This window comes from Martelella lutilitoris (assembly GCF_005924265.1).
Classification (GTDB): domain Bacteria; phylum Pseudomonadota; class Alphaproteobacteria; order Rhizobiales; family Rhizobiaceae; genus Martelella; species Martelella lutilitoris.
The window spans coordinates 111532-226410 of record NZ_VCLB01000005.1; the positions used below are offsets into that span (position 1 = coordinate 111532).

Genomic DNA, 114879 nt, shown 5'->3' on the forward strand with positions numbered 1-114879 from the left:
CGTGATTTCGCGGGCAGCGTCCGGATCGGGAAGCGTGAGGGAAAGCCGGATGCCGTCGGCCGACAGGACCGCCTCCTCGACGCGGAAATCGTCCGAGGGGCTTTCGGGAAGGCTCGTGCGGGCGACGGCCAGAATGGCCTTGTCGACCGGCGTCTCCTCGAAGGCGGACGCTTTCGCCGGAATATCGAAGCTGGCCTGGAAGGGAATGCAGATATCCTTGCATAGCCCGATGAAGGCTGTCACGGTCAGGGCAGGAAGCGAGCCGGGCGCGACCTTCAGCGTGAGCGGAAACGTCACCGGGCCGTCATAGCCCATATCGGTCACTTCCGCGATCTTCAGCCGCTTGGGCACGGGATACTCGATCGCCTCCATCCGCGCATCGTCCGCGCCGGTCACGCTGATCTGCGGGGGAATGCCGCTTTCGCCCGGTTCGCGCCAGTAGGTGATGAAACCAGGGTCGGGTTCGACCTGCAGCGCCGCGTTGATCGTGCCATCGGCTGAAGGCGGGGTGAGGATGACGCGCATGCGCCCGCCGGTATCCTCCGCCCAGGGTGTTGCGGCGGCGAGGGACGTCTGCGCCGTGCCGGCAAGGGCAAGGGCCGTGACGGCGGCGGAGACGAGGTGGCGGGTCAAACGTTTCATGGCGAGACATTTAGCGCAGGCGCGGGTCTCCCGCCACGTTTCTCATCGCCTTTTCGGACAAATTGATTTGAACATTGCGTGACCTTGCCCCATGTTGATCCTATGCCTAGGATGAATTTCGAAAGCGGCGCGAACACTTTGCTGGAGGCCGATTTGTTTGACAACCTGATGACGGAGCGTGAACGCGGCCCATTCGATGGCCAGTTCCTGATCGCCATGCCGCAGCTTGCGGAAAGCGATTTCGAACGCAGCGTGATCTATATCTGCGCCCATTCCGAAGATGGCGCGATGGGGTTCGTCATCAATCGCGCCCAGTCCGTGACCTTTCCCGAAGTGCTGGAACAGCTCAAACTGGTTGACGAGAATGCTCCGGATTTTTCCGCCTCCGGGATCGGCGATTTTCCGGTGCTCTGCGGCGGGCCGGTGGAGCCCGGCCGCGGCTTCGTCCTGCATTCCGATGATTATGCCGGCGACGGCAGCATTCCCGTTACCGACGAGCTGTTCCTGACCGGCACGCTTGATGTGCTGCGCTCGGTTGCCGCCGGCAAGGGGCCGGACAAGGCGATCCTGGTGCTGGGCTATGCCGGCTGGGCGCCCGGCCAGCTGGAAAGCGAGATCGCCAATAATGACTGGCTGACCTGCCCGGCGATCGAGGAATTGCTGTTCGACCGTGACCTCGACAGCAAGTATGAGCGCGCGCTCTTTTCCATGGGCGTTCGCCCGTCCTCGCTCTCCTCCAATGTCGGGCATGCCTGAAACAAATCGCCGACATTTCCGTTTACCGGACGCTGATGGCCGTCGATCGGGGCGGCCGCAATTGTGAGGCTTCCATGAAGATTTTCGAATGCGACCATTGCGGTCAGACCGTCTATTTCGACAACGAGGTCTGCGTCGCCTGCGGCCACCGTCTGGGCTTTGATCCCGAGACGGTCGCCATGTATGCCCTGAAGCCGGTCGATTCCGTCAATTGGCACAAGGCCGATGACACCGGGCGCCAGTTCCGCTTCTGCGAAAACGCCGGGTTCAACGTTTGTAACTGGTTGCTGCCGGAAGGCAGCGACGAGCCGTTCTGCCCGTCCTGCCGCCACAATAACCTGATCCCCGACACGGGCACGGATATCGGCCTTGCCCGCTTCGGCAGGATCGTTGCGGCGGAGCGCCATCTCTTCTATTCGCTCCTGCGCTGGAATGTCGACACGCCGACCAGGGCCGAGGATCCCGATTGTGGCCTCGTCTTCGATTTCCTCGAAGACACGCGCGATGCGAACGGCAATCTCCAGCCGGCCATGACCGGCCACGAAAACGGCCTGATCTCGCTCAGGGTTGCCGAGGCGGACGACGTCACCCGCGAGATCGCGCGCCAGCAGATGAACGAGCCGTACCGGACGCTTCTCGGCCATTTCCGCCACGAAGTCGGCCACTACATCTGGGACAGGCTGGTGCGCGACGGCGGCAGGCTTGACGAATTCCGTTCGCTTTTCGGCGACGAGCGCGAAGATTATCAGGCCGCGCTGCAGCGCCACTATGAAAACGGCCCGTCTCCGGGCTGGCCGGAGAATTTCGTCAGCGCCTATGCCTCGACGCATCCCTGGGAAGATTTTGCCGAGAGCTTTGCCCATGCGCTTCATATCGTCGATACGCTGGAGACGGCGCGCGCTTTCGGGCTGATGCCGGAAGATGCCAGTCTTGAGCCACTCGGTGATGCCTATAGCTGCGCGAGCGGAAAGCGGCTGGCCGATGCCTGGGTGCCGCTGACGCTGGCGATGAACGCCATCCACAAATCCATGGGCCAGCGGGATTTCTATCCCTTCGTCCTGACCCCCGAAATCATCCGCAAGCTCGATTTCGTCCTCGCCCTTCTGGTTCGGCAGAAGAATGAGGAGCGCGTCTGAGCGCCGCAGCGCTCACGCTTCCTTGGCGGCGACTTCCTTGAGCAGGCGCAGCGCCGTGGGCGCTGCGACGGAGGCGCCGTAGAGCGGGCCGCTGGCATAGGCGCAGCCCGCATCGGCAAGCGCCTGCGCGTCGACCTCGCTGCCGACATCCGTCACGCCGACCGCAGTGCCGAGCCGTGAGGCCAGTTCGGCAAAGGCCCTGACGACATCCGTCTGGGTCTCGTTGTTCTGCTTGAAGACGGCATTGTCCACATAGGTTGCGTCGAAGCGGAAGCCCTTGAGCAGGGTGAGCGAGCCGTGCCCGTTGCCGAAGCCGGAAAGCGTCACCCCGGCGCCGATCGTGCGCAGATATTGCAGCGCAAGCTTCGCCTGTTCCGGCGCCTTCTGGACGACGTCTTCGGGGATGGAGAACACCACCTGTCTCGGTGCGTTCTCCGACTGACGCACCAGGCTTTCAAGCTCGATCAGCGTACTGGTTCTCAGCATTTCCGTGCAGTTGAGCTCGATCGAGACGAAGGGGCGAACCTTGGGCAGGGTCTGCTGCCAGCCCGAGAGGTCTTCAAGCGCCTGACGAACGGTATAGAGCACCAGTTCGGCGGAGCGTTCCGCCTCGCGGCTGATCTCGAAGATCTCGCCGGTGGAAATTTCGCCCCGCTGCGGATGCTTCCAGTTCAGGATGCAGGCAAATCCGGCAACCCTTTGGCTTTCGAGGCGCATGACCGGGCGGTAGAAGACCGACATCTCCTTGCGGTCGATGGCGCGTCCGAGATCGGCCTCGACGCGTTTGCGCTCGTCGTCGAGCATGCGCAGCGCCGGGCGGTAGGTCTCCACCGAATTGCCGCCCATGCGCTTGGCGCGCAACATGGCGAGCCGTGCATCCTCGAGGAAGGTTTCGGCGGAGCCCGGCGTATCATGCCAGGAGGCGATGCCGATCGAGGCCGTCAGCGCGATCTCGCGGTTTTCGAAGGTGATCGGCACATCGATGGCGGCGACCAGCGCGTCGGCAAATTCGGCGACCGCATCGGGCTCCGTCTGCGACTGCAGCACGATGGCGAAGCTGTTGCCCGAAAGCCGCGTCAGCGTGTCCTCGGGCTTCAGCAACCGCTGGATGCGACGCGTCAGCGCGATGAGGATATTGTCGCCGGCGGCAAAGCCGAGCGTCTCGTTGATGTCGCTGAACCGGTCGATGTCGGCGACGATCAGCGTCGGCCGCATATGCGGCATCGTCTTCGACAGGGCGATCAGATAGCTCAGCCGGTCGATCAGGATCGTGTTGTTGGGAAGGCCCGTCAGATTGTCGACGACGGCATCCTGCAGCAGGCGCTGGGTGCTGACCTTCTGGTCGGTCTGGTCGGTGATTGTGCCGACGCAGCGGATTACCTCGCCGTCGGTCGAAAGCACGGGCCGCGCGCGGATCAGCATCCAGTGATAGTGCCCGTCATTGGCGCGGATGCGGAATTCGAGCTTCAGCCGGCCGCGCCGCCATTCGAGGAAGAGGTCGAGCGTGGAGCGGAAGCGGTCGCGGTCTCCGGGGTGCAGATATTGCAGCCAGGAACGGGCCGGTCCGTTGAGCGTGCCGGCGGCAAAGCCGAGCTTGGGGGCGAAATCCGGCTCCGTGACGATCCGGTCGCGTCCCACGTCCCAGTCCCATACCGTTGCCTCCGTGCCGAGCAGGGCCAGCGCCTGGCGTTCCAGGTCGGAGAACAGACCGGGTTGATAGGCGCCGCCTGCGAAGGAATGCTGGATGACGGTGAAGCCGAGCAGCAGCACGATCAGCACCAGGCCGCCGTCCAGCGCCGGCTGGACGATGTCGTTGTCGACGCGTCCGGTGACCGTCATCCAGGCGGCAAACAGCCAGGCGACGATCAACGCCCAGGCCGGCATCAGCAGGATCGCCCGGTCATAGCGGCGAAGGCTGAGATAGACCATCAGCCCGATCCCGGCGAGCACTGTCGCGGCAAAAGAGATGCGGGCGATGCCGGCGGCGGCCGAGGGGTCGAACAGCGCCAGGCCGAACAGCGCCATCAGCAGAATGCCCCAGGCCGCGGTCGCATAGCCGAGCTGGGCGTGCCAGCGGGCGAGGTTCAGATAGGTGAACAGGAACACAACCAGGCTGAAGGCGATCGCAACATCGGCGTTGGCGCGCCAGATGCGCAGATCGCCCGGCGACAGGGGGATCAACTGGTTGAGGAAGCTGAAGTCGATCGCCACGTAGAGCAACACCGACCAGGCGAGCATCGCCGTCGCCGGCAGAACGGAGGTTCCCTTGACCACGAACAGGATGCTGAGGAACACCGCCAAAAGGCCGGCAATGCCCAGTACCACGCCGTGATAGAGCGTGAAGGCGTTTTCCGTATCCTTGTAGGCCTCCGGCTGCCAGAGATAGAGCTGTGGCAGTTCCGCCGTGTCGAGTTCGGCAACGAAGGTGATCACCGCGCCGGGATTGAGCGTGATCGAGAACACATCGGCGTCGTCGCTCGCCACGCGGTTCAGCGCAAAACCCTCCGATGGCGTGATCGCCGCGATCCGCGACGAACCGAGGTCCGGCCAGAACATGCCGGATCCGGGCAGGCGGAAATGCGGGGCGACGATCAGGCGCTCAAGCTGTTCGTCGGAGATATTGGCGAGTGAAAAGACGGCCCAGTCGCCGGGATGGTCCGCATTGCCGGAGCGCACCTCGATACGGCGGCGGATGCCGTTGGCATCGGGCACTGTGGAGATCTGTAGCTGATTGCCCTCATTGGGGTAGAGGTCGACATGATTTGTTAGGTCGATCGCGACATCGCCGCGCGAAACCTCAACGGGCTCGAGCGCCAGCGCCGGCAGGGCTGTGGAGAAGACCACCATGGCCAGTGCAAGGATGGCAAGGGCCTGACAGCCGAGCCGGCGGAGATTTGCGGGCATTCGCATCTTTGGTCTTCAATTCCCTTTGGCGTCGTGATCATCTTTGAGCAGGGCATAGAGATGATGATCCTGCCATTGGCCGTTGATGCGAAGGTATTTTTTCAAATGCCCCTCCTTGGTGAAGCCTGCCTTTTGCAAGAGCGAAGTGCTGCGACTGTTTGAGGGGATACAGGCGGCCTCGATGCGGTGCAACCTCAACTCTTGAAAGATATAGGGAATTACAAGCTGAAGTGCGGCGAACATATGGCCCTTGCCGGCATAGGGCTCGCCCATCCAGTATCCCAGCATGCACATTTGTGCGACGCCGCGTCGGATCAGACCGATGGTGATGCCGCCGACAAGCGTGTTGGTGCGCTTGAGAAATATGAACAGCTGGATGCTGCTGCCCTCGTCGAATTCCCGGTTGAGCCGGGCGACACGCCGGCGGAAGGCGCGCTCGGTCATGTCGTCGACATTCCAGAGCGGTTCCCATGGCTGCAGGAAGGCGCGGCTGCGGATGCGCAATTGCCGCCAGGCGTGATAATCGGAGACGCGCGGCAGGCGCAGAATATGTGTGTCCGAGCTTATGGCGAACCGGCGTCGCCTCAGGACGTCAGGTGCAGAGAAAAAGGCGAACAACTGACTGTCTCCGCTTAATCGGCCTGCCGCCGCATATCAGGACGATTTCCGGTTCCACGCTCGCCATAACGCTTTCAGGCGCCCGCTCCGGCGGCCTTCTTCTCCTCGAAGGAAAGGCCGTCGACAATCTCTTGAAGCGGCGCCAGCTGCTCGATCGGACCGACGGCCGAAAGCGTCGGGCGGGCATTGTAGAAGGCGCGTCCGGCGAGATCGGTCAGCCTCTTCGGCGTGATGTTCTCGATCCGCATCATCATTTCCTCGTTCGGGATCGGCCGGCCCCAGAGCATCACCTGGCGGGCGATCTGGCCGGCGCGGGCGGCAGCGCTTTCCTGGCCCATCAGCAACTGGGCGCGGATCTGCGCCCGGGCACGATCGATTTCCGTCGGGTCGACCCGCTCGGCCGCCTCGCGCAATTCGTTGATGATCACGGGCACGAGTTCGGGCAGTTGGTCGCCCCCGGTGGCCGCATGTACGGCAAAGACCCCGGAATCCGAAAAGCCCCAGTGGAACGCGTAAACCGAATAGCAAAGCCCGCGGATCTCGCGCACTTCCTGGAAGAGCCGCGACGACATGCCGCCGCCAAGCACATTCGCGAGAATCTGCGAGCAGTAGAAATCCTGGGCGTGATAGGCCGGCCCCTCGAAGCCGAGAATGACCTGCGCGTCGGAAAGCGTTCGCACCTCGCGCGCCTCGCCGCCGGTATAGTTGGCGGGCTCGACCAGCGGCGGCGTCGCGGGCTTCTGCGGCAGGCCGGCGAAGCGGTCGGCGACCAGCCGAACGAAGGCGTCGTGATCAACCGCGCCGGTCGCAACAATGTAGATCCGGTCGGTGGTATAGTTGCGGGCAAGGTAGCGGCGTATATCGTCCGGCGTGAAGCCCGTCACCGTTTCGGCGGTTCCCAGGATCGGACGGCCGATCATCTGGCCGCGATAGGCCGCGCCGGCGAAATTGTCGAACACCACGTCATCGGGAATGTCGCTCGCCGCGCCGATCTCCTGCATGATGACGTTTTTCTCGCGCGCGAGCTCTTCCTCGTCGAAGGCGGAATTGGTCAGGATGTCGGCAAGGATATCGACTGCGAGCGGTAGATGGTCCTTCAGGACGCGCGCATAGTAGGAGGTCGTCTCCGTCGAGGTCGCGGCATTGACTTCGCCGCCCACATTCTCGATCTCCTCGGCGATCTGGCGCGCGGTCCTGCGCTTGGTGCCCTTGAACGCCATGTGTTCGAGAAGGTGGGCGATGCCGTGTTCATTTTCGAATTCGTTGCGCGAGCCCGACTTGATCCAGGTCCCGATGGCCACGCTTTCGATATGGGGCATGTTCTGTGTGACGACGGTCAGCCCGGACGGCAGCCGGGTGTACTCTACTGTCATGCGATCCTGCTTCCTATCGTTGGCTTTCAGTGCTCAGTCCGCTGCGAACGAACGCTTCCACCGTGTCGAGATCGGGGGGAAGGACACTGAAACGCTCCTCCTTGTCCATCAGTCCAGCAAGCCACGCCGGAAGCGCCGGGTCAATACCGCTCGCCGATTTTACGGCCGCCGGGAACTTGGCCGGATGGGCCGTGGCGAGGACAATCATGGGGTTCGATGCCTGGTAGGACCGCGCAACCGACATGGCGACCGCCGTATGCGGGTCGATCAGGACGCCGGTGTCCTCCAGCGTGCGCGCGATCTCGGCGGCGGTTTCAGCCTGGTCGGTGCGCCCTGCGGCAAAGACAGTGCGGATCGTTGCAAGCGTGTCCTCCTCAATGTCGAAGGCGCCGGACTGTTTGAGACTTGCCATCGCGCGGCGGACATAGCCGGCGTCGCGACCGCTTGCCTCGAACAGCAGACGTTCGAAATTGGAGGAGATCTGGATGTCCATCGACGGCGAGGTCGTGGCTTCGACGCCGCGCATCTCGTAGCGCCCGGTCTCGAGCGTGCGGGCGAGGATGTCGTTCTCGTTGGTGGCGATCACCAGCCGGCCGACGGGAAGGCCGATCCGCCGCGCGACGTAGCCGGCGAAGATGTCGCCGAAATTGCCCGTCGGAACGGTGAAATCGATCTCGCGGTCCGGCGCGCCGAGCGCAATGCCGGCGGTGAAATAATAGACCACCTGCGCCATGATCCGCGCCCAGTTGATCGAGTTGACGCCGGAAAGCTTCACCTCGTCGCGGAATCGGCGATCGGCGAACATCGCCTTGACCAGGTTCTGGCAGTCGTCGAAATGCCCTTCGACGGCGATTGCGTGGACGTTTTTCGCGCCAAGCGTCGTCATCTGGCGCTGTTGCACCGGCGAGACCTTGCCATGGGGGAAGAGAATGAAGATGTCGGTGCGCGTGCTGGCCGCAAAGGCGTCGATTGCCGCGCCCCCGGTATCGCCCGAGGTCGCGCCGACGATCGTGGCGCGCTGCCCACGTTGTTCGAGCGCATAATCCATCAGCCGCGCCAGAAGCTGCATGGCAACGTCCTTGAAGGCGAGCGTCGAGCCGTGGAACAGTTCAAGCGTGAAGCGGTTGGCGTCGCTCTGGACGAGCGGCGTCACCGCCGGATGGCGGAAGGTGGCATAGGCGTCATCGATCATGGCCTTCAGGCGGTCATCGGGAACTTCGTCGCCGATGAAAGGCTTGATGACGGCAAAGGCGATTTCCTGATAGGACCGGCCGCGCAGCGCGCGTATATCATCGGCCGACATTTTCGGCCATTCGCGCGGAAGGTAGAGGCCGCCGTCCGTTGCAAGTCCTGCGAGAAGCGCGTCAGAGAAACCGAGGGTCGGGGCATCGCCCCGCGTCGAAATATAGTCCACGCAAAGCCCCTTTGTGCTTGCCAGGTTCCTGAAAATGTCTAGCTTGTGGCACGCTTTGGCCTTACCGGTTATCACGGCAAGGCGTCCTGTATGCCTCGTGCCTGCGGGTCATGCCAGACAATCGAATTCTTGCGTTGGCGCTGATATAGAACAAAGCCGGAGGGCTTGAAAAGCCCTTGAGAGAGGAAAGGAATACTCGCCGTGTCATTTCGCACCACCCGTCGCCTGGCCGCCGTTCTGGCCCTTTCCGGCCTCGCGGCCTGCTCCACGGCCACGCCCGAGCCGGAGCCCCAGCCCGCCCAGCCGATCACGCCGGGCGTCAACCTGACGGCGCTCTCGCGCATCTGCCCGAAGGCGATGCTCGATGACGACCAGGCCTTTGATCGCGTCTATTCGCCCGCCGGCTCAACGTCGGCCGAAAATCTCGTCTACCAGGTCTCGCTGGCCGAATATACGCGCACCTGCACGGTCGCGCCAACGGGAGACCAGCTTCTGCTGCAGGTCGCCGTCGCCGGTCGCCTGATCGGCGGACCAAAAGCCAAGCCAGGCACTTACAAGGTGCCGGTGCGCGTCGAAATCGTCGACGGCGACGTGGCGCTTTATGACAAGGTCACCGTGCAGGAGGTCGAACTGCCGGCCGAGGGCATGGCGACCCAGTTCCTGTTCCGGGCGGATGACCTGCCGGTGCCGGCCACCGCCGGTGAGGGCACGCGGGTCAGGGTCGGGATCGACTGATATCCGTAACCGGACGCCGTCAAACGGCGTCCGACCATTCCAGAAGCGCGGTCGCGACGGCGGGCAGGTCTTCCATGCGGTGTATCACCGTCTCGGCCCCGGCCTCGGTCAGCTTGTCGGCGTGGGTCGGTCCGGTATGCGATGCGCCGGTAAAACCGACGACGCGCATGCCGGCGGCCTTCGCGCCCGTGACGCCGTGAACCGAATCCTCGATCACCAGCGTGTTTGCGGGCCGCGCGCCCATCTGTTGCGCGCCATGCAGGAAGATATCCGGCTTCGGCTTGACCCGATCCGGTCCGAGACTTTCGGCAGAAAAGATGTTCGGCTCGAACAGATCGATATAGCCGACCTTGGTCAGCATCGCCTTGATGCGGTCTTCCGTCGAATTGGAGCAGACGCAGCGCGGCTCGGAAAGCTGGGCCACGGCCTCGCGCACGCCCTCGATGGCCTGCAACTCGCGCTTCAGCCGCTCATCGAGGATGGTCTTGTGCTGCTCGATCAGACTGGCCTGCAGCGGGATGGCGGCTTCCTTCTCCACGGCCATCAGAATGTCGCGGAAGGTCAGGCCCGAGAAGCGTTCGCCGATCTCGCCGGCGGTGATCGGGTAACCGGCCTCGCTCAACAGTCTGGATTCCACCTGGGCGGCGAGAAATTCGGAATCGACGAGAACACCGTCGCAGTCGAAAATGATGAGGTCAAAGCGGCTCATTGAAAAATCCTGTTGGTCATTTCAGTCCTGGGCGCGGCACGATAGCACGCCGGAGATAGGGTCGAGGAGTGGCCAGATCAAATTCACGACGGCCGCGATGCGAGATGGCGGGCGAGAAACCCCTCGACCAGGGTTTGCAGCGTGGCGGAAAAGAGCGGCATGCCGCCCGTTCGCCAGCCGAGCGCGTTGAGCCGGCTTGTGGCCATGACGCTGACCTGGTCATGGTCGGCGCGCGCGGGCAGGGGGTGGGGCGAGGCAAGCGCGGCCTTCAGCGGTGCCAGAATGGTGTGGTTGTCGACCACGATGTCGGAGACATTGAGCGCCTTGCCGGAGACCTTGGGAATTTGGGCGGTAAGCACGGCGAGCACCGCGCCGGCGAGATCGCGGCCGTGAAGCTCGCTTCCGGCCCGCGGCGCAATCGTCCTGCCCTCGAGATAATCGGTGAAAAGGCTCTCCCACTTGTTGGGGTAAAGGTCGCCGTAAATGCCGGTTGCCCTGAGGCTCGCCGGCACGAAACCGGGCGCGGCAAGGGCGGCTAGCGCCTTCTCCGCCTCAAGCTTGGCCTTGCCGTAAAGGCTTGCCGGGTCCGGCGCAAGCGTCTCGGCAAGCGGCGTTCCTGGGGGATAGCCGTCGAAGACGGCGCGGCTCGAGAGGAAGAGGCAGTGCTTTACGCCGGCCTGCCGTGCGGCCTCGAACAGGGCGACGCTGCCGTCGACATTCAGCCTGAAAAAGCCCGCCGGATCGTCTCCCTCGCCGCCGCGATAGCGTCCCGGCACATGGGAAAAGGCGGCATGGACGAAGACATCGATGCCGTCGAACAGCGCGCCTTCGGGTTTTCCTTCCGCAAGGTCGAGCGGCCGGTAGCCGACGGCAGGGGAGAATAGCCCGTCCGCAGGAGCCCTGCGGCCGGCAACCGTGACCTTGTGGCCCGCCGCAAGGCATTCTTCCACGATGTAGCGGCCGGCAAGCCCGGTTCCGCCGCTGACGAGAAGATGTTTCATGCCGGTTTTTTCGGGTTCTCGAGCGTTGCGATGTCGGGGATCCGCTCGCCGTCGAAATAGGCCCACCACAGATCGATCAGCGGCTTGAGCGCTTCGGCGCGCGGGTGATCCTCTTCCCACGGCTTTTCATACTGGAAGTGCAGCACGCCGATATCGGACCAGTTCCATAAGTCCGGCATGTTGAACCAGACATATTGCAGCATGTTCATGAACACCGGCAGGCCGTGCCAGTCGGGAAAGAAGGTCTGCAGGAAGGTCTGGTCGGTGCGCCGCCAGAAGGCCTCCGGCGCATCGAGCGCCTCCAGCATGGCCTCGAATGTCGCGACATCCGGCCGGGCAACGAAGACGCCGGAGTTCAGCCGGTGGAAATCCGCGAGGCTCTCGTAGACATTCGGCGCGGCGGAAAACTCCGGATAGAAGAACAGCTTGTCGATATTCCTCAAGACGATGGCATCGGCATCGATGAACACGACCGCATGATATTCGACAAGCTGCCAGAGCCTCAGCTTGCAGAAATTGTCGAGGGGCGTGTGGAAGTCCGGCTTGCGGCCCTTGGTGAAGGGCGCATTGCCATGCACTTCGCGCCGCGCATGGCGGGCGTTGAAGGCATCCGACAGGGGCAGATGGTCGACGCCGATCATCCGGCAGCCGATATCTTCCAGTTGCTTCAGGCTCTCCTCCGGCGTGCCGCCGGTGAAAAGCACGACGACATCGGCCGGCGAGCCGGTCAGGAAGATCGAGCGGGCCAGCGCCAGCGCACCCATCGCATAGTCTGCATTGGTGACCAACGTGACGAAGGCGAACGGGGCCTTGGCGTCCGCGTTGCGGCGGACGCCTTCATTTGAAGGATCAGGCATCAGATCACGAAACCGATTTCAGCGACTTGCCTTCGGGATCGCGGTTGATCTTGGTGGCAATGTCCTTGGTCCAGGCCGAAACGGCCGGAACGCGCTTGCGATCGACGCGATAGGCGTATTTCTTGGCAATGTCGACGATCTCTTCCAGAAGCCCTTCCTTCAGCGTCGTCGGGTTAAGGCCGAGGGAGAGGAACTTGTCGTTCTTGACGATCAGGTCGTTCTCCGGCGCTTCCTTGCGCGGGTTGGGCAGCCAGGCAATCTCTGTGCCGGACATTTCGGAAATCATCTTCGCCAAATCGCGCACCCGGTGGGTCTCGGTCATCTGGTTGAAGATTTCCACGCGCGCGTTCTTCTCCGGCGGATTGTTGAGCGCAAGCTCGATGCAGCGCACCGAATCCTGGATGTGGATGAAGGCGCGGGTCTGGCCGCCGACGCCGTGGACGGTGAGCGGATAGCCGATCGCCGCCTGGATCAGGAAGCGGTTCAGCACGGTGCCGTAATCGCCGTCATAATCGAAACGGTTGATCAACTGCGGATGGCGCTTGGTCTGCTCGGTATGCGTGCCCCAGACGATGCCCTGATGCAGGTCGGTGATGCGAAGGCCGTCATTCTTGGCATAGAAGGCGAAGAGAAGCTGATCCAGGCACTTGGTCATGTGGTAGATCGAGCCGGGGTTCGATGGATAGAGGATTTCCTGGCTGACCTTTTCGCCGGTCGTCGCCTCGATATCCACCGGCAGATAGCCTTCCGGGATCGCCGCGCCGACGGTCGAATAGCCATAGACGCCCATCGTGCCGAGGTGGATGATGTGGGAATCGAGACCGATCTCGACCAGCGCGTTCAGAAGATTGTGCGTCGCGCTCACATTGTTGTCGACCGTGTAGTTCTTGTGCCGGTCCGACTTCATCGAATAGGGGGCGGCGCGCTGTTCGGCGAAATGGATGATGGCGTCCGGCTTTTCGTCTGCAAGCCATTTCTTCAGGATCTCGTAGTCCTTGGCGAGATCGATCAGGTGGAAATGGATCCGGCGGCCGGTTTCCGCGTGCCAGATGCGGGTGCGTTCCTGGATCGAATCCATCGGCGTCAGCGACTGGACGCCGAGCTCGGTGTCGATCCAGCGCCGCGACAGGTTGTCGATGATATGGATTTCGTGTCCGGCATCAGACAGATGCAGCGACGTGGGCCATCCGATGAACCCGTCTCCGCCCATAACCGCAATTTTCATGGAGCCACTCCGATCCGTTTTGTCATGCAGTGAATTTCGCTATTAACCGAAACCAGTATGACATAAATGCAATGGTTTTTTTACGCAATCTCTCCCGATGCCGGCAAAGCACGCTGCCCGACCAAGATTTCTCCATTGCGCCGGCGGCGGCCGTGAGACTAGGAGAGAGCGCGAAAACACGATGCGGGACCGGATATGACAGGCAAAAGTGACGGAAATTCTGCGGATCTGAGCGGCTGGCTCGAAGACGGCGAGCATCATCTGCGACAGCGGGTCTATTACGAGGACACGGATTTCTCCGGCGTCGTCTATCATGCCCGTTACCTGCACTTCCTTGAGCGCGGCCGCACCGACTACCTGCGCTGCCTCGGCGTTGAACAGCGCACGCTGCACACGATCGACGAGGAAGGACTGGCCTTCGCCGTCCATCACATGGACCTCAAATTCATCCGGCCGGCGCGCATGGATGATATTCTGGAGATCACCACGAAAACGACGCGGGCGACCGGCGCGCGCATGGTGCTGGAGCAGACGATTTCCGCTGCCGACGTGCTTTTGACGACCGCGACCGTCACCGTGGTCGTCATCAACAAACACGGCCGCGCCCGACGGATGCCGGACGATCTGGCGGCGACATTGCTGCAGGCAAGGGGAGAGGAAGCCTGACCCTGCTGCATCGGGCTTGCTAAAACATGAGTATTATGTGAAGGAATTCCGCCATCGCCCTGCGGGGGCGTGATCCTCGGCGCGCGCCATGGATTTCAGGGGTTTCGGCCCTCTGGTAACCGGGCGTTAACCATGATCATGTTTCATGTGAGAAGCGGGATTTCGGGCTGTTTTGCCTAGGTTTCACCACGTTTTTGTACGAGATGAAACTAATATGCGGAAGCTTCGCAATCCCATCGCAAATCGAACACGTAACTCGCAGGCGGCTCTAACCGTACCCGCCCGGTCAAACGGGCCCATATATTCAAGGACTTTTGTCACATGGAACAGCTTGGGTTGGAAGCAGCACACGCCGATGTCGGCCTGCTGGCGCTCTTCATGCAGGCCGGACTGATCGTCAAACTGGTCATGATCGGCCTGATTGCCGCCTCGGTGTGGACGTGGGCGATCGTGATTGAGAAGATCATCGCCTACAACAAGGAACGCCGCGCCTATAACCAGTTCGAGGATGCCTTCTGGTCCGGTACCTCGCTGGAAAAACTCTATTCGAACCTTTCCGAGCGCAAGACGTCCGGCATGTCGGCGGTTTTCGTGGCTGCCATGCGCGAGTGGAAGAAGTCCTTCGAGCGCGGCGCGCGTGCCCCCGTAGGCCTGCAGATGCGCGTGGAAAAGGCGATGGATGTCGCTATCCAGCGCGAATCGGAAAAGCTGGAGGCCCGCCTCGGCTTCCTCGCCAGCACCGGTTCGGCGGCGCCCTTTATCGGTCTCTTCGGCACGGTGGTCGGCATCATGACCTCGTTCCAGGCGATCGCCGGTTCGAAATCGACCAATCTCGCCGTTGTCGCCCCCGGCATTGCCGAGGCGCTTCTGGCCACCGCCATCGGTCTCGTCGCCGCCATTCCCGCCGTTGTCGCCTACAACAAGTTCTCCGCCGACAGCGGAAAGCTGGTGGGCCGTATGGAAGGCTTTGCCGACGAATTCGCCGCGATCCTGTCGCGTCAGATCGATGAGAAACTCCAGTCGCGCCCGGCCGCGGAATAATCCGAGGGAGATTGCGATATGGGAATGACCGCAGGAACAAGCGCCTCGGGCGGCAGCCGCCGGGGACGAAGACGCGCCCGGCGCGGCCCCGTCAGCGAAATCAACGTGACGCCGCTCGTCGACGTCATGCTCGTGCTCTTGATCATCTTCATGGTCGCCGCGCCGATGATGACCGTCGGCGTGCCGATCGACCTTCCGGAAACGCAGGCGCAGGCGCTCAATTCCGATACCCAGCCGATCACGATTTCCGTCAATCCGGAAGGCCAGATCTATCTGCAGGAAACCGAGATCGGTATCGACGAGGTCGTGCCGAAACTCGAGGCGATCGCGACGACCGGCTATTCCGAGCGCATCTATGTGCGCGGCGATGCCAATGCCGATTACGGCACGGTGATGCGGGTGATGGCCCGGATTTCGGCGGCGGGTTTCAAGAATATCGGCCTGGTGACCCTGCAGGAACAGGATAGCTGATTTCCCGCCATGACGCGCAGCTTCGCCATTTCCTTTGTTCTGCACTGTCTGGTCATCGGCTGGGCAGTGTTTCTGCTCGGCTCGCCGCCGTCCATGGAAGTGGCGGATGTCGATGCCCTGCCGGTGACGCTGATCCCGGTCCAGGATATCACCCAGGTGCAGGAAGGCGATCAGGACGCGGAGCTTGCCGAGATCGCAGCACCCGTCCCGACGCGGCGTCAGGACCAGGTGGCCGATGCGCAGAATGTCGGCGAAAACGAGATCGACCTGAACAGGGCGGAACAGGCGACGCCTGACAATGTGGAACAGGAGCAGGCGGCGCTGCCGACGCCTTCCGCCGCCGAAACGCCCGAACCCGCGCCGCAGGACGACGTGGCCGAGGCCCCGCCGCCGCCCGTGCCGGAGCCTGCGCCGCGTCCCGAGCCCGAACCGGCGCCCGCGCCGGAACCCGAGCCGGCACCTGCGCCCGAGCCGACCCCGGCACCGGAACCCGCGCCCGAGCCGGAAGCCGTTGAAACGCCTGAACCCGCGCCCGCACCAACGCCGGAGCCGGCCGAGGCCAGCGCGCCTGAACCGGAGCCCGCTCCGCCGGCCGAGCCGGCAGAGCCCGAACTGGCCTTCCCCGACCAAGCGCCCCTGCCGACGCGCCGTCCCGAGCGGCCGGCTTTACGTGAGACGCGCACGGCCGAAGCCCCGCGCACCGACAGCCAGACGACGGCCTCGACCGAGACCGACGATTTCAATGTCGACGACATCGCCGCGCTTTTGAACCGCACCGAGGCGACCGGCGGCGGCGCGCGGCGCACGGAAACGCCGGCGGCCCTCGGCACGCAGCGCCCCAGCAATTCCGCGCAGCTTTCCCAGAGCGAACTCGACGCGCTGCGCGGCCAGATCCAGCGCAACTGGTCGATCCTTGCCGGGCTTGACGGCGCGGAAGGCGTGCGCATACGCATACACATGAAGCTTGATCCATCCGGTGCGATTGTCGGAACGCCCGAGGTGACCGCAACCGGCGGCAGCGAGAGCGCGCGGCGGATCTTGGCCGGCGGCGCCCGCCGCGCGGTGCTGAAATCCTCGCCTTTCGTCCAACTTCCGCCGGAAAAATATGACGCCTGGAGCGAGGTTATCGTGAACTTTGACCCGAGCCAGATGCTTTAACGGATAACCGGAGGAAAGCGGAGGGCACCAGCCCGCCGCATCAGACCGTCGCACTCAACGCTGAAAGGCCTGACCTGTCATGCTCAAACGCTGTCTCGTATTTCTTTCTGTCGCCTGGGCCGGCCTCGGCCTCGTTTTCGTGGCGCCGGCCTATGCGCTGGTCGAGATCGACATCTCGCGCGGCAATGTCCAGCCGCTGCCGATCGCGATCACCGATTTCATTTCCGATGACGGGCTCGGCGCTGATATTTCCGGCGTTATCGCCGCGGACCTCCAGCGTTCCGGCCTGTTCAAGCCGATCGACCGCTCGGCCTTCATCCAGCAGATCAATGATCCCGACCAGACGCCGCGTTTCCAGGACTGGCAGCTGATCAACGCGGAGGCGCTTGTGGTCGGCCGCGTCACCCGCGAGGCGGATGGCCGCCTGCGTTCGGAGTTCCGGCTGTGGGACACCTATGCCGGCCAGCAGATCATCGGCCAGCAATTCTACACCCAGCCCGACAACTGGCGGCGCGTCGCCCATATCATCGCCGATTCGATCTACCAGGCGCTGACGGGTGAGCAGGGTTATTTCGACAGCCGCATCGTCTACGTTTCCGAAAGCGGCCCGAAGACCGACCGCAAGCGTCAGCTCGCGATCATGGATCAGGACGGCTACAATGTGCGGATGCTGACCGACGGCCAGTATATGGTGCTGACGCCGCGCTTCTCGCCCAACCGGCAGGAAGTCACCTACATGTCCTATGAGAACGACCAGCCGCGCGTTTATCTGCTGCAGCTGGAGACCGGTCAGCGCGAGGTCGTCGGGAATTTCCCCGGCATGACATTCGCGCCGCGCTTCTCGCCCGACGGCCAGCGCATCATTATGAGCCTGCAGCAGGACGGCAACGCCAATATCTATACGATGGATCTGAGGACCCGCGCGACGACGCGGCTGACCAGCACGGCTGCGATCGACACGTCGCCGTCCTATGCGCCCGATGGTAACCAGATTGTGTTCGAAAGCGATCGCGGCGGGCGCCAGCAGCTTTACGTGATGAATGCCGATGGTTCGAACCAGCACCGCATCTCCTTTGGCGACGGCAGCTATTCGACGCCGGTCTGGTCGCCGCGCGGCGATCTGATCGCCTTTACCAAGCAGTCCGGCGGCAAGTTCTCCATTGGCGTGATGAAGCCGGACGGCAGCGGCGAACGTATCCTGACGACCGGCTTCCACAATGAGGGACCGACCTGGGCGCCGAACGGTCGCGTGCTCATGTTCTTCCGCCAGAATGCCGGGGAGGGCGGTCCGCACCTTTATTCCATCGACCTGACAGGCTATAACGAACAGCGTATTTCGACGCCTGATTTCGCCTCCGACCCAGCCTGGTCGCCGCTTCTCGAATAGCGGCGCTTGAGGGTTTTGGCCTCGCATTTACCCTTTGTTAACGATATTCGTTGAGGGGGGATTAACGGCGATTTGCTAGGTCATTTCGTCAACACCGGCAGGTGCGCATGATGCAAGCAGCGCACGGCCGTCACGGAATAAAAATCGCGTATCTGAGCCGACCCGATGATGTCGGACACTTGATTGGAACGCTTGAAGGAGAGCGGTAATGAGCCGAGCCATGCTTGGAGTTGAAGGCCTTTCCAGGAAAAGGGCGATGAGGCCTGCTATCGTCGCGCTGTGCGCGGTCATGGCGCTTGGCCTTGCCGGCTGCGCATCCAAGCAGGATGGCAATCTGCCGGGCACCGGCCAGGGCATGGCAGGCGCCAATGCGGGCGTCGCTTCTGCCGGCAGCGTTCAGGATTTTGACCTCAATGTCGGCGACACGGTCTATTTCGAGACCGATTCGGCGGCGATCACGCCGATTGCCGCCCAGACGCTCGACAAGCAGGCCCAGTGGCTGCAACGCTACACCAGCTACGCCATCCGCATCGAGGGCCATGCCGATGAACGCGGTACCCGCGAATATAACTTGGCGCTCGGCGCGCGCCGCGCCACGGCCACCAAGAACTATCTCGTCTCGCGCGGCATTCCGGCCAACCGGATCTCGACGATTTCCTACGGCAAGGAACGCCCCGTCGCCGTCTGCGACAATATTTCCTGCTGGTCGCAGAACCGCCGCACGGTGACCGTCCTACGCGGCGCGGGAAGCTGATCCGGACGGATCGATGAAGAAAAAACCGGCCTCGCGCCGGTTTTTTTGTGTCCGCAGTGCATGAAAATGCGTTTTGATCTAAATATGGCCGAAAACGGCATGTCGGTGAACGTGCAGGTCTGTTTTACTGGTTTCAGGGACAGTTTTTGGGAAAGGGATCATGAGAAAAGCAATTTTGTGTCTGCTGGCAGGCTCCGCCGTCCTTGGCATGCAGGCAAGCGCTTCGGCCGCCGGCCTGTCGCTGTTTCCGGCAACCGGCGGCAACCAAGGGCAGGTGGTTCAGGTTCAGGCGACCGACCCCGCCATGCGGATCATGCAGCTTGAGGAGCAGGTCCGGAACCTCAACGGCCAGGTCGAGGACCTGAGCTTCCAGCTGCTGCAGATGGAGGAACGGATCCGCAAATTGCAGGAGGACATGGAGTTCCGCCTGCAGGACCTGGAAAGCGGCATGGCCGCGCCGCCTTCGTCGGGCAGCGGGCAGGACAATGAAACAGCGTCGATCGACAACCCGCCGCCGATGCCCGACAGCGCCATGAACGACGCCGCCATCCCCGGCGACGTCTCGCCCGACCTGCCGGAGGGCGCTGAAGGCGGCGGCAACGACGCCGCCTTCTACAATGTTGCCTACAACCTAATCCTGTCCGGCGATTACCAGCAGGCCGAGGAGGCCTTCGGCGAGTTCGTACTGAGCTATCCGAACAGTCCGCTCATTCCCGATGCGAGCTTCTGGCTCGGCGAATCGATGCTGGCGCAACAGAAATACAACGAGGCCGCCAAGACCTTCCTGAACGCCTACAAGGCCTATGGCACATCCGACAAGGCGCCGGAAATGCTGTTGAAGCTTGGCCAGTCGCTGGCCGGCATGGATAACAAGGACGCCGCCTGCGCCACCTTCGCCGAAGTGCCCGTGCGCTATCCGGACGCCGCCCGCGCGGTTCTCGACAAGGCGAGCGCGGAACTGACGGCCAACGGATGCTGACGTCGGCCCCGGCCGCCGTTTCCCCCAATGCCTGCGCGGTTGAGGCCGCTGCACGGCAATTCCTGCTTTCGCTTAAGAAAGATTGCCATCTCCTCGTTGCCGTTTCCGGCGGCGGCGATTCGTTTGGCCTGCTGACGGCGCTGGATGAGATGCGGATTGCCTCGGGCAGGCCTGACGTCAGGCTGTGGGCGGCAACCGTTGACCACGGCCTGCGCGCGGCGGCGGCCGAGGAGGCGGCATGGGTCGCGTCGCGCTGCGCGCGGCTCGGCGTGGCTCACCGGACGCTGCTGTGGGAGGGTGAGAAGCCGGCCTCGGGACTGATGGCCGCGGCGCGCAACGCCCGCTATCGACTGCTCGGCGGCGAGGCAGAGCGCATCGGCGCCGATGCCATCGTGCTTGCCCATACGATGGAGGATCAGGCCGAAACCCTGGCCATGCGCCGTGCGCGCAACGGATCCGCGCTTGCGAGCGGCATGGCCGGGCGAACGCTGGTCGGCGGCGCAATCTGGGCCGTGCGCCCCCTTCTTCATGTGCGGCGCGAGGATATCCGGGCTTTTCTCAATGCGCGCGATCTTCGCTGGATCGACGACCCAAGCAATGACGACACCCGTTTTGAGCGCGTGCGCATGCGCCGCCTGCTGCACAACCGCGTCGAGGTGCTGGCCAATGAGGCGGAGAAGGCTGCGCGTGCGCGTGAAGCCCTGTCACTCAGAGCCGCAGCGCTTTTCGCCGACGCGGTTACGCTTCATGACGGAATTGTCGCCGAGATCGATGCGGGGCGGTTTGCGAGTGAACACGATCCGGCGCGCTATCTTCTCAATATTCTGATCCCCGCCTTGGGCGGCCTCGCCTATGGGCCGGGCGGCGCGGCGCTCGACCGGGCGATGGCGCTGTGCGCCGCCCCCCATGGCGCGCGCATGACGGCCGGGCGCTGTCTGTTCGAGAAGCACCGGCATTCGCTCTTCATCCTGCGCGAAGGGCGGGCGCTTGTTGACGCCGAAATCGCACCCGGAGGGGCAGCAGTCTGGGATGGACGTTTTCGCATCGAAAACCGCGCATGCGAACCGCGGCGCATCCGCGCTGTCGGAGACGGGGCGGACGATCCCGACCATATCGCAGGTCTGCCGCGTCGTCTTGCGCGGCTTGCAGGGGCGGTTCGTCCCGCTGTGCCTGCCGCCAGCGGGGTTTCCTGCTCACCGTATCTGGCGCCGTTCGACCGTTTCCTGCCGGGTTTCGACCTCGCGCTTGCCAATAGTCTGGCGGAGGCTTTCGCCCGCCCGGCCTATCCTGATCCGGCATTAGCCTATTTGCGTTGAGAAAATGAATCTTGGGACGGGCTTGTCTTGGCAAGACATGGCACGGACCCTATGTTAGGCGTAATTCAGCGGCATTCTGACGTGCCGGACATATGATTTCGGGGAGTTTAATGAACCCAAACCTACGCAATATTGCGCTGTGGGCCATAATCGCGTTGCTGCTGGTCGCGCTGTTCAGCATGTTCCAGTCGACGCCGTCGCAGAACACCGGCAACCAGGTGGCCTATTCGCAATTCGTGACCAGTGTTGAATCCGGCAGGGTCAAGGAAGTGACCATCACCGGCAACAACATCACCGGCACTTACACGAGTGGCGGGTCGCCCTTCCACACCTATGCCCCGGTCATCGACGACAACCTGCTCACCAAGCTCGAGAACAACAATGTCGACGTCACGGCGAAGCCGGTCAGCGACGGTTCGGGCGGCATCCTGAGCTATGTCGGCACGCTTCTGCCCATGCTTTTGATCCTCGGCGTCTGGCTGTTCTTCATGCGCCAGATGCAGGGCGGTTCGCGCGGCGCGATGGGCTTCGGCAAGTCCAAGGCCAAGCTTTTGACGGAGGCCCATGGCCGCGTGACGTTTGACGATGTCGCCGGCGTTGACGAGGCCAAGCAGGACCTGGAAGAAATCGTTGAATTCCTGCGCGATCCGCAGAAGTTCCAGCGTCTCGGCGGCCGTATTCCGCGCGGCGTCCTGCTTGTCGGCCCGCCCGGCACGGGCAAGACGCTGCTGGCGCGTTCGGTCGCCGGTGAGGCCAATGTGCCGTTCTTCACCATTTCCGGTTCCGACTTCGTCGAAATGTTCGTCGGCGTCGGCGCGTCCCGTGTGCGCGACATGTTCGAGCAGGCCAAGAAAAACGCACCCTGCATCATCTTCATCGACGAAATCGATGCGGTCGGTCGTCATCGCGGCGCCGGTCTCGGCGGCGGCAATGACGAACGCGAGCAGACGTTGAACCAGCTTCTGGTGGAGATGGATGGCTTCGAGGCCAATGAGGGCATCATCCTGATCGCCGCGACCAACCGTCCCGACGTTCTCGATCCGGCGCTCCTGCGTCCCGGTCGTTTCGACCGTCAGGTCGTGGTGCCGAACCCGGATATCGTCGGCCGCGAACGCATCCTCAAGGTCCATGCCCGCAACACGCCGCTGGCGCCGAATGTCGACCTCAAGGTCGTCGCACGCGGTACGCCGGGCTTTTCCGGTGCCGACTTGATGAATCTCGTCAACGAGGCGGCGCTGATGGCGGCCCGGCGCAACAAGCGCCTTGTCACCATGGCCGAGTTCGAGGATGCCAAGGACAAGATCATGATGGGCGCCGAGCGGCGATCCACCGCGATGACCGAGGCGGAAAAGAAGCTGACGGCCTATCACGAGGCCGGACATGCCATGGTGGCGCTGAAGGTGCCGGTGGCCGATCCTGTCCACAAGGCGACGATCATTCCGCGCGGCCGCGCGCTTGGCATGGTGATGCAGTTGCCCGAGGGCGACCGCTATTCCATGAGCTACAAATGGATGATCTCGCGGCTTGCGATCATGATGGGCGGACGCGTTGCCGAGGAGATCACCTTCGGCAAGGACAACATCACCTCCGGCGCATCCTCCGATATCGAGCAGGCGACCAAGCTTGCCCGTGCGATGGTGACGCAGTGGGGCTTTTCCGACGAACTCGGCCAGGTTTCCTATGGCGAGAACCAGCAGGAGGTCTTCCTCGGCCATTCGGTGTCGCAGTCGAAGAATGTCTCGGAATCGACCGCACAGAAGATCGATTCGGAGGTGCGGCGTCTGATCGACGAGGCCTATGTCGAGGCGACCAGGATCCTGAAGGAAAACCACGACGGCTTCGTCGCGCTTGCCGAGGGCCTGCTCGAATACGAGACGCTCTCCGGCGACGAGATCAAGGCGATCCTGCGGGGCGAAAAGCCTTCGCGCGACCTTGGCGACGATACCCCGCCCTCGCGCGGCTCGGCGGTGCCCTCCATGGGGCCGAAGAAGGACGCGCCCTCGGGCAAGCCTTCGGATGGCACGGAAGGCGACGGCTTCAAGCCGCAGCCGAACTGACAGGAAGAACCGCCGGCGCCGACCGGCGGTTTTTTTGTCTCGACGTTCCCCGGCCGCCCTCCTGAAACCCTGCGATGCACGTTCCGGTAACGTCATGTTAGCGTTGTTGACGTTATTTTAGGTGCCTTGACGACGATTTTCTGCCAAGAGATCGCCTTAGCATATGCCTGGCAGAATGATGACGGTCGCTCCCGCGGCGGCCCAGACGAGGAACGACATGGCACGCAAATATTTCGGTACCGACGGCATTCGGGGTCTTTCCAATACTTTCCCGATGACGCCTGACCTCGCCATGCGGGTCGGGATCGCTGTCGGCACGATCTTTCGCCGCAACGACCACGCCCGCCGCGTGGTGATCGGCAAGGACACGCGGCTGTCGGGCTACATGCTGGAGAACGCGCTGGTCGCGGGCTTTACCGCCGCCGGCCTCAATGTCTACCTGCTGGGTCCGATCCCGACACCGGCCGTTGCCATGCTGACGCGCTCTCTCAGGGCCGATGTCGGCGTCATGATTTCCGCCTCTCACAATCCCTTCGCTGATAACGGTATCAAGCTTTTCGGTCCGGACGGCTACAAGATGTCGGACGAGATCGAGGCCCGGATCGAGGCGCTTGTCGATCGCGACGATTTCTATTCGCAGCTCGCCCGCTCCAACGAGATCGGCCGCGCCAGCCGCGTCGAGGGCGACATTTACCGCTATATCGAATTCGTCAAGCGCACGCTTCCCCGCGACGTGACCCTGCACGGGTTGCGCGTCGTCGTCGACTGCGCCAACGGCGCTGCCTACAAGGCGGCTCCGACCGCGCTCTGGGAACTGGGCGCCGACGTGGTGACGATCGGGACGGAGCCGAACGGCCTCAACATCAACAAGGAATGCGGCTCGACCTATCCGAAGACGCTGCAGGCCAAGGTGCACGAGGTGCGCGCCGATATCGGCATCGCGCTCGACGGCGACGCCGACCGGGTGATCATCGTCGACGAGAAGGGCAATATCATCGACGGCGACCAGCTGATGGCCGTGATCGTGGGCAATCTTGCCGATGACGGCGAGCTCAAGGGCAACGGCCTCGTGGCGACCGTGATGTCCAATCTCGGTCTCGAACGCCACCTGAATGCCAGGGGGCTTGATCTCGTGCGCACCAAGGTCGGCGACCGCTATGTGGTCGAATATATGCGCAAGCATGGCAACAATGTTGGCGGCGAACAGTCCGGCCATATCGTACTCTCCGACTTCGGCACGACCGGCGATGGCCTGGTGGCCGCGCTGCAGATCCTTGCCGCCGTCAAGCGGGCGGACAAGCCGGTGAGCGAGGTTTGTCGCAAGTTCGATCCCGTGCCCCAGCTTCTGCGCAATGTCCGCATTTCGGCAGGCGCCGTGCCGCTGGAAGACGGCAGCGTCAAGCAGGCGATCGCCGATGCGGAAGCCGAGCTGAAGGGCAGGGGACGCCTCGTCATCCGCCCGTCAGGCACCGAGCCGCTGATCCGCGTCATGGCCGAGGGCGACGATCCCGCCCAGGTCGAGCGCGTCGTCTCCGGCCTCATCGACGTGATCTCCAACGTGCGCGACGCCGCCTGAGTTTTTCGAACATCAGACGTTTCATCGCCTGATCGCGGGCGCGGCTCTTCGCCCGCTGAGTCTGGCGTTTCGGGCATTTTCCAAAGCGGCGATGCCCTTCGGCATGTTTTCTTCGATTTCCTGTGCCGCTCCGGCTTTGACCGGACGAATCTGGCCATATTCCTGTTGCACCATCACACGGCGTTGTGGCGCTGAAGGGTTTTGTGAAGCAAGGGGACAAGCAGATGTCTGCAGCAGCTTTGATCGTGGTGACCATTCTCGGCTGCGATGACAGCCTGACCCGGTGCCAGTACATCGATACCTCGCCGGATACCTATGAAAGCGTCGCTCTTTGCGACGAGGCGCTGGAGCGCGATCTCAGCCATTACAAATATTCCGAATATGCGAGCGTCATCGGGGTTTGCCGGTCTGCGGACGAGCCGATTGAAGCGGCGCTTGGCGGCATTGCCGTCACAGGGATACCCGAAGCGCGCACTCGGCTTGCTGCCGGACCGCAGCCCGGGGATGACGGCCACGTGCCGGAGCATGGAAACAGGTTGCTGATTCTCGCAGACGGCGCTCTCGACAAGGCCGCTTCCGTATTGCCCGACAGGGAACAGATCCGGACTGTGGTCATCGCACCGGTCGATGCCGTCAAGGGAAGCTATACCTGGGTTATTCGCAAGCTCGGACTTTGATCCTCGCAAGAATGCCGATGACCGAGGTCAGGCATCGAAGGGCCCTTGTTACCAGACAGCAGGGACCGCAGGCACCTCTCATACCAAAATTGGGCGTACCTCTTCTGGTTCGTTGACGCGGTGAAGATTGTCAAACTATTGATTTCACTGATCCGGGTGGTTTCAGGCGCATCGTCGTCAAAACTTCGCCTCGGTAATCCAGACCGATCGGATCGTATCAATTGCAAGGATGAAGTTTCACGAAAATCTTTTCTTTGAAGGGCAGGAAGCGCGCGGCGGCGGCATTGGCTTGCGTTGTGTTTTCAACGTCTGTTGCCGAAGCCTTTGCGGGCATCACGCTGACGGCCGGGGACGGCGATGTGGTGCGTGCGCGCACGATGGAGTTCAACGTCGATGTCGATGCCTCCGTCATCCTGGTGCCGCGGGGCACGGAACGCACCGGAGAGACGCAGGGCCGCGAGAAATGCCTGGGCTGGAAGGCCAGATATGCCAGCATCGGCGCGAACCCATGGGGCTGCCCTATCTGGTTGACGGCGTGAACGGGAAGGGCCTTTCGATCGGCCTGTGCTATTTTGCCCCGGCGGCAGAATAGCAGCCCTACAAGCCGGAAGACGCTGCCAGGACAATGGCTGCTGGCAGCTTGGCTCTTATATTCTCGACAATTTCGCCACGGTCGATGAGGTGAAGGCGGCGCTTTCCGATATCGTCGTCGCGCCGGCATCTTCAAGCAGTTCAACATGGTGTTGCCGGTCCACTTCGTCGTCACCGATGCTTCCGGCAAGACGATCGTGATCGAACAGGTCGGCGGAAAACTGCAGGTGAGCGACAATCCACCCTTCGACTGGCACATGACCAATCTGCAGAACTACGTCAATCTTCGCGTTGACAATGTGCCGCCGCAAAGCTTGGCGATGTGACGATTGAGGGTCTTGGCCAGGGCGCGGGCCTGCTCGGCATGCCCGGCGATTTCACCTCGCCCTCGCGATTCGGGCGGGCGGCGATCTACTCGCACGGCGTTGAACCGAGCGAGAACGGCAACACGGTTTCCGACGACACGCAGTGGGCAGCGGTCGTCGATACAGCCCAGGTCGAGCGCGTTGTCTCCGGCCTTGTCGAGGTGATCTCCAGTGTGCGCGCCGCCGCCTGAGAAAAGCGCGATGCGCCGGACAGTCAAGGCGTTCCGAAGGGCTTTTCCGGCGTGCCTTTACCTTTCACTGACAAAATGACCGGCCCTGACGGGCCGGATCTTTCTTGCGCGGCGTGACGTCGTCCAGCGGACACGCGCAGCCGCCTCTGTTTTTCTGTCTCAACGCATCGTCAGCCAGGGTCAGGCAATGACGGCTGTTCGCGAGACGCCGTCATTGCCGAAGACAAGTCCTATTCAGGCTTTCCAAGGCTGTAGAACTGTTCAGTCTCGTCCAGTTTCCATGTCTTGATTTCCTTGGCGTCAAGATTTTCCTCATTGAGGCTGACCTTGCGTATTGCTGAATCGTCGTATGTCCGAAGATAGAAGGTCAAGCTGGACGTGTCGTTGGCGCTTGTCCACTGCGTGTAGTCAGCAATGATGTTGCCGTGATCATCCTTTTCCCGACCGGTCCGCACAACGCCGCGGGGGATGTCGAAATTGTTAAGGATGTGGAACATTTCAAAGACAGTGTCTTCACCGGTCTCGGTGTTGAACTCGCCATTTGAGTAGATCGCGGCGCGAACAAAACGCGAGGGCGGCGTGAAGTCGCCCGGCAGGCCCAGCAAGCCGGTTCCCTCGCCAAGACCTGGCACTGTGAGATCGCCGATTTTCTTCTCTTTGACGTTCCACAGGTCAAGATTGACGTAGTTGTTGAGATTCACCAGATGCCAGGGGAAGGTCGGCTGATTGGTGAATGTGCCGATCGGATCGTCGTAAAGGTTCAGCTTTCCGTCTGAATATTCGATAACCAGCCTGTTGCCGGAAGGATCGGCCACATAATAGTGGACCGGCATGACCATGTTCCACTGTTTGAAAACAACGGCGGGCACAACAACGTCCTGAATGCCGGCGCGGACATCTTCAATCGTGGCAAAATTGTCGAGGATATAGGAGACAACCTCCCAAGGCGCGATCGTCTTGGATTCGTCTCCTGCCGTGAACGGCTGATAGTCCGCATAGTCCATGAAGTAGAAAATGCCGGCTGAAAGCCCCTTTTCGTTCAAACCGTCGATAACGACGGGCATCCCCAACGCATTGGTGCCCACATTGGCATATTTTACCTTCCAGTTTTTGCCTTTTTTGCCGTCAGGCGCCGTGGCCGTGCGGTCCAGTCCGCGTGGCACGAGGATAACATCGGATTTGATATCGATGCCGAACTCCATCGTGCGTCCCCGCACCACGGTGCCGTCCTTGGCTGTCATCGTAATGCCCGTGCAGGCTTCCGCGACCGAGCCCAGCATCATCGATGCCGCCATGGCGCAGGTGGCGATGCGCGCCCCCAAGCTTAGCTTTCTAGACATGTCCCCTATTCCTCTCCTCTTTGGATCGCGCTGGATTATCTATTCATTTCAACAATGTGCGCTGATCTCTGTTGGCCTATGAACGTTAGGCGGGAGATCGCGGTTGCAACAACCGCCTTAAGGTAAAGTGCCAGAAAAAGTCCGGGCGGAACGGTCCCTTTGCCCGGAAAACGGCGGCCTCCATCGCCGCATATGCCGATGCGTCAACACCGCGCCGCGCCTGACCGTCTTGCAGGCCGTCATCACCAAGTCATCTTTTCCCTTGCCTATTTTCAATGCCTCCCGTATATCCGGCGGCGGGACACCTCTCCCCAACGAGAGGCTACTATCTGAAAGGGTAGAGATATGACAGATATGACCAAGCCGGACGTGCGTCCGGTCAATCCCCGCTTTTCTTCCGGCCCCTGTGCGAAGCGTCCCGGTTGGACGCCTGAAGCGTTGAATGACGCCGCCCTTGGCCGTTCCCACCGCGCGAAAATCGGCAAGGCGAAGCTGAAAGAGGCTATCGACCTGACCCGCGAAGTGCTCGACGTTCCGGGCGACTATCGCATCGGCATCGTGCCGGCTTCAGATACCGGCGCCGTCGAGATGGCGCTCTGGTCGCTGCTTGGCGAACGCGGCGTCGATATGCTCGCATGGGAATCATTTGGCGCCGGCTGGGTCACCGATGTGATCAAGCAGCTGAAGCTGAAGGACGCGCGCAAGATCGAAGCGCCCTATGGCCAGCTCCCCGACCTTTCCACTGTCAATTTCGACAATGACGTGGTCTTCACCTGGAACGGCACGACCTCCGGCGTGCGCGTGCCGAACGCCGATTTCATTCCCGCTGACCGCAAGGGCCTGACCATCTGCGACGCCACCTCGGCTGTGTTTGCGCAGAAGGTCGACTTCAATAAGCTCGATGTCGTGACCTTCTCCTGGCAGAAGGTTCTCGGCGGCGAGGGCGGCCACGGCATTCTGATCCTCTCGCCGCGCGCCGTGCAGCGTCTCGAGACCTATACGCCCGCCTGGCCGCTGCCGAAGATCTTTCGCATGACCAAGGGCGGCAAGCTGATCGAAGGCATCTTCGTCGGCGAGACGATCAACACGCCTTCCATGCTTTGCGTCGAGGACTATCTCGATGCGCTGAAATGGTCGAAGTCCGTCGGCGGTCTTGATGGTCTGGTTGCCCGCGCCGACGCCAATGCAAAGGTGATCTTCGATTTCGTCGACAAGAACGACTGGATCGAGAACCTGGCTGAAGACCCGGCGACCCGTTCCAATACGTCGGTCTGCCTGAAGATCGTCGATCCGGACGTCGTCAAGCTCGATGATGCAGCCCAGGCGGCCTTCGCCAAGGCGATCGTCTCCGCGCTCGACAAGGAAGGCGTGGCCTATGATATCGGCGCCTATCGCGATGCGCCGTCGGGCCTACGCATCTGGGCCGGCTCCACGGTTGAAACCGCCGATATGGAAGCCCTGATGGGCTGGCTCGACTGGGCCTTCAAAACCGAAAAAGCCAAGCTCGCGGCTTAAGCGAGGCGAATTGACAAGGCTCGCGCCGCCTTTGACGGAGAGGCGCGGGCTCATCATTCCCGACAATGACCCCATTTTGAAGGAGGCCATCATGGCACCTCGCGTACTCGTATCCGACGCCCTGTCGGAAGCCGCCGTCCAGATCTTCAAGGATCGCGGCATTGATGTCGACTTCCAGCCGAAGCTCGGCAAGGACAAGGAAAAGCTGCTCGAGATCATCGGCCAGTATGACGGCCTGGCGATCCGTTCGGCCACCAAGGCGACTGAAAAGCTGATCGAAGCAGCGACCAATCTCAAGGTCATCGGTCGCGCCGGCATCGGCGTCGACAATGTCGATATCCCGGCCGCCTCGCGCCGCGGCATCATCGTCATGAACACGCCGTTCGGCAACTCGATCACGACGGCCGAACATGCGATTTCGCTGATGCTGGCCGTTGCCCGCCAGATCCCCGCGGCCGACGTTTCCACCCAGGCCGGCAAGTGGGAAAAATCGAAATTCATGGGCGTCGAGATCACCGGCAAGACGCTCGGCGTCATCGGCGCCGGCAATATCGGCTCGATCGTCTGCGACCGCGCCATCGGGCTCAAGATGAATGTGATCGCCTACGACCCCTTCCTGTCGCAGGAAAAGGCCGAGAAGATGGGCGTCACCAAGGTCGACCTCGACGAGCTTCTTGCCAAGGCCGATTTCATCACGCTGCACGTTCCGATGACGGACAAGACACGCGGCATCCTCAATGCCGAAGCGATTGCCAAGACCAAGAAGGGCGTTCGCATCATCAACTGCGCTCGCGGTGGCCTCGTGGATGAGGCAGCGCTTGCCGAAGCCATCAAGTCCGGTCATGTCGCAGGCGCAGGCTTTGACGTGTTCGAAACCGAACCGGCCACCGAGAGCCCGCTCTTCGGCCTGGACAACGTCGTCTGCACGCCGCATCTCGGCGCTTCGACCACGGAAGCCCAGGAAAACGTGGCGCTGCAGGTCGCCGACCAGATGTCGGATTACCTTTTGAAGGGCGCCGTCACCAACGCCATCAACATGCCGTCGATCTCGGCCGATGAAGCGCCGCGCCTGAAGCCGGTGATCAAGCTCGCCGAAGTGCTCGGCGAATTCGCAGGGCAGGTGACGGAAAACCCGATCAAGGAAGTCGAGGTTCTCTACGACGGCAATTTCGCGCAGATGAACACCACGGCGCTGACAAGCGCCCTGCTCGCCGGCCTGCTGCGCCCGCTGGTGGCTGACGTCAACATGGTGTCCGCGCCGATCATGCTCAAGGACAAGGGCATCATCCTGCAGGAGACCCGCCGCGACAAGTCGGGCGTCTATGACGGCTACATCAAGCTGACGATCACGACGGAAAAGCAGACCCGTTCGGTTGCCGGCACGGTGTTCTCCGACGGCAAGCCGCGCTTCATCCAGATCAAGGGCATCAACATGGATGCCGATGTCGGCCGGCACATGGTCTACATCTCCAACACCGACGTGCCCGGCATGATCGGTTTCATGGGCACGACGCTGGGCCAGGCCGGCGTCAACATCGCCAACTTCCAGCTCGGCCGCGACAATCAGGGCGGCGATGCGATCGCGCTTCTCTATGTCGACGAACAGCCAACCCCGGAAGTGCTCGACAAGCTGCTCGGCCATGAAGCCATCAAGCAGGCTAAGCCGCTGGAATTCTCCGTCGAATAAGGCTTTTTTGAAAGAAAATGCAGCAAGCCCGGTTGCCTGAAACAGGCAGCCGGGCTTTTCTTGTGGTCAGGATGCATTAGGTATCCCCTCGAGCCCCGTGCGTCCATTCGGACGCACAAAGCACGATGCGCTAAGCCGCCGGGACGCGGAACCGTTGAAGACGAGAGTTTTTTGAATGTCCGGATCATGTATCGGATGCCTGAATGCCGAGGCCCTGCCGTTTGACTTTTCAATGGCCTTCCAGCCGATCGTCAACCTGACAGACGGGGCCGTCTTCGCCTTTGAGGCACTGGCGCGCGGACCGAAGGGCGAGGGCGCGGGAACGCTTTTTGCGCAGCTGAACGACGACAATCTCTATGCCTTCGATCAGCAATGCCGGGTGAAAGCGATCGAGCTTGCCTCAAACCTCGGCCTGATGCAGACCGCCGCCAAGCTTTCGATCAATTTTATGCCGCGCGCGATTTATGAACCGCGCGCCTGCATCCAGTTGACGCTTGCTACCGGCAAGCGATGCGAGGTTTCCAGCGACCGACTGATCTTCGAATTCACGGAATCGGAGGTTGCCGACACCGACAAGCTCAACGCGATCGTAACGCTTTACCGGGAGCTTGGTTTCCTGACGGCGGTGGACGATTTCGGCGCCGGCCATTCCGGCCTTTCGCTCTTGGCCAACATGCCGCCGGACATCCTGAAGCTGGATATGGAACTGGTGCGCGGTATCGACACAAGCGACGCGCGCGGCATCATGGTCAAGCATCTTGTCGCCATGGCGCGGGAGATGAAAATCGATCTCGTCTGCGAAGGGGTGGAGACGGCCGGCGAGCTCGCCATGCTGCGCGATCTCGGCGTGGAGCTTGCCCAGGGCTATTATCTCTGTCGCCCCGCCTTTGAGCATCTGCCGCGGACAGACGAGATCCGGTGGCGACCCTGAGTTGGTTTGGCGGGGCATGGCCGGGCAGCATACGGGAGGAGATTCTTCATGAGCAGCAACCAGTTGACAGACCTCGAGACGGCGCTCGAAAGCCTTGCCGGCGCGGGCTTCGTCATCGGTCCGGAATGGGAGGCCGTGCACGAAATCTGCCAGGCGCATGAGGGCGAGATGCCCTATGACGCGGCGCATGCGCTCTGCCATCGCATCGAAGGCGATACGTGGAACGCCGGCTACTGGTATCGACGCGCGAAAAAAACGGTTCCGCAGGGAAGCTTCGCGGACGAATATGCCGGATTGAAAGCAGAGATCGCGGTCATGCGGTAGGGGGCAACCGTCCGGGAGAGGCGCCGTTGCACCTCTCCCGTCTTCCGTTGCTAGGTGTTGTCGGGCTGGCTTCTGACCAGCCGCAGGCCGCGCTCGGTGATCTGGTACGGCTTGCCGCCCTTGGAGCGGATGGCGCGTTTGGCCTTCAGCTTGCGAAACAAAGTAATGTCCAGACCGGGATAGAGCCAGCCATCGCGGGTGAAGCAATCGGCTTTCTCGATCTTGCGGGTTTCGGTGCGTGTCAGTTCGATCCTGCCGCCCTGTGCGAGCAGGTGCAGGATGCGCTGTTCGTTGCGCGAGATGTCCATTATCGTCAAACCCGGGTTGGCGCCAAAAAAAGGCGCACGAAAACACGTTCCCGCTGACGCGTGCGTCGGCGAGGCTCATGGTTTCCGGCCGCTGCGCGCTTGTTGCTTCAGCAAAGCAAGGCGGGCAGGGCCCTTACCGGGATTCCGATCGGTTGAACATCCAAACTCCAGGTTGACGTCAACGGAATACGACTGACGGAGCGAAAGGTCAAGGTTTTTGGCGTGCGGCAGCGCACCCTATCGCTTGCGTCTTGCCCCAGTTTGCTCTACCTCACGAACCATATCCCGTAGAAGAACGATGAGCTGACCATGACCATTGTCGATACCCGTACGCCCGATCCCAAACGCCTCATTCCCGGCGCCACCGGCGACTGGGAGGTGATTGTCGGCATGGAAGTGCATGCGCAGGTCACCAGCAATTCCAAGCTCTTCTCCGGTTCCTCGACGCAATTCGGCAAGGCGCCCAATGCCAACGTCTCGCTGGTGGACGCAGCCATGCCCGGCATGCTGCCCGTTATCAATGAAGAATGCGTCAAGCAGGCCGTGCGCACCGGTCTGGGGCTGAAGGCGAAGATCAACAAGCGCTCGATCTTCGACCGCAAGAACTATTTCTTTCCCGACCTGCCGCAGGGCTACCAGATTTCCCAGTACAAGGACCCGATCGTCGGCGAGGGCACGATCACCATCTCGCTTGGTCCCGACAAGCAGGGCAATTTCGAGGATATCGAGATCGGCATGGAGCGCCTGCATCTGGAACAGGATGCCGGCAAGTCCATGCACGATCAGCATCCGGCAATGTCCTTTATCGATCTGAACCGCTCCGGCGTGGCGCTGATGGAAATCGTCTCCAAGCCCGATATGCGCTCGGCCGACGAGGCCAAGGCGTTCCTGACCAAGCTTCGCACCATCGTGCGTTATCTCGGCACCTGCGACGGCAATATGGACGAAGGCTCGATGCGCGCCGACGTCAACGTCTCCGTGCGCAAGCCCGGCGGCGAATTCGGCACGCGCTGCGAGATCAAGAACGTCAACTCGATCCGTTTCGTCGGCATGGCAATCGAGAGCGAGGCCCGCCGTCAGATCGATATCCTCGAAGAGGGCGGGACGATTGATCAGGAAACCCGGTTGTTCGACCCTGTGAAGGGCGAAACGCGGGCAATGCGCTCCAAGGAGGATGCGCATGACTATCGCTACTTCCCCGATCCGGATCTGCTGCCGCTCGAATTCGACGATGCCTTCATCGCCGAACTGGCGAAGGACCTGCCGGAACTTCCCGATGACAAGAAGGCGCGTTTTGTGGGCGATCTCGGCCTTTCGGTCTATGACGCCTCGGTGCTGGTCTCCGACAAGGCGGTGTCCGACTATTACGAAAAGCTGGTTGGCCTCTCCGATGCAAAGGTTGCGGCAAACTGGGTGATCAACGATCTGCTCGGCGCGCTCAACAAGGCCGGCAAGGGCATTGACGAAACCCCGGTTTCGCCCGAACAGCTCGGCGCCATCCTGTCGCTGATCAAGGAAGGGGTGATCTCGGGCAAGATCGCCAAGGACCTGTTCGAGATCGTCTGGAACGAGGGCGGCGATCCGAAGGCGATCGTCGAAGAGCGCGGCATGAAGCAGGTGACGGATACCGGCGCGATCGAGAAGATCGTCGACGAGATCATCGCCGCCAATCCGGAACAGGCCGCAAAGGTCAAGGACAAGCCCTCGCTTGCCGGCTGGTTTGTCGGCCAGGTGATGAAGGCGTCCAAGGGCAAGGCCAACCCGCAGGCCGTTCAGGCGCTGGTGAAGGAAAAGCTCGGCGTTACGGAGTAAGCCTGTTGTTCTTCGTTCGCACAGCGATGGAAACCGATATTCCGGCGGTCTGCGTGCTGCTGGATGCCTCCTGGCACGAAACCTATGATGCTCTGCTGGGCGCCGAGAAGGTCAACCAGATGGTCGCAGGCTGGCACTCGCCAAAGGCGGTGAAGGACCGGCTGGAGCGCAAGGGCGGCGAATTCCTTGTCGCCGACAACGGCACGCGCATCGGCGGCATGGCCTATGCGGCGCCTTCACAGAAGCGTGCGGATGTCGTCAACCTGCACCAGCTCTATATTCATCCTGAATGCCAACGCCAGGGCATTGGCCGCGATCTCTTTGCCGAGATCGAAACCTGCTTTCCCAATGCCAGGAAGCTGGCGCTCGAAGTCGTCATCGGCAATGACGCCGCACTGGCCTTTTATCAGGCGCATGGCATGAGCGAGGCCGGGCGGACCGAGAATTGCGGCGCCTGCGGTTCCGGCATTCCGGCGATCATCATGGAAAAGGACCTGCCCGGTGTCTGACATCGACGGTTTGGTGATCCGGGAGGCGGTGCCTGGCGATCTTGAGGCGCTGATCGCAATCTTTGCTACGGATGATCTTGGCGGCCACGGCGATACGACCGATCCTGAAGCCTATGGCGATTATCGCGCGGCCTTCAATGCGATCGCCGCCTCGGCCAGTGACACGCTCTATGTGGCGGAGCTTGACGGCACGGTCGTCGGTACCTTCCAGACCTCCTATACCCGCACGCTGACGGGCCGGGGCGGCGCGACCTTGACCGTTGAGGCGGTACAGACCCACCCCGATTGGCGCGGTCGCGGCATCGGGGCGAAGATGATCAATGCGGCGATCGAGGAGGCGAGGGTGGAGGACTGCCGGCTGGTGCAACTGATGTCGAACCGCAGCCGCACAGATGCCCATCGTTTCTATGAACGGCTCGGTTTCACGCCATCCCATCTCGGCTTCAAAATGAAGCTGAAAGGCTCCTGAGGCGGTCCGACGCTCTGGACAAGCGCGCCATGACGCGCCATACACGGGTTTAGGAAATTGGCTGCTCTCGCGGTCGAAGACGTAAGGAAAGAGAATGGCAAGCTTTCTGGCGAAGATGTTTACCTGGTGGAACGGCTCGACCATCGGCACGGATCTGTTCACGCGCCGCTTCGGCAAGAAGGTCGGCGAGGATCAGTTCGGGAACGTCTATTACGAAGGCGGCATGTCCACTTATGGCCTTAAGCGGCGCTGGGTGATCTACAACGGTTACGCCGATGCTTCCACCATTCCGCCCGGCTGGCACGGCTGGATGCATCACCGCACCGACACGCCGCCGACCAAGGCCGCCTACACCGCGCGGGAGTGGGAAAAGCCGCATAATCCGAACCTTACGGGCACCGCGCTTGCCTATCGTCCCAAGGGCTCGCTCGCCGTTCAGGGCGAACGCAACAAGGTCACGGGCGATTACGACGCCTGGACCCCGGGCGCGTAAGGTTTTTGCCGCAATCTGACGGTAGGCTGGCAACAATGTCAGTCTTAAAATGAAGCGCGGCATCGGTCGCGCTTTTTGCTATCAAGGGATGATCCATGGATTTGCGTGCATTGAGCCGTCTCATCACTCTCTCGCTCGGCCTTGCGGCGACGGGCCTTGTTGCCGGTCCTGCCCTTGCCGCGCGGGTGGAGAACCCGGTCGCCGTCTTCGGCGGCATCGACAAGATTACCGGGCGCACCTACACATTCGACGCCTATGTCGGCGAGACGGTGCAGTTCGGCCGCCTGCAGGTGACGCCGCGCGTCTGCTATTCGCGTGACGAGACCGAGGAACAGCAGGTCGATGCCTTCGTCCAGGTCGACAAGGTGTCTCTGCAGAACGAGGTCTCTCGCATCTTCTCCGGCTGGATGTTTGCCGATTCGCCGGCGCTCAACGCCGTCGAAGACCCGATCTACGACGTCTGGCTGACGGACTGCGTCGGCGAGGCGACCATTCCCGCTCCCTGACCCCCGAACATATTGTGAAGGCCCGCCATGTCCGATGCGCGTCCCCAACTGAGCGCCGCTGAGGCCGAGACGTTTCACTATCTTGAAGTCCTGAAATACACCGGGCGTGCCGGGGCCGAGCGCGTCGACCCGTGGGACCCGAAGGCCGACGGCTTCATGTCCGGCAACGACAAGGTGCGGGCGGATTATACCGTCGCAAAAGAAGGTGGAGGCTATTCCTCCGTCCAGATGGCCGTCAGCCAGGCCGTGCGCGATGCCGGCGCGGGCAAGACGGGCGACCGCGTCTATATTGCCGTCCGCCCCGGCATCTACGACGAGACGGTCATCGTGCCGCGTCTCATCGTCGGCGACCGGTCCGTTGCGATCACGCTGTTCGGAACGGGCAACGCGCCGCAGGAGACGGTGATCCGTGCCACGATTGATCAGGGCATGAGCGGGCCTGATTTTCTGGCAACCTTCGGGACAGCGGTTGATGATTATGCGCCCGAGATTGCTGAAATCTATCATGCCAATGCGGCGCTTGATCGTCTGTCGACGGAAAACGCCTGCGTGCTTAGGGTCGAAAATGATGGCTTTCAGGCGAAGAACCTCAGCGTCCGGAACGCCTACAATTGCGATAGAGCGGACAAGAACGCGAAATGCGAGGACGGCAAGGGCGGGCCGAAGAATGCGGCCGGCCAGTTCGCCAAAGGCTGGCATCAGGCGGTGGCGACGCTGGTGCACAATGCCGACCGCGTCCATTTCGACCATGTGCGCTTTTCAAGCTTCCAGGACACCCTCTATTTCAAGGGGCGCGTGCCGGGCATGACTGTGCGTTCCTATTATTCGAACTGCCATGTCGAAGGCGATATCGACTTCATCTTCGGTCGCTCGACGGCCTATTTCGAGGCTTGCGAGATCCGCTCGCTCGGAAGCCGCGTCGACCACACCTATGTTGTCGCCCCCTCGACCAACATGCACACGCGCTACGGCATCGTCTTCAATGATTGCGACTTTACCCATGACGACAGCGAGGCCGCGCTTGCCGGCACCTTCTCGCTCGGGCGGCAATGGTTCCAGACGGTGCGGGCCTCGCCCTATGGCATTCCCAATATCGAGGGCTACCGCACGCGGCTTGCCGAGACCTCCGAATTCGATCATCCACCCGAGGGCACGATCTCGCTCGACGTGCTGGAAGCCGTCGGCAAATGCGTGATCCTCAACTCGCGCATCGGCAAACATATCAATCAGCAGGCGCCCTGGGACGACTGGAGCGGCGGCAGGCGCAATGCGGATGGGGAATTCGTGCCCGGCGAATGGAACACGCGCTACAGGCCCGTGCAGTATACGTCAGCCGATTTCTTCCGCTATCTCGGCGATTGGCTGAAGGGCGAGGGGCTTGCGCTCCACGAGCCCCATCCGGCCGAGCCCTGGCTTGCGGAGTTCGACAATCGGCAGGCATAGGCCTCGTTCACGGAAACGGCTGATCAGGCCAGACAAGCGCCGCATTCAGCAGCGTCATATATTCTTCCTTGGGGATATCGATCGCGCCCATCGTCTTCAGATGGTCGGTGGTAAACTGCGTGTCAAGCAGCAGGAAATTGTTGGCGCGCAGGCGTTCCACCAGATGCACGAGGCAGATCTTGGAGGCGTTCGGGCGGCGCGAGAACATGCTCTCGCCAAAAAACGCCGCCTTCAGCGAGACGCCGTAAAGCCCGCCGACGAGTTCGCCGTCCTGCCAGGCCTCCACCGAATGGGCGCGGCCCATAGCGTGCAGCGATTTGTAGAGCGAGCGGATCTCGTCATTGATCCATGTCTGCGGCCGGTCGGGGGCCGGTTCCGCGCAGGCGGCGATCACGCCGTCGAAATCATGGTTGAAGCGGACTTCGTAGGGAGACCTGCGCATGAATTTGCGCAGGCTGTGGGAGATGTGAAGCGCATCCAGCGGGATGATGCCGCGGATTTCCGGTTCGACCCAGAAAAGCTCGGTGTCATCGGCCGATTCGGACATGGGAAAGAGGCCGATGCTATAGGCATTCAAAAGCAATTCAGGAGTGATCCTGCTGCTCTTTCCGGCGTTCTTTTCCATGGCCTCTCAGCTACTTTGCCTTGTCTTCCAGATAGTGTTCCAGCCAGTGGATATCATAGTCGCCGTTGGCGATATCCTGGTTGGCGATCAGATCCTGAAAAAGCGGCAGCGTCGTGTCAATGCCGTCGACAACGAACTCGTCGAGCGCGCGCTTCAACCGCATCATGCATTCCACGCGGGTGCGGCCGTGGACGATGAGCTTGCCGATCAGGCTGTCGTAATAGGGTGGGATCCTGTAGCCCTGATAGACGCCGGAATCGATGCGCACGCCAAGCCCGCCGGGGGCATGGAAATGCGTGATCGTGCCCGGCGACGGGCGGAAGGTCTCCGCGTTTTCGGCATTGATGCGGCATTCGATCGCGTGGCCGGAGAAGGAGATATCCTTCTGGCTGACCGAAAGGCCGGCGCCGGCGGCAACGCGGATCTGCTCATGCACGAGGTCGATGCCGGTAATGGCCTCGGTGATCGGATGCTCCACCTGAAGACGGGTGTTCATTTCGATGAAATAGAACTCGCCGTTTTCATAGAGGAACTCGACCGTGCCGGCGCCGCGATACTTCATCTTGCGCATCGCATCGGCGCAGATCTCGCCGATCTGCATGCGCTGCTCGACGTTGAGCGCCGGCGAATTGGCCTCTTCCCAGACCTTCTGGTGGCGGCGCTGCAGCGAGCAGTCGCGTTCGCCCAGATGAATGGCGTCGCCTTCGCCATCGCCGAAGACCTGAACCTCGATATGACGCGGCTTGTCGAGATATTTCTCCATATAGACCGAATCATTGCCGAAGGCCGCAGCCGCTTCGCCGCGGGCCGTGCTCCAGGCCTCGAGCAGGTCGTCGGGGGTGCGGGCGAGCTTCATCCCACGCCCGCCGCCGCCGGCGGTTGCCTTGATCAGCACCGGATAGCCGATCTCCTCGGCGGTCCGGACAGCATCGTCTTCTGTGTCGACCGAACCGCCGGAGCCGGGCACGACCGGGATGCCGAGGTTCTCGGCGGTCGTCTTGGCGGTGATCTTGTCGCCCATCATGCGGATATGTTCGCTGGTGGGGCCGATGAAGGTGATGCCATGGGCTTCGAGGATCTCGGCGAATTTGGCGTTTTCGGAAAGAAAGCCGTAGCCGGGATGGACCGCGTCGGCGCCGGTGATCTCACAGGCGGCAACGATCTGGTGGATGTTGAGGTAGCTCTCGCGCGAGGAGGGCGGGCCGATGCACACGCTCTCGTCGGCAAGGCGCACATGCATCGCGTTGGCGTCCGCGGTGGAGTGCACGGCAACGGTGGCGATGCCGAGCTCCTTGCAGGCGCGCTGTACGCGAAGAGCAATTTCGCCGCGATTGGCGATCAGGATTTTGGAAAACATTCGCTCTGACCCGTTATTCGATCACGACAAGCGGTTCGTCGAACTCGACCGGCTGGGCGTCGTCGACGAGGATCTGGGTGATCTTGCCGCTCTTCGGCGCCGGGATCTGGTTCATCGTCTTCATCGCTTCGATGATGAGGAGGGTCTGGCCTTCCTTGACGTTGGCGCCAACTTCGATGAAGGGGCGCGCGCCGGGAGCAGGGGCCAGGTAGACCGTGCCGACCATCGGGGCCTTGACGGCCTGGTCGAGATTGCTGGCGGCAGTTGCTGCGGCCGGGGCTTCGGCCGCCGCCGGCTGCGGCGCGGCAGCGGGCGCTGCCGGTGCATAGGCCATGGCGTGCTGCGGGGCGACGGTCACTTCGCGCGCGACGCGGATGTGCAGGCCGTCCTGCTCGACCTCGATTTCGGTGAGATCGGTCTCGTTGAGAATAACAGCGAGTTCGCGCACCAGCTTTGCGTCGACTGCCTTCTTTTGATCTGCCATGGGTGTGTTCCTTTGTTCTTCTTATTCCGTGAGCGTCTTGAGCGCGCGAAGCGCCAGCAGGTAACTGTCCTGTCCGAAACCACAGATTACCCCCTTCGCCGCTGCAGACGTCATTGTCTTGTGGCGAAAGGGCTCACGGGCATGAATGTTGGAAATGTGAAGCTCCACGACAGGCACGCTGATGGCGCGTATGGCGTCGTGAAGCGCAATGGATGTGTGCCCGTAGGCACCCGGATTGATGGCGACACCGGCGGCCTTGTCATTGGCCTCGTGAAGCCAGTCGACAAGAACGCCTTCATGATTGCTTTGGCGGCAGTCGGCCTGAAAACCGAGCGTTTCGGCCTCCATGCGACAGGCCTCCTCAATGGCCTCAAGGGTCAGCGCGCCGTAGATGCCCGGCTCGCGCTTGCCCAGAAGATTGAGGTTGGGTCCGTTCAAAACAAAGATTACGCGTGTCATCCGTCAATTCCAGTTTCGCCTTCACCTATAGACGTTCAGGTCATTCAGGAAAAGCCCAAAGGCCGGAGGTTGAAACGCCTTGGTTAAGCGTCGCAGCGGCGAAAACCTCAAGAGCAGGTTCCCTGTCCGCAATCGCGGATATTGTCAATCACCTGCTGGATACGATCCGCGCCGATGGCCCCGTGCAGCATGGTGTCGCCGACGATATAGGCAGGCGTCCCGGTAACGCCGACGGCATTGGCCAGGGCAAAATGCTCCTCGAGCGCGGCCTCGGGCGGGAACTCCTCCATCGCCGCATCGATCTGGTCGCTGTCGACTCCAAAGGCTGCAGCCACGGCGCGCGCACTTTCATCTGTGGCACGGTTGCCCGATCCCATCAGGGCGCGGTGGAAATCAGGATACGTCTCGGGCGTGATCTTGAAGAAAGCATAGGAGACGCGCTGTGCGGCCTGTGATTCCGGCCCCAGGACCGGAATTTCCTTCAGGATGAAGCGCACATCGTCATTGTCGGCGATGATCTCGTCCATGTCGGCAAGGGCGCGGCGACAATAGCCGCAATTGTAATCGAAGAACTCGACAACGGTGATGTCGCCGTCGGGATTGCCGAGCACGGCGTCGAATTCCGGCTGGAAAATCAGGTTCTGGTTTGCGGCGATGGCAGCCTGTGCCTCTTTCTGCTGCTCCTCGGCCTGCTTGCGCTGAAGCGCGGTCTGGACGTCGAGCAGGATTTCCGGATTGGCGACCAGATAGTCATGCACGCGCGTGCCGAAATCATCGGTTCCGGACGCTGCGGCCTGTTCTGCTGGCTGAGGGGAGGCAAAGCCGTAAATCGCGGCGGTTGTCGCAGCCGCAGACGCAACGGCGGTCGCGACGACCGCAACGATGGCGAGCGTCAGTCCCTTTGATGACATGATTTCCCCTTCCTGCATGACACGATAATCTCAGCTAGGAACCAATTGTGCGCAAAAGGCGGCGATGTCCATAGCAAAGGCCGGAAATCCGGCGGTTAGCCTTCAAAATCCCGCTTTTTTGATCGGAAGGATTGCAGCGCGCCAAGGAATGGTCCAAGCCCGGTAAAACTGCCTGTCAAACGGGCCTGATGACAAGGAAGAAGCAGAATGCCGTCGAAACGCAGCGAAATCGATTCATTCCTGGCCATGGACGTGCTGGCGGAGGCGAATCGCCGGAAGAAGGCCGGACGCCCGGTGCTCTCGCTTGCCGTCGGCCAGCCTTCCCACCCCGCGCCCGACCGCGCGCTCCAGGCCGCCCGCGCCGCCCTCGAACACGGTCACCTCGGCTATACCGATGCCTTCGGCCTTCAAAGCCTGCGCGAGGCGATCGCAAATGACTACCGGTCCCGCATGGGCGCCGATGTCGATCCGGCGCGCATTGCGGTGACGACCGGCTCGTCGGCGGGTTTCAACCTCGCCTTTCTGGCGCTGTTTGATGCCGGCGATGCGGTCGCGATCGCAAGGCCCGGCTATCCCGCCTATCGCAATATCCTGAAGGCGCTCGATCTGAAGGTTGTCGAGGTCGAGGCAAATGAGCGGCACGCATTCACGCTGACGCCGGAGGCGCTTGAGGAAGCGGAGCGCGCCGAGGGCGTCGCCATCAAGGGCGTGCTGCTGGCAAGTCCGGCAAACCCGACGGGCACCGTGACAGGCCGGGCTGCGCTGAAACGGCTTGCCGACTGGTGCGAAGCGCGCGGCACGGCCTTCATCTCCGACGAGATCTACCACGGGCTGGTGTTTTCCGGCGAGGAGGCCACGGCGCTGTCCTTCACCGACGAGGCGGTGGTGATCAATTCCTTCTCCAAATATTATTGCATGACCGGCTGGCGCGTCGGCTGGATGGTGCTGCCGGAGAAGCTTGTCCGCGTCTTCGAGCAACTGGCGCAGAACATCTATATCAGCGCGCCCGAACTTTCGCAGATCGCCGCCGAGGCTGCCCTTGATGCACGCCCTCAGCTCGACGGCTACCGCGCAATCTACCGCGCCAACCGCGATTTCCTGATCAAGGCGCTGCCGGAGATCGGACTTCCCGTGGTCTCGCCCATGGACGGCGCCTTCTATGCCTATGTCGATGTCAGTGGGTATTCCAACGACAGCGTGGCATTCTCACGCAAAATGCTGGCCGAAATCGACGTCGCGGCAACACCCGGGGCGGATTTCGATCCGCTGACCGGCGGTCGCTATCTGAGGCTTTCCTATGCGGGAACCGAGGCCGAGATCCGCCAGGCGGTGGAGCGCGTGGGCAATTGGTTACCGAAAAGAGGCTGAGACAAAGCCCGTTTCGTTTTTCGAAACCCTTTCTGCCGACAAAAAAAACGCCGCCGTTATCGAAACGGCGGCTTCAGGCTGCTGACAAACCCTTGTTGCAGACACTCGGAGCTCGCCTACCCTTTGTCCGTCACCCCGGACTTGATCCGGGGTCCAGGGCCGCTTGTAAGGCTTTTCAAGAAAGAGTCTTTGCGCGCAAGGACTTGGCCCTTACTGGATACTGGCTCAAGGCCGGTATGACGGCGGGGAAGGGGGCCGCACCGTGATTGCTTGCCCGGGGGGCGACAAACAAAAACGCCGCCGTTTCGATAACGGCGGCGTTTTCATTTCAGATATTTTCCTCGGCTCAGAAGAACCCGCGACGCTGCCACCAGCCGCGCTTCGGCTTGGCGGGCTCGTCGTCGTTCTCTGCGCCGTTGGAGGTGACCACCGGCTCGGATGAGGCGACATTGGCGCCGCGATTGGCGCGTTTTGTCTCAACCTTATCTTCGTCCGACGAAGTCTCTGCCGCTTTTGTTTCTGCTTCTGTTTCAGCTTCAGGGGCTTCCTCGTCCGCCGGTTGTTCGACCTCGACCTTGGTCTCGGTTTCCTCGATCGCCGCGGGCTTCGCTTCAGCGGTTTCGGCGACCGTTTCCTCGGCTGCTGCCTCGGCCTTCTCGGCCTTCGGCTTGCGGCGGCGACGCGGCTTGCGGCCTTCGATCTCGGCCATCGCCTCGTCTTCGGTGATCTCGGTCGGTTGGTCGGCGTTCGCCTCGGCCGTTTCCTCGGCAGGCCTTTCGGTCACGACCTCGCTTGCCGCGGTCTCGGCGGTTTCCGCTGTGCTCTCCGGCGCGGCGGGAGCCGCATTTTCGGGTTCCGCCTCATCCGGCTTGCTCTCGGCGACGGCTTCGGAGGCGTTCTCCTTGCCTTCAGCCTCGGCGCTGTCGCCGGAAGTTTCCTGCTGGGCATTGTCATCGCTGCGGTTGCGGCGACCGCCGCGCTTGCCGCGACGGCGCTTGCGGCGCGGCTTGTCGCCGTCATCATCGCTGCTGTTCGACGCTTCCTGGGCGTTGTCGTCGGCCGATCCGGTGTCGTCATCGTCCTGCGACTGGTCGCTCTCGGCGCTGCTGCCGTTCTGCTGGCCGCCGTTGCGGCCGCCGCGACGACGGCGACGCTTGCGGCGCGAGCGGCCGCCTTCCTCGTCGCCGTTGCTGTCGCCGGCATTGCTGCTTGCCGGTGCGCTGTCTGACTCGTCCGCGTCCTCGAAATCCGGAACATCGACGACGTCCTCTTCCGGTTCCTCGATCAGATTGAACAGCGCCTCGATCTTCACCGGATTTTCGACTGGATCGCGGCGGTCGATTTCGAAATGGCTGTTCTCGAGATCGCCATCGGCCTCGACGATGATTTCGACGCCGAAGCGGTTCTCATAGTCGACAATGGTGTTGCGCTTCTGGTTGAGCAGGTAGGGCGCGATCTCCGGCGTCGTGCGCACGGTGATGTTATGCGTGGTGTTCTTCAGCAGATACTCCTCGACGCCGCGCAGCACGTGGAGCGCAACGGAAGACTGCGAGAGAACGTGGCCGGTGCCGCCGCAATGGCTGCAGACCTGGGTGGTCGATTCCAGAACGGATGCGCGGATGCGCTGGCGCGACATTTCCAGAAGGCCGAAATGCGAGATCCGGCCGACCTGGATGCGGGCGCGGTCGTTCTTCAGACATTCCTTCAGCTTCTTCTCGACAGCGCGGTTGTTGCGCTTTTCCTCCATGTCGATGAAGTCGATGACGACAAGGCCGGCAAGGTCGCGCAGCCTGAGCTGGCGCGCCACTTCCTCCGCCGCCTCCAGATTGGTCTGAAGCGCGGTATCCTCGATCGAGTGCTCGCGCGTCGAACGGCCGGAGTTGACGTCGATGGCAACCAGCGCCTCGGTTTGGTTGATGATCAGGTAGCCGCCCGATTTCAGCGTCACCTGCGGCTGCAGCATGCGGTCGAGCTGCGCCTCGATGCCGGAACGCGAGTAGATCGGGTGGATGTCGCGATAGCGCTGAACCACCTTGGCGTGGCTCGGCATCAGCATCTTCATGAAGTCCTTCGCCTCGCGGTAACCCTCGTCACCGGAAACGATAACCTCGCTGATGTCCTTGTTGTAAAGGTCGCGGATCGAACGCTTGATCAGGCTGCCTTCCTCGTAGACGAGGCAGGGCGCCGTCGACGTCAGCGTCTTGGAGCGGACGTTCTCCCAAAGCCGCATCAGATATTCGAAGTCGCGCTTGACCTCGGCCTTGGTGCGATTGGCGCCGGCGGTGCGCAGGATCACGCCCATGCCCTGCGGCACTTCGAGGCCCTTGGCGACTTCCTTGAGCCGCTTGCGGTCCGCCGGATTGGTGATCTTGCGGGAAATGCCGCCGCCGCGCGCCGTGTTCGGCATCAGCACTGAATAGCGGCCGGCAAGCGAAAGATAGGTGGTCAGCGCCGCACCCTTGTTGCCGCGCTCTTCCTTGGCGACCTGGACCAGCAGGATTTGCCGGCGCTTGATCACTTCCTGGATGCGGTACTGTTTGCGCATCCGGCGGTGGCCGTTGTCCGGCACCTCTTCCATGGCGTCTTCGGCGCCGACGGATTCGACGCTGTCGTCGTCATCGTCGACATCCTCGGAGATCGTGTCGGCGTCGACCTCGGCCGCCATATGGGTCGGGCCGCCCTTGTTCTCGTCGTCGGAACCGTTTTCGCCCGAAGCCTGGTCTTCGGAAGCCGTCTCGCCGCCGCCCTCAGCCGCCGCGTCCGTTTCGCCCTCGGCCTTCGCAGCCTTCTTGGCGGCGGGCTTGCGGCGCCTGCGGGGCTTGGGCTTCGCCGTTTCCTCGGCGGCTTCTGCAGCCTCGGCGGGCGCCTCTGCCTCTGACGTGTCGTCGGATTTCGTTTCGGCCTTGGACGCATCGACAGGCTCTGCCGGGGCTTCCGCGCTTGCGGCCTTTTCCGGCTCCTGGGTCGCCTCTTCGGCCTTCTTCGAGCGCGACTTCGCCCGGCCCCTGCGGGTGCGGGGCTTCGGCTTGCCGTCGGCCTCGGCAGCCTTTTCGGAGGCCTCTGCCGGCTCAGTCATGGATGTTTCGGCGTCGTCGCCGTCATCATCCTCGTTCGCTTCCTTCAGAAGCGCTTCGCGATCGGCCAGCGGGATCTGGTAATAGTCGGGATGGATTTCCGAAAAGGCCAGAAAGCCATGGCGATTGCCGCCATAATCGACAAACGCGGCCTGAAGAGAGGGCTCGACCCGCGTGACCTTTGCAAGATAGATGTTGCCGCGCAGCTGTTTCTTGTGCTGCGATTCGAAATCGAACTCCTCTATGCGATTTCCACGAACAACGACGACGCGCGTCTCTTCTTCATGAGAGGCGTCGATGAGCATTTTGTCTGCCATTTATAGTGAGCTCCTCGGCGCAGACGCTCGCCGGTTTCCGAGCGGACCTTGGTCCGGATGCGGAAACGGTCGCCTGCGGGTGCGCCGGATGAATGTGCGTTCGACCGGTGCAACGAAACGCGGGCGGCTGCTTCTCGAATCAGTCTGTCGCCGCTTGGGAGCGTGCAGGCCGAGAAAAGAATTTGACGCTTCGTTCTCATATGAAACCAGTCGAAACCAATATTAACGAGCCTCTCTCGGAGAGGCGATGAATATGCCCTCAGGGGGTTGCCCAAAGAGCACTGACCCTTACGCCGAAACGATTTTTGAGAAACACGTATACCGGCGAAGATATTCTGTTCGGTGGTGGAAGGACGCGGGTGATCCGTCACTCCATATGGCGCCAATCAACAAGAGACCGGCTGCCCTTGCGCGCAATCGTCCCGTCATAAATCTCCACCTGAAACACATTAGTATGTATTCCATGCTGCAATAGCAAGAAAAATCCAATCCACGGTTATATTTGAGCGATCAACGAATCATGGCACTGAAGAACCGCTTCCGGCGGCGAACGCTCCCGGTTTTGTCGGACGGAGATCGGGAAAGGCGGGCGGGCCATTCTTTCGCCATCACTGTGGCGTTCATGGTCCTGGCCTTGTCGGCGGGTCGGCATTTACGGTAGTACACGGATGAATTGCATCTTCGCGGCCGGGGCCTGCGAAGAACGAGAGGTGGCATGACGGGACGCAATCTGGCCGGCGGCAAAGGTCTGTTCGAATATGCTTTCGCAGCGCGTCTGGTTGCGGTCGCGGCGCTGCTGATCCTGCTTGGAACGGCCATTGCCCCGTCAGCGCGCGCCAGCGCGGAAGACGCCGATGCCCCGTTGATCGCCTATAATGCGCTTCTCGTCGGCGATGACGCGCGGGCGCGGCTTGTGGTCGATTTCGATCGCTCGCCGGAATTCAGCTATCACTATCTGAAGGATCCGGCCCGGCTGGTGATCACCCTTCCGAGCACCGCCTTCGGTTTTTCAGCAGACGCGGTCGCGCCGCGCGGCCTTGTCAGCGATGTGCGCTACGGCGCGACCGGACCGGGCCAGTCCCGCATCGTGCTTTCGGCACGCGAGCCGATCCAGATGACGCTTGGCGAGGTCCGGCAGGAGGACGGTGCCGGGGCGCGCCTGGTGATCGACCTCGCGATCGCCGATGCCGCGCGCTTCGAGACGCTGCTGGCGCGCCAACAGCCCGCGACCGGCGATGTGTTCACCGACAGCCTTTCGACGCCCGTTGACGATGACATCTATGTCGTCGCCGTCGATGCCGGCCATGGCGGGGTCGATACCGGCGCCGTCGGCGAGGACACGAAGACGCTGGAAAAGACGATCACGCTCGATTTCGCCCGCGCCTTTGCCAGGCGTTTGGCGCAAGAGCCGGGTTATGAACCCTTTCTGACCCGCGATTCCGATATCTACCTGTCGCTCTCCAGGCGGGTGGAGCTCGCACGCCAGCACGGGGCCGACCTGTTCATCTCATTCCATGCGGACTCGCTCGACCAGCCAGACATTTCCGGCGCGACGGTTTACACGCTCTCCGACCGCGCTTCCGACCGGCTGGCCGCCGCCCTTGCCCGGCGCGAGAACCTTTCCAACGAGATCATGGGGATCGAGGCCGACAACGAGCCCGAGGAGGTGACCGACATCCTGCTCGATCTCACCCGGCGCGAGACGCAGAGTTTCTCCATCTCGCTTGCCGACAGGGTCGTTGCCTCATTTAACGGGCAGATCGGGCTGATCAACAATCCCCATCGCTTCGCCGGCTTCATGGTGCTGCGCGCGCCGGACATTCCCTCGATCCTGCTGGAGATCGGTTTTCTCTCCAATGCCGAGGACGAGAGGCGCATGCTTGATCCTGAGTGGCGCGACCGTCTGGTCGACCGGCTGGTGGAGGCGGTCAAGCGTTATCGCCATCCGCTGGTCTCCGGCGGCGGATGAGCAACAGTTGCGCCGGATCGATCCTTGGGCCGAAACAACATTTTAGCGGCGTCGCAAAAAGCGCACATTCGTTGTAAAAAAGTGGGCGGGGTGTTTTCAACGCGGCTTTGGAGCGGTATCTGCGGTCATTTGGAAAATGCGCCGGCACGAGACCATTGCGGCGAACGCGAAAGCGCAGCCAGCCTCGCCAGAGACAGGATTCAACAGACGTGAACGTGATCAAGCTTATCGGATATCTTTTCGGCCTCGCCTGCGCGCTGTTTGTCGTGGTGGCGATCGGCGTCGGGATTTATCTGAACAATGTCGCCAAGGATCTGCCGGATTACGAGGTGCTTGCGCAATATACGCCGCCGGTCACGACGCGCATTTACGCCGGCAACGGCGAACTGATGGCCGAATACGCCCATGAGCGCCGCCTGTTCCTGCCGATCGACGCGATCCCGATGCGCGTGCGCGGTGCCTTTCTGTCGGCCGAAGACAAGAACTTCTACACCCATCCCGGCGTCGACGTCGTCGGGCTGACGCGCGCGATCATCACCAATGTCCGCAATATGGGCACCGGCCGCCGTCCCGTCGGCGCCTCGACGATTACCCAGCAGGTCGCAAAGAACTTCCTTCTGTCGTCGGACCAGACCTATGAGCGCAAGGTCAAGGAAGCGATCCTGTCTTTCCGCATCGAGCAGGCCTATTCCAAGGACACGATCCTGGAGCTTTACCTCAACGAGGTTTATTTCGGTCTCAACGCCTATGGCATCGCCGATGCGGCGCTGACCTATTTCGACAAGCCGGTCTCCGACCTGACGATCGCCGAGAGCGCCTATCTCGCCGCCGTCCTGAAAGGGCCGGCCAATTACGATCCCTACCGCCATCCCGACGCCGCCATCGAACGCCGCAACTGGGTGATCAGCCGGATGGAGGAGAATGGCTACATCACCGCCGAGGAGGCGGAGGTGGCCCGCGCAGAACCGCTCGGCGTCGTCTCGACGCACCGCAACCGGCCGATCGCGGGCGATGAATACTACGCCGAGGCCGTCCGCCGCGAGCTGAAGGACAAGTATGGCGAGGAAATGCTCTATGAAGGCGGGCTTTCGGTGCGCACCTCGCTTGACCCCGAGATGCAGCTTGATGCCCAGAAGGCGCTGCGCGACGGCTTGATCAATTATGACGAGGCCGCCGGGTTCCGCGGGCCGATCGCCGAGGTCTCGATTACCGGCGACTGGGGCCCCGAGCTTGCCAAGATGCGGCCGCTCTGGGACGTGCCGGACTGGAAGATCGCCGTTGTGCTCGGCGTTGGCGCCGACGGCGCGCAGATCGGCATCCGCCCGCAGATCGATGTCGCCGGCAAGGTCGATACGGCGCGCGAGACCGGTTTCATTCCGGCCGATGACATGAAGTGGGCCTATCGCTTCCTCGAAAAGGGCAAGCCGAACGCAAAGAGCCCCGAAGGCGTGCTGAAGCCCGGCGATGTCGTCTATGTGCAAGCGACCGGCGAGGGCGACACCTACCGGCTGCGCCAGGTGCCGAAGGTCCAGGGCGGTCTTGTCGCCATGGATCCGCAGACGGGCCGCGTTCTGGCCATGGTCGGCGGCTTCGCCTTCTCCGAAAGCCAGTTCAACCGGGCGACGCAGGCCTATCGCCAGCCGGGTTCGTCCTTCAAGCCCTTCGTCTATGCCGCAGCCCTCGACAATGGCTATACGCCCGCCTCGGTGGTCATGGATGCGCCGATCGAAATCGAATCGGGCGGCGAATTGTGGAAGCCGCAGAATTATGCCGGCGGTTTCTCCGGCCCGCAGACGCTTCGCACCGGCATCGAGAAGTCGAAGAACCTGATGACCGTGCGTCTTGCCAACGACCTTGGCATGGAAACGGTTGCCGATTATGCCGAGCGTTTCGGTATCTATGACCAGATGGACCCGGTACTGGCCATGTCGCTCGGCTCCGGCGAGACCACCGTCATGCGCATGGTTTCAGCCTATGCGGTGATCGCCAATGGCGGCAAGCAGGTCAATCCAACGCTGATCGACCGCATTCAGGACCGCTACGGCAAGACCATCTTCAAGCATGAGGAACGCATCTGCGAGAACTGCGACGCGCCAGAATGGACCGGGCAGGCCGAACCCATCCTGATCGACGACCGACAGCAGGTGCTTGATCCGATGACGTCCTACCAGATCACCTCGATGATGGAGGGCGTCGTCCAGCGCGGCACGGCGGCAAGCGCGGTCAAGCTCGATCGTCCCGTCGCCGGCAAGACCGGCACCACCAATGACGAGAAGGATGCCTGGTTCGTCGGCTTCACGCCGAACCTCGTGGCCGGCCTTTATATCGGCTTCGACCAGCCGGCGTCCCTTGGTCGCCACGGGACGGGCGGCGGGCTTGCCGCGCCGATCTTCAACGAATTCATGACCGACGCGCTGAAGGAATTGCCGGTTGAAAACTTCATCGAGCCCGAGGGCATGACCAACATTCTGGTCAACCGCTCGACCGGCATGCGCGCCGGCGGTTCCGGCCCCGGCGTCATCGCCGAGGCCTTCAAGCCCGGCACGGGGCCCGCCGAGGCGCTCGATATCATCGACATGAGCGGCTATGTGCCGCCGGAGCAGATCCTGCGCGATTCCTCGCAGGCCAACAAGGCAATCTCGACCGGCTCCAGCGGCCTCTACTGAGCGCCGGCTGATGGGTGAGGCGGGGTTTACATCCGCGCCTTGCCCCCTTATTCACCGGCCATCACACTCTCAAAAGAAGCAGAAAGAACCATGCGAGCGGAAATCGAAGGCGTTGTCGACGAAATCAAGCAGGCTGTAACCCTGCTGAGGAGGCATCTTTGACTGGGATCAGGCAATCAAACGGCTGGACTGGCTGAACAACAAGGCCGAAGATCCCGATATCTGGAACGACGCAAGCGAGGCGCAGAAGCTGATGCGCGAGCGCCAGCTTCTGGATGACGGCATTTCCTCCGTGCGCCGCATCGAGACGGAGCTTTCCGACAGTATCGAACTGATCGAGCTCGGCGAGGAGGAAGGCGACGACGAGGTGGTCAAGGACGCCGAGGAAAGCCTGAAGACGCTTCTCGCCGAGGCCGAGCGCCAGCAGGTCGAGGCCATGCTTTCGGGCGAGGCGGATTCCAACGACACCTATCTCGAAGTCCATTCTGGCGCCGGCGGCACGGAAAGCCAGGACTGGGCGAACATGCTTCTGCGCATGTATATCCGCTGGGCCGAGCGCCAGGGCTTCAAGGTCGAGGTGATGGAAGTCCATGACGGGGAAGAGGCCGGCATCAAGTCGGCCACGATCCACGTCAAGGGGCACAATGCCTATGGCTGGCTGAAGACCGAATCGGGCGTTCACCGTCTGGTGCGGATCTCGCCCTATGACAGCAATGCGCGCCGCCACACCTCGTTCTCCTCGGTCTGGGTCTATCCCGTGATCGATGATTCGATCGAAATCGAGGTCAATGAAGGCGACTGCCGCATCGATACCTATCGGGCATCCGGCGCCGGCGGTCAGCACGTCAACACCACCGACTCGGCCGTGCGCATCACCCACATCCCGACCGGGATCGTTGTGCAGTGCCAGCAGGAGCGTTCCCAGCACAAGAACCGGGCGAAGGCCTGGGACATGCTGCGCGCGCGTCTCTATGAGGCGGAACTTCAGAAGCGCGAGGAAGCGGCCAACCAGGAAGCGGCCTCGAAGACGGATATCGGCTGGGGTCACCAGATCCGGTCCTATGTGCTGCAGCCCTACCAGCTGGTAAAGGATCTGAGGACCGGGGTGGAAAGCACGTCTCCCTCCGACGTTCTTGATGGCGCGCTGAGCCCGTTCATGGAAGCGGCCCTTGCCCACCGCATCGAGGGCGGGGCGGGTGCCGCGGTCGAGGATATCGACTGATCGCCGATGATCCGGCGCGTTGCCTTAAAACAGGACGCGCCGGAGCGTCTGCCTCTTCGGGCCGCGGGCATCGGCTTTTCCGTCTTTCCTCTTTTCATCCCGGGCAAAAAGCCGTAAAGACGGCCCCATGATGACTGGGATACGGTTTCGCATCATTCGAATTATCGGCCCGGCTTTCCGCGCAGCCTGACAAGGCGCCGGAAGGTCCGGGATTTTGGCGTTTGTCACGCCCCTGCCACCGACAGATTTCCTTAAAGACTTGCGAGAGCGCGCCCTCAAGGCGCCGCACCAGAGAAAAAGCCGCGAAACCATGAGCGACACAAAAGACACGATCGACTATTCCGAAACACTCTACCTGCCAAAGACGGATTTCCCGATGCGCGCGGGCCTTCCCAAGAAGGAGCCCGAGCTCGTCGCCCGCTGGGAGGAGATCAATCTTTACAAGAAGATGCGCGAGGACGCCGCCGGCCGCGAAAAATTCGTGCTGCATGATGGCCCGCCCTATGCCAACGGCAACATCCATATCGGCCATGCGCTGAACAAGATCCTGAAGGATGTGATCACCCGCTCCTTCCAGATGCGCGGTTTCGATTCCAACTACGTGCCGGGCTGGGACTGCCACGGCCTGCCGATCGAATGGAAGATCGAGGAGGCCTATCGCGCCAAGGGCCAGAACAAGGACGAGGTGCCGATCAACGAATTCCGCCAGGAATGCCGCGATTTCGCCCAGCACTGGATCGACGTGCAGACGGCGGAATTCAAGCGGCTCGGCATCGAGGGCGATTTCGAAAAGCCCTACACGACGATGGCGTTTCACGCCGAGGCGCGGATTGCCGGCGAACTCCTGAAGATCGCGAAATCCGGCCAACTCTATCGCGGCTCCAAGCCGGTGATGTGGTCGGTGGTCGAGCGCACCGCGCTGGCCGAGGCGGAAGTCGAATATCACGAGGTCCAGTCGGACACGATCTGGGTGAAGTTTCCGGTGACGGAATTCAACGGCTTGCTTGAGAAAACCCGGACCTCGCCGTATTTTAAACTTCGACAGGTGAACGAAAGCCTTAGTGACGATCAGCGAGATGCTTTGCAGGCCTTCGCGACACTGAAGGATGCGTACATCGTCATCTGGACGACGACGCCCTGGACCATCCCCGGCAACCGCGCGATCTCGTTTTCGTCGCGGCTCGAATACGGCCTTTACGAGGTCACCGAGGCGGAGAATGATTTCGGGCCGCAGAAGGGCGAAAAGCTGCTCTTCGCCAAAAACCTTGCCGAAGACTGTGCGGCGAAGGCGAAGGTGACGCTGAAGTTTCTCCGCGACGTCGCCGGCGGTGAGCTTGAGGCGGTTACCTGCGCCCATCCGCTGATCGATCTCGGCTATGATTTCAAGGTGCCGTTGCTCGACGGCGACCATGTGACCGATGATGCCGGTACCGGCTTTGTCCATACCGCGCCCGGCCATGGCCGCGAGGACTTTGACGCCTGGATGGAACAGGCGCGCGACCTCGAAGCGCGCGGCGTCTCGCCGAAAATCCCGTTCACGGTGGGAGACGATGGTTTCTACACCGACGAGGCACCGGGTTTCGGGCCCTCGGCTGAAGGCGGGGCTGCCCGCGTCATGGACGACAACGGCAAGAAGGGCGATGCGAATGACCGCGTCATCAAGGCGCTGATCGCCGCCGATCGCCTGTTTGCCCGTGGCCGGATCAAGCACGACTATCCGCATTCCTGGCGCTCGAAAAAGCCGGTCATCTTCCGCAACACGCCGCAATGGTTCGTCTATATGGACAAGGACCTCGGCGATCAGACGACGCTGCGCTCCCGCGCCCTTTCGGCGATCGACGATACGCGCTTCGTGCCGGCCGCCGGCAAGCATCGCCTGCGCGGCATGATCGAGAACCGGCCGGACTGGGTGCTTTCCCGCCAAAGGGCCTGGGGCGTGCCGATCTGCGTCTTTGCCGACAAGGCCGGCGAAGTGCTGGTGGATGCGGACGTCAATGCCCGCATCCTCGAGGCCTTCGAAAACGAGGGCGCCGACGCCTGGTTCGCCGAGGGCGCGCGGGAGCGTTTCCTGGGAAGCCGGGCCAATGAAGAGTGGGAGATGGTCACCGACATTCTCGATGTCTGGTTCGACTCGGGCTCGACCCATTCCTTCGTCCTGGAAGACCGTCCGGACCTGAAATGGCCGGCCGACGTCTATCTCGAAGGCTCCGACCAGCATCGCGGCTGGTTCCATTCCTCACTGCTGGAAGGCTGCGCCACGCGCGGCCGCGCGCCCTACAAGGCCGTCGTGACTCATGGATTCACCATGGACGAACAGGGTCGCAAACAGTCGAAATCGCTGGGCAATCAGGTCTTCCCGCAGGACGTGATGGCGAAATCCGGCGCCGATATCCTGCGGCTGTGGGTGATGACCACGGATTACTGGGAAGACCAACGCCTCGGCGAAACGATCATCAAGACCAATGTCGACACCTATCGCAAGCTGCGCAATACACTGCGCTGGATGCTCGGCACGCTTGCCCATGACGAGGGCGAGGACATCGCAATCGCCGACATGCCGGAGCTGGAGCGGCTGATGCTGCACCGGCTGGCCGAACTCGATCAGCTCGTGCGCAAGAGCTATGACGATTTCGAGTTCAAGAAGATCGCCCGCGCGCTGACGGATTTCGCCAATATCGAACTGTCGGCCTTCTACTTCGACGTTCGCAAGGATGCGCTCTATTGCGATGCGCCGTCCTCGCTGCGTCGTCGTTCGGCCCTCGTCGTCATCCGCAGGCTGTTCGATTGCCTGGTGACCTGGCTTGCGCCGATGCTGCCGTTCACCATGGAAGAGGCCTGGCTTTCGCGCAATCCGGAGGCCGTTTCTGTTCATCTGGAGCAGTTCCCGGCCGTGCCGGCTGACTGGAAGGACGAAGCGCTTGCGGCCAAGTGGCTGAAGGTCCGCGAGGTCCGCAAGGTCGTCACCGGCGCGCTGGAGGTCGAACGTCGAGACAAGCGGATCGGTTCATCGCTGGAAGCGGCGCCGGTCGTCTACGTCAACGACAAGACGCTTCTGGCCGCGCTTGATGACCGCGATTTCGAGGAGATCTGCATCACCTCGGCGATCACGGTGAAGGAAGGCGAGGGGCCGGACGATGCATTCCGCCTGCCCGAGGTCGCTAATGTCGCCGTCGTGCCGGCGCTTGCCGAGGGCCGCAAATGCGCGCGCTCCTGGCGGATCACCGATGATGTCGGCTCGGATCCCGATTATCCGGATGTTTCCGCGCGCGATGCGGCGGCATTGCGGGAATTGGCCGGCAAGGCCTGAGCGCGCAAGGCAGCCGGGCGCATGGTCCTCCGGCTGCCGTCGTTCAGGCGAATTGCGAAAAGGACCGTTCTGCGGTAGGAATGTCGCGTTTTCGCCGGATTTCTCACCGAATGATGGCGGATCGCCTTATTGTCAGTGGCGCGAGCGGTGCTGAAACGCGTCGAGCAAAGAACGAGATCACCCGCAGGCCCGGAAGGTCTGCCCGGTGGTCGAAGGAGTGGTAGTAGAGCGCATGACCTTTGTTTTCCGTTCGATGAAACTTGCACTCGCCCTGGCGGGCGCCGCTTCGCTTGCTTCCTGCATCAGCGCTCCGACCTACGGAACCGGCACGTCGGCCACCACGCAACTGGTCGAGGATCTCGGCGAGGCCGTTCTGGTGATCAATCCGGACCAGCCCGATATCGATTACGAGGCCCGGCCGGAACTGGTGAAGCCGTCGAAGAACATGGCCGGCCAGCCGCTTGTCCCGCCGCAGAAATCCGTGGCCTCGGTCGACAATCCGAACTGGATCGAATCGCCGGAAGAACAGCGCGAGCGCGTCTATCAGGAAATCGAGGACAATGAGGACAACCCGTTCTACAAGTCGCCGCTCGTGGGCGCGAAGGGCACGGGCCAGCTGACCGAGAAGGAACAGCTGGAGGCCTTCCGCAAGGCGCGCAACGAGGCCAATACCATCGACATCACCCAGCGGCGCTACCTGATCGACCCGCCGGCGGAATACCGCACGCCTTCCAGCCCCGAGGCGCTGAACGATCTCGGCGATCCCGAGCGTGCCAAGGAGCGTCGCCGCCAGAAACTGGCCGAGGGCAAGGACCCGGACCGCTGCTTCCTGTTCCTGAACTGCAAGAGCGGCAAGACCGAGGATTTCCTCGAATCATCCAAGAACGCCGGCCAGTAGTAGCGCGGGACTTTTCCGGGGGAACATCATGACCTATTCGATCCGTCCGGCGACACGCGCCGACGCGACAACCATCTATCGCTTCGTCTGCGAACTGGCCGAATTCGAAAAGGCGCTGGACAAGGTCGAGACCTCCGAGGAGGGCCTTGCCGAGGCGATCTTCGGCGACGGCTCCGTGACGGGCGGTCTGATCGTTGAGATCGATGGCAAGCCCGCCGGTTTCGCGGTCTATTATTTTACCTTCTCCACCTGGCAGGGCCGCAACGGCATCTATCTGGAAGACCTTTACGTCTCGCCGGAATTTCGCGGCAAGGGGCTGGGCAAGGCGCTGATGCGCGCAGTCGCCGAGGTCGCAGTCGCGAAGAATTGCGGCCGCATGGAGTGGAGCGTGCTTGACTGGAATGTCGATGCGATCCGCGTTTACGATGCGGTTGGCGGCAAGCCGCAGAGCGAATGGATCCGCTATCGTCTGGAAGACGAGACGCTTTCCGCCTTTGCCGGCCGGTGAGGCCTATCGGCGCTCGTTGAAGAAGTCTTTCAGAAGCGCCGCGGCGCGGGTTTCCGAAAAGCCGGAATAGACGTCGGGCCGATGGTGGCAGGTGGGTTGGTTGAAAAAGCGGCCGCCGTGATCGACGCCGCCGCCCTTGGGGTCCGCCGCGCCATAGTAAAGCCGTTCGATGCGGGCGAACGAGATCGCCGCCGCGCACATGGCGCAGGGCTCGAGCGTAACGTAGAGATGCGCGCCGGGAAGCCGTTCCGAGCCGAGCCTCTCGCAGGCGGCGCGGATGGCAAGCACCTCGGCATGGGCCGTCGGATCGTTCAGTTCGCGCGTGCGATTGCCGGCAGAGGCCAGGACCGCGCCGTCAAGCGCGATGACGGCGCCGATCGGCACCTCGCCGCGCGCGCCAGCATTTTCGGCTTCTTCCAGCGCCAATGCCATGAAATCGCTGCCCGCGGCCATTTTGACAAGTTTCCTCTTAACCAATTCCTCCTGTCCTGTTAGAGGATCGGGATCAACAGGCAAAGCGAAATGAACCAGAAAGACAAATTCCCCAAACGCGGCGGAAAGCCTTCGGGCAAGCCTGCCGGCAAGCCGGCACAGGCCAAGGACGCGCCGAAAGTCGGAGCCGAAGAGCAGGCGCCGGAACGGATCGCCAAGATCCTGGCGCGCGCCGGCGTCGCCTCCAGGCGCGATGCCGAGCGGATGATCCTCGACGGCCGCGTCAAGGTCAACGGCAAGCTCCTGGAAAGCCCGGCCGTGAACGTCACGCTTGCCGACAAGATCGAGGTCGACGGCGAGGAGATCCGGGGCATCGAGCGCACGCGACTGTGGATCTACCACAAGCCCGGCGGCCTCGTGACCACTAATTCCGATCCCGAAGGCCGGCCGACGGTTTTTGAAAAGCTGCCGAAGGACCTGCCGCGCGTCATCTCGATCGGCCGTCTCGATATCAACACCGAGGGCCTTCTGCTTCTGACCAATGATGGTGGCCTGGCCCGCGTTCTGGAACTGCCGGCCACCGGCTGGCTGCGGCGCTACCGCGTGCGCGCCCATGGGCGGATCACGCAGGAAGACCTCGACAAGCTGAAGGACGGCATTGCCGTCGACGGCGTGCTCTATGGCGCGATCGACGCGACGCTCGATCGCGAGCAGGGATCGAATGTCTGGATCACCATGGGGCTGCGCGAGGGCAAGAACCGCGAGATCAAGAACGTGCTGGGCGCGCTCGGTCTCGAAGTTTCCCGCCTGATCCGCATTTCCTACGGTCCTTTCCAATTGGGCGAACTTGCAGAGGGCAATGTGCTGGAAGTGCGCGGCCGCACGCTGCGCGACCAGCTCGGGCCGCGCCTGATCGAGGAATCCGGCGCCAATTTCGACGCGCCGCTTTATCACGACGGCGAGGCCGCCGTGCCGAAGCCTGCCGAGGCCGAAGCGCCGAAGCGGGCGCCGCGCAGGGAAAAGCTCGACCGGCAGGAGCGCGCTGAGCGCGGCCGTGACCGGCTTGATACCAAGCGCAGGGGCGAGGAAAAGCCCGTCCGCGATGTCGAACGCAATACCCGTTCCGCCAATGTCTGGATGGCCGCCGGTGCCCGTCCGCTCGGCCCCAAGGCGAAGAAGAAGGCCGAGGACAAGGCCCGTGAGGACGCCCGCCGCGACGCCCGCAAGGATTCACGTCGCCGGGACGAGGGCGATAGCCCGCGCGCCGCACGCCCGGCTGGTTCAAGGCCGGCAAGAGGCGGCGGAAAACCGCAGGGCGGCAAGCCCGGCGGCGGTTTTGCCAAGGGGCCGCGCAAGCCGCGCGCCGAGGGTGATGCGGCGGCCGGTGGCGAAAAGCGGTTCTCCGGGCCGAAGCGTCCGGCTGGCGAAGGCCGTCCGCCGCGCGGTGAAGGCCGCCCGGCAGGTGGGCGGCCTTCGGGCGACAAGCGCGGCAAGCCCAATGGCAATGACAGGCCGCGCGGCGGTGCAGGCGGCAAGGGGCCGAGGGGCAATGCGGATCGTCGGCGGTGAGTTTCGCGGGCGTACGCTCGCGGCTCCAAAGACCTCTGAGATCAGGCCGACGACGGATCGCACCCGCGAGAGCCTGTTCAATATTCTGGCCCATGCTTATCCCGAGGCCGTTGAGGGCGCGCGGCTGCTGGAGCTGTTTGCAGGGACCGGCGCGGTCGGGCTTGAAGCCCTGTCGCGCGGTGCCCGGGCTGCGCTCTTCGTGGAAAACAGCGTCGAGGGCCGGGGGCTGCTCTGGTCCAATATCGAAGCGCTCGGGCTTCAAGGCCGCACCCGCATCATGCGCCGGGATGCAACGAAGCTCGGCAGCGTCGGCAAGCTGGAGCCCTACGACCTGCTGTTTGCCGACCCGCCCTATGGCAAGGGTCTTGGCGAAAAGGCAATAGCGGCGGCAGGCGAGGGCGGCTGGCTGAAACCGGATGCACTCGTCATTCTGGAAGAGACGGGAGAAGTCAACCCTGCGCTTCCGCCGGTATTTTCGCCGGTCGAAGAGCGCGAATTCGGCGATACGCAGATGCATTTCTACCGCTATCGGCCATAAGCGCTCAAAGCGCGCTGTGCGGCAGGACGAAGGTCGTACCGTCCGTCGGCGCCTGGTTAACCGATAGCCTTGCCCCGAAAACGGCGTAGAGGTTGCCGTCGGTCAGCACATCCCTTGGCGTACCGGCAGCCGCCACGCTGCCATCCTTCATCAGGACGATCCTGTCGGCAAAGAGCGCCGTCAGGTTGAGATCGTGCATCACCGCGATGGCGCCGCCCCCGGCGCGGCAAAAGCTCTGTGCAAGGCGCATGATCGCCAGTTGGTGGAGAATGTCGAGACTTGCCACCGGCTCGTCGAGGAGAAGCCAGCGCGGCGCGCCTTCGGCAACCGGCGCCTCGATCTGGCACAACACGCGCGCAAGCTGGACGCGCTGCTGCTCGCCGCCGGAAAGCTCCTGATAGAAGCGACCCTCGAAGCCGTTGAGGTCGACGGCCTTCAGGGCCCTGGCCATGGTCTTCAGGTCGGCATCGCCCGCGCGGTGGCTGCGGCCGGAAAGCCCCATGCGCAGCACTTCGGTCACGGTGAAGGGAAAGGCGAGATTGGACGCCTGCGGCAGCACGCCGCGCAGTTCGGCAAGCTGCCAGGGCGCGAGTGCTGCGATATCTGCGCCATTGATGGCGACCTTGCCGCTCTCGGGCTTCAGGTCGCCGGCAATCGCCTTCAGCGTCGTCGTCTTGCCGCATCCGTTTGGGCCGCAAATGGCCGTCAGTTCGCCGGCGCGGGCTTCGAGCGAAACGTCGTTGAGAACCGGGCGGCCGGAAAGCGCCACGGAAATCCGGGAGGTGGTGATCATCGTCATGCGGGTCACAGATTGAGGCGCGAGCGGTTCTTCAAGAGGATCCACAGGAAGAAGGGGCCGCCGGCGGTTGCGGTGATGATGCCGATCGGCAGTTCGGCGGGCGCGACGATGGTGCGGGCAAAAAGATCGGCCAGCACCAGAAGCGCGCCGCCAAGCAGGGCGGAGGCCGGCAGCAGGTAGCGGTGATCCGGGCCGATGACGAGGCGCAGGAGATGCGGCACGACGATGCCGACAAAGCCGATTCCGCCGGAAACGGCAACGCCTGCGCCCGTGGCAGCCGCCACCGCCACAATGGTGATGTTCTTCAGCCGCTGCACCGGAATGCCGATGTGATAGGCCGTCGCCTCGCCGAGCGTGATGGCATTGAGCCCGCGCGCCATGAAGGGCAGCACGGCGAAGGCTGCCAGCATGATCGGCGCGATCGCCCAGATCTTGGTCCATGTCGCACCCGCAAGCGAGCCCATCGACCAGAAGGTCAGGTCGCGCAATTGCTGGTCATTGGCGAGATAGACGAGGAAGCCGGTCGCGGCGCCTGCAAGCGCTGAAAGCGCGATGCCGGCGAGCAGCATGGTGGCGACGGACGTTTGTCCGTGGCGGGTGGCGATCCGGTAGAGGATCAGCGTTGTTGCCAGCGCCCCGATGAAGGCGGCCGCCGGCAGTGCGTAGACCCCCATCAGATTGGCGAGCGGTGCGGCAACCGTGCCGCCTAGAACGATCATCACCACCGCGCCGAGGCTTGCGCCGGCCGAAACGCCGACAAGGCCGGGATCGGCCAGCGGATTGCGGAACAGGCCCTGCATGGCCGTACCGCAGACGGCAAGCGACGCGCCCACCAGAAAGCCCATGATGGCGCGGGGCAGGCGGATGTCGAAGACGATGATGCGGTCGCGGGCTGCCAGCGCATCATCCGCATTGCCGGTGAGGATCGCCCGGCCGACATCGAAGATGGACGCATCCGACGCGCCGTTGGCCACGGAGACCAGAACGGCGAACACGGATGCCACGGCGAGCACCATGATGGTGAAGACCGCGATATGCGAGCGGTCACCGCTTTCGCGCCAGTTGAGCCGCCTTCCGGCCGAGGTCAGTGTGTCGATCACCACCATGGCTGCTTTATTCCCCGTAGATTTCCGCCGTCAGCTTCGACAGGTTCTCGCCGAAGCGCGGGCCGAAATTCATCATGCCGACGGGATCGATGCGATAGATTGCCCTGGCCTTGCCGGCAGGCGTCAGCGCCAGGGCCGGTTGGGTGGAGACATCCTCATCGGTCGGCACGTGGTTGCCCGCAGTGCCGTCCATCAGCAGGATAATATCAGGGGCTGCTTCGATCACGGCCTCATCGGAAAGCGTCTTGTAGCCCTCGAAAGCGCCGAAGGCATTTTCGAGGCCCGCGGCTTGCATCACGCCGTTTGCGGCCGTGCCGGTGCCCGACCCCATCACCTTGCCGTTGCGCAGGCTGAGAATGAAGATCGCGCTTTTCGTCTCTTCGGGATCGCGGGCGGCGTTTTTGGCGAGAACCGGATCGAGCTCGGCCGCAATCTCATCGGCGAGGGTCTTGGCTTGGTCCTCACGGCCAAGCAGGGTGCCGATCGTCGTAACCTTCTCGATGATGCCGTCGCGGCTGTAGTCTTCGGGAATGAAGGCGAGATCGACATCGGCCTTTTCCATGACTTCCATGGTTTCCGGCGGGCCAGCCCCTTCGATGCTGATGATCGCCGAAGGATTGACCGAGAGGATGCCTTCCGGCGAGAGCTGGCGCATATAGCCGATATCGGGCATGGCGAGCGCTTCCGGTGGGTAGGTGCTGGTCGTGTCGCGGCCGATCACATTGTCGCCCGCGCCAAGCGCATAGACGATCTCTGTGACCGAACCGCCGATGGTGACGAGGCCCGACGTGTCCTCAAGCGGCTCGACGGCGGATGCCGCCGTGGCGCCGGCCAGAAGCAGACCGGCGATGAGGGGTGCGGTTTTGAGCGCGGATGAGATGGCAGACATGGTTTTCCTCAGGCGGCTGCGGTTTCGCTGTGGCGGGGCAGGCTTTCGGCAAGGTCACGCCATACGGGGCGTTCGGCATAGCCTTCGAGGCGCTTGCCGAAGAACTGGATGATCATCTCGCCGGCCGCGTTGAAGGCCTCGACGGAGGTGACATGGCCGTCGCTCGTCGGCTTGCGCACCAGCCAGGTTTCGGCAATGTGGTCGCGGCGCAGATGCAGATGGAAGGTCGGGTCCATGACATTGATCCACGGACCCATCTCGACGATCTTCTTCACCGGACCGGAATGGATCTGCACGATGCCGTTGTTGGAAACAAAGACCATGATCGGCAGGTCTTCGATCTTCGATGCGCCGTGCAGCATGGCGGCAACCGCGTCATCGGCAAGGCGGAAGGCGTAATCATCGCCGACCGTCGAAATCGCCGTCTGGCGGTGGACCTTGAGGTCATTCAGCATGCCGAAAAACTGGTGCGTGTCGGTCAGCGCGGTCCAGCGGTCGCGCAAGAGTTCGACATCGACGGTCTGCGGGTCGCGGGCGTGGTCGGCGTCGTGGGCCTTGATCTCGCCTGTCTCGATCGTCTGGCTGTCGTCATCAAGCTTGTGCGCCTCGACAAAGGCGCGATAAGCCTCGACATTGGATTTCGGCCGCCAGTGCAGCTTGAAAACGGCCACGCCGCTGGCATCGAAATATTGCAGGCTCAGCTTTTCATGGCCTTCGTCATCCGTCTTGGTGACGGCGAAGGCGTGGACCCAGCGGCTCGGGAAAATGCGAAGGTCGATGTTCTCGCCAAGCACGATCGCGGCCTTTTTCCCGTTCTTGATGTTCTCGAAGATGCCGATCTTCTCATGGACCGCGCTTTCATTGCGCGACAACGCCATGATCTCGCCGAAGCTTTCGGCATGCGCCAGAAGGCGGGCAGGCTCCGGAGAGATGCGGGTTGCCGTGAGGCCGACTTCGGCGGCAACGAGTTCCGCTTCGGAAATGCCAAGCTGCGAAGCGATATCGCGCTCGCGCATTTTCGGGTTGTCACGGCGGAAGGCGCGGATCTCTGCGGGTGTCTTGGTCGTCATCGGTCTCGTCTCGTCTGGTCTACTTGTTCAGAATAAGTTTGCCCTGGCGGGTGATCTTCATGCGGTAGTCGGCGCCCTGGTGGCGAATGATGACCTCATTGCCGCCTTTGAAAAGCGTCTCGCTTTGAAGCACCGGTGCGCTGTTGTCGCTTGCGTCGGCCCGTCCGGCCGTCTTGTCGTCATTCATCCTGGTCGATATGTCTGTTCGGGTTAAAACTTGAATTTTCGAATCCTGTTTTATAAGTTGACTCTATTAGTCACCTTTGTCTATCCACGCAATAGACGTTTTCCAAAGTGAGCGGTAGGATGACGCGTCACCGGGCGGCTTTGATGTTGCCCGACACTTCCGATCCGAAACCGCCGGAGATTTGAGAAATGAAAATTTTCCCATGCGCCGCCGCCGCGCTTTTCGTCCTGTCGCAACCGATCCTGGCCCAGGAGGCCGCCACAGGCGATGCCGCGATGCCAGCGGACGAAAAGGCGGGACTTTCGATCTCGCTCAATGCGCTGGACACGACCGACAATGGCTGCAAGCTGACCTTCCTGGTGGAAAACAACCTCTCCGCGCCGATCGACAGCCTGCAGGCCGAAGTGGCGCTGTTCGACACGGAAGGCGTCGTTGACCGGCTGACCATGCTGGACTTCCTGTCGCTGCCGGCCGGCAAGATGCGAGTCCGCCAGTTCGAATTGCCGGGCGCGGGTTGTGATGCGCTTGGCGGGCTGCTGCTCAACGACCTCAAGGTCTGCGAGGTCGCCGGAGCCGATTGCATGGCTGAGCTTGAAACCAGCTCGAAGGCCGGCATTCCATTCGACGGCTGATCCACCGATTGAGAAGACACTGCGCGCTCTGCGCCAAGACCAATAAGACACGCTGAAGCGAAGCTGCCGATGACGGATGACAGGGCGATGTTTGCGATGGGTTTGCCGGGCGGCGTCCGTGACGCGGAGCCGGTGGAGACCGTTTCGCCTCCGCAAACCGCGGCAAAGGCGGATGCGCCTGTCGTGACGCCGGCCAGCCGCAAGCCCGTCGATCTCGACGCCGTCGTTCTGGAGCTGAAGGCGGCAGCGGGCGTTGCCGCCGAAAGGCTGCAGGAGACAAAGAGCGAGGCTGGCGAGGACGAGCCGGCGCTTGCTGCCGAAGAGGCCGACCTCGGCAGCGTCGTCCTGCCGCGTATTGCGGGCATCGCCGACAAATCCGACAGGAGCAGGCGGCTGCCGATGGCCGCGCTCGCGTCGATCCTCATCCATGGCGTTGCTTTTGCCATGGCGCTTCATGTCGTCGAGATCATTCCCGAGGCGCCGGCGGAGGAAGGCGGCGTTGTCGTCAGCGTCGTCATGCTCGGCAATGGCGACGTCGACGCGGCGGCAAGCGGGGCGGAAGAGGCCCGGCCGACCGAAGTCGAGACGCAAACGGTGCCGGTGGAACAGGCCGTGACCGCCGCGCCCGAGGCGTTGAGCCCCGCGGCGTCCGAACCGCCGCCGCAGGCCATGCCGGCCGAACAGGCGCAGCCGGTGGAGATGCAGGCTGCCCCGATGCCGACGCCCGAGGCGGTTGCCGCCGCCCCGGTCGAAACCGCCGAGACCCGTCCTGCAGAAGCCATCGGTTCAGCAGAGGCGGCGGCCCTTCCAAGGCCCGAGCCCGCCGTGCTGGCCGTTGCCCCGAGCGAGGCGGCCGCGCCCGATGCCGTCGCCCCGGCTGCAGCCGTTGTTTCCGAGGCTGCGCCGCTGCCGGAAACGGCCTATGCGGCCCGGCCGGAAGTTGTCGAGACGGCCACGCCGGAAGCTGAAACGGTTGCGCTTGCGGTCGCGACCCCGCAGATGGAGGCGATCACGGCCCAGGAAGACGATCCTGAACTCGCCTATGACATAGCGCCGCCGGTCCCCCGGCCTTCGCCTTGGGATTCAGAGCCTTTGCCGGAAGATCAGGTTGCCGCAAGGCAGGCGGAGGCCGAACGCCGGCAGGCCGAGCAGAAAAGGACCGTTCCGCGCCAGAGCGCCGGGTCCGGCGGACAATCGGCAAGCGATGCGCGCCGGGGCTCGGTCAGCGGTACGTCTGAGCAAGGCGCGACACAGGCCGCCGAATCACGCAGCGGTTCGTCAGGCGACGGCGCTGCGGCAATGGCGAATTATGCGGGGAGGGTTCACGCACGGCTTGCCCGGTGGGTTGCAGCGGAACGCTATTATCGCAATCTCGGACCGCTCACGACCACGGTGACGATCCGGCTGACGCTTAACCGTTCAGGCAATATCACCGCCCTGTCGCTGGCACGTTCCTCGGGAAACAGCCAGGTGGATGCGGTGGTCCTGCAGCGCGCGCGAGCAGCAGGCTCTTTTGGGCCGTTTCCGGAAAGCTATGCGGGCGCGCAGAAGAGCTTCACCCTGCCGGTCAATCTCACGCTGCGCCGATAAAGGGTCGGCTCAGGCACTGCCGATTGTGCGCTGCAGACCCTGCAACGCCGGCTGATAGTTCGGGTTCAGCCTCTTGGCTTGCTGATAATAGGAGGCCGCCTTGGTGAAGTCGCCCTGGCGCTCGAAGATCAGGCCGAGATTGGCCCAGCTCTCGGCGTTCTGCTGGTCGAGCGCCAGCGCCTTGTCGAAATCGGCGCGGGCGTTCTGGTCGTCGTTGAGCGCCAGATAGGAGACGCCGCGGCCATTATAGGGCTGCGCGGCCTTCGGCGAGAGCGAGATCGCGTTGGAGAAATCGGCGATCGCCAGCTCCTGCTGGCCGCGCTGCTGGTAGATTAGGCCACGATTGTGATAGGCGCGGGCGTCCGTCGTGTTCAACTGGATGGCGCGGGTGAAATCGTTGAACGCGTCGTTCTGCTGGCCGGCCTCGCGATAAAGATTGCCGCGCCCGATATAGGCGACGTCGTAGTTCGAATTGATCTGAAGCGCGCGATTGTAGTCGTTCAGCGCGTCCATCCGCTGGCCGAGGCTGCGCTCGATCAGCGCGCGGTTGGCATAGGCCTGGTAATAGTTCGGGTTGAGCGCGATCGCCTTGTTGAAGTCGTCCATGGCGCGGCGGGTGTCGCCGGCACGGCCATAGGCGGCGCCGCGGACATTGTAGCCTTCCGGGTCGTTCGGGTTGGCGGCGATCACATTGGAAAGCGAAGCGATGTTCTGCTCCGACCCTTGAGTCGCGTCGATCGAGACGACGTTCTGGTTCATCATCTGGGAGCTCTGACAGGCCGCGAGCAGGCTGACAGTCCCGAAGAGCAGGGCGAACCGCAGCTTCCGGCCGGTGCCTGTCATGAATGTGCCAGCAGTCATCTCTGTCATGTTCGTCCCTCGTGTCGTCTCGCTTGTCGCGCGCAGATTGCATGCGCGCGGTGATGTGTATCGCCGCAAGGTAAATATCTAGCAAATAAAAAGGCGGGGGCATACGCTCCCGCCATCACAACATGTTCAATGTGCCGAAATAACGACAATCAGCGCGAAACCAGACCTTCGCGAATGGCGCGCTTGCGGGCCAGCTTGCGCACGCGGCGGATCGCTTCGGCCTTTTCGCGGGCGCGCTTCTGCGAGGGCTTCTCGTAGAAGTCACGCATCTTCATTTCGCGGAAGATGCCTTCGCGCTGCATTTTCTTCTTCAGAGCGCGGAGAGCCTGGTCAACATTGTTGTCGCGGACAAGTACTTGCACGTGTATCCCGTTCCTTAAATTTCGTTGGTCTCGTTCAGCCTGGCAAATACTTGCACGTCAGGCATTGTTGCTTGTCTCATCGGGTTCTGCCCGACATTTGGCGTCGCGAGTATCAGATTTCGGCGGTGAAGTCCAGCCCCCAGGCACCTGATATCAGGCGATTGCGCCCGATTTGCCGCAAATCCATTCCGTCTGCGAGATTGCGCTTCGATAGTCCGGTTTCCCCCGCCGCGCAAGCTCTGAAAATTCGATGTCGAACGCAGGCGGCAAAAGCGTCGCAAAAAGGACGTTGCGTCACTTTCCGATTTGCGATTGGTATAGGGTGAGACGCACAAACGCAGCCGGCCCGAGGGAGCATTCAGATGCGCAAATATTCCGTTTTCGCCCTGGCGCGCGAGGCCATGCGCCATCACACCGGCTGGGAGAAGCACTGGACCTCGCCCGAGCCGAAATCCGAATATGACGTCATCATCATCGGCGGCGGCGGTCACGGCATGGGGGCGGCCTATTATCTTGCCAAGGAGCACGGCATCTCCAATATCGCCGTGATCGAAAAGGGCTGGATCGGCGGCGGCAATACTGGCCGCAACACCACGATCGTGCGTTCCAACTATCTCTATGACGAGAGCATGGACATCTACGAGCACTCCCTGAAACTGTGGGAAGGTCTGGCGCTCGATCTCAATTACAATGTCATGTATTCGCCGCGCGGGGTGATGATGCTGTCGCACAACGAGCACGACCGCCAGTCCTTCAAGCGCCATGTCCACGCCAACCGGCTTTACGGCATCGACAATGAATGGCTGACGCCCGAGCAGGCGAAGGAATACTGTCCGCCGCTCGATATCGCCGCAACCGCGCGTTATCCGGTCAATGGCGCGGCCCTGCAGCGGCGCGGCGGCACGGCGCGCCATGATGCCGTCGTCTGGGGCTATGGCCGCGCGGCCTCCGATCGCGGCGTCCACATCATCCAGAATTGCGAAGTGAAGGGCATTCGCCGCGGGCCGGAGGGGGCCGTGACCGGCGTCGAGACCTCGAAGGGCTTTATCGGCGCGAAAAAGATCGGCGTTTCCGCCTCCGGCCACAATTCGATGGTGATGGCGATGGCCGACGTCAACCTGCCGCTCGAAAGCCAGCCGCTGCAGGCGCTCGTCTCCGAGCCGCTGAAGCCGATCTTCCCCTGTGTCGTCATGTCGAATTCGGTGCATGCCTATATCTCGCAGTCGGACAAGGGCGAGCTCGTCATCGGCGCGGGCACCGACCAGTATAATTCCTATTCGCAGACCGGAGGCTTGCAGATCATCACCCATACGCTGGATGCCATCTGCGAACTCTTCCCGATCTTTCGACGGGTGAAGATGATGCGCCAATGGGGCGGCATTACCGACAATACGCCGGACCGCTCGCCGATCCAGAGCGTGACGCCGGTGCCGGGCCTCTTCGTCAATTGCGGCTGGGGCACGGGCGGTTTCAAGGCGACGCCGGGCTCGGCCCATCTCTTCGCCCATCTGATCGCCAAGGGCGAGCCGCACAAGCTGGCCGAGGGGCTGACGCTGGATCGCTACCGCACCGGCCGACTGATCGACGAGGCGGCTGCTGCCGCCGTCGCGCATTGAGGCCCGCTATGCTCTGGACCGTCAACAACAAGACAGAAACGAGCGCAGGCACCGTTGCCTGGGGTTCGGCAGGCAATGGGCCGCCGCTGGTGCTGGCCCATGGCTGGCCGTGGTCGTCCTTTTCCTGGCACCGGATGATCCTGCCGCTCTCCAGGGCCTATACGTGCTATTGGTACGACATGCCGGGCTTCGGCCGTTCGGCAAAGGATCATGGGCAGGCGACCGGCCTCGATGTGCAAGGGCTTGTGTTCAAGGAGATGGTCGAGTTCTGGGAGCTCGACCGCCCAAGCGTCTTCGCCCATGATTTCGGCGGCGCAGTGACCTTGCGGGCCAACCTGCTGCATGATGTCGTCTACAACGATCTTCTCTTGATGAATGTGGTGGCCGTTAGTCCCTGGGGATCGGAATTCTTCGAGCATGTCAGCCGCCACATCGAGGCCTTTACGCCGCTGCCGCCGCATATCCACTCGGCCATCGTTTTTGCCTATATCCGCAGCGCGCTTGTGAGCGAGCTCGACGAGCACGAGCTGCACGAACTCGCGTCACCCTGGCTGACGCCGGAAGGGCAGGCAAGCTTCTACAAGCAGTTCGCCCAGGCCGATGACCGCTTTACCGATGAATTCGCAGACAAGCTGAAGACGATCGCCTGTCCCGTTACCGTGATCTGGGGCGAGAAGGACCCGTGGATCCCGATCTCGCGCGGTCATCAGCTTGCCGGCGCCATCGGCGTCCAGCTTCACGCGCTCGAGGGCGTCGGCCATATGCCGCAGCTTGAGGCGCCGCGACCGCTGCTCGACATGATCCTCTCCTTGCCCGAAGCCCTGCCCGAACTGGAAGGGAACTAGATAATGCTGCTCATCCACTGTCCCTATTGCGGCGAAGCGCGAAGCGAGCTGGAATTTGCCGCCGCCGGCGAAGCCCACATCGCCCGGCCGGAAAACATTGCCGAAATCTCTGACGAGGATTTTGCGGCCTATTTCTTCATGCGCACCAATCCCAAGGGCATTCACTACGAACGCTGGCGCCATGCCCATGGCTGCGGACGCTTCTTCAACGCCGTGCGCGATACGGTTTCCGACCGGTTCCTGAAGACCTACAGGACCGGCGAACCGAAACCCGAGCGCGCGGATTTTGAGGGAGAAGGCCGATGAGCGGCGCAATGCGCATTGCCGGCAAGGGGCGTCTGACGCCTGCCAGGACCATCCGCTTTTCCTTCGATGGCAAGACCTATAAGGCCCTTGAGGGCGACACGCTCGCCTCCGCGCTTCTGGCCAATGGCGTGCATCTGGTCGGCCGTTCCTACAAGTATCACCGCCCGCGCGGCTTCCTGACGGCCGGTTCGGAGGAGCCAAACGCGCTCTTTGATATTTCCCGCGACAGCGCGCGCCGTCAGCCGAATGTGCGCGGTCCGGTTCAGGAGGTCTTCGACGGCATGAAGGCGTCGTCGCAGAACCGCTGGCCGTCGCTCTCCTTCGATGCCGGCGCGATCAATGATGTCCTCTCGCCCTTCTTCATCGCCGGCTTCTACTACAAGACCTTCATGTGGCCGCGCATTGCCTGGCACAGGCTTTACGAGCCTTTGATCCGCAGGGCGGCCGGTCTCGGTGAGGCGCCGACGGAGGAGGATCCCGACACCTATGCCTGCCGCTATATCCATTGCGATGTGCTGGTGGTCGGCGCCGGTCTTGCCGGGCTGACGGCTGCCCTTTCCGCCGCAAAAGCCGGCAAGGACGTGGTCCTCTGCGACGAAAAGCCGGAACCGGGCGGGGCGCTTCAATATGAAAGCGGCACGACCGTGAACGGCATGCCGGGCTATGAGTGGGCGCTTGCCGCCGTGGACGAGTTGAAAGGCATGGACAATGTCCGCGTCCTGCCGCGCACGACCGCCTTCGGCTATTACAACCACAATTTCGTCGCGCTCAGCGAAAGGTTGACCGACCACTTGCCTAACGCGAAGGCGGATGGCCCGCGCGAGCGGCTGTGGCAGGTCAGAACCGGCGAGGTGATCCTCGCCACCGGCGCAATCGAGCGGCCGATGGTGTTTCCCGAAAACGACCGCCCCGGCATCATGCTGGCATCGGCCGCGCGGGCCTATCTGAACCATTACGGCGTCGCCATTGGCAAAAGGGTCGGCGTCTATTGCGCCCATGATTCGGCTTATGAGGCAGCCTTCGATCTGAAGGAAGCGGGCGTCGATGTCGCCGTCATCGTCGACAGCCGGCCGGAAGCGGGGGCAGGTATTGCCGAACAGGCTAAGGCGCTCGGCATCAAGGTGCTGGCCAACAACACCGTTGTCGGCACGAAGGGGCGGCTTCGTGTCTCCTCGATGAAGGTGAAGGACAAGGCCAGCGGCAAGACGCGCAACTTCGATATCGATGCGCTGATCACCTCCGCCGGATGGACGCCGTCCGTCCACCTCTTCTCCCAGTCGCGCGGCAAGCTGGTTTTCGATGCGGACGAGCAGCGTTTCGTTCCCGGCACCCATGCGCAGAATTCCGTATGTGTCGGCGCCTGCAACGGCACGGACGCGATCCATGCGCTTATCGGCGAGGCGGCGGCAGCCGGCGGCGGCATTGCCGATATCACGGCCGAGAACGTCCGCCCGTGGACCGGCGGCATGCTGGGTGAAGACGAGAGCGCCGACAGCGATGCGCGTGCCTTCATCGACTATCAGCACGATGTCTGCGCCAAGGATATCCGTCAGGCGGTGCATGAGGGCATGGCCTCGATCGAGCATATCAAGCGGTTTACCACCAACGGCATGGCCTCCGACCAGGGCAAGCTCTCCAACATGCATGGCCTGGCGATTGCCGCGGAGGTGCTGGACCGGCCGATCCCGCAGGTCGGGCTGACGACCTTCCGCCAGCCGTTTACACCGGTAACCTTCGGCACGCTGATCGGCCATTCGCGGGGGCCGCTTTTCGACCCGGCCCGCAAGACGCCGATCCATGAATGGGCGGAAGGTGAGGGCGCGGCATTCGAGGATGTCGGCAACTGGAAGCGGGCCTGGTTTTTCCCGCGCCCCGGCGAAACCAAGCATGATGCGGTCAACCGCGAATGCCGCACGGTGCGCGAGGCGGCCGGCGTCTTCGATGCCTCCACGCTCGGCAAGATCGAAGTGGTCGGTCCGGATGCCGAGGCCTTCATGAACCTGATGTATTCCAACGCCTGGTCGACGCTGAAGCCCGGCAAATGCCGCTACGGGCTGATGCTGCGCGAGGATGGCTATATCTACGATGACGGCGTGGTCGGAAGGCTTTCGCAGGACCGTTTCCACGTGACGACAACAACCGGCGGCGCGCCGCGCGTTCTCAATCTGATGGAAGACTATCTGCAGACCGAGTTTCCGCATCTGAAGGTGTGGCTGACGTCTGCGACCGAGCAATGGGCCGTCATCGCCGTGCAGGGGCCGAAGGCGCGCGAGATCATCGCCCCCTTTGTCGAGGGCGTCGATATTGCCGCCGATGCCTTCCCGCATATGAGCCTTGCCGAATGCACCGTCTGCGGGGTTCCGGCACGGCTCTTCCGGGTGTCGTTTACCGGCGAACTCGGCTTCGAGATCAATGTGCCGGCTGACTATGGACTTTCCGTCTGGCAGACGATTTTCGAGCGTGCCGAAAGCTTCGGGGCCTGCGCCTATGGCACCGAAACCATGCATGTGCTGCGCGCGGAAAAGGGCTATATCGTCGTCGGTCAGGATACCGATGGCACGGTGACGCCCTTTGATGCCGGCATGGGCTGGGCTGTCTCGAAGAAGAAGGCCGATTTCGTCGGCATTCGCGGGCTGAAGCGGCCGGATCTGGTGGCCGAGGACCGCAAGCAGCTTGTCGGCCTGATGGTCAAGAACAATCCGCGCCTGGTGCTGGAGGAGGGGGCGCAAATCGTTGCCGATCCGAACGCGGCCAAACCGGTGCCGATGCTCGGTCATGTGACCTCTGCCTACTGGTCGGAGGCGCTTCAAAGCGGCATTGCCATGGCCGTGGTCAAGAATGGCCACGCGTTGAAGGGTCAGACGCTCTACGTGCCGATGCCGGATCGCAATATCGCGGTCGAAGTGGTCGATACCGTATTCTACGACAAGGAAGGAGCGCGCATCCATGGCTGAGGAACTCGTTGCCACACGGACATTTCCGCTTGCCGGCGCCTTTGGCGGTTCGGGCCTTGCCCGGCTTGTCGTGGCCGGCGATGCGACCCGGCTTGCATTGAGGGCGGGCGAAGAGGCGCTTGGCGCTCTTTCCGGCGCCCTCGAAATAGAATTGCCGCGCGCACCGCTGTCATCCGCCATGCGGGACGGTCGCTATGCATTCTGGCTGGGGCCGGACGAATGGCTGGTGATCAATGAATATGGCGACGACCTGATGTCGCGCCTTGGCGGGATCGAAGCGCCGTTTTCGGCCGTCGACGTCTCCCACCGCAATGTCGCGGTGATGGTCGACGGGCCGGGGGCCGCGACGGCGATCAACGCCGCCTGCCCGCAGGATTTGAGGCTTGCCGGCTTTCCTGTCGGCAAGGTGGTGCGCACCGTTCTCGGCAAGGCCGAGATCGTGCTGTTCCGCAAGGAGGAGAACACCTTCCGCGTGGAATGCTGGCGTTCCTTCGCACCCTATGTCTTCGGCCTGCTCGATCAGGGCGCGAAGGACGCAGCTTCTTGAGGTCGCTCAAAGCTGCCAGTCGATCCAGCGGCCGTGAAAATCGGCGCGGCCGAGCGTATGCGCCTCGCCTCCGGGATAGACGACAAGGGTAAGGGCAGCGCCCGGTCCCTTGTCATCTGCTTCCATGGCAAGATGGCAGAGCGGAGCGTCCCGGCTGGCGCGACCACCGGCCGCGGCAATCATGTCGAGACCCTCGCGCTGGGCGGCTGCGGGCAGATATTGCCAGGCGATCGTGTGATAGACGACATGCACCGCATCCTCACGACGCGTGTCTAGCCTTTCGGCAAGCCACTGAAGCGCATCGTTCTTTTCAACATGCACGCGATACTTCCGGGCAAGGGCAAGCGCCTTTTCCGTGCGCTCGATTCGGTCAGTCTGGTCAGCCCAGATATATGACAGCAACCGTTCACAATCGTCCGGATTGTCCGCGCGCAGCGGATTGAGGTCGCAGCCGGCCCGTTCGCGTACAGAGATTTCGGCATGTGCGGGGCGCCTGCCTTGCCATTGCGGCGCGATGGTGAACGGCGCCACGTCTTCGGCCGGTCCGTAATGCATTCCGGCGAAGCGGTAGGCATAGCGGTCGAAAAGCAGGTTGAGGCCTGCCGAAGCGCCGATTTCCGAAAGGACCAGCGGCTTGCCGGGAAACCGGTCTGCGATTTCCGCAAAGGCCGGAAACAGCGCGGCGGAACGGCGCACTTCATTGGTCTGCGGCGCCGACTGCATGCGCTCTGCAATAAAGCCGGCGTGCTCTGTCAGCGCGGTAGCGATGGCACTCCAGAGGTCATCATCGGATGCGGAGGCGGGCGGATAAACTGCCGAGATCGAAGCCCAGCCCTGCCGCCGCAGCGCATGCAGCGCACCACAAAACCTCAGCGCCGGCGCATCGACAACGGCGCGTTCGACCGGCCATGTCCGTATCATGTCGGCAACCGCGCCTTGATGTTCAAGCCGCTCGACAGCAAGACGGCACACTCTCGCGGTAAACGGTGAGCCGAGTTCATCGCAGGCCTTGGCTTGTCGTTCGAAGGCCGCGCCGATTGGGGTGCCGGCAAGCGTCATGCCGTTTCCGGTCGGTCTTCTGCGGCGAACTGGACGAGGGTGATCCAGTCGGCGGTCAGCGCCGGCTTGCGCTCGCCCTCGATCTCGACGCTGACGGCATAGTTGATCGCCAGCAGTTCCGCCCCGCGAAAGCGCGCTTCCTTGAGCATGAAGCGACCGCGCACGCGCGCGCCGCTTTTGACCGGGGTCATGAAGCGCACCTTGTCGAAGCCGAAATTGATGCCCATGGTCTGCTCGCGCACCTTCGGCACGCAATCGAAATTCATTGCCGAAAGCAGCGAAAGCGTCAGGAAACCGTGCGCGATCGTGCCGCCGAACGCCGTTTCCGCGCGAGCGCGCTGGGGGTCCGTATGAATGAACTGATGGTCGAGCGTGGCGTCGGCGAAGGTGTCGATCATCGTCTGGTCTACGGTGAACCAACGCGACAGACCGACCTCATGGCCGACGTAATCCTTCACTTCAGAAAGCGAAATTTCTTTGGCCATGGTTTTCTTTCGGCTGCGCACACTTGTTGTTGGTTGGGCTATCCGGCCTCGGAGAGCATCTCCGCATAAAACGATACCGAACGGGGCGCAAGCGCGATCTCGACAATGCCGCGTCGCCGGTCGGCGAGGCTGTGCCACCCATGGGCGTCGCGCTCCGGCAGGCGGAAGGCTATTTCCTCGTGACTGCGGTTGATCAGGACGGCAAGCCGGGTCGGGGTTTCGCTGCCGCGCTCCGTGGTCGAAAGCACGACGCTCAGGCTGTCGCACTCGGCGGCCTCCCAGTCGTCGACGGTCATGATCTCTCCGTCCGGGCGCAGCCAGGCCACGTCGTCCTCGGTGAAGAAACCGGTCTCGGAAAAGACCGCGAACTGCCTGCGCAAGGCCGCAAGCGCGCCGGTATAGGCAATCAGCTCCTCGTCCATCGCCTTCCAGTCGATCCAGGTGGTCTCGTTGTCCTGGCAATAGGCGTTGTTGTTGCCATACTGGGTCATGCCGCCCTCGTCGCCGGCCTTCAGCATGATCGCGCCACGGCTGGCAAACAGCGTGGCGAGCAGGGCCTTGATGTCCTGGCGGCGGTGGGCGAGAACGACCTGATTGTCGGTCTCGCCCTCGATGCCGTTGTTCCATGAGAAATTCTCGTCGTGTCCGTCTCGGTTGCTCTCGCCGTTCGGGCCGTTGTGCTTGTGCACATAGGCGGTCACGTCATGCAGCGAGAACCCGTCATGGGCTGCGATGAAATTGACCGAGCGGGTCACATGCTGGTCGCGCACGGAAAAGATATGCGATGAGCCCGACAGTGCGTCGGCGAGCCGTCCCGTCATGTGCTGATCGCCGCGCCAGAACCGTCGCATGTCGTCGCGCGCGCGATCGTTCCATTCGAGGAAAGGGGCGGGGAAATGGCCGAGCTGATAGCCGCCGGGACCGATATCCCAAGGTTCGGCGATCATCGTGCGGTCCTTCAGCACCGGATCGGAGAGAATGGCTTCGAGCGTTTCGGCATGGGTGTCGAAGCCGTTCCGCGTGCGCCCGAGAATGGGCGCGAGGTCGAAGCGGAAACCATCAATGCCAGCCTCCGTCACGAAGAAGCGCAGGCTGTCGATGATGTAGCGACGCACCATGGGATGATTGCAGGCAATCGTGTTGCCGCAGCCGGTATCGTTGATGAACACCGAAGGATCGTCGTCGGCGAGGCGATAATAGGTCGCGTTGTCGAGCCCGCGGAAGCTCAGCGTGCCGCCGAACTGGTCGCTCTCGCCACTGTGGTTGAAGACGAGATCGAGGATCACGGCAATGCCCGCTTCGTGGAGCGCGTCCACCGCCCGGCGCAGTTCGCCGATCCCGCCGGGGCAGAGCCGCGGGTCGGGCGCCATGAAGGTGACCGGGTTGTAGCCCCAGGCATTGGTGAGCCCGAGGGGCTGAAGGTGGCGCTCGTCGATCCAGGCCGTCACCGGCATCAGTTCGATCGCGTCCGCCCCGATCTTCTGCAGATGCTCCACCACGGCCGGGTGGCCAAGGGCTGCGACCGTGCCGCGAATGCTTTCGGGCACGTGCGGATTGAGCATGGTGAGCGATTTCACCCCGGCCTCGTAGATGAAGGCGCCATCGGGGAGATCGATATGGCCCGGATCGCCCTGACCGTCGGCGACAACGACGCCTTTGGGCACGATGTCGGCGGTCTCGACGCCGTATCGCACAAGTTTCGGATGGTAACGGTAGGGCGCATCGATCTCGCGCGCGTAAGGGTCGACGAGGAGTTTCGAGGAATCGAACCAGTGGCCCGCCATCGGATCATACCGTCCGAAGGCGCGATAGCCATAGCGCTGGCCGGGTTTCAGCCCATCGACGAGCAGGCGGAACATATTTCCCCGCTCATGCGACATCGGCAGGTGTGCAGTCTCCGTCCCGTCCGGCGTGAACAGGCAAAGCTCCATGCCTGTCGCGTTCTCCGAATAGACGGAGAATTCGACGCCCCGGTCGAGAACCCTCACGCCGGGTCTTGATTCATGGTCTCGCATGGGAGGCTCAGGTAATCACGGTCGGGGCATCGCGGCCGGTGCGTTCCTTGATGCCGGCGATATGTTCGGCATAGGCGATCAACCCGGCAAGCGTCTTCTGCGTATCTTCTTCGTGGCGGGCCGGGTCCGGCTCGAAATGTTCCAGATAGACGCGCAGCGTCGCGCCCGACGTGCCGGTGCCGGAAAGGCGGAAGACGACGCGCGAACCGCTTTCAAACATGATGCGCACGCCCTGGTTCCGGCTGACAGAGCCGTCGACCGGGTCGTGATAGGCAAAATCGTCGGCTTCCTTCACGGTCATGTCGCCGAAGGTGGAGCCGGGCAGGGTGGCAAGCTTCTCGCGCAGCGCGTCCATCAGGCCGTTCGCCGCATCGGTTTCGATGCCCTCATAGTCATGGCGGGAATAGTAATTGCGGCCATACTCGGCCCAGTGCTTATTGACGATGTCGAAGGCGGTCTCGCCGCGCACGGCCAGGATGTTGAGCCACAGCAGAACGGCCCACAACCCGTCCTTTTCCCGCACATGGTTGGAACCGGTGCCGAAGCTCTCCTCGCCGCACAGCGTCGCCTTGCCGGCGTCGAGCAGATTGCCGAAGAATTTCCAGCCCGTGGGTGTTTCATAGGCCTCGATGCCGAGCTTTTCGGCCACCCGGTCGGCGGCCTGGCTGGTCGGCATGGAACGGGCGATACCGGCAAGGCCGGCCTTGTAGGCCGGCGCCAGATGGGCGTTCGCCGCGAGCACTGCAAGACTGTCGGACGGCGTGATGAAGATGCCCTTGCCGACCACCATGTTGCGGTCGCCGTCGCCGTCGGAGGCCGCGCCGAAATCGGGACCGTCGGCGCTCATCACCTCATCGTAGAGCTCCTTGGCATGGACCAGGTTCGGGTCGGGATGGTGCCCGCCGAAATCTTCCAGCGGCACGAAATTGCGCACCGAGCCCTCCGGCGCGCCGAGACGGTTTTCGATGATCTCCTTGGCGTAGGGGCCGGTCACCGCGCTCATCGCGTCGAAGGCAATGCGGAAACCGCCGGCGATATAGGAACGGATCGCGTCGAAGTCGAACAGTTCCTCCATCAGCGCCGCGTAATCGGCAACCGGATCGAAGACCTCGACCTCCATGTCGTCGACCTTGTAGGTGCCAATCTTGTCGAGCGGCACGTCGTCGGCCTCGGAAATGCGGTAGCGATCGATCAGCTTGGTGCGCTCATAGATCGCGTCGGTGATGCGCTCGGGCGCCGGGCCGCCATTGGCGGTGTTGTACTTGATGCCGAAATCCTCGTTCGGGCCGCCGGGATTGTGGCTGGCAGAGAGGATGATCCCGCCGAAGGCCTGGTATTTGCGGATCATGTTGGAGGCGGCCGGCGTTGACAGGATGCCGCCCTGGCCGACCATGACCTTGCCGAAGCCGTTGGCCGCCGCCATCTTGATCGCGGTCTGGATCACCTCGCGGTTGAGGTAGCGCCCGTCGCCGCCGATCACCAGCGTCTTGCCCTGATAGTCCTCGAGGCTGTCGAACACCGACTGGATGAAGTTTTCCGCATAATGCGGCTGGGCGAAAACCGGCACTTTCTTGCGCAGGCCGGAGGTTCCGGGCTTCTGGCCGTCAAAGGGCTTGGTGGCAATGGTCTTGGTCATGATGTTCGAACCGTCACACGAAAAGGCTTGAATAAAGGTCGGCGTAAAGTTTGGCGCTGGATTTCCAGGACACGTCGCTCTTCATGCCCTGTTTTTGCATGTGCATCCAGGCTTTCTTGTCATTGTAGAGGTTGATCGCGCGGCGCAGCGCATGGACCAGCGACCAGGTTTCCACCGGCGAGAACTGGATGCCGGTTGCCACCTTCACATCGAGCGCGGCCGGATTGGCGTCGATGATCGTGTCGGCCAGACCGCCGGTGCGGGCGACGACCGGCACGCAGCCATAGCGCAGGCCGTAAAGCTGGGTCAGGCCACAAGGTTCGAAACGCGAGGGAATGACGATCGCGTCGGCGCCGGCCTGTTGGATATGCGACAGCGTCTCGTCATAGCCGATGATGGTGCCGACGCGCCCGGGATAAAGCCGCACGGCGTTGCGGAAGGCCTCTTCCAGATGATGATCGCCGGTGCCGAGAACGGCAAGCTTTCCGCCCATGGCGACAAGCGGGCCGATGGCTTCTGCGAGGAGGTCCATGCCCTTCTGCCATGTCAGACGGGAGACGACGCAGAAGATCGGGGAAGTATCGTCATCAAGGCCGAAACGCTCGCTCAGGACCTGCCGGTTCGGTTCGCGCAGGCGCAGCCGGCTCGGCGTGTAGCGGCTGGCGAGCGACTGGTCCGTGGTCGGGTTCCAGACATCGGTATCGATGCCGTTGACGATGCCGTGGACCGTGTGCGCGCGTGCGGCGATCAGCCCTTCAAGCCCCATGCCGTATTGCGGCGTCTGGATCTCGCGCGCATAGGTCGGGCTCACGGTGGTGACGGCCCAGGCTGTCTGCAACCCGCCCTTCAGAAAGCCGACATTGCCGAAATACTCGACGCCATCGACGGCCATGGCATGGGCCGGCAGGCCGAGCCAGGGGAAGATGTCGGGGCCGAACGTGCCCTGGAAGGCGATATTGTGGATGGTGAGGATCGACGGTTTTTCCGGCACGTCGGAAAAGCGCATGTAGACCGGCGTCATCGCCGCCTGCCAGTCGTGGCAGTGAACGAGGTCCGGTTCCCATCCCGGCAACACGCCGGCGGCCACTTCTGCCGCTGCCTTCGATAATGCGCCGAAGCGGCGCCAATTATCGGAATATCCCTCGCCGGTCGCCGAATTATAGGGGTTGCCGAACCGGCCGAAGAGCGCCGGGATATCGAGGACGAGAAGGTCCAGCCCCTCGCATTTCGCCGCGTAAAGCGTTGCCCGCTCGCCGAAAAGCTCCGCGAAGGTGTGAACCTTCTCGGCATGCCCGTCGACCGCTTTCATGATTGCCGGATAGCCCGGAATGATTGTGCGGGTTTCGATGCCGAGGCCGGCGAGGGCAAGCGGCAGGGCGCCGGCCACATCGGCGAGGCCACCCGTCTTGATCAGCGGGTAGATTTCCGACGTAACGGAAAGGACCTTCATGTCTTAGTTATCCAATCTGTCGATCATCGACTGTGTAATCAGGCAAATGCCGTTTTCCGAGCGGCGGAAACGGCGGGCATCCAGGTCCGGATCCTCGCCAACGACGAGGCCTTCGGGAATATGGACGCCGTGGTCGATGACCACGTTCTTCAGACGCGCGTGCCGCCCGATATGGACATGGGGGAGAATGACGGCGCCTTCGAGGCGGGAATAGGAATTCGCCCTGACGCCGGTAAACAGCAGGCTCTTGTAGAGCTGCGAACCGGAGATGATGCAGTCGCCAGAGACCACCGAGGAGATGGCCGAACCGCGGCGGTTCTCGTCGTCATGGACGAATTTCGCCGGGGGCGTCACCTCCGAATAGGACCAGACCGGCCAGGACTTGTCGTAGATGTCGAGTTCGGGGACGATGGCGGTGAGGTCGATATTGGCCTGCCAATAGGCGTCGATCGTACCGACATCGCGCCAATAGGCCTCCTTCTCGAAGCTCGAGCGCACGCAGCTTTGCGAGAAGCGATGCGCCATCGCCTTGCCGTTCTTGACGATGTAGGGAACGATGTCCTTGCCGAAATCGCGGCTCGAGGTCGGGTCGGCTGCATCGCGGTAGAGGCATTCGAACAGGAACTTGGTATTGAAGACGTAGATGCCCATGGAGGCGAGCGACATCTTCTCGTTGCCCGGAATGCCCGGCGGATTGGCCGGCTTCTCGACGAAATCGACGATCCTGTCGGTGGCGTCCACATGCATGACGCCGAAGCCCTTGGCGTCTTCCACCGGCACTTCGAGACAGCCGATGGTGATGTCGGCGCCCTCGTTGACGTGCTGCTGGAGCATCGCCTCATAGTCCATCTTGTAGATGTGGTCGCCGGCCAGGATGATCATGTATTCCGGGCCGTAGGAATCGATGATGTCGATGTTCTGGTAGACCGCGTCTGCCGTGCCTTCGTACCATTGCGTTTCCGAAACGCGCTGGGAGGCGGGGAGTACGTCGAAACTCTCGTTTCGTTCCGGCCGGAAGAAGTTCCAGCCCTGGTGCAGGTGGCGGATCAGCGAGTGTGCCTTGTACTGCGTGGCGACGCCGATGCGCCGGATGCCGGAATTGAGCGCATTCGACAGCGCGAAGTCGATGATGCGGGTCTTGCCGCCGAAATAGACCGCGGGCTTTGCACGCGTGTCGGTCAGTTCCTTCAATCGGCTGCCGCGACCGCCGGCCAGCACATAGGCCATCGCGTCACGTGCCAGGGGGTATCCAGTGCGCGTATTCATCCTTCCCTCCCTCTCAGTCTTCCGGTTCCAGCATGATGGTTGCAAGCGGCGGCAAGAGCAGCGTGGCGGAAATGCCGCCATGGCCGTGGACTTCGGCGCGCACGCGTCCGCCATTGCCCTTGCCGCTGCCGCCGTAGATTTCGGCGTCGGTATTCAGGATTTCCCGCCAGACGCCGGCCTTCGGCAGCGGGACGTGATAGTCCTCGCGCGGAACGGGCGTGAAATTGCAGATGACGATGATCGGCTTCTCGCCCGGCGCCTTGCGCTGCCAGGCAAAGACGGAATTGTCGTGATCATCGACGATCGCCCATTCAAAGCCCTCCGGCTCGCAGTCGCGCGCATGCAGCGCCTTCTTGGAGCGGTAGGTGAAGTTGAGGTCGCGCACCAGGCGGCGCATACCCTCATGGGTCGGGTAGTCGAGCAGGTTCCAGTCAAGCCCGCGCGCCTCGCTCCATTCGCTCCACTGGGCAAATTCCTGGCCCATGAACAGAAGCTTCTTGCCGGGATAGCCCCACATGAAGGCGTAGTAGGCCCTGAGATTGGCGAATTTCTGCCAGTCGTCGCCGGCCATCTTGGCAATCAGCGAGCCCTTGCCGTGCACGACCTCGTCATGGGAGAGCGGCAGCACATAGTTTTCAGCGAAGGCATAGAGCAGGCCGAAGGTGATCTCCTGGTGGTGATGCTTGCGGTAGATCGGCTCACGCGCGAGATAGCTCAGCGTGTCATGCATGAAACCCATGTTCCACTTGAAGCCGAAGCCGAGGCCGCCTTCGTGCACCGGCTGTGAGACCTTGGGCCATGCGGTCGATTCCTCGGCGATCGTCATCATCTCCGGATGATTGCCGTAGACGGCCTTGTTGGTCTCCTGGATGAAGCGGACGGCGCCGAGGTTTTCATTGCCGCCATATTCGTTCGGCACCCATTCGCCGTGTTTGCGCGAATAGTCGAGATAGAGCATCGAGGCGACGGCATCGACCCTTAGCCCGTCGACATGGAACTTCTCGCCCCAGTAGAGCGCGTTGTTCAGAAGAAACGAGGCGACTTCGGTGCGGCCGAAATTATAGATCGCGGTGTTCCAGTCTGGATGAAAGCCCTGTCGCGGATCGGCATGCTCGTAAAGCGAGGTGCCGTCGAACTGACGGAGGCCATGCTCGTCGGTCGGGAAATGGGCGGGCACCCAGTCGAGAATGACGCCGATACCGACCTTGTGACAGCCATTGATGAAACGGGCAAACCCTTCCGGCTCGCCGAAGCGGGCCGTCGGCGCATAAAGCCCGGTCGTCTGGTAGCCCCAGGACGGGTCGTAGGGATATTCGGAGACCGGCAGGAACTCGATATGGGTAAAGCCCATGTCCGCGCAATAGGGGATCAGCCGGTCGGCGAGTTCGTCCCAGGAGAGGAATGAGCCGTCATCATGGCGCTGCCAGGAGCCGGCATGGACCTCGTAGATCGAGATCGGCTCGCGACGCCGGTCAACGCTTGCCCAGTGTTCGCGGTGCGCCTCGTCGTCCCATTCCTGTTCCAGATCGGCCGCCGTCAGCGATGCGGTCTGCGGCCTCAGCTCGCTGCGGCGGGCGAAGGGGTCCGCCTTGAGCGGCATGAGATTGCCGTCGGCGCCGATGATCTCGAACTTGTAGGGTTGGCCGGGTTCGACGTCGGGCGCAAAAATCTCCCAGACGCCGGAATCGCGGCGGAACCGCATCATGTGGCGGCGGCCGTCCCAACCGTTGAAGGCCCCGACAACGGAGACGCGACGGGCGTTCGGCGCCCATACGGCGAAATGGAAGCCCTTTACCCCCTGATGGGTCATCTGGTGGGCGCCGAGCTTGTCGAACAGTCTCAGATGCGAGCCTTCGCGGACGTAATAGTCGTCCATCGGACCGAGCACGGGCCAGAAACTGTAGGGGTCGGTCACCGTCCATTCCGCTCCGCCGCGGGTGGCGTGGTAGCGGATCGGCACGAAGCCGGGGATGTCGACGGGACCGGCGAAAAAGCCGGCTTCATCGAGGCATTTGAGCTTGCCGAGGGGCTTGCCGTCGAGATCGAAGGCCTCGACGGTTTCCGCCCCGGGCAGGAAACACCGCGCGACGTGACTGCCACCGATATCGTGGATGCCGAGCACGGAGAAAGCATCGCCGTGCGTGGCATTCAGGACACTGTTAATTTCCTCCCGCGACGGGGCATCGCCCCGCGCCCGTTCCGGATCGTCTGATTCCGGCTTTTTCATAAAGCACTCCAGATATCGTGTGCATACTCCCTGATCGTCCTGTCGGACGAGAACCACCCCATACGGGCAGTATTCCTTATCGCCTTAACGTTCCACGCGGTGCGATCGTTCCAGATGGCGTCGACTTCGCGCTGGGCGGCGGCATAGGCATCGAAATCCGCAGCGACCATGAACCAGTCGTGATCGTACAGGCCGCTGATGAGATCGCCGTAGCGGCCGGGATCGTCATGCGAGAACACGCCCGAGGAAATGGCCGACAATGCCTGCGAAAGCTCCTTGGAACCCTCAATGATTTCGCGGGGATTGTGACCTTTTGCGCGCGCCTGTTCAACCTCTTCGGCCGTCAGGCCGAAAATGACCATGTTTTCAGCGCCGACCCAGTCGCGCATCTCGACATTGGCGCCGTCGAGCGTGCCGATGGTGAGTGCGCCGTTGATGGCGAATTTCATGTTGCCTGTGCCCGAAGCCTCCATGCCGGCCGTGGAGATCTGCTCGGAAAGGTCGGCGGCGGGGATCATCACCTCGGCCGTGGAGACGTTGTAGTTCGGGATAAAGACGATCTTCAAAAGGCCGCGCACCGCCGGATCGTTGTTGATGACGCGGGCGACGTCATTGGCGAGCTTGATGATCAGCTTGGCGTTGTGATAGCTCGGCGCCGCCTTGCCGGCGAAGAGCTTGACGCGCGGCACCCAGTCCATTTCCGGATGCGAGCGGATCTGGTCGTAGAGCGCGACCGCCTCGATGATGTTCAGAAGCTGGCGCTTGTATTCATGGATCCGTTTGATCTGGATGTCGAACATCGCCGACGGATCAATGCGGGTGCCCATGCGTTCGCCGATGAGATTGGCAAGGCGCACCTTGTTCGCGCGCTTGACGGCGAAGAACTTGTCCTGGAAGGCCGAGTCCTCGGCAAGGCTGTTGAGCGCCTGCAGTTCTTCGGCGTCATCGAGGAAATCGTCGCCGATCGCCTCGCGGATCAGGCTGGTGAGGCCCGGATTGCACTCCTTGAGCCACCGTCGCGGGGTGATGCCGTTGGTCTTGTTGTTGATGCGGTCGGGATGAAGGCGGTGGAGATTGTAGAACACCGTCTCTTTCATCAGTTCTGTATGGAGCGCCGAGACGCCGTTAATCGAATGCGAGCCGAGAAAGGCGATATTGCCCATGCGCACGCGCCGCTCGCCGCCTTCGTCGATCAGCGAGATCTGGCGGATGGCGTCATCGGTGGCATTTGCCTCCTTGCGGGCCTTCAGCAGGATCTTGGCGTTGATCGCGTAGATCAACTGCATGTGGCGCGGGAAAAGGCGCTCAAACAGCGGCACGGGCCAGGTCTCCAGCGCTTCCGGCAGAAGCGTGTGGTTGGTATAGGCGAAGGTGCCGACGGTCAGCTCCCAGGCGTCATCGAACTCGACATCGTAGATATCGACCAGAAGACGCATCATTTCGACGATGGCGATCGCGGGATGCGTGTCGTTGAGATGGATGGCGGCCTTTTCCGGCAGAAGCGTGATATCGCCGAACTGCTGCATGTGCCGGTTCAAAATGTCCTGCAGCGAGGCGGAGGAGAAGAAATATTCCTGCCTCAGGCGCAGTTCCTGTCCCGCCGGGTTGGCGTCGGCCGGATAGAGAACGCGGGTCAGCGTCTCGGCCTTGGTGCTTTCCTGCAGTGCGCCGATATGGTCGCCGGCGTTGAACTTGTCGAGCAGGATCGGGTCGATCGGTTCGGCCGACCACAGCCTCAGCGTATTGACGCGTTTGGCGCGCCAGCCGACCACCGGCGTGTCATAGGCCTCGGCGATCATGCGTTCGGCCGGCTTCCACACATAGCGCGGCTCCTTGCCGGCCTCCTCAATGATGTCGACCTTGCCGCCGAAATTGATCTCATGCGTGCTTTCGCGGCGGTGGAACTCCCAGGGGTTGCCGTGGGAAAGCCAGTTCTCCGGCAGCTCCACCTGCCAGCCATCGGCGATTTCCTGGCGGAAGAGGCCGTTCACATAGCGGATGCCGTAGCCATAGGCGGGCACGTCGACCGTTGCCATGGAGTCCATGAAACAGGCGGCGAGGCGGCCGAGACCGCCATTGCCGAGCGCGGCGTCCGGCTCGAGCCCGGCCAGTTCGGCAAGGCTGACGTCGAATTTGGCCAGAGCTTCGTTGATCGCCTCGATCATTTCAAGATTGGAAATGGCGTCGCGCAGAAGCCGGCCGATCAGAAATTCCAGCGAGAGGTAATAGACGCGCTTGGAGCCGGCCTCGTAGGTCTTGCGGGTCGATTCCATCCACTTGTCCGTGATCCGGTCGCGCACCGCCAGAATGACCGCGCGCAGCCAGTCATGCTGCTGGGCGACGATCGTGTCCTTTCCGACCTGGTACGTCAGTTTCTCCAGAATGTCGGCGGCCAGGCCGTCAACGTCATAGGGGCGGGGCGTCGGCAGAGGCAGGTCGGGATGGGTCAATTTGCTCATTGGCTTTTTTCCGTCAAACAATGGCTGGAATTTTCGAAATATGCGGCGCCGTAAAACAGTCTCCCCGCTCAGGAGGACCGGTATGCTCTTATCCTTGCGTTCAATTTATGCACTGATATGACGCACTTGCAACAAACCTATGAGTTGGCGTCGGAAATTCTCGCCGTGCCATCAAATGCCGCCGTATTAAGCGCCGCCGTGCGGCAGCAAGATGGCAGTCCGCCGTTGCGGGCTCGGAAGGCGGAGGCAGCGGACAACAGCCGCTGCGCGAAAGGCGGCCCCTGATATTGCGCGGCAACACGCCGATGCGTCAGAGCGCGGCCTGGGGCTGCTGGACCGGGATCACGTCCACGGCCTGGGTTGCCTGGTGCTCGCCATATGTCTTCATCATGCCGAGCACCGGCGCCACGTCGCCATAATCGCGGCCATAGCCGACGACGATATGGTCGGCGCCGGCCTCCATGTTGTTGGTCGGATCGAACTCGACCCAGCCGGTGGCGTTGCCGCACCACACCCGCACCCAGGCATGCATGGCGTCCGCGCCCTCGAGGCGCGGTTTCCCCGGAGGCGGAATGGTGCGCAGATAGCCGCTGACATAGCCGGCTGGAATGCCGATCATGCGGAGCGCAGAGATCATCACCTGGGCGAAATCCTGGCAGACGCCCTGGCGCAGCGCGAAGGCTTCGGCCGGCGTGCTGTCGACGGTGGTTGCCTCGCCGTCATAGGCGAAATCCTCGAATATCCGCGCGCAGATCGTCCTGGCGATGGCGTAGACGCTGCTGTCGGCGGACGCGAGGCTTCGGCCGTAGGCGCCGATCTTCCGGTCAAGCGGAATGCGCGGGCTCGGGCCGATGAAATGATGCGGCGAATCCCGGCCGAGATCGAGCACGCGGTCATATTCGCCCTTCAATTCTGCCAGCGTGGTGGCGAATTCCAGCATGGTGCGCGGCGCATCGATGCTGACCCGGGCCTTCATCATGATGGCAAAGCGCTGATGCGGCTGGTTGACCAGCGTGGCGATCGCCGGATGGCCGAAGAAATCGATGAAGCCGCGCTCCTCGTCGGGCTCGGGATCGAACTTCACATGGCCGGCGATCAGCCGCTGACGCCCGGCAATCGAGAGCGGCATCACGCGGGTGATGTGGCGGGCGAGCGAGGCCGGCGTGTCGTAGCGGTATTCCATCTTGAGGGAGAGGTCGTAAAGCATCGTCGCTCACAGATAGTTTCGGGCTAGACAGTCGGAAAGCGCCTCGAAATCGCGTTCCAGCGTCATGTAATAATCGGTCGACACCGTTTCGGCGGTCATCACCGCGAGGCCGGACTGCACCCGCATCGTCTCGCGGTGCAGCGGCGACATCTGCGTCGGGTAGCCGTGGTCGGGCAGTTTCTCGACCTCGGCGAGGATCTGGTTCAGCTGGAACAGCACGGAGCGCGGATTGAGCGGATCGAGCGCCAGGAGATCGGTGATCGTCAGGTGATCGGTATAGACATTGTAGTGGCGGCGGTGGGTCATCACGTTGTCGCCGATCTCCAGCAGCATGTCGAGCGCGCCGTCGGGCACATCCTCGCCGGAAAGCTCGCCCAGAAGCCGGGTCATGTGCAGGCCGCGTTCCAGATAGCGGCCGATCGAGAGAAAACGCCAGCCCGTGGAACGGTACATGTTTTCGTGCACCAGACCGGCAAATCCGGCAAGCTTGCGCAGCAGCACGGTCACGGCATGGGCGGCGTCATCGCCGGGCTTGACCCGGTCGACGAAGCGTCGCGCGGTCTTCGACAGGTCGTTCAGCGCCAGCCAGCCATCGGGCGAGAAGCGGTCGCGGATATTGCCGGCGGAATAGACGGCGCTGTCGATATCGCGCAGGAGGCTCGGCGGCAGGGCAGCCTCGGAAAGGTCGAGGCCGATCTGGTCGAGATAGGCTTCCACCCGCGTCAGAAGCGCCTGGCCGCGATCGTCCACCTCGGCAAAACGGCCGTGCCAGGCGCGCAGGATGCGCAGATTGCCTTCCGCGCGCTCGATATAGCGGCCAAGCCAGAACAGGTTGTCGGCGGCCCGGCTTGGCAGGTTTGCCGGCTTGTTGCGCGGGATGCGGCTTTCCTGCGTCAAAAGCGTCGGGCGCGCGACCGGCGTCTGGCTCACGACCCAGACGTCCGCAGCTCTGCCGCCTGACTGCATGGCGATCGCGGCCACGTCATCGGAAGAGCCGATGCGGGCGAAACCGCCGGGCATCAACTTCCAGCCGTCGCGGGTGCGGGCGGCGAAGACGCGCAGCGAGAAGGGGTGCGGCGCCAGCTTGCCGTCGATGAAGGCGGGCGCGGTCGACAGTTTGACCGCTTCCTGGCCGACGAGCCAGGGGCCGCGCTTGTCGAGCCAGCGCGCAACCGAACCGGGTTTGCGCGCGCGCAACCGCTCGCCGGTGAAGGATTGCCCGGAATCATCAAAGAACGGCATGCGCGAATAGGCCGGGCCGATCAGCATCTGGTCGAGATTTTCGGCCACGTGGCGACGCTCGTTTTCCTGGCCGCACCACCATGTGGCGATGGACGGGATCTTCAGCTCCTCGTTCAGCAGGCGACGCGACAGCGCCGGCAGGAAGGCGAGCAGCGCGCGGGTCTCGACCATGCCCGAGCCAAGCGCATTGACCATGGTGAGATTGCCGGCCCTGATGGCGCTGACGAGGCCGGGCGTGCCGATGCGCGAATTCGGGTTGAGTTCAAGCGGATCGGTGAAGCCGGCGTCAAGACGGCGCCACAGCACGCTGACCGGCATCGGTCCGGCCACGGTGCGCACCATCACCCGGTCGTTGACGACGATCAGGTCCTCGCCTTCCAGAAGCGAGATGCCGAGATAGCGGGCGATATAGGCGTGTTCGTAATAGGTCTCGTTGGCCGGCCCCGGCGTCAGCACGCCGATGCGGCCCTCATTGCCGGCCGGATCGCCCTGCAGCGCATCGCGGAAAGCGCCGAAGAAGGAGGCGACGCGGCGGACATGCATGTCGCCGTAAATGCCGGAAAAGGCGCGCGAGGCGGCAACCCGGTTTTCCAGCGCGAAGCCGGCGCCCGAGGGCGCCTGGGCGCGATCGGCCAGCACCCACCACTTGCCGTCCGGCCCGCGCCCGACCTCGAAGGAGACAAAGTGTAGGTAATGGCCGCCGGGCGGATCGATGCCGACGAGCGGTCGCAGAAATTCGGTATTGGAGGCGACCAGCGCCGGCGGGATGAAACCCTCGGCGACAAGCCGGTTCTCGCCGTAGAAATCGGCCATCATCGCTTCCAGAAGATCGGCTCGCTGCTTCAACCCGTCGGCGAGTCCCTGCCATTCGTCATCGTCGATGATCACCGGAATGTGGGAAAAGGGCCAGGCGCGGGCGTCATCCTGCCCGTCATAGGCGCGGTAGAACACGCCGGCATCGCGCAGATAACGGTCGGCGCGGGCAAACCGCTCGGAAAGCTCGGACGCCGTCATGCCGGAAAGCGCGTTGACGAAGGGCTGCCAGACCGGACGCACCTTTCCCCCGGCGTCGACCATCTCGTCTGGCACGCCGTTAAGGGGAACGTAGTCCCGGGCGTTCCAGGCGATGGCGGGTTCCGCCTCGTGGTCCTCGTCAGCCATATGCTTGTCGGCGGAAATATCCGCCTTCGGTTCTGCCATCGCGAGCGCTTCCTGCCGCCCATTGTCAAAGACCCCGGCCGCTGATGCGGGGAGGGATCCCGTGTCCGCCACAAATCGGTTCGGTCGGGCGGGTTCGTGCCGCCCGTCTGCCGGCGCGGGAGCATCGGGCGAATGGACCTCGATGCTCCAACTGTCTTCTCTGACGCAAACTCAGGCAATTGACCCGATTGCGGACGGGCTCAAAGCCCTGCCGGGCGCCTGAGATCCAGCGTCAGCGGGAACTCCGGCGACGGCGTTTCGCTGAACACCGAATAGCCGCCGGCAGTGTGCCCGGAGGCCTCGAAGCGCGCAAGCCGTCTTGCCTCCGCCTCGTTGCCGTTGACCGGGAAGGTCTCATAGTTCCGCCCGCCGGGATGCGCAACATGATAAATGCAACCACCGACCGATCGCGCCGACCATGTGTCGTAAATGTCGAAGGTGAGCGGCGAGTTGACCGGCAGCACCGGATGCAGGCCCGAGGCCGGCTGCCAGGCCTTGAAACGCACGCCCGCCACCGAAACGCCGTTGGTTCCGGTCGGCTTCATCGGTACCTTGCGACCGTTGCAGGTGACGATGTAGCGCTCCGGGGCCTGGGTCTCAAGCCGCACCTGAAGCCGCTCGACGGAGGAATCGACATAGCGCACCGTGCCGCCGGGGGCGCCCTGTTCGCCCATGACGTTCCAGGGTTCGAGCGCTTGCCTCAACTCCAGCTTGTTGCCTTCATATTCGACCTCGCCGAAGAAGGGGAAGCGGAACTGCAATTGCGCCTCGAACCATTCGGGGCGAAACTCCAGCCCGTTTTCTTTGAGGTCCTGCAGCACGTCCATGAAATCCTGCCAGATGTAATGCGGCAGCATGAAGCGGTCGGCAAGCGCCGTGCCCCAGCGGACGAACTTGCCTTCCAGCGGGTTCTTCCAGAAGCGGGCAAGCAGCGCCCGCACCAGCAATTGCTGCGCAAGGTTCATGCGTGCATTCGGCGGCATTTCGAAGCCGCGGAACTCGACAAGGCCGAGCCGGCCGGTCGGCCCGTCCGGCGAGAACAGCTTGTCGATGCAGATCTCGGCGCGGTGCGTATTGCCGGTGACGTCGATCAGCAGGTTGCGGAACAGCCGGTCGACCAGCCACGGCAGCGGCGGCATAATACCGGACTTTGGATGCGGGATCTGCGCCATCGCCGTTTCAAGCTCATAGAGCGCGTCGTGCCGGGCTTCGTCGATGCGCGGCGCCTGGCTGGTGGGGCCGATGAACAGGCTCGAGAACAGGTAGGAGAGCGAGGGGTGACGCTGCCAGTGCAGCACCACGCTCTTCAACAGGTCCGGACGTCTGAGGAAGGGGCTATCGCCCGGATTGGCCCCGCCGACCACGACGTGGTTGCCGCCGCCGGTGCCGGTGTGGCGTCCGTCGATCATGAACTTGTCGGCGCCAAGCCGCGTCATCCGGGCCTCCTCGTAGAGCGCGGTCGTCGTCTCCACGCACTCCTTCCAGTTGGCGGCGGGATGGACGTTGACCTCGATGACGCCGGGGTCGGGCGCCACGCGGATGACATTGATGCGCTCGTCATGCGGCGGCGGATAGCCTTCTATGTGGACAGGAAGGCCGAGCTTCTCGGCCGCGCGCTCGGCCGAAGCGATCAGGTCGAGATATTCCTCGAGCGTCACCGTCGGCGGCATGAAGATGCAGAGCCTGCCGTCGCGCGGCTCGATCGAGATCGCCGTGCGCACATGACCGCCGATCGACGCGCCGGAGGCCGGCATGGCCGGCTGCGGGCTTTCCTCGAAGGGCGTGAAGCTTGCCTGCGGCAGCGGCCGGCCCTCGTCGCGCCTGTAGTCGGGCAGGGGCTCGCGCCTGACGGAGGGGTCGAGCGGATTGATGAAAGGGTACTGCGCCTGCGGGATCCAGGCGAGCGAATCGAGCGGCAGGCGGAAGCCGACCGGGCTGTCGCCGGGAATAAGGTAGATGCGCCCGCGCCGCGTCGTCCATTTCTCCGAAACCCAGGTGAGGCCGGAGGCGCGGCCCTGCCAGGCCTGAACCGGAAGGACATAACCCGTCGGCCGCGTCAGCCCGCGCTCGAACACCTTGGCGATGCGGGCGCGGTCCTCGGCGTTCTTCAGCTTCGAATTGGACGGATCGACGTTTTCCGGCAAATTGCCCTCGCGGATCAGCCACTCGGCCGGGTCCTCGAAGGCGGGGGTGACGAGTTCGGGATCGACATCGAGTTCGTTGGCGATCGCCTGCAGCAGACGGCCGGCATCATTCTCGTCGACCTTGATCTCGCGCTTTTCCTCGGCGATCAGGTCCTGGTTGTTCCAGATCGGCACGTCGTCCTTGCGCCAGTAGAGCGAGAAGGTCCAGCGCGGCAGGCTTTCGCCCGGATACCATTTGCCCTGGCCGTAATGCAGGAAGCCGCCGGGGGCGAAACGCTGCCGCAATCGCCGGATCAATTCGTCCGCAAGGCCGCGCTTGGTCGGGCCGACGGCGCCGGTGTTCCATTCATCGGCCTCGAAATCGTCGATCGAGACGAAGGTCGGCTCGCCGCCCATGGTGAGCCGCATGTCGGTTTCTTCGAGCAATCGGTCGACCTTGTTGCCGAGCGCGTTGAGCGCCTCCCAGCTTTCGTCGGAAAACGGCTTGGTGATGCGCGGATGCTCGGCAACGCGCTTGATCGTCATGTCGAAGTCGAAGCTCGTCTCCGCCTTGCCGAAATAGCCGCCGGTAATCGGCGCGGCGTTGCGGTAGTGCGGCGTGGCGGCCAGTGGAATATGGCTTTCGCCGGTCAGAAGCCCGGAGGTCGCATCAAGCCCGATCCAGCCCGCGCCGGGCAGGAAGACTTCCGCCCAGGCATGCAGGTCGGTGAAATCATGATCGGTGCCCGACGGCCCGTCGAGCGCCTTCAGATCCGGCTCGAGCTGTATCAGATAGCCGGAGACGAAACGGGCGGCGAGACCCATATTGCGCAGGATCTGCACCAGAAGCCAGGCACTGTCGCGGCAGGAGCCGGAGGCCCGCTCCAGCGTTTCCTCGGGCGTCTGAACGCCGGGCTCCATGCGGATGATGTAATTGACCTCGTGCTGAAGGCGGGCGTTGATGCCGACGATCATGTCGACCGTGCCCTGGCCGGGCGAAAGGTCGAGCTTCTTCATGAACGCCTTCAGCCGTGGGCCCATCGGCTCGGGCTTGATGTAGATCGACAGGTCCTCGCGGATCGCCTCGTCATAGTCGAAGGGGTATTTGGTCGCCTGTTCCTCGACGAAGAAGTCGAAGGGATTGTAGACCGTCATGTCGGCGACGAGATCGACCTCGATCTTGAACTCGGTGACCGGCTCGGGGAAAACAAAGCGGGCCTGGTAGTTGCCGTAGGGGTCCTGCTGGAGGTTGACGAAGTGGTTCTCCGGCGTGACCTTCAGGGAATGCGAGATGACCTTGGTCTTCGAATGGGCGGCCGGCTTCAGCCTGATGATCTGCGGTCCGAGATTGACGGGTTGGTCGTATTTGTAGTGGGTAAGGTGGTAAATCGCTGCTTTGATTGACATTTTTGTCCTTGCCGGCGGTAAAGGGACCTCCGGAGAGCGCCGGAAATGCCCTTTGATGTTCCCCTGTATTTAGTTCAGGCGAGTGTGGGCAAAGCACGGGGATAAAGCAAGGGCGATTGCCCGCGGCGCGCGAGATTCCGGAGGACGCGGCTGCTCCGGCTGTGGAAGGCGGCCGTCCTCCCGTCAGCCGGACAGCTTCACGATCGCCACCTCTCCCTCGAGCGCCGTCTGGTAGGCGGAGGCATGGGGCTCCTCGTCCGGGATCTCGGTGATCAGGCCGATCTGGTCGAGATCGGCCTCGGCATAGCCTTCGTTGGCCAGCGCGTTCAGCGTGTTGCGCACGGCGGTATCCTCGTCCGGGGCGGCGATGATCACATGCACTTCCGCCTCGCCGTTCCATTCGTGGTAGACCTTGCCGGTGATGATGAAGACCATGCGCTCGCCGTCGCTGGTGTAGCCGGGAATAGCGATCATGTTTCTGCCTCTCGTTTCCGTTCGGCCTTTCTTTTCACAAGATGACGGCAATTGAAAGTTGGCTGTCCGGCGATTGACGCGGGCCGGTCTTGAAATCGCCGCCCTTCGGGGGTAGTGGAAGATCAACCGTGATCACAAGGGACGTGCCGCCAATGATTTCTCACCTGAAGACAGCAAACATACTGGCTTTACGGGAGAACTCTTTTCATGCACGCGACCATCACGCTTTCCGGCCTGTCCTTCACAACTGCTGACGGCCATTCTCTTTTCAATAATATCGACGCTGTCTTCGGCCCCGGGCTGACCGGGCTTGTGGGGCGCAACGGCGTGGGCAAGACGACGCTGCTGAAACTGATGGCGGGCGCGATCGCACCGACTTCAGGTGCTGTCTCGGTTGCGGGCCGGCTGGCGCTCTTTGACCAGTCGGTTCGATCCAGGGACGGCGAGACGCTTGCCGATTGTTTCGCGATCACGGACATGCTGGAGATGATCAGGGAGGCCGGCGAGGGCAGGGCAAGCGCCGAGACCGTGGGCCGCATCGACTGGCTCGCCGAGGAAAAGGCTGTTGCCGCCCTTTCCCGGTTCGATATTGCCTACCCGCTGACGACCCCGCCCTCCCGCCTTTCCGGCGGAGAACTGACGCGGGCGCGGCTTGCGGCGCTCACCCGCGGTGATCCGGACTTCATCCTGCTCGACGAGCCCACCAACAATCTCGACGCGGCCGGGCGAAAGCTTCTCATGGACTTTCTTGGCGGTTGGCGCGGCGGAGCGCTGGTCGTCAGCCATGACCGTGAACTGCTGGAGGCGATGACGGAGATCGCGGAACTGACCAGCCTCGGCATCACGCGCTATGGCGGCAATTACGGCTTCTATGAACGGGAAAAGGCTGCCGAAGTCGAAAACCGCGAAAGGCGATTGAGCGAAGCGGAGCGAGAGGTACGGCAGGTGTCCGCGGCCGCGCGCCAGCGAGCGGAGCGCAAGGCGCGCACCGACGCAAAGGGGCTTAAGGCGCGCAAGCGCAAGGACATGCCGAAAATGGTGCTCGACGGCATGAAGGCGCAGGCCGAGGCGACGGCGGCCCGGCAAAACGCGCTCAATGACCGGCAGGCCGAAAGGGCGGCGGAGGCGCTCAGCGAGGCGAAGGCGCGCCTTGAGGTGGTCGCGCCGTTTGCGATCGCCCTTCCGCCCTCGGGGCTTGCCGCCGGGCGGCGGGTCCTGAAGGCAGACCGCCTTGCCGGCGGCTATGAAGCCCGAGCGCCGCTCTTTTGCGACCTCTCTTTCGAGATGACCGGCCCCGAGCGCGTGGCAATCGAAGGCGGCAACGGTGCTGGCAAGTCGACGCTGGTAAAGACGCTCTCGGGCGGGCTGCGGCCGCTCGGCGGAACGGCGGAGATCTGCGTGCCCTTTGCGCTCTTCGACCAGGCTGTCTCCCTGCTTGATCCGGCGGCGAGCGTCCGAGACAATTTCAGGCGTCTCAACCCGCGTGATGGCGAGAACGCGTGCCGGGCGGCGCTTGCGCGATTCCGTTTCCGCGCCGACGAGGCTTTGAAACGGGTCGAGACTTTGAGCGGCGGCGAATTGCTGCGGGCGGGACTTGCTGTCGCGATCGGCGGAAGCCGACCGGCGCAGCTCCTGATCCTCGACGAGCCGACCAACCATCTCGACCTTGAAAGCCTGGCGACGCTGGAGGCGGGGCTCAACGCCTATGACGGCGCGCTCCTCGTTATCAGCCACGACCGCGTGTTTCTGGAGAGAATCGGGATCGCGACGCGGCTCGCGCTTTCAGGCGATGGGCCGATCCGGCGACAGAATATTGCGCAAGACTTGTCTTGAAAGCCGTCAATATTGCCGGATGCGGCATGGCCGTCTGCAAAGGCGGCGCTTGAGGCCCGGAGATTCCAGAATTTCGGGGCTTTGGGCTTGACGGCATTAACCGAAATGAGTATGTCGGCGCCAACAGAACCCATGTGAGGCATGGTCGTTCGGGAAGCCAAATGTCCCGGAGTTCACCTCAGACTAGGTTCTCATACAGCACGTTGAAGATCAAATGCTGCACGCATGACGCGGCAAGGCGCCTGTGTCCTCTGCTTTAAGGTCCATCTGCCGGGAAGGCGGGTCGGGCCGTGCTTGTGCGCATATAGACGCTGAAAGTGCTTCTGTTCGCCGGTGACGGCATTGAAATGCCCCATAAGGGCGACGAGACACGAATTCTAAAGGGATGGGTATATGCCTACCGTAAACCAACTGATCCGCAAGCCGCGCCAGCCTCAGGTCAAGCGGAACAAGGTTCCCGCGCTGGAACAGAACCCGCAGAAGCGCGGCGTCTGCACGCGCGTCTACACCACGACGCCGAAGAAGCCGAACTCGGCTCTTCGTAAGGTTGCCAAGATCCGCCTGACCAATGGCTTCGAAGTCATCGGCTACATTCCGGGTGAAGGCCACAATCTGCAGGAACACTCCGTCGTCATGATTCGCGGCGGCCGCGTCAAGGACTTGCCGGGTGTGCGTTACCACATCATTCGCGGCGTTCTCGACACGCAGGGCGTCAAGAACCGTAAGCAGCGCCGTTCGAAGTACGGTGCGAAGCGTCCGAAGTAATTCGGTTTTCATTTTTCTGGCGCTGCGCGAGGTTCTCCGCGTTTTAAGCGCCGCAACTGTTGAGAGACAAAAAGCATGTCACGACGCCACAGTGCAGAAAAGCGTGAGATCAATCCGGATCCCAAGTTTGGTGATCTGGTGATCAGCAAGTTCATGAATGCCATCATGCTGCATGGCAAGAAGTCGGTCGCCGAGACGATCGTCTACGGTGCGCTTGACGCCGTCGAAGGCAAGATGAAGCAGGACCCGATCGAGGTGTTTCATCAGGCCCTTGAGAATGTTGCGCCGCACGTTGAGGTTCGCTCCCGCCGTGTTGGCGGTGCGACCTACCAGGTTCCGGTCGACGTCCGTCCCGAGCGCCGCCAGGCTCTCGCTATCCGCTGGCTGATCGCGGCTGCGCGCAAGCGCAACGAAACCACCATGATCGAGCGCCTCTCCGGCGAGCTCATGGATGCTGCGAACAACCGTGGCTCTGCTGTCAAGAAGCGTGAAGATACGCACAAGATGGCTGACGCCAACCGCGCATTCTCCCATTACCGCTGGTAATTCAGATACGAGGGAAGGCCTGATATCATGGCTCGCGAATATAAAATCGAAGATTACCGTAATTTCGGTATCATGGCGCACATCGACGCTGGCAAGACCACGACGACCGAGCGCATCCTCTTCTACACCGGCAAGTCGCACAAGATCGGTGAAGTTCACGACGGCGCGGCCACGATGGACTGGATGGAACAGGAGCAGGAGCGTGGCATCACGATCACGTCCGCTGCAACCACCACCTTCTGGCAGGGCCGCGACGGCAAGAAGCGTCGCTTCAACATCATCGACACCCCCGGCCACGTTGACTTCACCATCGAAGTCGAGCGTTCGCTGCGCGTGCTCGATGGCGCCGTTGCGCTTCTCGACGCCAATGCCGGCGTTGAGCCGCAGACGGAAACCGTCTGGCGTCAGGCTGACAAGTACAACGTCCCGCGCATGATCTTCTGCAACAAGATGGACAAGATCGGCGCCGACTTCTATCGCTCGGTCGAGATGGTCAAGTCCCGCCTTGGCGCGACCCCGGTTGTCATCCAGCTGCCGATCGGCGCTGAAAACGACTTCGCCGGCGTGATCGACCTGATCGAGATGAAGGCGCTTGTCTGGGACGGCGAACATCTGGGCGCGCAGTGGGATATCACCGATATTCCGGCTGACATGAAGGATAAGGCCGAAGAATGGCGCGAAGCCATGATCGAAGCCATCGTCGAGATCGACGAAGAAGCCATGGAAGCCTATCTCGAAGGCGAGATGCCCGACAACGACAAGATCCGTCAGTTGATCCGCAAGGGCACGATCGGCGTTCAGTTCTTCCCGATGCTGTGCGGCTCTGCCTTCAAGAACAAGGGCGTTCAGCCGCTTCTCGACGCTGTTGTCGACTTCCTTCCGTCGCCGGTCGACATCGAATCCATCAAGGGTATCGACGTCAAGACCGAAGCCGACATCGCTCGTCACGCTGATGATGAAGAGCCGCTGTCCATGCTGGCCTTCAAGATCATGAACGACCCCTTTGTCGGTTCGCTGACCTTCTGCCGCGTCTACTCCGGTACCCTCGAAAAGGGTTCCTCGGTGATGAACACGGTCAAGGAAAAGCGCGAGCGCGTCGGCCGCATGCTGCAGATGCACTCGAATTCGCGTTCGGACATCGAAGTGGCTTACGCCGGTGACATCGTTGCGCTGGCCGGTCTGAAGGAAACCACCACCGGTGACACGCTCTGCGATCCGCTGAAGCCTGTTATCCTGGAACGGATGGAATTCCCCGAGCCGGTTATCCGCATCGCCATCGAGCCGAAGACCAAGGCCGACCAGGAAAAGATGGGCATTGCGCTCAACCGTCTTGCAGCCGAGGATCCGTCCTTCCGCGTGTTCTCCGACGAGGAGAGCGGCCAGACGATCATCGCCGGCATGGGCGAGCTTCACCTCGACATTCTCGTCGACCGCATGAAGCGTGAGTTCAAGGTCGAGGCCAATGTCGGTGCGCCGCAGGTTGCCTACCGCGAAACCATCACGCAGGCCCACGAAGAAGACTACACCCACAAGAAGCAGTCGGGTGGTTCGGGTCAGTTCGCCCGCGTCAAGATCATCTTCGAACCCAATCCGGATGGCGAGGATTTCGTTTTCGAATCCAAGATCGTCGGCGGTTCGGTTCCGAAGGAATACATCCCCGGTGTCCAGAAGGGTATCGAAAGCGTTCTGTCCTCGGGTCCGCTCGCCGGCTTCCCGATGCTCGGCATCAAGGCCACCCTCGTTGACGGTGCCTATCACGATGTCGACTCCTCGGTCCTCGCCTTCGAAATCGCCGCGCGCGCCTGCTTCCGTGAAGCAGCCCGCAAGGCCGGCGCCCAGCTTCTCGAGCCGGTCATGAGCGTCGAGGTCGTGACCCCGGAAGATTACGTTGGCGACGTCATCGGCGATCTGAACTCCCGTCGTGGCCAGATCCAGGGGCAGGAGCCGCGCGGCAATGCGACGGTCATCGAGGCCGAGGTTCCGCTGGCGAACATGTTCAAGTATGTCGACACGCTGCGCTCGATGTCTCAGGGCCGTGCACAGTACACGATGACCTTCGATCACAACGCGCCGGTCCCGTCGAACGTCGCACAGGAAATTCAGGCGAAGTACTCCGGTTCGAAGTAACCGGGGTCGTCACCTTAACGAGTTGGCCCCTTTGCGGGGTCTGGAAAGAATAGGAGCCTAAAATGGCAAAGGCAAAGTTTGAGCGGAGCAAGCCGCACGTCAACATCGGCACGATCGGTCACGTTGACCACGGCAAGACGACACTGACGGCTGCGATCACGAAGTTCTTCGGTGACTTCCGTGCATATGACCAGATCGACGCGGCCCCGGAAGAAAAGGCGCGCGGCATCACCATTTCGACGGCGCACGTCGAATATGAGACCGACAAGCGTCACTACGCCCACGTCGACTGCCCCGGCCACGCCGACTATGTGAAGAACATGATCACCGGCGCGGCGCAGATGGACGGCGCGATCCTGGTGTGCTCGGCCGCCGACGGCCCGATGCCGCAGACCCGCGAGCACATCCTGCTTGCCCGTCAGGTCGGCGTTCCGGGCATCGTTGTCTTCCTCAACAAGGTTGACCAGGTTGACGACGAAGAGCTCCTCGAACTCGTCGAAATGGAAGTCCGCGAGCTTCTGGAGTCCTATGAGTTCCCCGGTGACGAGATCCCGATCATCAAGGGCTCGGCTCTTGCCGCTCTCGAAGACAGCAACAAGGAAATCGGCGAAGACGCGATCCGCGCTCTGATGGCCGCTGTCGACGACTACATCCCGACGCCCGAGCGTCCGGTTGACCAGCCCTTCCTGATGCCGATCGAGGACGTTTTCTCGATTTCGGGTCGTGGTACGGTTGTGACCGGCCGTGTCGAGCGCGGTATCGTCAAGGTTGGCGAGGAAGTCGAGATCGTCGGCATCAAGGCGACGCAGAAGACGACGGTGACCGGCGTTGAAATGTTCCGCAAGCTGCTCGACCAGGGCCAGGCCGGCGACAACATCGGCGCGCTGATCCGCGGCATCAACCGCGACCAGGTCGAGCGTGGCCAGATCCTGTGCAAGCCCGGTTCGGTGACGCCGCACACGAAGTTCAAGGCAGAAGCCTACATCCTGACGAAGGATGAGGGCGGCCGCCACACGCCGTTCTTCACCAACTACCGTCCGCAGTTCTACTTCCGCACGACGGACGTGACGGGTGTCGTCACGCTGCCGGAAGGCACGGAAATGGTAATGCCGGGCGACAACGTCACGGTTGACGTCGAGCTGATCGTTCCGATCGCGATGGAAGAAAAGCTGCGCTTCGCCATCCGCGAAGGCGGCCGCACCGTCGGCGCCGGCATCGTGGCATCGATCGTCGAGTAATCGACGCGCGACAGGCACTTTGATTGCGAGGTAGGGACGGGGCAACCTGTCCCTACTTTTGAAGATTGAAGAGAGCGGTCGAAGTTCAACAAATGCGCCTGATCTATGACGAGAAGGCGGGAAGAAGAAGAAGACAAGGACGAGTCGCATGAACGGCCAGAATATCCGCATCCGCCTGAAGGCGTTTGACCACCGGATCCTTGATGCCTCGACGCGTGAGATCGTTTCCACGGCCAAGCGTACCGGCGCGAACGTGCGCGGTCCGGTTCCGCTGCCGACCCGGATCGAGAAGTTCACGGTCAACCGTGGCCCGCATATCGACAAGAAGAGCCGCGAGCAGTTTGAAATGCGCACACATAAGCGCCTGCTCGACATTGTCGATCCGACCCCTCAGACGGTCGATGCTCTGATGAAGCTCGATCTGGCTGCCGGCGTCGACGTTGAAATCAAGCTCTGATCATTCAGGGCAGGGACCAATAGTTAAACGGGACCAATCGCTGCGCGCGCTTTAGTGCGATGCGCATGACGTCCCAAACGGAGACACGCCAGGGCCGCAAGGGCTTGGCCGGAACTCTAAAAGGAACGAACCGATGCGTTCAGGTGTAATAGCACAGAAGGTGGGAATGACCCGCGTCTTCAATGACGCAGGAGAGCATATCCCGGTAACAGTTTTGCGAATGGACGGCTGCCAGGTCGTCGCAACGCGCACGAAAGAAAAAAACGGCTACACCGCCGTTCAGCTCGGTGCGGGCCGTTCGAAGGTCAAGAACACGTCGAAGGCGCTGCGCGGCCATTTCGCCAAGGGTTCGGTCGAGCCCAAGGCCAAGCTGGTCGAGTTCCGCGTTTCGGAAGACAACCTGCTCGAGATCGGCGCCGAACTGACGGCCGGCCATTTCGTGTCGGGTCAGCTCGTTGACGTGACCGGCACCACCATCGGTAAGGGTTTTGCCGGTGCGATGAAGCGCCACAACTTCGGCGGCCTTCGCGCCACCCACGGTGTCTCGATCTCGCACCGTTCGCATGGTTCGACCGGTTCCAACCAGGATCCGGGCAAGGTCTGGAAGGGCAAGAAGATGGCTGGTCACATGGGCCAGACCCGCGTCACCACCCAGAACCTCGAAGTCGTCCGCACCGATGAAGAGCGCGGTCTGATCCTCGTCAAGGGAGCCGTTCCCGGTTCCAAGGGCGCATGGATCACGGTTCGCGACGCTGTGAAGTCCGGTGTGCCTGAAAATGCGCCGCGGCCTGCAGGCCTGCGCGCGGCTGAAACCAATGGAGCCGAGTAATGGATCTCACCGTCAAAACACTTGAGGGCAAGGACGCCGGCAAGGTCAGCCTGAAGGACGAGATCTTCGGCCTGGAACCGCGCGAAGACATCCTCGCCCGCATGGTCCGCTACCAGCTGGCCAAGAAGCGTCAGGGCAGCCACAAGACCAAGGGTCGTTCGGAAGTCGCCCTGACCGGCGCCAAGATGTACAAGCAGAAGGGCACGGGTAACGCCCGCCACCACGCCAAGCGTGCGCCGCAGTTCCGCGGCGGTGGTCGCGCTCATGGTCCGGTCGTCCGCGATCATGGTCATGACCTGCCGAAGAAGCTTCGTGCCCTGGCTCTGAAGCATGCCCTGTCGTCGAAGCTGAAGGCTGAAGACCTGATCATCGTTGATGATCTCGTCGCCAAGGAAGCAAAGACCAAGGCGCTCATCGCCCAGTTTGCCGGCCTCGGCCTGGAAAACGCTCTGATCATCGGCGGTTCGGAAGTCGACGGCAATTTCAAGCTTGCCGCCCGCAACATTCCGAATATCGATGTTCTGCCGGTTCAGGGCATCAATGTTTACGACATTCTGCGCCGCGGAAAGCTCGTGCTTTCCAAGTCCGCAGTCGAAGCTCTGGAGGAGCGGTTCAAATGAGCGATATCCGCCATTACGACGTGATCGTTTCGCCGGTCATCACCGAGAAGTCGACGCTGGTTTCGGATAATAACCAGGTTGTCTTCAACGTTGCCAAGAATGCGAGCAAGCCCGAGATCAAGGCCGCTGTCGAAGAGCTCTTCGGCGTCAAGGTCAAGTCCGTGAACACGCTCGTGCGCAAGGGCAAGATCAAGCGCTTCCGGAATTTCTCCGGCAAGCAGAAGGACGTCAAGAAGGCGATCGTCACGCTGGCCGAGGGTCAGTCCGTAGACGTGACGACCGGCGTTTGAAACAGACCCGGTAGGGTAGAGACCCAATAGGGAATGAGAAAATGGCATTGAAAACATTCAATCCGACAACGCCGAGCCAGCGCCAACTGGTAATCGTCGAGCGTTCGGAGCTTTACAAGGGCAAGCCCGTCAAGGCGTTGACGCAGGGCCTGTCTTCGAAGGGCGGTCGTAACAACTACGGCCGCGTGACGGCGCGCTTCCAGGGCGGCGGTCACAAGCGCACCTACCGCATGATCGACTTCAAGCGTCGCAAGTTCGGCGTCGAGGGCACGGTCGAGCGTCTGGAATACGACCCCAACCGGTCGGCTTTCATCGCGCTCATCAACTATGCGGATGGCGAGCTTGCCTATATCCTGGCGCCGCAGCGTCTGGCCGTTGGCGACAAGGTTCTCGCCGCCGACAGCGCGATCGACGTGAAGCCCGGCAATGCGATGCCGCTGCAGAACATTCCGGTCGGCTCGATCGTGCACAACGTCGAGATGAAGCCGGGCAAGGGCGGCCAGATCGCCCGTTCGGCAGGCACCTATGTGCAGCTCGTCGGCCGCGACCAGGGCATGGCGATCCTTCGCCTGAACTCCGGCGAACAGCGTCTCGTGCCTGGCTCTTGCCTTGCTTCGATCGGCGCTGTATCGAACCCCGACCATTCCAACACGAATGACGGCAAGGCCGGTCGTTCGCGCTGGCGGGGCAAGCGTCCGCATGTTCGCGGCGTCGTCATGAACCCGATCGACCACCCGCACGGTGGTGGTGAAGGCCGTACATCCGGTGGTCGCCACCCTGTTTCGCCCTGGGGCAAGCCCACCAAGGGCAAGCGCACGCGCAAGAACAAGTCGACCGACAAGTTCATCATGCGTTCGCGCCACCAGAAGAAGAAGTAAGAGAGGTAGTCTGAAATGGCTCGTTCAGTATGGAAGGGACCGTTTGTTGACGGCTATCTTCTCAAGAAGGCTGAGAAGGTGCGTGAAGGCGGTCGCCACGAAGTGATCAAGATCTGGAGCCGCCGTTCCACGATCATGCCGCAGTTCGTCGGCCTGACCTTCGGCGTCTACAATGGTTCCAAGCACATTCCGGTATCCGTGTCGGAAGAGATGGTCGGCCACAAGTTCGGTGAGTTTGCACCGACGCGGACCTACTACGGTCACGGCGCCGACAAGAAGGCGAAGAGGAAGTAACAATGGGCAAGGCAAAAGCCGCACGCCGGCTTAAGGAAAACGAGGCGCAGGCCGTTACGCGCACGATCCGCGTCAGCCCGCAGAAGCTCAACCTCGTCGCCGCCATGATTCGCGGCAAGAAGGTTGACCGGGCTCTGGCCGATCTCGAATTCTCGCAGAAGCGGGTTTCCGAGACCGTCCGCAAGACGCTCGAATCGGCCATCGCCAATGCTGAAAACAACCACGACCTCGACGTTGACCAGCTCATCGTCGCGGAAGCCTATGTCGGCAAGTCGATTGTCGCCAAGCGCTTCATGGTCCGGGGCCGGGGCCGCGCATCGCGCATCCTCAAGCCGTTTTCGCATCTGACGATCGTCGTCCGTGAAGTCGAAGAGGAGGCCGCATAATGGGTCAGAAAATCAATCCGATCGGTTTCCGCCTCGGCATCAACCGTACCTGGGACAGCCGCTGGTTCGCCGACAATCACGAATACGGCAAGCTGCTCCATGAAGACCTGAAGATCCGCAGCTTCATCCAGAAGGAACTGAAGCAGGCCGGCGTCTCCAAGGTCGTCATCGAGCGTCCGCACAAGAAGTGCCGCGTGACCATTCATTCGGCGCGTCCGGGTCTCATCATCGGCAAGAAGGGCGCGGACATCGAAAAGCTGCGCAGCAAGCTCGCGACGATGACCGACTCGGAAATGCACCTCAACATCGTTGAAGTACGCAAGCCGGAAACCGACGCCACGCTGGTCGCTCAGTCGATCGCGCAGCAGCTGGAACGCCGCATTGCCTTCCGCCGCGCCATGAAGCGCTCGGTGCAGTCGGCCATGCGTCTCGGCGCCGAAGGCATCCGTATCGTCTGCTCGGGTCGTCTCGGCGGCGCCGAAATCGCACGTACCGAATGGTACCGCGAAGGCCGCGTTCCGCTGCACACGCTGCGCGCCGACATTGATTACGGCACGGCCGAAGCTGAAACCGCATACGGCATTTGCGGCATCAAGGTCTGGGTCTTCAAGGGCGAAATCCTTGAGCACGACCCGATGGCCTCCGAGCGTCGCGCGACCGAGGGCGACAACAAGGGTAACAGCGGCAACAATCGCCGCCGCGAAAACGCCTGATAAGGGCGCTTTCCGCGAAGTTCGGAGATAGAAGAAAATGTTGCAGCCAAAGCGTACAAAGTACCGCAAGCAGTTCAAGGGCCGCATCCATGGCGTCGCCAAGGGCGGCAGCGACCTGGCTTTCGGTGAATATGGGCTGAAGGCGCAGGAACCCAACCGCGTCAACGCGCGCGAGATCGAGGCGGCCCGCCGCGCGATCACCCGTCACATGAAGCGTGCCGGCCGCGTGTGGATCCGTATCTTCCCCGATACGCCGGTCACCTCGAAGCCGACCGAAGTGCGTATGGGTAAGGGTAAGGGCGGTGTCGATTACTGGGCGGCCCGCGTAAAGCCCGGCCGGATCATGTTCGAAATCGATGGTGTGAGCGAAGAAATTGCACGTGAAGCCCTGCGCCTCGGCGCGGCCAAGCTCTCGGTCAAGACGCGCTTTATCCAGCGTATCGCAGAATAAGGAGTGGTACTGATGAAGACTTCTGACGTACACGCCATGACCGAAGACCAGCTCAAGGACGAGCTCGCCAAGCTGAAGAAGGAGCAGTTCAACCTGCGCTTCCAGAAGGCGACCGGCCAGCTGGAAAAAACGGCGCGCATCAAGGAAGTGCGCCGCGACATAGCGCGTGTGAAAACCATTGCCGCCCAGAAGGCGGCAGCCGGCAAGGCTTGAGATTAAAGGACCGACAAGAAAATGCCTAAACGCATCCTGCAAGGCGTTGTCGTCAGCGACAAGAACGATAAAACGGTCGTAGTCCGGGTTGAGCGTCGTTTCGCCCACCCGCTGATGCAGAAGACTGTACGCCGCTCGAAGAAGTACAAGGCGCACGACGCCGAGAACCAGTACAAGGTCGGGGATACCGTATTCATCGAGGAATGCGCTCCGATTTCCAAGGACAAGCGCTGGACGGTGGTTTCCGCCCAGGCTTAAGCCCAAATTTGAACAGCTATTTCGCCGGGGCCCTTGCGCTTTGGCGAAATATCTGTATGTAGCACGGCATTGAGATGCGGGGGCGTCCGGCAACGGGCGGCCTTTTCCGTAAGGGCATTCTCCAGTTTGGAGACGACTGAGCCCCGAAAGACGCTACACATAAGACGCTCTGGCTCTTGCACACGGTGTAGACCCCGGAAGAAATCCTTTTCGGGCGCCACGGTTTTGAAAGTGCTGGACAGGAAATTCGAGCGACCGCCGGGGTCATTTTGACAGGGCGGGCGCTTTGATACGTGTCGATTAAGCTGGTCTAGGGGGCAGAGGTGCCCAACCGGGCCGGTAACAACAAGAAGGCGACCTGATATGATTCAGATGCAAACAAACCTCGACGTGGCGGATAATTCCGGCGCGCGTCGTGTCATGTGCATCAAGGTTCTGGGCGGCTCAAAGCGTAAATATGCCTCGATCGGCGACATCATCGTCGTTTCGGTGAAAGAGGCTGTTCCGCGCGGGCGCGTCAAGAAGGGCGATGTGATGAAGGCCGTTGTCGTTCGCACGGCAAAGGACATCCGCCGCGCTGACGGCTCCGTCATCCGCTTCGACAGCAATGCTGCCGTTCTGATCAACAACAACAAAGAGCCGATTGGTACGCGTATCTTCGGGCCGGTTCCGCGCGAGTTGCGTGGCAAGAGCCATATGAAGATCATCTCCCTGGCTCCGGAAGTTCTGTAAGGGAGCGCGGAACATGCAGAGAATCAAGAAGGGCGACAAGGTCGTCGTGATCGCCGGCAAGGACAAGGGCCGCACCGGTGAAGTCGTACAGGTTTTCCCGAAGGAAGACCGCGCCGTTGTTTCGGGCATCAATGTCGTGCGTCGCCACCAGCGGCAGACGCAGACCGCCGAAGCCGGCATCATTACCAAGGAAGCGCCGGTTCACCTTTCGAACCTCGCGATCGCCGATCCGAAGGACGGCAAGCCGACCCGCGTCGGCTTCAAGGTCGAGGGTGAGAAGAAGGTCCGCTATGCAAAGCGTTCGGGAGAAGTGATCGATGGCTGAAGCAAAGTATGAGCCGCGCCTGAAGACGGTATTCAACGAGAAGATCCGCGCTCAGCTGCAGGAAAGCTTTTCCTACGCCAACCCGATGATGATTCCGCGCCTGGACAAGGTCGTGATCAACATGGGCGTCGGTGAAGCGGTCGGCGATTCGAAGAAGCCGACCAATGCTGCTGCCGACCTTTCGGCGATCGCCGGCCAGAAGGCCGTGATCACCCATGCGCGCAACTCCATCGCCGGCTTCAAGGTCCGCGAAGGCATGCCGATCGGCGCCAAGGTGACGCTGCGCGGCGACCGCATGTATGAATTCGTTGACCGCCTGGTGAACATCGCGCTGCCGCGCGTTCGCGACTTCCGCGGCCTTAATCCGAAGAGCTTTGACGGCCGTGGCAACTTCGCCATGGGCATCAAGGAGCACATCGTGTTCCCCGAGATCGAATACGACAAGGTCGATCAGATGTGGGGCATGGACATCATCGTTTGCACGACGGCGAACACGGACGACGAAGCACGGGCGCTCCTGACAGCGTTCAACTTCCCGTTCCGCAAATAACCGTAACGACGAGCGTAGAAAAGGAAAACGACATGGCGAAAGTAAGCGCAGTCGAAAAGAACAAGCGCCGCCGCAAGACGGTCGCCCGGGACGCAGAGAAGCGTGCCGCGCTGAAGGCGATCATCAAGAACCAGGAACTGCCGATCGAAGAGCGGTTCCGCGCTTCCCTGAAGCTGGCGGACATGCCCCGCGACGGCTCCAAGACGCGTATCCGCAACCGCTGCGAAGTATCCGGCCGTCCGCGTGCGTATTACCGCAAGCTGGGCATGTCCCGTATCGCGCTGCGTGATCTCGGCAACACCGGCAAGGTGCCGGGCGTCGTCAAGTCGAGCTGGTAAGGAGGCGTCCAATGGCAATGTCTGATCCCCTGGGCGATATGCTCACCCGTATCCGCAACGGCGCCTCGCGTCGCAAGTCCTCCGTGACCACGCCGGCTTCCAAGCTGCGCGCTCATGTCCTGGACGTTCTGCAGGCCGAAGGCTACATCCGCGGTTACACGCAGACCGAATTCGAGAACGGCAAGTCCGAGATCGAAATCGAGCTGAAGTACTACGAAAACGCGTCCGTGATCCGCGAGATCGCCCGCGTTTCCAAGCCGGGCCGCCGGGTCTATGTCTCGGTCAAGTCCATTCCGCAGGTCGCAAATGGTCTGGGTATCACGATCCTTTCCACCCCCAAGGGTGTAATGGCTGATCACCAGGCGCGCGAACAGAATGTTGGTGGAGAGGTTCTCTGCTCGGTCTTCTAAGGCTCGGTCAGATCCTCCTAACGAAACAGACAGGTAAGAAAAATGTCTCGTATCGGTAAAAAGCCCGTTCAGGTTCCGGCTGGTGTGACTGCGACCGTAGACGGCCAGAAAGTCACAGCCAAGGGCCCCAAGGGCGAGCTCTCCTTCGTCGCCAATGACGAGGTGAGCGTCAAGCTCGAGGACAACGCGATCGTTGTTTCCCCGATCAACCAGTCGAAGGACGCCCGCTCCAAATGGGGCATGTCCCGGACGATGGTTGAGAACATCATCAACGGTGTCACAAAAGGCTACGAGCGCAAGCTCGAGATCAACGGCGTTGGCTACCGCGCGGCGATGCAGGGCAAGAACCTGCAGCTGTCGCTCGGCTTCTCCCACGAAGTTGTCTACCAGCCGCCGGAAGGCATCACGATTGCCTGCCCGAAGCCGACGGAAATCACCGTCACCGGCATCGACAAGCAGGTTGTCGGCCAGGTCGCTGCGAACATTCGCGAATATCGCGGTCCCGAGCCCTACAAGGGCAAGGGCGTGAAATACGCGGAAGAGCGCATCGTCCGCAAGGAAGGCAAGAAGAAGTAAGGAACACGCGTTATGGCTAGCAGGAAAGAAACCATTGCACGCCGCGCCAGCCGCGTGCGCCGCCAGGTCAAGAAAGTGGCAAACGGCCGTCCGCGTCTGTCGGTTCACCGTTCGTCCAAGAACATCTACGCCCAGATCATCGACGATACGGCCGGCCGCACGCTGGCTGCCGCCTCGACGCTCGACGCTTCGCTCAAGTCTTCGCTGAAGACCGGCGCGGATCGTGAAGCGGCCGAAGCCGTCGGCAAGCTCGTCGCCGAGCGCGCCACCAAGGCAGGCGTCAAGGAAGTCGTGTTCGATCGCGGCGCTTTCATCTTTCACGGTCGCATCAAGGCACTTGCCGACGGCGCCCGCGAAGGTGGCCTGAGCTTCTGATGAAGCTTTGAGCGCCCTTCGTTGGAGGGGCGCTCCTGACATTCGGCCAAGGCGATACTGTCTCTTCGGAATGCAAGTCGCCTTCGGTCAATCACCGGCCGCCCATGCCAGAGATGGCGCAAGCGGCCTTCCCATTTGCCGATTGCACCCGGAAAAGAAAAAGGAACAGGACAATGGCACAGGACAGAAGGGGATCGCGCGACGATCGCCACAACAGGGATGAGCGCGACAGCGAATTCGTTGACAAGCTCGTCGCCATCAATCGCGTTGCCAAGACCGTCAAGGGCGGCCGCCGCATGGGTTTTGCAGCGCTCGTCGTCGTTGGCGACGGCAAGGGCCGCGTTGGTTTCGGCCACGGCAAGGCGCGCGAAGTGCCGGAAGCCATCCGCAAGGCCACCGAAGCCGCCAAGCGCGAAATGATCTTCGTGCCCCTGCGCGACGGTCGTACGCTGCATCACGACGTCAAGGGCCGCCACGGTGCTGGCAAGGTTCTTCTGCGTACAGCCAAGGCCGGTACCGGGATCATCGCCGGTGGTCCGATGCGTGCCGTTTTCGAAACCCTGGGCGTTGCCGACGTGGTTGCCAAGTCGACCGGTTCGTCCAATCCCTACAATATGGTTCGCGCCACCTTTGATGCCCTGAAGAGCCAGGTGCATCCCAAGGACATCGCAGCGCAGCGCGGCCTCAAATACGCCACGCTCCAGGCTCGCCGCCAGGCCGCCGGCGCCGTTGTCGACGAGTAAGGGAGGCACACATGGCCAAGGCTAGCACCAAGAAGACTGTCACCGTTGAGCAGATCGGCAGCCCGATCCGCCGTCCCGCCGTCCAGCGCCAGACGCTGATCGGCCTCGGCCTCAACAAGATGCATCGCGTCCGCACCCTGGAAGATACGCCTGCTGTGCGCGGCATGATCAACAAGGTGTCCCATCTCGTGCGCGTCGTCGACGAGAAGTGAGACGGGAGAAGATTATGAAACTCAACGAAATCAAGGACCGCGAAGGCGCAACACACGCCAAGAAGCGCGTCGGCCGTGGCATCGGCTCGGGCACCGGCAAGACCGGCGGCCGCGGCGTCAAGGGTCAGAAGTCGCGTTCGGGCGTTGCCATCAACGGTTTCGAAGGCGGCCAGATGCCCATCTACCGCCGTCTGCCGAAGCGCGGCTTCACCAACATCTTCGCCAAGGACTTCGTCGAAGTCTCGCTCGGCCGCCTGCAGGCCGCCGTCGATGCCAAGAAGCTGGATGCGAAGACCACGGTGACCGCCGAAGTGCTGAAGGAAGCCGGCGTGATTCGCCGCGTTAAGGACGGTGTCCGCATCCTCTCCGACGGCGAGCTGAAGGCGAAGCTTACGCTTGAAGTTGCCGGGGCGTCCAAGCCCGCGATCGAGAAGATCGAGAAGGCCGGCGGTTCGATAACCGTGCTGGCCGGCGCCAAGAACGCTGAGTAAAAGCGCTGATTTGAAAAATGATCGCCCGGAGTGCTTCACACCGGGCGTTTTTTCTTCCATATGTGCCTCGACCACCGGCCGGCCCCGATCGTTCGTGTCCTGCGGGTGGTTTGTCGCGAATGCCGATGAGCGCCTTTTGCGGGCGGCGCGTCGGCTGACGTGATCTGGCACTTAATCGCATCGGGCGCCTGTGGCGGCCGTGCGGCGACGCGGAGATACGCATGGCTTCTGCAGCGGAACAACTTGCATCCAATCTCAATTTTTCGACCTTCGCGAAGGCGACGGATCTGAAGAAGCGCATCTGGTTTACGCTTCTCGCACTCCTCGTCTACCGGCTCGGCACGCATATTCCGCTTCCCGGCATCAATCTCGATGCCTATGCGCAGGCTTTCCAGGGCCAGTCCGAAGGCATTCTGGGCATGTTCAACATGTTCTCGGGCGGCGCGGTGCAGCGCATGGCGATCTTTGCGCTTGGCATCATGCCCTATATTTCGGCCTCCATCATCGTGCAGCTTCTGACGGCCGTCGTGCCTTCGCTCGAAGCGCTGAAGAAGGAAGGCGAGCAGGGTCGCAAGATCATCAACCAGTACACGCGCTACGGCACGGTCGTGCTTGCGACGGCGCAGGCCTACGGCATCGCCATCGGCCTGCAGTCGGGCAACAATCTCGTTACTGATCCGGGCTGGTTCTTCATCTTCTCGACCGTCATCACGCTCGTCGGCGGCACGATGTTCCTGATGTGGCTCGGCGAGCAGATCACCTCGCGCGGCATCGGCAACGGCATCTCGCTGATCATCTTTTCCGGCATTGTCGCCGGCCTTCCGGCCGCTGTCGGCAACCTGCTGGAACTGTCGCGCGTTGGCTCGATCTCTGCTTTCGTCGCCGTCGGCATCCTGGTCGTCGTCATCGCCATCTTTGCGCTGATCGTCTTTGTCGAGCGCGCGCAGCGCCGGCTTCTGATCCAGTATCCGAAGCGCCAGGTCGGCAACCGCATGTTCCAGGGCGATACCTCGCACCTGCCGCTGAAGCTCAACACGTCGGGCGTCATTCCCGCGATCTTCGCCTCCTCGCTGCTGCTTCTGCCGGCGACGCTTGCCGGGTTCTCATCGAACGAGCTGCCAAGCTGGGCAACGGCCATCATCGCATCGCTTGGCCATGGCCAGGCGCTTTACATGGTCGCCTATGGCGCGCTGATTGCCTTCTTCGCATTCTTCTACACCGCGATCGTCTTCAACCCGAAGGAGACAGCGGACAATCTGAAGCGGCATGGCGGCTTCATCCCGGGCATCCGCCCGGGCGAGCGCACGGCCGAGTACATAGACTATGTTCTGACTCGCATTACCGTGGTCGGTGCGATCTATCTGGTGTTCGTGTGCATCCTGCCGGAGATCCTGGTCGCGCGCACAGGCGTCTCGCTGGCGCTGGGAGGCACCTCGCTTCTCATCATCGTCAGCGTCACGCTGGACACCGTTTCGCAGATACAGGGACATCTGATCGCCCAGCAGTATGAAGGGCTGATCAAGAAATCGAAATTGCGGGGAGGAAAGAGGGGACGATGAGACTTATACTTCTGGGACCGCCGGGCGCCGGCAAGGGAACGCAGGCACAGCGCATTGTGGCCAATCACGGCATTCCGCAGCTTTCGACGGGGGATATGCTGCGCGCCGCCGTTGCGGCTAAGACCGAAGTCGGCAAGAAGGCCAAGGCCGTCATGGACGCCGGCGGCCTCGTCTCCGACGATATCGTGATCGCCATCGTGTCGGAGCGAGTCGACCAGGACGACTGCAAGGACGGCTTCATTCTCGACGGTTTCCCGCGCACGCTGGTGCAGGCGGATGCGACCGAGAAGATGCTTTCCGCCAAAGGCATCGAACTGGACGCGGTGATCGAGATTCAGGTGGATGACGAGACGCTGACGGAGCGAATCGCCGGCCGCTACAGCTGCGCCAAATGCGGCACGGGTTATCACGACGAGTTCCACAAGCCGAAGGTGGACGGCGTCTGCGACAAGTGCGGCTCGACCGAGTTCAAGCGACGTCCGGACGATAACCGCGAAACCGTCGAAAAACGCCTGAAGGCCTATTACAAGGAAACGGCGCCGCTGATCGGCTACTACTATGCCAAGGACAAGCTGTCTTCGGTTGATGGCATGGCCGACATGGACACCGTGACCGCCAGCATCGAGAAGGTTCTGGCGAAGGTCTGATTTTTCGGGAAAGGCCGCTGCCTCACGCAGGGGCCGACCGTAAAACATGATTTGAGGCGTCCGGCTGTCCTTGCGGGCTTCGGACGTCATAAAAGTGAAGGAAACGGTTGCATTCAGGCGCTGTTTCCGCTATGAGCGCTCCAACTCGCGACATGGGGCAAAACCGTCAAAGTCCTTTTTGAATGTGATCAGGACGTGTTTTGTCACGAGTTTTTGTTGCGGCAGAGCTATTTGGGGCGGCATGTTCGCCTGCAAGAAACCGGCAAGTGCCCTAGACGGGCAAACTGCCCTTGAAAATACTTAAGGAGAATCGGCGTGGCTCGTATTGCTGGCGTCAACATCCCGACTGCCAAGCGCGTTGTAATCGCGCTGCAGTATATCCACGGGATCGGACCGAAATTCGCACAGGATATCTGCGCGGCAGCTAACATTCCGGCAGAGCGCCGGGTGCATGAGCTGACGGATGCGGAAGTTCTGTCGATCCGTGAGCAGATCGACCGTGACTACATGGTTGAAGGCGACCTGCGTCGCGAGAATTCGATGAACATCAAGCGCCTGATGGACCTTGGTTGCTACCGTGGCCTGCGTCATCGTCGTGGCCTCCCGGTTCACGGCCAGCGCACGCATACCAATGCCCGCACCCGCAAGGGTCCGGCAAAGGCGATTGCAGGCAAGAAGAAGTAATCTACGGAATATTTTCATTCCGGAACAAGCCGGCGGTTTCACGCCGGCTTTCTGCGTAATTGACTGGGGCCCTCAAAAGGGTTCCGTCGGTGGAGCCGCTGGGACTACGGCGGTGAAGAGATCAACGAAAGGGAAGTCATGGCCAAGGAAGCCACCCGCGTTCGCCGCCGCGAGCGCAAGAATATCTCGTCGGGCGTCGCCCACGTCAACTCGTCGTTCAACAACACGATGATCACCATCACGGATGCACAGGGCAATGCGATTGCCTGGTCGTCCGCCGGTGCCAAGGGCTTCAAGGGTTCGCGCAAGTCGACGCCGTTTGCAGCCCAGATCGCTGCCGAAGACTGCGCCAAGAAGGCTCAGGAACACGGCATGAAGTCGCTGGAAGTCGAAGTCTGCGGTCCGGGTTCCGGTCGCGAATCGGCTCTGCGCGCGCTCCAGGCTGCCGGTTTCGTCATCACCTCGATCCGCGATGTGACGCCGATCCCGCATAATGGTTGCCGCCCGCGCAAGAAGCGCCGCGTTTAATCGTCTGTCATTTTGCTCCGGCGTCTCAGCAATGAAGCGCTGGTTCTACGAAGCTCGGCCGTCACGATTGGATAGTGCGGCGAACGAAAGGTAGAAACATGATCCAGAAAAACTGGCAGGAATTGATCAAGCCCTCGAAGGTGGAGTTCACCTCCAGCGGGGCCAAGAAGGTGACGCTCGTCGCCGAACCGCTGGAACGCGGCTTCGGCCTGACGCTCGGCAACGCGCTGCGTCGCGTTCTGTTGTCGTCGCTGCGCGGCGCCGCCGTCACCGCCGTCCAGATCGACGGCGTGCTGCACGAATTCTCCTCGATCCCGGGCGTCCGCGAGGACGTGACGGACATCGTGCTGAACATCAAGGAAATCGCCATCCGCATGGAAGGCGATGAAGCCAAGCGCATGGTCGTGCGCAAGCAGGGCCCCGGCGTGGTGACTGCAGGCGACATCCAGACCGTTGGTGACATCGAGATCCTCAATCCGGGCCTCGTCATCTGCACGCTGGACGAAGCCGCTGAAATCCGCATGGAGTTCACGGTCAACAACGGCAAGGGCTACGTGCCGGCCGAGCGCAACCGCTCGGAAGACGCGCCGATCGGCCTCATCCCGGTCGACAGCCTGTACTCGCCGATCCGCAAGGTCTCCTACAAGGTCGAAAACACCCGTGAGGGACAGGTTCTCGACTATGACAAGCTTCTGATGACGATCGAGACGGATGGTTCGGTCTCCGGTGAAGACGCGGTTGCCTTCGCAGCCCGCATTCTCCAGGATCAGCTTTCGGTCTTCGTCAACTTCGAGGAGCCGCAGAAGGATCAGGAAGAGGACGACGTCACCGAACTCGCCTTCAACCCGGCCCTTCTCAAGAAGGTCGACGAACTCGAGCTTTCGGTCCGTTCGGCCAACTGCCTGAAGAACGACAACATCGTTTATATCGGCGATCTCATCCAGAAGACCGAAGCCGAAATGCTGCGCACGCCGAATTTCGGTCGGAAGTCCCTGAACGAGATCAAGGAAGTGCTGGCCTCTATGGGCCTGCATCTGGGCATGGAAGTGCCGGCCTGGCCGCCGGAAAATATCGAGGACCTCGCCAAGCGGTACGAGGATCAGTACTAACCAGTCATACTGCGGGCTCAAGCCTGCAAGTGAAGGAGA

Annotated in this window: 109 protein-coding genes and 1 pseudogene (1 of these 110 only partly in view); 73 read left to right on the forward strand and 37 right to left on the reverse strand. The window is 62.2% G+C overall.

From position 1 onward, the window contains the following. Positions 1–642, reverse strand: the 5' portion of a protein-coding gene (locus tag FF124_RS09755) for a protein-disulfide reductase DsbD domain-containing protein (protein ID WP_138748310.1). 192 nt of this gene lie to the left of the window's left edge; the window shows 642 of its 834 coding nt (coding positions 1–642); it begins with the start codon at positions 640–642; its stop codon lies beyond the left edge, outside the window. 168 nt (positions 643–810) lie between these two features. On the opposite strand from FF124_RS09755, the gene FF124_RS09760 reads away from it, so the two are divergent. After that, the gene (locus tag FF124_RS09760; RefSeq protein WP_425462524.1) at positions 811–1398 is read left to right on the forward strand and encodes a YqgE/AlgH family protein; all 588 of its coding nucleotides are present in this window, start codon (positions 811–813) and stop codon (positions 1396–1398) included. A gap of 74 nt (positions 1399–1472) precedes the next feature. Further along, on the forward strand, positions 1473–2534 hold the full coding sequence (locus tag FF124_RS09765; protein WP_138748312.1) for a zinc-binding metallopeptidase family protein: 1062 nt from the start codon (positions 1473–1475) through the stop codon (positions 2532–2534). Positions 2535–2546: 12 nt separating this feature from the next. Here the strand turns inward: FF124_RS09765 and FF124_RS09770 are convergent, their stop codons facing one another. The 4 genes from FF124_RS09770 to thrC form a co-directional block, all read right to left on the reverse strand. Continuing rightward, on the reverse strand, positions 2547–5438 hold the full coding sequence (locus tag FF124_RS09770) for an EAL domain-containing protein (RefSeq protein WP_138748313.1): 2892 nt from the start codon (positions 5436–5438) through the stop codon (positions 2547–2549). A 15-nt stretch (positions 5439–5453) separates the two neighbouring features. Continuing rightward, on the reverse strand, positions 5454–6056 hold the full coding sequence (locus FF124_RS09775) for a GNAT family N-acetyltransferase (RefSeq protein WP_138748314.1): 603 nt from the start codon (positions 6054–6056) through the stop codon (positions 5454–5456). A 74-nt stretch (positions 6057–6130) separates the two neighbouring features. Further along, complete coding sequence (locus FF124_RS09780; RefSeq protein ID WP_138748315.1) at positions 6131–7429, reverse strand: M16 family metallopeptidase; 1299 nt, start codon at positions 7427–7429, stop codon at positions 6131–6133. A 13-nt stretch (positions 7430–7442) separates the two neighbouring features. Then, a complete protein-coding gene (gene thrC, locus FF124_RS09785; RefSeq protein ID WP_138748316.1) occupies positions 7443–8843 on the reverse strand; it encodes a threonine synthase in 1401 nt (466 codons plus the stop codon). A gap of 201 nt (positions 8844–9044) precedes the next feature. On the opposite strand from thrC, the gene FF124_RS09790 reads away from it, so the two are divergent. Continuing rightward, on the forward strand, positions 9045–9578 hold the full coding sequence (locus FF124_RS09790) for a hypothetical protein (protein WP_138748317.1): 534 nt from the start codon (positions 9045–9047) through the stop codon (positions 9576–9578). A 19-nt stretch (positions 9579–9597) separates the two neighbouring features. Here the strand turns inward: FF124_RS09790 and FF124_RS09795 are convergent, their stop codons facing one another. The 4 genes from FF124_RS09795 to FF124_RS09810 form a co-directional block, all read right to left on the reverse strand. Continuing rightward, complete coding sequence (locus FF124_RS09795; RefSeq protein ID WP_138748318.1) at positions 9598–10287, reverse strand: HAD family hydrolase; 690 nt, start codon at positions 10285–10287, stop codon at positions 9598–9600. Positions 10288–10370: 83 nt separating this feature from the next. After that, positions 10371–11288: an NAD-dependent epimerase/dehydratase family protein gene (locus tag FF124_RS09800; RefSeq protein ID WP_138748319.1), complete on the reverse strand. Its 918-nt coding sequence runs from the start codon at positions 11286–11288 to the stop codon at positions 10371–10373. Further along, positions 11285–12145, reverse strand: a complete 861-nt coding sequence (locus FF124_RS09805) for a glycosyltransferase (RefSeq protein ID WP_138748320.1) — start codon at positions 12143–12145, stop codon at positions 11285–11287. The genes FF124_RS09800 and FF124_RS09805 overlap by 4 nt, the downstream gene beginning before the upstream one ends. Positions 12146–12149: 4 nt before the next feature. Further along, positions 12150–13370 (reverse strand): NAD-dependent epimerase/dehydratase family protein, encoded by a 1221-nt coding sequence (locus tag FF124_RS09810; RefSeq protein ID WP_138748321.1) that lies wholly within the window; start codon positions 13368–13370, stop codon positions 12150–12152. Positions 13371–13565: 195 nt separating this feature from the next. Here FF124_RS09810 and ybgC point away from each other — a divergent pair, with 195 nt between their 5' ends. From ybgC to FF124_RS20775, 13 genes and pseudogenes are all read left to right on the forward strand, one after another. Further along, positions 13566–14036, forward strand: a complete 471-nt coding sequence (gene ybgC, locus FF124_RS09815; protein ID WP_138748322.1) for a tol-pal system-associated acyl-CoA thioesterase — start codon at positions 13566–13568, stop codon at positions 14034–14036. A gap of 321 nt (positions 14037–14357) precedes the next feature. Then, the gene (gene tolQ, locus FF124_RS09820) at positions 14358–15077 is read left to right on the forward strand and encodes a protein TolQ (protein WP_138748323.1); all 720 of its coding nucleotides are present in this window, start codon (positions 14358–14360) and stop codon (positions 15075–15077) included. A gap of 18 nt (positions 15078–15095) precedes the next feature. Further along, positions 15096–15548, forward strand: coding sequence for a protein TolR (gene tolR, locus FF124_RS09825; RefSeq protein ID WP_138748324.1), 453 nt, complete (start codon positions 15096–15098; stop codon positions 15546–15548). 9 nt (positions 15549–15557) lie between these two features. Further along, complete coding sequence (locus FF124_RS09830; RefSeq protein ID WP_138748325.1) at positions 15558–16706, forward strand: hypothetical protein; 1149 nt, start codon at positions 15558–15560, stop codon at positions 16704–16706. A gap of 79 nt (positions 16707–16785) precedes the next feature. Then, positions 16786–18093 carry a Tol-Pal system beta propeller repeat protein TolB gene (tolB, locus tag FF124_RS09835; protein WP_138748326.1) on the forward strand — a complete coding sequence of 436 codons (1308 nt, stop codon included), beginning with the start codon at positions 16786–16788 and terminating at the stop codon, positions 18091–18093. Between the two features lie 208 nt (positions 18094–18301). Beyond that, on the forward strand, positions 18302–18847 hold the full coding sequence (gene pal / locus FF124_RS09840) for a peptidoglycan-associated lipoprotein Pal (protein WP_138748327.1): 546 nt from the start codon (positions 18302–18304) through the stop codon (positions 18845–18847). Between the two features lie 160 nt (positions 18848–19007). Then, positions 19008–19826 (forward strand): tol-pal system protein YbgF, encoded by an 819-nt coding sequence (ybgF, locus tag FF124_RS09845; protein ID WP_138748328.1) that lies wholly within the window; start codon positions 19008–19010, stop codon positions 19824–19826. Then, on the forward strand, positions 19820–21142 hold the full coding sequence (gene tilS, locus FF124_RS09850; protein ID WP_138748329.1) for a tRNA lysidine(34) synthetase TilS: 1323 nt from the start codon (positions 19820–19822) through the stop codon (positions 21140–21142). The genes ybgF and tilS overlap by 7 nt, the downstream gene beginning before the upstream one ends. Positions 21143–21252: 110 nt before the next feature. Next, complete coding sequence (gene ftsH, locus FF124_RS09855; protein WP_138748330.1) at positions 21253–23199, forward strand: ATP-dependent zinc metalloprotease FtsH; 1947 nt, start codon at positions 21253–21255, stop codon at positions 23197–23199. 217 nt (positions 23200–23416) lie between these two features. After that, the gene (gene glmM, locus FF124_RS09860) at positions 23417–24775 is read left to right on the forward strand and encodes a phosphoglucosamine mutase (RefSeq protein ID WP_138748331.1); all 1359 of its coding nucleotides are present in this window, start codon (positions 23417–23419) and stop codon (positions 24773–24775) included. Positions 24776–24999: 224 nt separating this feature from the next. Next, positions 25000–25452, forward strand: a complete 453-nt coding sequence (locus tag FF124_RS09865) for a hypothetical protein (RefSeq protein ID WP_138748332.1) — start codon at positions 25000–25002, stop codon at positions 25450–25452. Between the two features lie 284 nt (positions 25453–25736). Next, positions 25737–25991, forward strand: a complete 255-nt coding sequence (locus FF124_RS20770) for a linear amide C-N hydrolase (protein WP_246072350.1) — start codon at positions 25737–25739, stop codon at positions 25989–25991. 198 nt (positions 25992–26189) lie between these two features. Continuing rightward, a pseudogene (locus FF124_RS20775) lies at positions 26190–26599 on the forward strand (linear amide C-N hydrolase). Positions 26600–26829: 230 nt separating this feature from the next. On the opposite strand, the gene FF124_RS09875 reads toward FF124_RS20775, so the two are convergent. Further along, positions 26830–27939 (reverse strand): linear amide C-N hydrolase, encoded by a 1110-nt coding sequence (locus FF124_RS09875; protein ID WP_138748333.1) that lies wholly within the window; start codon positions 27937–27939, stop codon positions 26830–26832. A 345-nt stretch (positions 27940–28284) separates the two neighbouring features. Between FF124_RS09875 and FF124_RS09880 the strand changes: the two genes are divergently transcribed. The 4 genes from FF124_RS09880 (at position 28285) to FF124_RS09895 (ending at position 32396) form a co-directional block, all read left to right on the forward strand. Then, complete coding sequence (locus FF124_RS09880) at positions 28285–29454, forward strand: phosphoserine transaminase (protein ID WP_138748334.1); 1170 nt, start codon at positions 28285–28287, stop codon at positions 29452–29454. Between the two features lie 91 nt (positions 29455–29545). Continuing rightward, positions 29546–31141: a phosphoglycerate dehydrogenase gene (serA, locus tag FF124_RS09885; protein ID WP_138748335.1), complete on the forward strand. Its 1596-nt coding sequence runs from the start codon at positions 29546–29548 to the stop codon at positions 31139–31141. 175 nt (positions 31142–31316) lie between these two features. Continuing rightward, complete coding sequence (locus FF124_RS09890; RefSeq protein ID WP_138748336.1) at positions 31317–32072, forward strand: EAL domain-containing protein; 756 nt, start codon at positions 31317–31319, stop codon at positions 32070–32072. 48 nt (positions 32073–32120) lie between these two features. Beyond that, a complete protein-coding gene (locus FF124_RS09895) occupies positions 32121–32396 on the forward strand; it encodes a hypothetical protein (protein WP_138748337.1) in 276 nt (91 codons plus the stop codon). Between the two features lie 50 nt (positions 32397–32446). Here the strand turns inward: FF124_RS09895 and FF124_RS09900 are convergent, their stop codons facing one another. Continuing rightward, entirely contained in the window at positions 32447–32704 is a 258-nt protein-coding gene (locus FF124_RS09900; protein ID WP_138748338.1) for a YjhX family toxin, read from the reverse strand. A gap of 309 nt (positions 32705–33013) precedes the next feature. Here FF124_RS09900 and gatB point away from each other — a divergent pair, with 309 nt between their 5' ends. The 6 genes from gatB (at position 33014) to FF124_RS09930 (ending at position 37936) form a co-directional block, all read left to right on the forward strand. After that, a complete protein-coding gene (gene gatB, locus FF124_RS09905; protein ID WP_138748339.1) occupies positions 33014–34516 on the forward strand; it encodes an Asp-tRNA(Asn)/Glu-tRNA(Gln) amidotransferase subunit GatB in 1503 nt (500 codons plus the stop codon). A 5-nt stretch (positions 34517–34521) separates the two neighbouring features. Continuing rightward, positions 34522–35025, forward strand: coding sequence for a GNAT family N-acetyltransferase (locus tag FF124_RS09910; protein WP_138748340.1), 504 nt, complete (start codon positions 34522–34524; stop codon positions 35023–35025). A 1-nt stretch (position 35026) separates the two neighbouring features. Beyond that, a complete protein-coding gene (locus FF124_RS09915) occupies positions 35027–35494 on the forward strand; it encodes a GNAT family N-acetyltransferase (RefSeq protein WP_425462525.1) in 468 nt (155 codons plus the stop codon). Positions 35495–35588: 94 nt separating this feature from the next. Beyond that, the gene (locus FF124_RS09920; RefSeq protein ID WP_138748342.1) at positions 35589–35987 is read left to right on the forward strand and encodes an NADH:ubiquinone oxidoreductase subunit NDUFA12; all 399 of its coding nucleotides are present in this window, start codon (positions 35589–35591) and stop codon (positions 35985–35987) included. A gap of 95 nt (positions 35988–36082) precedes the next feature. Then, positions 36083–36493 carry a DUF2155 domain-containing protein gene (locus FF124_RS09925; RefSeq protein WP_138748343.1) on the forward strand — a complete coding sequence of 137 codons (411 nt, stop codon included), beginning with the start codon at positions 36083–36085 and terminating at the stop codon, positions 36491–36493. 27 nt (positions 36494–36520) lie between these two features. Next, complete coding sequence (locus tag FF124_RS09930; RefSeq protein ID WP_138748344.1) at positions 36521–37936, forward strand: pectinesterase family protein; 1416 nt, start codon at positions 36521–36523, stop codon at positions 37934–37936. A 7-nt stretch (positions 37937–37943) separates the two neighbouring features. Here the strand turns inward: FF124_RS09930 and aat are convergent, their stop codons facing one another. The 5 genes from aat to FF124_RS09955 form a co-directional block, all read right to left on the reverse strand. Further along, positions 37944–38561, reverse strand: a complete 618-nt coding sequence (gene aat / locus FF124_RS09935; protein WP_138748345.1) for a leucyl/phenylalanyl-tRNA--protein transferase — start codon at positions 38559–38561, stop codon at positions 37944–37946. 10 nt (positions 38562–38571) lie between these two features. Beyond that, positions 38572–39918, reverse strand: coding sequence for an acetyl-CoA carboxylase biotin carboxylase subunit (accC, locus tag FF124_RS09940; RefSeq protein WP_138748346.1), 1347 nt, complete (start codon positions 39916–39918; stop codon positions 38572–38574). Between the two features lie 13 nt (positions 39919–39931). After that, positions 39932–40402 (reverse strand): acetyl-CoA carboxylase biotin carboxyl carrier protein, encoded by a 471-nt coding sequence (gene accB, locus FF124_RS09945; RefSeq protein WP_138748347.1) that lies wholly within the window; start codon positions 40400–40402, stop codon positions 39932–39934. Between the two features lie 21 nt (positions 40403–40423). After that, on the reverse strand, positions 40424–40861 hold the full coding sequence (aroQ, locus tag FF124_RS09950) for a type II 3-dehydroquinate dehydratase (protein WP_138748348.1): 438 nt from the start codon (positions 40859–40861) through the stop codon (positions 40424–40426). Positions 40862–40968: 107 nt separating this feature from the next. After that, positions 40969–41772 (reverse strand): DsbA family protein, encoded by an 804-nt coding sequence (locus FF124_RS09955; protein ID WP_138748349.1) that lies wholly within the window; start codon positions 41770–41772, stop codon positions 40969–40971. 207 nt (positions 41773–41979) lie between these two features. Here FF124_RS09955 and FF124_RS09960 point away from each other — a divergent pair, with 207 nt between their 5' ends. Further along, positions 41980–43140, forward strand: coding sequence for a pyridoxal phosphate-dependent aminotransferase (locus tag FF124_RS09960; protein ID WP_138748350.1), 1161 nt, complete (start codon positions 41980–41982; stop codon positions 43138–43140). Positions 43141–43486: 346 nt separating this feature from the next. Here the strand turns inward: FF124_RS09960 and FF124_RS09965 are convergent, their stop codons facing one another. Continuing rightward, positions 43487–46531, reverse strand: coding sequence for an Rne/Rng family ribonuclease (locus tag FF124_RS09965; protein ID WP_138748351.1), 3045 nt, complete (start codon positions 46529–46531; stop codon positions 43487–43489). 715 nt (positions 46532–47246) lie between these two features. Here FF124_RS09965 and FF124_RS09970 point away from each other — a divergent pair. The 6 genes from FF124_RS09970 (at position 47247) to FF124_RS09995 (ending at position 57101) form a co-directional block, all read left to right on the forward strand. Next, positions 47247–48500, forward strand: coding sequence for an N-acetylmuramoyl-L-alanine amidase (locus FF124_RS09970; RefSeq protein WP_138748352.1), 1254 nt, complete (start codon positions 47247–47249; stop codon positions 48498–48500). A 215-nt stretch (positions 48501–48715) separates the two neighbouring features. Continuing rightward, complete coding sequence (locus FF124_RS09975) at positions 48716–51166, forward strand: penicillin-binding protein 1A (protein ID WP_138748554.1); 2451 nt, start codon at positions 48716–48718, stop codon at positions 51164–51166. A gap of 90 nt (positions 51167–51256) precedes the next feature. Beyond that, a protein-coding gene (gene prfB, locus FF124_RS09980) for a peptide chain release factor 2 (RefSeq protein ID WP_138748353.1) occupies positions 51257–52388 on the forward strand; the annotation gives its coding sequence in 2 pieces (ribosomal slippage) (positions 51257–51325 and positions 51327–52388; 1131 coding nt in all). 310 nt (positions 52389–52698) lie between these two features. Further along, positions 52699–55695 carry an isoleucine--tRNA ligase gene (gene ileS / locus FF124_RS09985; protein ID WP_138748354.1) on the forward strand — a complete coding sequence of 999 codons (2997 nt, stop codon included), beginning with the start codon at positions 52699–52701 and terminating at the stop codon, positions 55693–55695. A gap of 232 nt (positions 55696–55927) precedes the next feature. Continuing rightward, positions 55928–56593, forward strand: coding sequence for a hypothetical protein (locus tag FF124_RS09990; RefSeq protein ID WP_138748355.1), 666 nt, complete (start codon positions 55928–55930; stop codon positions 56591–56593). Between the two features lie 28 nt (positions 56594–56621). Next, the gene (locus FF124_RS09995; protein WP_138748356.1) at positions 56622–57101 is read left to right on the forward strand and encodes a GNAT family N-acetyltransferase; all 480 of its coding nucleotides are present in this window, start codon (positions 56622–56624) and stop codon (positions 57099–57101) included. Between the two features lie 3 nt (positions 57102–57104). Here FF124_RS09995 and FF124_RS10000 read toward each other — a convergent pair whose 3' ends face one another. After that, positions 57105–57554: a nucleoside deaminase gene (locus tag FF124_RS10000; RefSeq protein WP_138748357.1), complete on the reverse strand. Its 450-nt coding sequence runs from the start codon at positions 57552–57554 to the stop codon at positions 57105–57107. Positions 57555–57623: 69 nt separating this feature from the next. Between FF124_RS10000 and FF124_RS10005 the strand changes: the two genes are divergently transcribed. Both FF124_RS10005 and rsmD read left to right on the forward strand, forming a co-directional pair. Next, complete coding sequence (locus tag FF124_RS10005; RefSeq protein ID WP_138748358.1) at positions 57624–59102, forward strand: pseudouridine synthase; 1479 nt, start codon at positions 57624–57626, stop codon at positions 59100–59102. Further along, positions 59083–59640 (forward strand): 16S rRNA (guanine(966)-N(2))-methyltransferase RsmD, encoded by a 558-nt coding sequence (gene rsmD, locus FF124_RS10010; protein ID WP_246072353.1) that lies wholly within the window; start codon positions 59083–59085, stop codon positions 59638–59640. The genes FF124_RS10005 and rsmD overlap by 20 nt, the downstream gene beginning before the upstream one ends. 4 nt (positions 59641–59644) lie before the next feature. Here rsmD and FF124_RS10015 read toward each other — a convergent pair whose 3' ends face one another. The 5 genes from FF124_RS10015 to hemP are packed head-to-tail and all read right to left on the reverse strand — an operon-like array spanning position 59645 to position 63691. Then, on the reverse strand, positions 59645–60433 hold the full coding sequence (locus FF124_RS10015; protein WP_138748556.1) for a heme ABC transporter ATP-binding protein: 789 nt from the start codon (positions 60431–60433) through the stop codon (positions 59645–59647). Between the two features lie 11 nt (positions 60434–60444). Beyond that, a complete protein-coding gene (locus FF124_RS10020; RefSeq protein WP_138748359.1) occupies positions 60445–61545 on the reverse strand; it encodes a FecCD family ABC transporter permease in 1101 nt (366 codons plus the stop codon). Between the two features lie 7 nt (positions 61546–61552). Next, positions 61553–62434 carry a heme/hemin ABC transporter substrate-binding protein gene (locus FF124_RS10025; protein ID WP_138748360.1) on the reverse strand — a complete coding sequence of 294 codons (882 nt, stop codon included), beginning with the start codon at positions 62432–62434 and terminating at the stop codon, positions 61553–61555. A gap of 8 nt (positions 62435–62442) precedes the next feature. Continuing rightward, positions 62443–63504, reverse strand: coding sequence for a hemin-degrading factor (locus FF124_RS10030; protein WP_138748361.1), 1062 nt, complete (start codon positions 63502–63504; stop codon positions 62443–62445). A gap of 19 nt (positions 63505–63523) precedes the next feature. After that, a complete protein-coding gene (gene hemP, locus FF124_RS10035) occupies positions 63524–63691 on the reverse strand; it encodes a hemin uptake protein HemP (protein ID WP_138748362.1) in 168 nt (55 codons plus the stop codon). 188 nt (positions 63692–63879) lie between these two features. On the opposite strand from hemP, the gene FF124_RS10040 reads away from it, so the two are divergent. Beyond that, entirely contained in the window at positions 63880–64323 is a 444-nt protein-coding gene (locus FF124_RS10040) for a hypothetical protein (RefSeq protein WP_138748363.1), read from the forward strand. 69 nt (positions 64324–64392) lie between these two features. Continuing rightward, positions 64393–65913 carry a TonB family protein gene (locus FF124_RS10045; protein WP_138748364.1) on the forward strand — a complete coding sequence of 507 codons (1521 nt, stop codon included), beginning with the start codon at positions 64393–64395 and terminating at the stop codon, positions 65911–65913. A gap of 9 nt (positions 65914–65922) precedes the next feature. Here FF124_RS10045 and FF124_RS10050 read toward each other — a convergent pair whose 3' ends face one another. Together FF124_RS10050 and rpsU are read right to left on the reverse strand one after the other, a co-directional pair. Beyond that, positions 65923–66783, reverse strand: a complete 861-nt coding sequence (locus FF124_RS10050; RefSeq protein WP_138748365.1) for a tetratricopeptide repeat protein — start codon at positions 66781–66783, stop codon at positions 65923–65925. A 149-nt stretch (positions 66784–66932) separates the two neighbouring features. Further along, a complete protein-coding gene (gene rpsU, locus FF124_RS10055; RefSeq protein WP_024710130.1) occupies positions 66933–67145 on the reverse strand; it encodes a 30S ribosomal protein S21 in 213 nt (70 codons plus the stop codon). Between the two features lie 362 nt (positions 67146–67507). Between rpsU and FF124_RS10060 the strand changes: the two genes are divergently transcribed. Genes FF124_RS10060 through FF124_RS10080 form a run of 5 tightly spaced genes read left to right on the forward strand, consistent with a single transcriptional unit; the run spans position 67508 to position 73413 of the window. Next, a complete protein-coding gene (locus FF124_RS10060) occupies positions 67508–68761 on the forward strand; it encodes a sarcosine oxidase subunit beta family protein (protein ID WP_138748366.1) in 1254 nt (417 codons plus the stop codon). An 8-nt stretch (positions 68762–68769) separates the two neighbouring features. Next, positions 68770–69606, forward strand: a complete 837-nt coding sequence (locus FF124_RS10065; RefSeq protein WP_138748367.1) for an alpha/beta fold hydrolase — start codon at positions 68770–68772, stop codon at positions 69604–69606. A gap of 3 nt (positions 69607–69609) precedes the next feature. Continuing rightward, complete coding sequence (locus FF124_RS10070) at positions 69610–69912, forward strand: sarcosine oxidase subunit delta (RefSeq protein WP_138748368.1); 303 nt, start codon at positions 69610–69612, stop codon at positions 69910–69912. Beyond that, on the forward strand, positions 69909–72866 hold the full coding sequence (locus FF124_RS10075) for a sarcosine oxidase subunit alpha (RefSeq protein WP_138748369.1): 2958 nt from the start codon (positions 69909–69911) through the stop codon (positions 72864–72866). The genes FF124_RS10070 and FF124_RS10075 overlap by 4 nt, the downstream gene beginning before the upstream one ends. Next, entirely contained in the window at positions 72859–73413 is a 555-nt protein-coding gene (locus tag FF124_RS10080; protein ID WP_138748370.1) for a sarcosine oxidase subunit gamma, read from the forward strand. The genes FF124_RS10075 and FF124_RS10080 overlap by 8 nt, the downstream gene beginning before the upstream one ends. A gap of 6 nt (positions 73414–73419) precedes the next feature. Here FF124_RS10080 and FF124_RS10085 read toward each other — a convergent pair whose 3' ends face one another. The 12 genes from FF124_RS10085 to FF124_RS10140 all read right to left on the reverse strand — a co-directional run bounded on the left by FF124_RS10085 (position 73420) and on the right by FF124_RS10140 (position 93663). Continuing rightward, complete coding sequence (locus FF124_RS10085; RefSeq protein WP_138748371.1) at positions 73420–74472, reverse strand: DUF2332 domain-containing protein; 1053 nt, start codon at positions 74470–74472, stop codon at positions 73420–73422. After that, positions 74469–74957 carry a MaoC family dehydratase gene (locus FF124_RS10090; RefSeq protein WP_138748372.1) on the reverse strand — a complete coding sequence of 163 codons (489 nt, stop codon included), beginning with the start codon at positions 74955–74957 and terminating at the stop codon, positions 74469–74471. The genes FF124_RS10085 and FF124_RS10090 overlap by 4 nt, the downstream gene beginning before the upstream one ends. A 38-nt stretch (positions 74958–74995) precedes the next feature. Continuing rightward, positions 74996–76972, reverse strand: coding sequence for a glycogen debranching protein GlgX (glgX, locus tag FF124_RS10095; protein WP_138748373.1), 1977 nt, complete (start codon positions 76970–76972; stop codon positions 74996–74998). Between the two features lie 7 nt (positions 76973–76979). Continuing rightward, positions 76980–78608, reverse strand: a complete 1629-nt coding sequence (locus FF124_RS10100) for an alpha-D-glucose phosphate-specific phosphoglucomutase (RefSeq protein ID WP_138748374.1) — start codon at positions 78606–78608, stop codon at positions 76980–76982. Between the two features lie 13 nt (positions 78609–78621). After that, positions 78622–80058, reverse strand: a complete 1437-nt coding sequence (gene glgA / locus FF124_RS10105; RefSeq protein ID WP_138748375.1) for a glycogen synthase GlgA — start codon at positions 80056–80058, stop codon at positions 78622–78624. A gap of 3 nt (positions 80059–80061) precedes the next feature. After that, positions 80062–81324: a glucose-1-phosphate adenylyltransferase gene (gene glgC / locus FF124_RS10110; RefSeq protein ID WP_138748376.1), complete on the reverse strand. Its 1263-nt coding sequence runs from the start codon at positions 81322–81324 to the stop codon at positions 80062–80064. 13 nt (positions 81325–81337) lie between these two features. Next, entirely contained in the window at positions 81338–83551 is a 2214-nt protein-coding gene (glgB, locus tag FF124_RS10115; RefSeq protein WP_138748377.1) for a 1,4-alpha-glucan branching protein GlgB, read from the reverse strand. Beyond that, complete coding sequence (locus FF124_RS10120; RefSeq protein WP_138748378.1) at positions 83548–86010, reverse strand: glycogen/starch/alpha-glucan phosphorylase; 2463 nt, start codon at positions 86008–86010, stop codon at positions 83548–83550. The genes glgB and FF124_RS10120 overlap by 4 nt, the downstream gene beginning before the upstream one ends. A 310-nt stretch (positions 86011–86320) precedes the next feature. Continuing rightward, positions 86321–87217: a transglutaminase family protein gene (locus FF124_RS10125; RefSeq protein ID WP_138748379.1), complete on the reverse strand. Its 897-nt coding sequence runs from the start codon at positions 87215–87217 to the stop codon at positions 86321–86323. Positions 87218–87223: 6 nt separating this feature from the next. Next, entirely contained in the window at positions 87224–89620 is a 2397-nt protein-coding gene (locus FF124_RS10130) for a circularly permuted type 2 ATP-grasp protein (RefSeq protein WP_187326903.1), read from the reverse strand. Between the two features lie 239 nt (positions 89621–89859). Further along, positions 89860–93189: a transglutaminase family protein gene (locus FF124_RS10135; RefSeq protein ID WP_138748381.1), complete on the reverse strand. Its 3330-nt coding sequence runs from the start codon at positions 93187–93189 to the stop codon at positions 89860–89862. A 183-nt stretch (positions 93190–93372) separates the two neighbouring features. Further along, the gene (locus tag FF124_RS10140; protein WP_138748382.1) at positions 93373–93663 is read right to left on the reverse strand and encodes a transcriptional regulator; all 291 of its coding nucleotides are present in this window, start codon (positions 93661–93663) and stop codon (positions 93373–93375) included. Between the two features lie 207 nt (positions 93664–93870). On the opposite strand from FF124_RS10140, the gene FF124_RS10145 reads away from it, so the two are divergent. The 31 genes from FF124_RS10145 (at position 93871) to FF124_RS10295 (ending at position 114840) form a co-directional block, all read left to right on the forward strand. Next, the gene (locus FF124_RS10145; RefSeq protein WP_138748383.1) at positions 93871–95496 is read left to right on the forward strand and encodes an ABC-F family ATP-binding cassette domain-containing protein; all 1626 of its coding nucleotides are present in this window, start codon (positions 93871–93873) and stop codon (positions 95494–95496) included. Positions 95497–95889: 393 nt separating this feature from the next. Then, complete coding sequence (gene rpsL, locus FF124_RS10150; protein ID WP_018065617.1) at positions 95890–96261, forward strand: 30S ribosomal protein S12; 372 nt, start codon at positions 95890–95892, stop codon at positions 96259–96261. A 75-nt stretch (positions 96262–96336) separates the two neighbouring features. Then, complete coding sequence (gene rpsG, locus FF124_RS10155; RefSeq protein ID WP_138748384.1) at positions 96337–96807, forward strand: 30S ribosomal protein S7; 471 nt, start codon at positions 96337–96339, stop codon at positions 96805–96807. Between the two features lie 27 nt (positions 96808–96834). Then, positions 96835–98934, forward strand: a complete 2100-nt coding sequence (gene fusA / locus FF124_RS10160) for an elongation factor G (RefSeq protein WP_138748385.1) — start codon at positions 96835–96837, stop codon at positions 98932–98934. A 62-nt stretch (positions 98935–98996) separates the two neighbouring features. Then, positions 98997–100172, forward strand: a complete 1176-nt coding sequence (gene tuf / locus FF124_RS10165) for an elongation factor Tu (protein ID WP_138748386.1) — start codon at positions 98997–98999, stop codon at positions 100170–100172. Between the two features lie 148 nt (positions 100173–100320). Beyond that, positions 100321–100629: a 30S ribosomal protein S10 gene (rpsJ, locus tag FF124_RS10170; protein ID WP_018065614.1), complete on the forward strand. Its 309-nt coding sequence runs from the start codon at positions 100321–100323 to the stop codon at positions 100627–100629. 133 nt (positions 100630–100762) lie between these two features. Then, on the forward strand, positions 100763–101458 hold the full coding sequence (rplC, locus tag FF124_RS10175) for a 50S ribosomal protein L3 (protein ID WP_138748387.1): 696 nt from the start codon (positions 100763–100765) through the stop codon (positions 101456–101458). Continuing rightward, the gene (rplD, locus tag FF124_RS10180; protein WP_138748388.1) at positions 101458–102078 is read left to right on the forward strand and encodes a 50S ribosomal protein L4; all 621 of its coding nucleotides are present in this window, start codon (positions 101458–101460) and stop codon (positions 102076–102078) included. Before rplC ends, rplD begins: the two co-directional genes overlap by 1 nt. After that, positions 102075–102368 carry a 50S ribosomal protein L23 gene (locus FF124_RS10185; protein WP_024708107.1) on the forward strand — a complete coding sequence of 98 codons (294 nt, stop codon included), beginning with the start codon at positions 102075–102077 and terminating at the stop codon, positions 102366–102368. The genes rplD and FF124_RS10185 overlap by 4 nt, the downstream gene beginning before the upstream one ends. Positions 102369–102409: 41 nt before the next feature. Next, positions 102410–103246 carry a 50S ribosomal protein L2 gene (gene rplB, locus FF124_RS10190; RefSeq protein WP_138748389.1) on the forward strand — a complete coding sequence of 279 codons (837 nt, stop codon included), beginning with the start codon at positions 102410–102412 and terminating at the stop codon, positions 103244–103246. 15 nt (positions 103247–103261) lie between these two features. Next, complete coding sequence (gene rpsS, locus FF124_RS10195; RefSeq protein ID WP_024708105.1) at positions 103262–103540, forward strand: 30S ribosomal protein S19; 279 nt, start codon at positions 103262–103264, stop codon at positions 103538–103540. A 2-nt stretch (positions 103541–103542) separates the two neighbouring features. Further along, positions 103543–103926: a 50S ribosomal protein L22 gene (rplV, locus tag FF124_RS10200; RefSeq protein WP_024708104.1), complete on the forward strand. Its 384-nt coding sequence runs from the start codon at positions 103543–103545 to the stop codon at positions 103924–103926. After that, positions 103926–104639, forward strand: coding sequence for a 30S ribosomal protein S3 (rpsC, locus tag FF124_RS10205; RefSeq protein ID WP_138748390.1), 714 nt, complete (start codon positions 103926–103928; stop codon positions 104637–104639). Before rplV ends, rpsC begins: the two co-directional genes overlap by 1 nt. A 37-nt stretch (positions 104640–104676) precedes the next feature. Continuing rightward, positions 104677–105090 carry a 50S ribosomal protein L16 gene (gene rplP / locus FF124_RS10210; protein ID WP_106313035.1) on the forward strand — a complete coding sequence of 138 codons (414 nt, stop codon included), beginning with the start codon at positions 104677–104679 and terminating at the stop codon, positions 105088–105090. Between the two features lie 12 nt (positions 105091–105102). Continuing rightward, entirely contained in the window at positions 105103–105303 is a 201-nt protein-coding gene (gene rpmC / locus FF124_RS10215) for a 50S ribosomal protein L29 (protein WP_138748391.1), read from the forward strand. A 21-nt stretch (positions 105304–105324) separates the two neighbouring features. Then, positions 105325–105561, forward strand: coding sequence for a 30S ribosomal protein S17 (gene rpsQ, locus FF124_RS10220; protein ID WP_138748392.1), 237 nt, complete (start codon positions 105325–105327; stop codon positions 105559–105561). A 363-nt stretch (positions 105562–105924) separates the two neighbouring features. Continuing rightward, positions 105925–106293, forward strand: coding sequence for a 50S ribosomal protein L14 (gene rplN / locus FF124_RS10225; protein WP_024708099.1), 369 nt, complete (start codon positions 105925–105927; stop codon positions 106291–106293). Positions 106294–106306: 13 nt separating this feature from the next. Further along, positions 106307–106618 carry a 50S ribosomal protein L24 gene (gene rplX, locus FF124_RS10230; protein WP_138748393.1) on the forward strand — a complete coding sequence of 104 codons (312 nt, stop codon included), beginning with the start codon at positions 106307–106309 and terminating at the stop codon, positions 106616–106618. Beyond that, positions 106611–107168, forward strand: coding sequence for a 50S ribosomal protein L5 (gene rplE, locus FF124_RS10235; RefSeq protein ID WP_138748394.1), 558 nt, complete (start codon positions 106611–106613; stop codon positions 107166–107168). The genes rplX and rplE overlap by 8 nt, the downstream gene beginning before the upstream one ends. A gap of 32 nt (positions 107169–107200) precedes the next feature. After that, positions 107201–107506 carry a 30S ribosomal protein S14 gene (rpsN, locus tag FF124_RS10240; protein WP_138748395.1) on the forward strand — a complete coding sequence of 102 codons (306 nt, stop codon included), beginning with the start codon at positions 107201–107203 and terminating at the stop codon, positions 107504–107506. 11 nt (positions 107507–107517) lie between these two features. Beyond that, a complete protein-coding gene (gene rpsH / locus FF124_RS10245) occupies positions 107518–107916 on the forward strand; it encodes a 30S ribosomal protein S8 (RefSeq protein ID WP_024708095.1) in 399 nt (132 codons plus the stop codon). A gap of 42 nt (positions 107917–107958) precedes the next feature. Further along, complete coding sequence (rplF, locus tag FF124_RS10250; RefSeq protein WP_024708094.1) at positions 107959–108492, forward strand: 50S ribosomal protein L6; 534 nt, start codon at positions 107959–107961, stop codon at positions 108490–108492. A 12-nt stretch (positions 108493–108504) separates the two neighbouring features. Then, positions 108505–108867 carry a 50S ribosomal protein L18 gene (gene rplR / locus FF124_RS10255; protein WP_138748396.1) on the forward strand — a complete coding sequence of 121 codons (363 nt, stop codon included), beginning with the start codon at positions 108505–108507 and terminating at the stop codon, positions 108865–108867. 173 nt (positions 108868–109040) lie between these two features. Then, positions 109041–109610 carry a 30S ribosomal protein S5 gene (rpsE, locus tag FF124_RS10260; RefSeq protein ID WP_024708092.1) on the forward strand — a complete coding sequence of 190 codons (570 nt, stop codon included), beginning with the start codon at positions 109041–109043 and terminating at the stop codon, positions 109608–109610. 11 nt (positions 109611–109621) lie between these two features. Then, positions 109622–109822: a 50S ribosomal protein L30 gene (gene rpmD / locus FF124_RS10265; RefSeq protein ID WP_024708091.1), complete on the forward strand. Its 201-nt coding sequence runs from the start codon at positions 109622–109624 to the stop codon at positions 109820–109822. Positions 109823–109836: 14 nt separating this feature from the next. Then, positions 109837–110313: a 50S ribosomal protein L15 gene (rplO, locus tag FF124_RS10270; RefSeq protein ID WP_024708090.1), complete on the forward strand. Its 477-nt coding sequence runs from the start codon at positions 109837–109839 to the stop codon at positions 110311–110313. Between the two features lie 221 nt (positions 110314–110534). Further along, entirely contained in the window at positions 110535–111872 is a 1338-nt protein-coding gene (gene secY / locus FF124_RS10275) for a preprotein translocase subunit SecY (protein WP_138748397.1), read from the forward strand. Next, complete coding sequence (locus FF124_RS10280) at positions 111869–112519, forward strand: adenylate kinase (protein ID WP_138748398.1); 651 nt, start codon at positions 111869–111871, stop codon at positions 112517–112519. Before secY ends, FF124_RS10280 begins: the two co-directional genes overlap by 4 nt. Positions 112520–112834: 315 nt before the next feature. After that, positions 112835–113203, forward strand: coding sequence for a 30S ribosomal protein S13 (gene rpsM / locus FF124_RS10285; RefSeq protein ID WP_106313074.1), 369 nt, complete (start codon positions 112835–112837; stop codon positions 113201–113203). A gap of 138 nt (positions 113204–113341) precedes the next feature. After that, positions 113342–113731, forward strand: a complete 390-nt coding sequence (gene rpsK, locus FF124_RS10290) for a 30S ribosomal protein S11 (RefSeq protein WP_018065590.1) — start codon at positions 113342–113344, stop codon at positions 113729–113731. Positions 113732–113829: 98 nt separating this feature from the next. Then, complete coding sequence (locus FF124_RS10295) at positions 113830–114840, forward strand: DNA-directed RNA polymerase subunit alpha (protein WP_138748399.1); 1011 nt, start codon at positions 113830–113832, stop codon at positions 114838–114840. Positions 114841–114879 lie beyond the last annotated feature (39 nt).

Coding starts and splice junctions, on each gene's coding strand:
- FF124_RS09760 (WP_425462524.1), top strand. CDS start 811: ATGACGGAGCGTGAACGCGGCCCATTCGATGGCCAGTTCCTGATCGCC.
- FF124_RS09765 (WP_138748312.1), top strand. CDS start 1,473: ATGAAGATTTTCGAATGCGACCATTGCGGTCAGACCGTCTATTTCGAC.
- FF124_RS09770 (WP_138748313.1), bottom strand. CDS start 5,438: ATGCCCGCAAATCTCCGCCGGCTCGGCTGTCAGGCCCTTGCCATCCTT.
- FF124_RS09780 (WP_138748315.1), bottom strand. CDS start 7,429: ATGACAGTAGAGTACACCCGGCTGCCGTCCGGGCTGACCGTCGTCACA.
- FF124_RS09795 (WP_138748318.1), bottom strand. CDS start 10,287: ATGAGCCGCTTTGACCTCATCATTTTCGACTGCGACGGTGTTCTCGTC.
- FF124_RS09800 (WP_138748319.1), bottom strand. CDS start 11,288: ATGAAACATCTTCTCGTCAGCGGCGGAACCGGGCTTGCCGGCCGCTAC.
- FF124_RS09805 (WP_138748320.1), bottom strand. CDS start 12,145: ATGCCTGATCCTTCAAATGAAGGCGTCCGCCGCAACGCGGACGCCAAG.
- FF124_RS09810 (WP_138748321.1), bottom strand. CDS start 13,370: ATGAAAATTGCGGTTATGGGCGGAGACGGGTTCATCGGATGGCCCACG.
- ybgC (WP_138748322.1), top strand. CDS start 13,566: ATGACAGGCAAAAGTGACGGAAATTCTGCGGATCTGAGCGGCTGGCTC.
- tolQ (WP_138748323.1), top strand. CDS start 14,358: ATGGAACAGCTTGGGTTGGAAGCAGCACACGCCGATGTCGGCCTGCTG.
- tolR (WP_138748324.1), top strand. CDS start 15,096: ATGGGAATGACCGCAGGAACAAGCGCCTCGGGCGGCAGCCGCCGGGGA.
- FF124_RS09830 (WP_138748325.1), top strand. CDS start 15,558: ATGACGCGCAGCTTCGCCATTTCCTTTGTTCTGCACTGTCTGGTCATC.
- tolB (WP_138748326.1), top strand. CDS start 16,786: ATGCTCAAACGCTGTCTCGTATTTCTTTCTGTCGCCTGGGCCGGCCTC.
- pal (WP_138748327.1), top strand. CDS start 18,302: ATGAGCCGAGCCATGCTTGGAGTTGAAGGCCTTTCCAGGAAAAGGGCG.
- ybgF (WP_138748328.1), top strand. CDS start 19,008: ATGAGAAAAGCAATTTTGTGTCTGCTGGCAGGCTCCGCCGTCCTTGGC.
- tilS (WP_138748329.1), top strand. CDS start 19,820: ATGCTGACGTCGGCCCCGGCCGCCGTTTCCCCCAATGCCTGCGCGGTT.
- ftsH (WP_138748330.1), top strand. CDS start 21,253: ATGAACCCAAACCTACGCAATATTGCGCTGTGGGCCATAATCGCGTTG.
- glmM (WP_138748331.1), top strand. CDS start 23,417: ATGGCACGCAAATATTTCGGTACCGACGGCATTCGGGGTCTTTCCAAT.
- FF124_RS09865 (WP_138748332.1), top strand. CDS start 25,000: ATGTCTGCAGCAGCTTTGATCGTGGTGACCATTCTCGGCTGCGATGAC.
- FF124_RS09875 (WP_138748333.1), bottom strand. CDS start 27,939: ATGTCTAGAAAGCTAAGCTTGGGGGCGCGCATCGCCACCTGCGCCATG.
- FF124_RS09880 (WP_138748334.1), top strand. CDS start 28,285: ATGACAGATATGACCAAGCCGGACGTGCGTCCGGTCAATCCCCGCTTT.
- serA (WP_138748335.1), top strand. CDS start 29,546: ATGGCACCTCGCGTACTCGTATCCGACGCCCTGTCGGAAGCCGCCGTC.
- FF124_RS09890 (WP_138748336.1), top strand. CDS start 31,317: ATGTCCGGATCATGTATCGGATGCCTGAATGCCGAGGCCCTGCCGTTT.
- FF124_RS09895 (WP_138748337.1), top strand. CDS start 32,121: ATGAGCAGCAACCAGTTGACAGACCTCGAGACGGCGCTCGAAAGCCTT.
- FF124_RS09900 (WP_138748338.1), bottom strand. CDS start 32,704: ATGGACATCTCGCGCAACGAACAGCGCATCCTGCACCTGCTCGCACAG.
- gatB (WP_138748339.1), top strand. CDS start 33,014: ATGACCATTGTCGATACCCGTACGCCCGATCCCAAACGCCTCATTCCC.
- FF124_RS09920 (WP_138748342.1), top strand. CDS start 35,589: ATGGCAAGCTTTCTGGCGAAGATGTTTACCTGGTGGAACGGCTCGACC.
- FF124_RS09925 (WP_138748343.1), top strand. CDS start 36,083: ATGGATTTGCGTGCATTGAGCCGTCTCATCACTCTCTCGCTCGGCCTT.
- FF124_RS09930 (WP_138748344.1), top strand. CDS start 36,521: ATGTCCGATGCGCGTCCCCAACTGAGCGCCGCTGAGGCCGAGACGTTT.
- aat (WP_138748345.1), bottom strand. CDS start 38,561: ATGGAAAAGAACGCCGGAAAGAGCAGCAGGATCACTCCTGAATTGCTT.
- accC (WP_138748346.1), bottom strand. CDS start 39,918: ATGTTTTCCAAAATCCTGATCGCCAATCGCGGCGAAATTGCTCTTCGC.
- accB (WP_138748347.1), bottom strand. CDS start 40,402: ATGGCAGATCAAAAGAAGGCAGTCGACGCAAAGCTGGTGCGCGAACTC.
- aroQ (WP_138748348.1), bottom strand. CDS start 40,861: ATGACACGCGTAATCTTTGTTTTGAACGGACCCAACCTCAATCTTCTG.
- FF124_RS09955 (WP_138748349.1), bottom strand. CDS start 41,772: ATGTCATCAAAGGGACTGACGCTCGCCATCGTTGCGGTCGTCGCGACC.
- FF124_RS09960 (WP_138748350.1), top strand. CDS start 41,980: ATGCCGTCGAAACGCAGCGAAATCGATTCATTCCTGGCCATGGACGTG.
- FF124_RS09965 (WP_138748351.1), bottom strand. CDS start 46,531: ATGGCAGACAAAATGCTCATCGACGCCTCTCATGAAGAAGAGACGCGC.
- FF124_RS09970 (WP_138748352.1), top strand. CDS start 47,247: ATGACGGGACGCAATCTGGCCGGCGGCAAAGGTCTGTTCGAATATGCT.
- ileS (WP_138748354.1), top strand. CDS start 52,699: ATGAGCGACACAAAAGACACGATCGACTATTCCGAAACACTCTACCTG.
- FF124_RS09990 (WP_138748355.1), top strand. CDS start 55,928: ATGACCTTTGTTTTCCGTTCGATGAAACTTGCACTCGCCCTGGCGGGC.
- FF124_RS09995 (WP_138748356.1), top strand. CDS start 56,622: ATGACCTATTCGATCCGTCCGGCGACACGCGCCGACGCGACAACCATC.
- FF124_RS10000 (WP_138748357.1), bottom strand. CDS start 57,554: ATGGCCGCGGGCAGCGATTTCATGGCATTGGCGCTGGAAGAAGCCGAA.
- FF124_RS10005 (WP_138748358.1), top strand. CDS start 57,624: ATGAACCAGAAAGACAAATTCCCCAAACGCGGCGGAAAGCCTTCGGGC.
- rsmD (WP_246072353.1), top strand. CDS start 59,083: ATGCGGATCGTCGGCGGTGAGTTTCGCGGGCGTACGCTCGCGGCTCCA.
- FF124_RS10015 (WP_138748556.1), bottom strand. CDS start 60,433: ATGATCACCACCTCCCGGATTTCCGTGGCGCTTTCCGGCCGCCCGGTT.
- FF124_RS10020 (WP_138748359.1), bottom strand. CDS start 61,545: ATGGTGGTGATCGACACACTGACCTCGGCCGGAAGGCGGCTCAACTGG.
- FF124_RS10025 (WP_138748360.1), bottom strand. CDS start 62,434: ATGTCTGCCATCTCATCCGCGCTCAAAACCGCACCCCTCATCGCCGGT.
- FF124_RS10030 (WP_138748361.1), bottom strand. CDS start 63,504: ATGACGACCAAGACACCCGCAGAGATCCGCGCCTTCCGCCGTGACAAC.
- hemP (WP_138748362.1), bottom strand. CDS start 63,691: ATGAATGACGACAAGACGGCCGGACGGGCCGACGCAAGCGACAACAGC.
- FF124_RS10040 (WP_138748363.1), top strand. CDS start 63,880: ATGAAAATTTTCCCATGCGCCGCCGCCGCGCTTTTCGTCCTGTCGCAA.
- FF124_RS10045 (WP_138748364.1), top strand. CDS start 64,393: ATGACGGATGACAGGGCGATGTTTGCGATGGGTTTGCCGGGCGGCGTC.
- FF124_RS10050 (WP_138748365.1), bottom strand. CDS start 66,783: ATGACAGAGATGACTGCTGGCACATTCATGACAGGCACCGGCCGGAAG.
- FF124_RS10060 (WP_138748366.1), top strand. CDS start 67,508: ATGCGCAAATATTCCGTTTTCGCCCTGGCGCGCGAGGCCATGCGCCAT.
- FF124_RS10065 (WP_138748367.1), top strand. CDS start 68,770: ATGCTCTGGACCGTCAACAACAAGACAGAAACGAGCGCAGGCACCGTT.
- FF124_RS10070 (WP_138748368.1), top strand. CDS start 69,610: ATGCTGCTCATCCACTGTCCCTATTGCGGCGAAGCGCGAAGCGAGCTG.
- FF124_RS10075 (WP_138748369.1), top strand. CDS start 69,909: ATGAGCGGCGCAATGCGCATTGCCGGCAAGGGGCGTCTGACGCCTGCC.
- FF124_RS10080 (WP_138748370.1), top strand. CDS start 72,859: ATGGCTGAGGAACTCGTTGCCACACGGACATTTCCGCTTGCCGGCGCC.
- FF124_RS10085 (WP_138748371.1), bottom strand. CDS start 74,472: ATGACGCTTGCCGGCACCCCAATCGGCGCGGCCTTCGAACGACAAGCC.
- FF124_RS10090 (WP_138748372.1), bottom strand. CDS start 74,957: ATGGCCAAAGAAATTTCGCTTTCTGAAGTGAAGGATTACGTCGGCCAT.
- glgX (WP_138748373.1), bottom strand. CDS start 76,972: ATGCGAGACCATGAATCAAGACCCGGCGTGAGGGTTCTCGACCGGGGC.
- FF124_RS10100 (WP_138748374.1), bottom strand. CDS start 78,608: ATGACCAAGACCATTGCCACCAAGCCCTTTGACGGCCAGAAGCCCGGA.
- glgA (WP_138748375.1), bottom strand. CDS start 80,058: ATGAAGGTCCTTTCCGTTACGTCGGAAATCTACCCGCTGATCAAGACG.
- glgC (WP_138748376.1), bottom strand. CDS start 81,324: ATGAATACGCGCACTGGATACCCCCTGGCACGTGACGCGATGGCCTAT.
- glgB (WP_138748377.1), bottom strand. CDS start 83,551: ATGAAAAAGCCGGAATCAGACGATCCGGAACGGGCGCGGGGCGATGCC.
- FF124_RS10120 (WP_138748378.1), bottom strand. CDS start 86,010: ATGAGCAAATTGACCCATCCCGACCTGCCTCTGCCGACGCCCCGCCCC.
- FF124_RS10125 (WP_138748379.1), bottom strand. CDS start 87,217: ATGCTTTACGACCTCTCCCTCAAGATGGAATACCGCTACGACACGCCG.
- FF124_RS10130 (WP_187326903.1), bottom strand. CDS start 89,620: ATGGCTGACGAGGACCACGAGGCGGAACCCGCCATCGCCTGGAACGCC.
- FF124_RS10135 (WP_138748381.1), bottom strand. CDS start 93,189: ATGTCAATCAAAGCAGCGATTTACCACCTTACCCACTACAAATACGAC.
- FF124_RS10140 (WP_138748382.1), bottom strand. CDS start 93,663: ATGATCGCTATTCCCGGCTACACCAGCGACGGCGAGCGCATGGTCTTC.
- FF124_RS10145 (WP_138748383.1), top strand. CDS start 93,871: ATGCACGCGACCATCACGCTTTCCGGCCTGTCCTTCACAACTGCTGAC.
- rpsL (WP_018065617.1), top strand. CDS start 95,890: ATGCCTACCGTAAACCAACTGATCCGCAAGCCGCGCCAGCCTCAGGTC.
- rpsG (WP_138748384.1), top strand. CDS start 96,337: ATGTCACGACGCCACAGTGCAGAAAAGCGTGAGATCAATCCGGATCCC.
- fusA (WP_138748385.1), top strand. CDS start 96,835: ATGGCTCGCGAATATAAAATCGAAGATTACCGTAATTTCGGTATCATG.
- tuf (WP_138748386.1), top strand. CDS start 98,997: ATGGCAAAGGCAAAGTTTGAGCGGAGCAAGCCGCACGTCAACATCGGC.
- rpsJ (WP_018065614.1), top strand. CDS start 100,321: ATGAACGGCCAGAATATCCGCATCCGCCTGAAGGCGTTTGACCACCGG.
- rplC (WP_138748387.1), top strand. CDS start 100,763: ATGCGTTCAGGTGTAATAGCACAGAAGGTGGGAATGACCCGCGTCTTC.
- rplD (WP_138748388.1), top strand. CDS start 101,458: ATGGATCTCACCGTCAAAACACTTGAGGGCAAGGACGCCGGCAAGGTC.
- FF124_RS10185 (WP_024708107.1), top strand. CDS start 102,075: ATGAGCGATATCCGCCATTACGACGTGATCGTTTCGCCGGTCATCACC.
- rplB (WP_138748389.1), top strand. CDS start 102,410: ATGGCATTGAAAACATTCAATCCGACAACGCCGAGCCAGCGCCAACTG.
- rpsS (WP_024708105.1), top strand. CDS start 103,262: ATGGCTCGTTCAGTATGGAAGGGACCGTTTGTTGACGGCTATCTTCTC.
- rplV (WP_024708104.1), top strand. CDS start 103,543: ATGGGCAAGGCAAAAGCCGCACGCCGGCTTAAGGAAAACGAGGCGCAG.
- rpsC (WP_138748390.1), top strand. CDS start 103,926: ATGGGTCAGAAAATCAATCCGATCGGTTTCCGCCTCGGCATCAACCGT.
- rplP (WP_106313035.1), top strand. CDS start 104,677: ATGTTGCAGCCAAAGCGTACAAAGTACCGCAAGCAGTTCAAGGGCCGC.
- rpmC (WP_138748391.1), top strand. CDS start 105,103: ATGAAGACTTCTGACGTACACGCCATGACCGAAGACCAGCTCAAGGAC.
- rpsQ (WP_138748392.1), top strand. CDS start 105,325: ATGCCTAAACGCATCCTGCAAGGCGTTGTCGTCAGCGACAAGAACGAT.
- rplN (WP_024708099.1), top strand. CDS start 105,925: ATGATTCAGATGCAAACAAACCTCGACGTGGCGGATAATTCCGGCGCG.
- rplX (WP_138748393.1), top strand. CDS start 106,307: ATGCAGAGAATCAAGAAGGGCGACAAGGTCGTCGTGATCGCCGGCAAG.
- rplE (WP_138748394.1), top strand. CDS start 106,611: ATGGCTGAAGCAAAGTATGAGCCGCGCCTGAAGACGGTATTCAACGAG.
- rpsN (WP_138748395.1), top strand. CDS start 107,201: ATGGCGAAAGTAAGCGCAGTCGAAAAGAACAAGCGCCGCCGCAAGACG.
- rpsH (WP_024708095.1), top strand. CDS start 107,518: ATGGCAATGTCTGATCCCCTGGGCGATATGCTCACCCGTATCCGCAAC.
- rplF (WP_024708094.1), top strand. CDS start 107,959: ATGTCTCGTATCGGTAAAAAGCCCGTTCAGGTTCCGGCTGGTGTGACT.
- rplR (WP_138748396.1), top strand. CDS start 108,505: ATGGCTAGCAGGAAAGAAACCATTGCACGCCGCGCCAGCCGCGTGCGC.
- rpsE (WP_024708092.1), top strand. CDS start 109,041: ATGGCACAGGACAGAAGGGGATCGCGCGACGATCGCCACAACAGGGAT.
- rpmD (WP_024708091.1), top strand. CDS start 109,622: ATGGCCAAGGCTAGCACCAAGAAGACTGTCACCGTTGAGCAGATCGGC.
- rplO (WP_024708090.1), top strand. CDS start 109,837: ATGAAACTCAACGAAATCAAGGACCGCGAAGGCGCAACACACGCCAAG.
- secY (WP_138748397.1), top strand. CDS start 110,535: ATGGCTTCTGCAGCGGAACAACTTGCATCCAATCTCAATTTTTCGACC.
- FF124_RS10280 (WP_138748398.1), top strand. CDS start 111,869: ATGAGACTTATACTTCTGGGACCGCCGGGCGCCGGCAAGGGAACGCAG.
- rpsK (WP_018065590.1), top strand. CDS start 113,342: ATGGCCAAGGAAGCCACCCGCGTTCGCCGCCGCGAGCGCAAGAATATC.
- FF124_RS10295 (WP_138748399.1), top strand. CDS start 113,830: ATGATCCAGAAAAACTGGCAGGAATTGATCAAGCCCTCGAAGGTGGAG.